Annotated in this window: 69 protein-coding genes, 1 tRNA gene, 1 rRNA gene and 1 pseudogene (1 of these 72 cut by a window edge); 49 read left to right on the top strand and 23 right to left on the bottom strand. The window is 56.0% G+C overall.

The window, feature by feature from the left end; translation table 11 throughout:
* The 4 genes from rrf to ABEB25_RS06730 all read left to right on the top strand — a co-directional run.
* A 5S ribosomal RNA gene (gene rrf / locus ABEB25_RS06745) occupies positions 1–84 on the top strand; the annotation flags it as partial.
* A gap of 92 nt (positions 85–176) precedes the next feature.
* Positions 177–833: a phosphoadenosine phosphosulfate reductase domain-containing protein gene (locus tag ABEB25_RS06740; RefSeq protein WP_345735620.1), complete on the top strand. Its 657-nt coding sequence runs from the start codon at positions 177–179 to the stop codon at positions 831–833.
* Positions 834–860: 27 nt separating this feature from the next.
* Positions 861–1,769, top strand: coding sequence for a sulfate adenylyltransferase subunit CysD (cysD, locus tag ABEB25_RS06735; RefSeq protein WP_345735619.1), 909 nt, complete (start codon positions 861–863; stop codon positions 1,767–1,769).
* A 45-nt stretch (positions 1,770–1,814) separates the two neighbouring features.
* Complete coding sequence (locus ABEB25_RS06730) at positions 1,815–3,155, top strand: sulfate adenylyltransferase subunit 1 (RefSeq protein ID WP_345735618.1); 1,341 nt, start codon at positions 1,815–1,817, stop codon at positions 3,153–3,155.
* A 149-nt stretch (positions 3,156–3,304) separates the two neighbouring features.
* On the opposite strand, the gene ABEB25_RS06725 is transcribed toward ABEB25_RS06730, so the two are convergent.
* A complete protein-coding gene (locus tag ABEB25_RS06725; protein ID WP_345735617.1) occupies positions 3,305–3,847 on the bottom strand; it encodes a tetratricopeptide repeat protein in 543 nt (180 codons plus the stop codon).
* Positions 3,848–4,065: 218 nt separating this feature from the next.
* Here ABEB25_RS06725 and ABEB25_RS06720 point away from each other — a divergent pair, with 218 nt between their 5' ends.
* Entirely contained in the window at positions 4,066–4,716 is a 651-nt protein-coding gene (locus tag ABEB25_RS06720) for an alpha/beta fold hydrolase (protein WP_345735616.1), read from the top strand.
* 43 nt (positions 4,717–4,759) lie between these two features.
* Positions 4,760–5,389, top strand: a complete 630-nt coding sequence (locus ABEB25_RS06715) for a lysophospholipid acyltransferase family protein (protein ID WP_345735615.1) — start codon at positions 4,760–4,762, stop codon at positions 5,387–5,389.
* Positions 5,390–5,423: 34 nt separating this feature from the next.
* Here the strand turns inward: ABEB25_RS06715 and ABEB25_RS06710 are convergent, their stop codons facing one another.
* Both ABEB25_RS06710 and ABEB25_RS06705 read right to left on the bottom strand, forming a co-directional pair.
* The gene (locus tag ABEB25_RS06710; protein WP_345735614.1) at positions 5,424–6,365 is read right to left on the bottom strand and encodes an ROK family protein; all 942 of its coding nucleotides are present in this window, start codon (positions 6,363–6,365) and stop codon (positions 5,424–5,426) included.
* Positions 6,358–7,101: a type III pantothenate kinase gene (locus ABEB25_RS06705; RefSeq protein ID WP_345735613.1), complete on the bottom strand. Its 744-nt coding sequence runs from the start codon at positions 7,099–7,101 to the stop codon at positions 6,358–6,360. Before ABEB25_RS06705 ends, ABEB25_RS06710 begins: the two co-directional genes overlap by 8 nt.
* Before the next feature lie 149 nt (positions 7,102–7,250).
* Between ABEB25_RS06705 and rplS the strand changes: the two genes are divergently transcribed.
* Positions 7,251–7,616, top strand: coding sequence for a 50S ribosomal protein L19 (gene rplS, locus ABEB25_RS06700; protein ID WP_345735629.1), 366 nt, complete (start codon positions 7,251–7,253; stop codon positions 7,614–7,616).
* A 97-nt stretch (positions 7,617–7,713) separates the two neighbouring features.
* Here rplS and ABEB25_RS06695 read toward each other — a convergent pair whose 3' ends face one another.
* From ABEB25_RS06695 to ABEB25_RS06665, 7 genes are all read right to left on the bottom strand, one after another.
* On the bottom strand, positions 7,714–7,929 hold the full coding sequence (locus tag ABEB25_RS06695; protein WP_345735612.1) for a hypothetical protein: 216 nt from the start codon (positions 7,927–7,929) through the stop codon (positions 7,714–7,716).
* Positions 7,930–8,431: 502 nt separating this feature from the next.
* Positions 8,432–8,908, bottom strand: coding sequence for a dihydrofolate reductase (locus tag ABEB25_RS06690; RefSeq protein ID WP_345735611.1), 477 nt, complete (start codon positions 8,906–8,908; stop codon positions 8,432–8,434).
* The gene (locus tag ABEB25_RS06685; protein WP_345735610.1) at positions 8,908–9,936 is read right to left on the bottom strand and encodes an exo-alpha-sialidase; all 1,029 of its coding nucleotides are present in this window, start codon (positions 9,934–9,936) and stop codon (positions 8,908–8,910) included. The genes ABEB25_RS06690 and ABEB25_RS06685 overlap by 1 nt, the downstream gene beginning before the upstream one ends.
* 97 nt (positions 9,937–10,033) lie before the next feature.
* Positions 10,034–10,825 (bottom strand): triose-phosphate isomerase, encoded by a 792-nt coding sequence (tpiA, locus tag ABEB25_RS06680; protein WP_345735609.1) that lies wholly within the window; start codon positions 10,823–10,825, stop codon positions 10,034–10,036.
* Between the two features lie 89 nt (positions 10,826–10,914).
* A complete protein-coding gene (locus tag ABEB25_RS06675) occupies positions 10,915–12,129 on the bottom strand; it encodes a phosphoglycerate kinase (protein ID WP_345735608.1) in 1,215 nt (404 codons plus the stop codon).
* A gap of 161 nt (positions 12,130–12,290) precedes the next feature.
* On the bottom strand, positions 12,291–13,142 hold the full coding sequence (locus tag ABEB25_RS06670) for a LamG domain-containing protein (protein ID WP_345735607.1): 852 nt from the start codon (positions 13,140–13,142) through the stop codon (positions 12,291–12,293).
* A gap of 73 nt (positions 13,143–13,215) precedes the next feature.
* Entirely contained in the window at positions 13,216–13,686 is a 471-nt protein-coding gene (locus tag ABEB25_RS06665; RefSeq protein WP_345735606.1) for a cytochrome c oxidase assembly factor Coa1 family protein, read from the bottom strand.
* Positions 13,687–14,052: 366 nt separating this feature from the next.
* Here ABEB25_RS06665 and ABEB25_RS06660 point away from each other — a divergent pair, with 366 nt between their 5' ends.
* Both ABEB25_RS06660 and ABEB25_RS06655 read left to right on the top strand, forming a co-directional pair.
* Complete coding sequence (locus ABEB25_RS06660) at positions 14,053–19,191, top strand: FG-GAP repeat domain-containing protein (RefSeq protein WP_345735605.1); 5,139 nt, start codon at positions 14,053–14,055, stop codon at positions 19,189–19,191.
* Positions 19,192–19,430: 239 nt separating this feature from the next.
* Entirely contained in the window at positions 19,431–20,462 is a 1,032-nt protein-coding gene (locus ABEB25_RS06655) for a fatty acid desaturase family protein (RefSeq protein WP_345735604.1), read from the top strand.
* 22 nt (positions 20,463–20,484) lie between these two features.
* On the opposite strand, the gene ABEB25_RS06650 is transcribed toward ABEB25_RS06655, so the two are convergent.
* Positions 20,485–21,471, bottom strand: coding sequence for a lysophospholipid acyltransferase family protein (locus ABEB25_RS06650; RefSeq protein ID WP_345735603.1), 987 nt, complete (start codon positions 21,469–21,471; stop codon positions 20,485–20,487).
* A gap of 249 nt (positions 21,472–21,720) precedes the next feature.
* On the opposite strand from ABEB25_RS06650, the gene ABEB25_RS06645 reads away from it, so the two are divergent.
* Both ABEB25_RS06645 and ABEB25_RS06640 read left to right on the top strand, forming a co-directional pair.
* Positions 21,721–22,659, top strand: coding sequence for a LysR family transcriptional regulator (locus ABEB25_RS06645; protein ID WP_345735602.1), 939 nt, complete (start codon positions 21,721–21,723; stop codon positions 22,657–22,659).
* Positions 22,656–22,949, top strand: coding sequence for a DUF2917 domain-containing protein (locus tag ABEB25_RS06640; protein ID WP_345735601.1), 294 nt, complete (start codon positions 22,656–22,658; stop codon positions 22,947–22,949). Before ABEB25_RS06645 ends, ABEB25_RS06640 begins: the two co-directional genes overlap by 4 nt.
* 192 nt (positions 22,950–23,141) lie before the next feature.
* On the opposite strand, the gene ABEB25_RS06635 is transcribed toward ABEB25_RS06640, so the two are convergent.
* The 4 genes from ABEB25_RS06635 to ABEB25_RS06620 all read right to left on the bottom strand — a co-directional run bounded on the left by ABEB25_RS06635 (position 23,142) and on the right by ABEB25_RS06620 (position 28,952).
* Complete coding sequence (locus tag ABEB25_RS06635; protein WP_345735600.1) at positions 23,142–23,714, bottom strand: hypothetical protein; 573 nt, start codon at positions 23,712–23,714, stop codon at positions 23,142–23,144.
* 9 nt (positions 23,715–23,723) lie between these two features.
* Positions 23,724–23,909 (bottom strand): hypothetical protein, encoded by a 186-nt coding sequence (locus tag ABEB25_RS06630; protein ID WP_345735599.1) that lies wholly within the window; start codon positions 23,907–23,909, stop codon positions 23,724–23,726.
* A gap of 134 nt (positions 23,910–24,043) precedes the next feature.
* A complete protein-coding gene (locus ABEB25_RS06625; RefSeq protein WP_345735598.1) occupies positions 24,044–28,228 on the bottom strand; it encodes a PVC-type heme-binding CxxCH protein in 4,185 nt (1,394 codons plus the stop codon).
* 253 nt (positions 28,229–28,481) lie between these two features.
* Positions 28,482–28,952 carry a Dps family protein gene (locus ABEB25_RS06620; protein WP_345735597.1) on the bottom strand — a complete coding sequence of 157 codons (471 nt, stop codon included), beginning with the start codon at positions 28,950–28,952 and terminating at the stop codon, positions 28,482–28,484.
* Between the two features lie 199 nt (positions 28,953–29,151).
* Between ABEB25_RS06620 and ABEB25_RS06615 the strand changes: the two genes are divergently transcribed.
* From ABEB25_RS06615 to ABEB25_RS06570, 10 genes and pseudogenes are all read left to right on the top strand, one after another.
* Complete coding sequence (locus tag ABEB25_RS06615; protein ID WP_345735596.1) at positions 29,152–30,651, top strand: tyrosine-type recombinase/integrase; 1,500 nt, start codon at positions 29,152–29,154, stop codon at positions 30,649–30,651.
* Positions 30,652–31,070: 419 nt separating this feature from the next.
* Positions 31,071–31,514 carry a DUF6932 family protein gene (locus ABEB25_RS06610; RefSeq protein WP_345735595.1) on the top strand — a complete coding sequence of 148 codons (444 nt, stop codon included), beginning with the start codon at positions 31,071–31,073 and terminating at the stop codon, positions 31,512–31,514.
* Positions 31,511–32,932: a helix-turn-helix domain-containing protein gene (locus ABEB25_RS06605; protein ID WP_345735594.1), complete on the top strand. Its 1,422-nt coding sequence runs from the start codon at positions 31,511–31,513 to the stop codon at positions 32,930–32,932. The genes ABEB25_RS06610 and ABEB25_RS06605 overlap by 4 nt, the downstream gene beginning before the upstream one ends.
* A gap of 15 nt (positions 32,933–32,947) precedes the next feature.
* Positions 32,948–33,538 (top strand): DUF4186 family protein, encoded by a 591-nt coding sequence (locus ABEB25_RS06600; protein ID WP_345735593.1) that lies wholly within the window; start codon positions 32,948–32,950, stop codon positions 33,536–33,538.
* Positions 33,535–34,542, top strand: a complete 1,008-nt coding sequence (locus ABEB25_RS06595; RefSeq protein WP_345735592.1) for a hypothetical protein — start codon at positions 33,535–33,537, stop codon at positions 34,540–34,542. The genes ABEB25_RS06600 and ABEB25_RS06595 overlap by 4 nt, the downstream gene beginning before the upstream one ends.
* Complete coding sequence (locus ABEB25_RS06590) at positions 34,526–35,788, top strand: hypothetical protein (RefSeq protein WP_345735591.1); 1,263 nt, start codon at positions 34,526–34,528, stop codon at positions 35,786–35,788. The genes ABEB25_RS06595 and ABEB25_RS06590 overlap by 17 nt, the downstream gene beginning before the upstream one ends.
* The gene (locus ABEB25_RS06585; RefSeq protein WP_345735590.1) at positions 35,781–36,263 is read left to right on the top strand and encodes a hypothetical protein; all 483 of its coding nucleotides are present in this window, start codon (positions 35,781–35,783) and stop codon (positions 36,261–36,263) included. The genes ABEB25_RS06590 and ABEB25_RS06585 overlap by 8 nt, the downstream gene beginning before the upstream one ends.
* Positions 36,264–36,275: 12 nt before the next feature.
* Complete coding sequence (locus ABEB25_RS06580) at positions 36,276–36,827, top strand: hypothetical protein (protein ID WP_345735589.1); 552 nt, start codon at positions 36,276–36,278, stop codon at positions 36,825–36,827.
* A gap of 375 nt (positions 36,828–37,202) precedes the next feature.
* The gene (locus ABEB25_RS24470) at positions 37,203–37,409 is read left to right on the top strand and encodes a hypothetical protein (RefSeq protein WP_425571981.1); all 207 of its coding nucleotides are present in this window, start codon (positions 37,203–37,205) and stop codon (positions 37,407–37,409) included.
* Positions 37,409–39,363: pseudogene (locus ABEB25_RS06570) on the top strand (efflux RND transporter permease subunit). Before ABEB25_RS24470 ends, ABEB25_RS06570 begins: the two are co-directional and overlap by 1 nt.
* 35 nt (positions 39,364–39,398) lie before the next feature.
* On the opposite strand, the gene ABEB25_RS06565 reads toward ABEB25_RS06570, so the two are convergent.
* Positions 39,399–39,587, bottom strand: coding sequence for a hypothetical protein (locus ABEB25_RS06565; protein WP_345735587.1), 189 nt, complete (start codon positions 39,585–39,587; stop codon positions 39,399–39,401).
* An 845-nt stretch (positions 39,588–40,432) separates the two neighbouring features.
* Here ABEB25_RS06565 and ABEB25_RS06560 point away from each other — a divergent pair.
* From ABEB25_RS06560 to ABEB25_RS06520, 9 genes are all read left to right on the top strand, one after another.
* A complete protein-coding gene (locus ABEB25_RS06560) occupies positions 40,433–41,488 on the top strand; it encodes a TolC family protein (RefSeq protein ID WP_486360835.1) in 1,056 nt (351 codons plus the stop codon).
* 29 nt (positions 41,489–41,517) lie between these two features.
* Complete coding sequence (locus tag ABEB25_RS06555; protein ID WP_345735585.1) at positions 41,518–42,699, top strand: efflux RND transporter periplasmic adaptor subunit; 1,182 nt, start codon at positions 41,518–41,520, stop codon at positions 42,697–42,699.
* Between the two features lie 2 nt (positions 42,700–42,701).
* Positions 42,702–45,872, top strand: coding sequence for an efflux RND transporter permease subunit (locus ABEB25_RS06550; protein ID WP_345735584.1), 3,171 nt, complete (start codon positions 42,702–42,704; stop codon positions 45,870–45,872).
* Positions 45,873–45,950: 78 nt separating this feature from the next.
* Positions 45,951–46,421, top strand: coding sequence for a hypothetical protein (locus ABEB25_RS06545; protein WP_345735583.1), 471 nt, complete (start codon positions 45,951–45,953; stop codon positions 46,419–46,421).
* Between the two features lie 75 nt (positions 46,422–46,496).
* The gene (locus ABEB25_RS06540) at positions 46,497–46,826 is read left to right on the top strand and encodes a hypothetical protein (RefSeq protein WP_345735582.1); all 330 of its coding nucleotides are present in this window, start codon (positions 46,497–46,499) and stop codon (positions 46,824–46,826) included.
* Positions 46,827–46,838: 12 nt separating this feature from the next.
* Positions 46,839–47,189, top strand: coding sequence for a hypothetical protein (locus ABEB25_RS06535; RefSeq protein ID WP_345735581.1), 351 nt, complete (start codon positions 46,839–46,841; stop codon positions 47,187–47,189).
* A complete protein-coding gene (locus tag ABEB25_RS06530) occupies positions 47,186–47,710 on the top strand; it encodes a hypothetical protein (protein ID WP_345735580.1) in 525 nt (174 codons plus the stop codon). The genes ABEB25_RS06535 and ABEB25_RS06530 overlap by 4 nt, the downstream gene beginning before the upstream one ends.
* Before the next feature lie 524 nt (positions 47,711–48,234).
* On the top strand, positions 48,235–49,155 hold the full coding sequence (locus ABEB25_RS06525) for a transporter (protein ID WP_345735579.1): 921 nt from the start codon (positions 48,235–48,237) through the stop codon (positions 49,153–49,155).
* Positions 49,156–49,158: 3 nt separating this feature from the next.
* Complete coding sequence (locus ABEB25_RS06520; RefSeq protein ID WP_345735578.1) at positions 49,159–49,422, top strand: hypothetical protein; 264 nt, start codon at positions 49,159–49,161, stop codon at positions 49,420–49,422.
* Positions 49,423–49,519: 97 nt separating this feature from the next.
* Here the strand turns inward: ABEB25_RS06520 and ABEB25_RS06515 are convergent, their stop codons facing one another.
* A complete protein-coding gene (locus ABEB25_RS06515) occupies positions 49,520–49,777 on the bottom strand; it encodes a hypothetical protein (RefSeq protein WP_345735577.1) in 258 nt (85 codons plus the stop codon).
* A 40-nt stretch (positions 49,778–49,817) separates the two neighbouring features.
* Between ABEB25_RS06515 and ABEB25_RS06510 the strand changes: the two genes are divergently transcribed.
* The 3 genes from ABEB25_RS06510 to ABEB25_RS06500 are packed head-to-tail and all read left to right on the top strand — an operon-like array spanning position 49,818 to position 52,373.
* A complete protein-coding gene (locus ABEB25_RS06510; RefSeq protein WP_345735576.1) occupies positions 49,818–50,000 on the top strand; it encodes a hypothetical protein in 183 nt (60 codons plus the stop codon).
* A gap of 11 nt (positions 50,001–50,011) precedes the next feature.
* On the top strand, positions 50,012–51,982 hold the full coding sequence (locus ABEB25_RS06505; RefSeq protein ID WP_345735575.1) for a heavy metal translocating P-type ATPase: 1,971 nt from the start codon (positions 50,012–50,014) through the stop codon (positions 51,980–51,982).
* Between the two features lie 4 nt (positions 51,983–51,986).
* Positions 51,987–52,373, top strand: coding sequence for a hypothetical protein (locus ABEB25_RS06500; RefSeq protein ID WP_345735574.1), 387 nt, complete (start codon positions 51,987–51,989; stop codon positions 52,371–52,373).
* 583 nt (positions 52,374–52,956) lie between these two features.
* Here ABEB25_RS06500 and ABEB25_RS06495 read toward each other — a convergent pair.
* Positions 52,957–54,183, bottom strand: a complete 1,227-nt coding sequence (locus tag ABEB25_RS06495) for a hypothetical protein (RefSeq protein ID WP_345735573.1) — start codon at positions 54,181–54,183, stop codon at positions 52,957–52,959.
* Positions 54,184–57,258: 3,075 nt separating this feature from the next.
* On the opposite strand from ABEB25_RS06495, the gene ABEB25_RS06490 reads away from it, so the two are divergent.
* Entirely contained in the window at positions 57,259–58,368 is a 1,110-nt protein-coding gene (locus tag ABEB25_RS06490; protein ID WP_345735572.1) for a leucine-rich repeat domain-containing protein, read from the top strand.
* Positions 58,369–58,432: 64 nt separating this feature from the next.
* Here the strand turns inward: ABEB25_RS06490 and ABEB25_RS06485 are convergent, their stop codons facing one another.
* A complete protein-coding gene (locus ABEB25_RS06485) occupies positions 58,433–59,761 on the bottom strand; it encodes a DUF4339 domain-containing protein (RefSeq protein WP_345735571.1) in 1,329 nt (442 codons plus the stop codon).
* A gap of 79 nt (positions 59,762–59,840) precedes the next feature.
* On the opposite strand from ABEB25_RS06485, the gene ABEB25_RS06480 reads away from it, so the two are divergent.
* On the top strand, positions 59,841–60,062 hold the full coding sequence (locus ABEB25_RS06480; RefSeq protein ID WP_345735570.1) for a helix-turn-helix transcriptional regulator: 222 nt from the start codon (positions 59,841–59,843) through the stop codon (positions 60,060–60,062).
* 315 nt (positions 60,063–60,377) lie between these two features.
* Here ABEB25_RS06480 and ABEB25_RS06475 read toward each other — a convergent pair.
* A tRNA-Thr gene (locus tag ABEB25_RS06475) sits at positions 60,378–60,449 on the bottom strand.
* A 123-nt stretch (positions 60,450–60,572) separates the two neighbouring features.
* Here ABEB25_RS06475 and ABEB25_RS06470 point away from each other — a divergent pair.
* The 3 genes from ABEB25_RS06470 to ABEB25_RS06460 are packed head-to-tail and all read left to right on the top strand — an operon-like array spanning position 60,573 to position 63,743.
* Positions 60,573–61,781 carry a glycosyltransferase gene (locus ABEB25_RS06470; protein WP_345735569.1) on the top strand — a complete coding sequence of 403 codons (1,209 nt, stop codon included), beginning with the start codon at positions 60,573–60,575 and terminating at the stop codon, positions 61,779–61,781.
* Positions 61,782–61,787: 6 nt separating this feature from the next.
* Positions 61,788–62,612 carry a class I SAM-dependent methyltransferase gene (locus ABEB25_RS06465; RefSeq protein WP_345735568.1) on the top strand — a complete coding sequence of 275 codons (825 nt, stop codon included), beginning with the start codon at positions 61,788–61,790 and terminating at the stop codon, positions 62,610–62,612.
* Positions 62,613–62,615: 3 nt separating this feature from the next.
* Positions 62,616–63,743: a glycosyltransferase gene (locus tag ABEB25_RS06460; RefSeq protein WP_345735567.1), complete on the top strand. Its 1,128-nt coding sequence runs from the start codon at positions 62,616–62,618 to the stop codon at positions 63,741–63,743.
* Between the two features lie 112 nt (positions 63,744–63,855).
* On the opposite strand, the gene ABEB25_RS06455 is transcribed toward ABEB25_RS06460, so the two are convergent.
* The gene (locus ABEB25_RS06455) at positions 63,856–65,229 is read right to left on the bottom strand and encodes an FAD-binding oxidoreductase (protein WP_345735566.1); all 1,374 of its coding nucleotides are present in this window, start codon (positions 65,227–65,229) and stop codon (positions 63,856–63,858) included.
* Positions 65,230–65,322: 93 nt separating this feature from the next.
* On the opposite strand from ABEB25_RS06455, the gene mtnA reads away from it, so the two are divergent.
* The 8 genes from mtnA to ABEB25_RS06415 all read left to right on the top strand — a co-directional run bounded on the left by mtnA (position 65,323) and on the right by ABEB25_RS06415 (position 76,263).
* Positions 65,323–66,429, top strand: a complete 1,107-nt coding sequence (gene mtnA / locus ABEB25_RS06450; RefSeq protein ID WP_345735565.1) for an S-methyl-5-thioribose-1-phosphate isomerase — start codon at positions 65,323–65,325, stop codon at positions 66,427–66,429.
* Positions 66,426–68,030 (top strand): PrsW family glutamic-type intramembrane protease, encoded by a 1,605-nt coding sequence (locus tag ABEB25_RS06445; RefSeq protein ID WP_345735564.1) that lies wholly within the window; start codon positions 66,426–66,428, stop codon positions 68,028–68,030. The genes mtnA and ABEB25_RS06445 overlap by 4 nt, the downstream gene beginning before the upstream one ends.
* Positions 68,031–68,450: 420 nt before the next feature.
* On the top strand, positions 68,451–69,590 hold the full coding sequence (tgt, locus tag ABEB25_RS06440; protein WP_345735563.1) for a tRNA guanosine(34) transglycosylase Tgt: 1,140 nt from the start codon (positions 68,451–68,453) through the stop codon (positions 69,588–69,590).
* Complete coding sequence (yajC, locus tag ABEB25_RS06435; RefSeq protein WP_345735562.1) at positions 69,587–69,922, top strand: preprotein translocase subunit YajC; 336 nt, start codon at positions 69,587–69,589, stop codon at positions 69,920–69,922. Before tgt ends, yajC begins: the two co-directional genes overlap by 4 nt.
* A gap of 72 nt (positions 69,923–69,994) precedes the next feature.
* On the top strand, positions 69,995–72,370 hold the full coding sequence (gene secD / locus ABEB25_RS06430; RefSeq protein WP_345735561.1) for a protein translocase subunit SecD: 2,376 nt from the start codon (positions 69,995–69,997) through the stop codon (positions 72,368–72,370).
* A gap of 314 nt (positions 72,371–72,684) precedes the next feature.
* Positions 72,685–74,568, top strand: coding sequence for a potassium transporter Kup (locus ABEB25_RS06425; protein ID WP_345735560.1), 1,884 nt, complete (start codon positions 72,685–72,687; stop codon positions 74,566–74,568).
* Positions 74,569–74,595: 27 nt separating this feature from the next.
* Positions 74,596–75,027 carry a hypothetical protein gene (locus ABEB25_RS06420; RefSeq protein ID WP_345735559.1) on the top strand — a complete coding sequence of 144 codons (432 nt, stop codon included), beginning with the start codon at positions 74,596–74,598 and terminating at the stop codon, positions 75,025–75,027.
* 102 nt (positions 75,028–75,129) lie between these two features.
* Positions 75,130–76,263, top strand: coding sequence for an ROK family protein (locus ABEB25_RS06415; protein ID WP_345735558.1), 1,134 nt, complete (start codon positions 75,130–75,132; stop codon positions 76,261–76,263).
* Between the two features lie 7 nt (positions 76,264–76,270).
* Here the strand turns inward: ABEB25_RS06415 and ABEB25_RS06410 are convergent, their stop codons facing one another.
* Entirely contained in the window at positions 76,271–77,800 is a 1,530-nt protein-coding gene (locus ABEB25_RS06410; protein ID WP_345735557.1) for a translocation/assembly module TamB domain-containing protein, read from the bottom strand.
* A gap of 105 nt (positions 77,801–77,905) precedes the next feature.
* Here ABEB25_RS06410 and ABEB25_RS06405 point away from each other — a divergent pair, with 105 nt between their 5' ends.
* The 3 genes from ABEB25_RS06405 to ABEB25_RS06395 are packed head-to-tail and all read left to right on the top strand — an operon-like array spanning position 77,906 to position 80,199.
* Complete coding sequence (locus tag ABEB25_RS06405) at positions 77,906–79,651, top strand: ATP-binding cassette domain-containing protein (RefSeq protein WP_345735556.1); 1,746 nt, start codon at positions 77,906–77,908, stop codon at positions 79,649–79,651.
* Positions 79,652–79,681: 30 nt separating this feature from the next.
* Positions 79,682–79,966: a hypothetical protein gene (locus ABEB25_RS06400; RefSeq protein ID WP_345735555.1), complete on the top strand. Its 285-nt coding sequence runs from the start codon at positions 79,682–79,684 to the stop codon at positions 79,964–79,966.
* Complete coding sequence (locus ABEB25_RS06395; protein WP_345735554.1) at positions 79,963–80,199, top strand: HNH endonuclease; 237 nt, start codon at positions 79,963–79,965, stop codon at positions 80,197–80,199. The genes ABEB25_RS06400 and ABEB25_RS06395 overlap by 4 nt, the downstream gene beginning before the upstream one ends.
* A 215-nt stretch (positions 80,200–80,414) precedes the next feature.
* Here ABEB25_RS06395 and ABEB25_RS06390 read toward each other — a convergent pair whose 3' ends face one another.
* A protein-coding gene (locus tag ABEB25_RS06390) for a plastocyanin/azurin family copper-binding protein (protein WP_345735553.1) crosses the window boundary here: on the bottom strand, positions 80,415–81,192 show its final stretch. It continues 3,197 nt past the right edge of the window; the window shows 778 of its 3,975 coding nt (coding positions 3,198–3,975); its start codon lies beyond the right edge, outside the window; the stop codon is at positions 80,415–80,417.

Raw genomic sequence — 81,192 nt, 5'->3', positions numbered from 1 at the left:
TCCCATTCCGAACACGGAAGTGAAACGCTGTTGCGCCGATGATAGTTGGGCGATAGGCCCTGCGAAAGTAGGTCGCCGCCAGTTTATACCCCCCTCCTTCAGCAATGAAAGAGGGGGGTTTTTTTTGACACTCTTTAATTGCAGACTCAACAGATATACTTTATCGGGATTTAACCATGTCTCCTGAAGAACTTCAATCCATCAACCAACGCCTCCAGAGCGCCAGCCCTCTGGAAATCATCCGTTGGGCCATCGATCAGGCTCCGGAATCCGCGATCGTGACGACGAATTTTCGTCCTTACGAGGCGGTTATTCTTCATTTGGCCACTCAGGTGCAGCCAGAAATCCCGGCTTTGTGGATCGACCATGGGACCAACCTTCCCGAGACCTACATCTTCGCTGAAAAAACTCGCGAAAAACTCAGCCTCAATCTGAAGCCTTACCTGCCGAAAATGACCGCTGCCCATTGGCTGGCGCTCAATGGTGGTCAGGTGCCGATGCCGGATGAAGTGGAGCGCGTGGAATCCTTCAGCCGAATCATGAAATTGGAGCCTTTCGAACGCGGCATGCACGAGCTGGCCCCGAAAGTCTGGATCACAGCCCTGCGCAAAGAACAAAACCCCCAGCGCGCAGCCACCCTGCAGCCCGTCATGTGGGATGCCAAATTCCAATGCCTGAAGATCAATCCGATCCTCGAATGGACCCCCGTGGAAATGGATGCCTATCTCGCTGAGCACGATCTGCCAAACGAGCGCACCTATTACGATCCGGCCAAAGGCGACGAAAAACACGAGTGCGGCCTGCACGCCAAACTGGTCACCGACAAACAGTAACTTTCACCCCGACTCACTCCCGAGCGAATGTCCTCCATCACGCATCTTCAGTTCCTCGAAAGCGAAGCGATCTTCATCCTTCGCGAAACCGCCGCCCAGTTCCAAAAACCTGCCCTGCTATTTTCGGGCGGCAAAGACTCCATTGTCATGGCCTGGCTGGCCCGCAAAGCCTTCTACCCGGCCAAGCTGCCCTTCTCGCTTCTGCATGTGGATACGGGCCACAACTTCCCAGAAGCCATGACATACCGTGACTGGTTCGTGGAAGAAATCGGCGCCAAGCTTGTCGTCGGCAGCGTCCAAAAAAGCATTGATGAAGGCCGCTCCCAGGAAGAAAAAGGCATCAACGCCAGCCGTAACAAACTACAGACGGTGACCCTTCTCGACACCATTGAAGAGAACCAGTTCGATGCCTGCCTCGGCGGTGGCCGCCGCGATGAAGAGAAGGCCCGCGCCAAGGAGCGTTTCTTCAGCCATCGCGATGAGTTCGGCCAGTGGGATCCCAAGAATCAGCGCCCTGAGCTCTGGAACATCTTCAACGGTCGCAAACATTTCGGAGAGCACTTCCGCGTGTTCCCGCTCAGCAACTGGACGGAGATGGACATCTGGCAGTACATCCGCCAGGAAAACATCCCGCTGCCAAGCCTCTACTTCAGCCACAAGCGCAAAATCATCGAGCGCCATGGTCAGCTTCTCGATACCGAAACAGGCTTCATCCCGCTTCTCGATGAAGAAAAACCACGAGTGAAGGAGATGGTCATCCGCTTCCGCACCGTGGGTGATGCCACCTGCACTGGCGCAGTAGAAAGCACCGCCAGCACCATTGATGACATCGTCGCCGAAGTCGCCGCCGCACGCCAGACCGAGCGCGGCACCCGTGCCGATGACAAGCGTTCCGAAACCGCCATGGAAGACCGCAAAAAGGAAGGTTACTTTTGATCTCCTGCGAGAACCGCGCCCCTAAACTTATACTTTTCTGACTCCATGGACGTCCTCGTCAACCCCACTGAATCCTCTCTTCTCCGCTTCACCACCGCCGGTTCGGTGGATGATGGCAAAAGCACCCTGATTGGTCGCTTGCTTTACGATTCCAAATCCATCTTCGAGGACCAGCTCCTTGCGGTGGAAGAATCTTCCAAGCGTCGTGGCGATGCCCACGTGAACCTGGCGCTTTTGACCGATGGTCTGCGCGCCGAACGCGAGCAGGGGATCACCATTGATGTGGCCTACCGTTACTTTGCCACACCCAAGCGCAAGTTCATCATCGCCGATACTCCTGGCCACATTCAATACACGCGCAACATGGTCACTGGCGCTTCGACGGCCGACCTCGCGATCATCCTCATTGATGCCCGTCTGGGTGTGATCGAGCAGACCATGCGCCACACCTATCTGGCCAGCCTGCTGCGCATCGGCCACATCGTTCTGGCTGTGAACAAAATGGACCTCGTGGATTTCGACCAGAAGGTCTATGACAAAATCGTGGCCGACTACATGGCCTTCGCCGGCGGTTTGGAAAACCTGCCACAGATCTGCCCCATCCCGATGAGCGCCCTGAATGGTGACAACGTGGTGGACCGCTCCGCCAGCACTCCATGGTACACGGGGCCAAGCCTGCTCGAGCATCTCGAGACCGTCAAAGTCTTCGCCGAAACCGCGGAAGATGCCGCCCGTTTTCCGGTGCAGTGGGTCATCCGTCCGATCTCGGACAAGGAAGATCCCAAGCTGGGGAACCTGCATGACTACCGTGGCTTTGCTGGCCGTGTAGCTAGCGGCACATTCAAGCTGGGTGACGAAGTGCTCGTCTATCCGTCTGAGATGAAGTCCCGCATCACCGGCATTCACACCTTTGAAGGCCCGCAGACGGAGGCCATCCCTCAGCTCAGCTACAGCATCACCGTCTCCGACGAGATTGATACCAGCCGTGGTGGCATGATCGTGAAGGCCGATGAACCTGCCGAGACTAACCAGGAGTTCGACGCCATGATCTGCTGGTTTGCCGACAAAAAGACGCTGAAAGCCCGCAGTCGTTTTCACCTTCGTCATACGACCAATGAAGTGCGCGCCGTCGTCACGGACGTGCTTTACAAGGTGAACATCAGCACCCTGGAAAAATCCCAGGAGAGCAAAGAATTCAGCCTCAATGACATCGGCAGCATTCGCTTGCGTGTCTCGGCTCCGATATTCTTTGATTCCTATTCGAAGAACCGCACCACCGGCAGTTTTGTGCTCGTGGACGAGCAGACGAATAACACTGTGGCTGCCGGCATGATCTTGCGCCCTGTGGCCGATGCCCAGGACGAAGACGCCGAGGTGGCGATCTAAGCGGTCCTAATAGATTGAAGACAGGCGCGGGAACATCCCGCGCCTGTTTTATTTTCATCGCGGCTGACTCTTGCCAGTTTGCCTAACCATAGATTTGGTTTGGAGGACTGTGTTAGGACGAGCGGAACACGGACGAGACTTACCCAGGCTTAATTGCCCACCGTGGCCACGGTCGTAAACATCACGGCATGCTTGTCGTATACGGTCTTGGCACCGACAATGTCGGCCAGATATTGGATGGCATCCGTCAGCGGAAGGTTGCGCAGATTGAGCGACAGAGTTTTGGAGGCTAGCGCTGGATCCTTGATGATGATGTTGGGAATCACCTTTCCGTCGGAGGCTGTTTTGGAAAGCACGCGCAGACCCTCCACCGCCTCCTCCAGAGTGACTTCCGTAAATTCGATTTTGGTCAGCAGCACCCCTTCATAGGTCTTCTTCACTGAAACGGTTCCCGGCTTCTTTTGGGCACGGATCTGAGCGAGCAATGCCTTGGTTTCGAAGTGTTTCGGATTTCGCTGTTCTACCTGCACCAGCAGTTGGTAGGCGGTCTCGACGTCTCCCTTGTAGTAGGCCGCCCGGCCCATCTGGAAGATCTGGTTCACGTCATCAGCCGCAAAGGCGGCCCCAGAACATGCAGCCATCATAGTGACGACCGCCAAACGAACTCCGACACGATGCAGTAGTGCTTTCATAGGAGGGGGGGGGGAAGGTTAATTCCGAAAATGATTTCACCAGAAACGCCAGAGAATGACAAGTCGGATTTCATTTTGGCCTAATCAATGGTTCTCCAAAGCGCATGGGGTGCGTACTTCATGGAAGTTGTCCCATGACGCGTTCTCATTTTGCTCGGTTATTGTGTTGTCTGCCTTTCAGTTCTTGCCGTCTCTTGCCGCCTAGGGCTTCACGGCCTGTGAAGAAACTTGTGTTTGAACCGGTGACTGGAGCGGCCAAAGAGTGGGTGGTGATGCTGCCCGGACGATACAGTTCGCCGATGGAATTTGATCGCGAGGGGTTGGTCGCACAGATTCAAAAAAAGCGGCCGGAAGCACGGATCGTGGTGCCAGATTTGCATCTGGGATATTATATGAATCGCGCGGTGGAGATATGCCTGTGGGAGGAGATTTTATCCCCTGCTTACAAGGAAGGAATGCAGGTAACGATGGTGGGAGTGTCAATGGGGGGACTGGGCGCTTTGATCGCTGTACTTAAGTATCCCCATGCAGTTCAAGAGGTGCTTCTCTTGGCTCCGTATCTGGGGGACCCAGCCCTGATGGAGGAGATTTCGAAGGCCGGGGGGCTAGCATTCTGGAGAGCTGGGAATGTTGAAGCCGTGGATAAAGACTCGTCTATGAGATTGCTCTGGGCTCGACTGAAGGAGACTTGGCTAACCGCCTCTGGGCCTGAGATCCCCGTAGCTTTGGCCTGTGGGTTACGGGATCGTCATCGAGTGTCGAATGAACTCTTTGCCCGGAGCTTTCTGACGCGTGAAAACTACCATGAGGTGGCAGGAGGTCACGACTGGGCAGCTTGGCGCTTGGGCCTGGAAGCGATGTTGAAGTGACCTGCTTGCACGCTGGCGTGGCCCCCTCTATGGATGGCCTTTCATGGCAAAAATCAGGATCAAGAACATCGGCAAAGTGGTCGCGCTGCTCATGCGCGGCATTGGGGCGACCCTGCGCTTTGAGGTGGAGGACCGGGCCGGCGCCTTCAATACCTCACGCACAGGATGGATCTGGGCCTTTTGGCATAACCGAATGTTTGTCATCCCTTATGTGCACGAACTCTGGTTTGCCCACATTCCTGGTGCTATCTTGAGCAGCCCCAGCGGCGATGGCCAGATCATTGCCGATGCCTGCGCCGCCTTCGGTTTTGAGGCCGCCCGTGGCTCCAGTTCCAAACCACAAAAGGGCTTGGCTGCGCTGATCATGATGGCCGAAAAGGTGAAGGAAGGGCGCGACATCGGCATCACTCCAGATGGCCCGCGCGGGCCTGTCTATCAATTGCAGCCCGGCATCATCAAGCTGGGCCAGCTCACCGGCGGCACCATTGTGCCCGTGCGTGTGGAGTACAGCCATGCCATCCGGTTCAAAACCTGGGACCAGTTTCTTCTGCCGCTGCCTTTTTCCAAAGTCCGCGTCATTTTCGAGCCTACAATGACCGTGCCGCGCAAGATGGCGGAGGAAGAGTTCGAGGCTGAACGCCTCAAGCTGGAACTGGCCATGGGCAGGGGCTGACGGTCACTACAGCCGAGGTCAGCCTAACCAATGATCAGGCGATGGAATCTGCTGCCAGGGCCGCATTCCCGATGATGCCGGATTCATTGCTGAAGCGGGCTGGCAGGATCTGCAGCCGCTCCCAGACGACGGTGCTGAGCATGGACTGCACCTTGCGCTTCAGCGGATCAAAGATCAGATCGCCCGCCTGCGCTACACCACCACCGATCACGAAGGCATCTGGGTTCAGCAGCCAAGCGATGCTGGAGAGGGAAGTGCCCAGCCAGTCCGCGATTTCATCCCAGATCTGGCGGGCGATGTCATCACCCGCCTTGGCGGCATCGGCGATGTTTTTTGGCGTGCACTCTTCCACGGTCTTCTTCACGTGGGCTTCGGCATAGCGCTGCACGGCGTGCTCGGCGATCTCCTTATTGCCCGTGTATTTTTCCAAAGCGCCCAGGTTGCCGTAATGGCCTGAGCGGCCATCGCATTCGATGCTCATCTGGCCGATCTCCCCGGCCGCGCAGCCGCTGCCACGGTAAAGCTGGCCATTCAAAATGAGGCCACCGCCGATGCCGGTGCCCATGGTCAGGGCCACCACATTCTTCAGCCCTCGGGCTGCGCCATAGCGGAACTCCGCGTAGGCCATCGCATTCGCATCATTTTCCACCACCACCGGCAGGCCCGTCTTTTCACCCAGGATAGCTTTCAGCGGTACATGCTTCCAGCCAGGAACATTGGTCAGGATATGGACAAACCCGTGGTCAAAGTCCACCAGCCCAGGCACACCCACGCCAATAGCGGCGATGTCGGGGTAGGTCTCGCGCAGCTTGGCCACACGGCTGGCCATCTCACCGATGAGTGCGGCAGGGCCGGCAAAATTGGCGGTGGGGATGGGGGCATCCGTGGCCAGCAATTCGCCGCCCCGGCAGACGCCGAGTTTGACCGAGGTGCCGCCGAAATCAATGCCAACCGAGGTGATAGAACTTTCAGACATGGGTGAGGGCGCGGAGATTGCCCACCAAACGCAGCCCATGCAAGGTCAAATCCGGGTCCACGGCGATGTCGCATTCCATTCCGGCGGTGATCCATTCCGCATCGCCCCCGGTGGCGACGATGTGCAGGGGGCCCACAGGCAGCTCCTTTCGCACGGCTTCCAGGATGCCCTTGATCATGCCCCGGTAGCCGATGGCGGCCCCGGCCTGGATGGCGCCGACGGTGGATTGGCCAATGGCGGTCTCCGGCTCTTGCAGTTCCACCTGGGGCAGCAGGGCGGTGCGCTCGTGCAGGTAGTCCGTCATCAGGCGCAGCCCCGGTGCGATAACGCCACCCAAGTAGTGGCGGTCTTCTGAAAGGATGTCGAAGGTCACCGCCGTGCCAAAATCAATCACTACCCCTGGAGCCCCATGCAGGTGGGCCAGGGCCACCGTATTGGCCAGGCGGTCTGGGCCGATGCTTTCCGGCTTGGGGTAGCGGATGCCGATGCCCATGGGGGTGTCATGCCGCAGCACCAGCAGGCCGGGGAAGGCCGCCTGAAAGGCCGGGATAGCCGCTGGGACCACACTGCACAGGATCACCTGCATAAAGTCCCACCCTGCGGCAGCCTGGCGTGCCAGATCTGGCGTCACCTCCCTTGTGGGGAGGTCTCGCCGGTCCAAAATGGCATCCCGGGTAGCCAGGCCCAGCTTGGTGCGGCCATTGCCCACATCAATCAGGAGATAATCGGCGGTCATCGGGCTGGTTATGGCCCTGGAGAGGCGCGCGGGCAAGCAAGATGGAAAAACTGGTTGCGAAAAAACCAAAAGCATCCAATATGCCCGCCCCTCGCCCCGTTCGCCTGTCATGGGAACTGGTTGGAGAGATCAAATTCGCCCCGCACATTATGAGCAACATCATCGACAAAATTGACTCTGAACAACTCAAGAAGGAAGTCGCTTCCTTCAAGGTGGGTGACAGTGTGAAAATCCACACCCGAGTCATCGAAGGTGACAAGGAGCGTATTCAGATCTTCGCGGGCATCATCATCTCCCACAAGGGCTCCGGTCTGAACGAAGCGTTCACCGTGCGCAAGATCTCCTACGGCGAAGGTGTGGAGCGTGTGTTCCCCGTCCACAGCCCCAAGGTCGCCAAGATCGAAGTGGTCAAGTCCGGCAAAGTCCGTCGCGCCCGCCTTCACTACCTCCGCGGTCGTAAGGGCAAGCAGGCCATGACTGTCAAGGAGCAGGCTTACAACAGCAACGAAGCTTAATCCGCTTCCTGGCCCGCTAAGAGGCCATTCAATTCTCTCAAACACCTCAGCAAAATCTGCTGGGGTGTTTTTGTTTGTTAGGGAAAGAGGCAGCGCATCATTGGCTGGCTAGGGCGGCGAACAGATGCTGCATCTCTTCCGCCAATGAAGCGCCTGTCGTCAGTGTCTGGCCCACTTCCGCCTCCACGCGCTCGGGGTACCGTTTGTGCAGGCGGTGCGCCTGCACGCGGATGGCCGTCTCACTGAGGCCAAGCTGGCCTGCGGTTAGGAGCTGGTCGTCATGATCCGCATTCTCGGCGAGCCAAGGCTTCAATCCTTCAAAGACCCGCCCCCGCTCGCTGGCGGGGCGGTGTCCAGTGCTCCGGCCATAAGGCAGCGCGGGCACAGGCCTTGGGAGGCATTGTCAGGCAGTTCAAGAGCGCAGGCAGGGCAGGAAGGTGAGGCTGTGTTCATGGCGTCTTCCTGTCCTGAGAGATTGCCAGCGAATGTTACATGACTGAGCACGAAAATCCTTCCGAGGACGAGTCGCCAGCCAGCCGATCCGACAAAAACCGCGTAGCCGTTGGTGCAGAGGAGCTGAGAGTGGGCTTGGAGAATGGATGGGATGAATTATGAATTCGTCTGTGAAGCGAAAGCTAATCAAAGGGACCTCATTCCACCACTGCGGACGATGGTTTGTCGAGATCCAATCCGGGTTCGTGTTAGCCAGCGACGTGAATTTTTGCCTGCAAAGTACTCCAGAGCTTTAGCTCACCTGATCCGCTGCTGGGACACCTTCCGAGCTAAAGCTCTGGAGTACTTTTTGGGAAGCGGTCCTACCGCTTCGCCTCATAGTACCGAAACTCGAGCGCGTCGGTTTCTTCGAGGACTTCTTTGAGGTCAAACAAGTGCTCAAAGGCAGGGAGGAAGGTGTCGCCTTCGTGGGCTTCTTTGACGAGGGTCAGGTAGAGGCCGTCGCACTGGGGCAGGAGTTCGGCATAGACTTGGGCTCCGCCGATGACAAAGAGGGTTTCAGCCTCGGGGCAGACGCTGAGCAGCTCGGCCACATCGCGGATCACGGTGAGGCCTTCGCGGGGCTGCATCGTGCGGCTGAGCACGATGTTTTGACGGCCAGGCAGCGGGCGGCCGATGGATTCATAGGTGGTGCGGCCCATGAGGATGGGATGGCCCAGGGTGGTCCGTTTGAAGAATTTCAGATCTTCCGGGAAATGCCAGGGCAGGGTGCCGGCGCGACCGATGACGCGGTTGCTGGCCATGGCGACGATGGCGATGAGGCGGGGGGCGGCGGACATCACGGGGCTTTCACTCCTGGCAGTTTCACCTTGGCCACGTAGATGCTCGTTTTGCCTTCGTGGCTGGAGTAGTAGCTCACGTAGAGGTGGCCCTCATGCCAGCACAGGCCGGGGTAGCTGCAGTCGCCGCCGCTGGGTAGCTCCAGCAATGGGGCGAGGCTGGTGGGCGTCATGGTGTAGAGCACCATGTGCGGGCCGGGAGTTTTGCCAAAACCGCGTGAGCCGGCGACGAGGCTGCCATCGGGCAGCTCAATGAAATTCGGGCCGCCCAGCGGCACGGGAAGCTGGGTCCAGGTCCATTCACGATACGGGGCTTTGGCCACGCCGATGGCACCTTTGCGGTCGCCGGATTCACGGCGCACCAGGGTCACAGCGCTGCCGTCTTTGAGAAAGCGCATCGTCGCTTCATTCGGCTGGCCTGGCACCTGCATGATGGAGGAAAGCTGCCACACGCTGCCGTCAGTGCTGGTGTAGGATTTCAGCGACCACTCAGGCTCAAACTTGGGGCCGCCGGTGGTCGGGTAGCAGTTGTAGGCCACGCCGTAGAATTTCTTGTCGGTGGGATTCACGGTGCTGCGCCACAGCCAGTCGCCCTCGGCCAGCAGCTTTTGCGGAGGCGTCCACACCTTGCCATCAATGGAGGTGGAGTAGCGCGGGCGGCGGCCTTTGAGCTCACTGCCCTCATAGATGGAGCCGCCACAGAGCAGGTACAGTCGCTTGCCATCCGGGGTGATCTCCAGCTTCGGATCGCGCAGGTCCACGCCTTTTTCGGCAATGGTGGCGTAGTCCACCCAATTTTCCCCGGTGGCGGAGATGATGATGCGGATGACGCCATCGCCCCCGACATGGCCATCCCCCTCGCGGAAGCAGCAGAAGAACAGGTTCTTAAAGCGGATGAGGTCCGTGAAGGCCTGATGCGGGGCCTTGTCCCAGACCTTTTGTACGGAAACAATCTCCGCCAGGGGAGCCTGCGCGGCAGCACCAAGAGCGAGGACAAGGGAAAGCAAGGGAGCGAGGACGAACTTCATGATCGTCTCTACGTGTAACCGCCTGCCAGTCCTTCGGGCAAATGAAAAAGGCGGCATCGTGAAGCACGATGCCGCCTTAGAAGGATAAGTTGGTGACTTACTGAGCGTTGGCCCAGTCAATCGCTGCCCGGCAGATTTCCCAGAAGCTACCGCTTTCCAGGCTAGCGCCGCCGACGAGGGCACCGTCCACGTCTTTCTGGCTGATCAGCTCGGCCATGTTGTTGGGCTTCACGCTGCCACCGTATTGGATGCGCAGTTTCTGGGCGGTGTCTTCGCCGAACATGTCGGTGAGGACGCTGCGGGTGAAGGCATGAGCATCCTGGGCCTGCTGAGGGCTGGCGGTGCGTCCGGTGCCGATGGCCCAGACGGGCTCATAAGCGATGACGCAGTCCAGCACGCGGCGGGCACCGACTTCGGCCAGGGATTCGCGGAGCTGGCTTTCGAGCACTTTCTCGATGAGGCCGCCGTCGCGTTCTTCCAGGGTTTCACCGATGCAAAGGATGGGGTGCAGGCGGGCTTCCAGGGCGGCGAGGACCTTGGCATTGATGGTGGCGTTGGTCTCACCAAAGATGCTGCGGCGCTCGCTGTGGCCGAGGATGACGTGTCGGCAGCCACATTCCTTGACCATGCGGGCATTGATCTCACCGGTGTAGGCACCGCCGGCGTGCTGGCTCATGTTCTGGGCAGCCAGTTCCACGACCTCTTCGCGGGCGTTCATGAGCACTTCCTGGGCCTTGGTCAAGCTGACGAAGGGAGGGGCGACGACGATCTGCACGGGGCACTTTTCAGGCACCAGACGGGAGAAGGAACGGAGGAAATCGTCCGTTTCCTGGGGCGTCATGTGCATCTTCCAGTTGGCAGCGATGATGGGCTTGCGGAAGTAAATCATAGGGATGTTGAGAGGGGGAGTTTGCGGGGGTTGAGCGATGGCTGAGCCATGGTTTCATGAAGAAACAACCGCTCAGCCACGGGCAAGGCTTACTTTTCCTGGAGGCAGGCCACGCCGGGGAGGATTTTGCCTTCGAGGAGCTCCAGGGAGGCACCGCCGCCGGTGGAGATGAAGGTCATCTTGTCAGCCAGCTTGGCCTTCTTCACGGCCTTCACGCTGTCGCCACCGCCGATGATGGTCTTGGCGCTGGTGTTTTCCGCGATGGCGGCTGCCACGTCGAAGCTGCCCTTGGAGGACTCCTTGATTTCGAACACGCCCATGGGGCCGTTCCAGATGACGGTCTTCGCCTTGGCGATTTCTTCAGAGAAAAGCTTCACGGACTCAGGGCCGATGTCCACGCCTTCCCAGCCGTCCGGGATGTTTTCGTTCACGCCGGTGTACTTCGTGGTGCCCAGTTTCTTGGCGTCGAAGTCGAAAGCGTCGGTAATCATGGCGTCCACCGGGATCAGCAGCTTCACGCCACGCTCCTTGGCCTTGTCAATGGCGGCCTGGGCGATTGGCTCCCACTCGGCTTTGTAAAGGCTTTTGCCGATGGTGATGCCCTGGACGAGCTTGCGGAAGGTGTAGGCCATGCCGCCGCCGATGATGATGGTATCGGCCTTTTCCAGCAGGCGATTGATCACGCCGATTTTGTCGCTGACTTTGGCCCCACCGAGGATGACCACGAAGGGACGCTCCGGGTTTTCCAGTTCGTCATGCAGGTAGGTCAGCTCTTTTTCCATGAGCAGACCGGAAACGGCGGGGAGGTAATCGGCCACGCCAGCGGTGGAGCTATGGGCGCGGTGGGCAGAACCGAAGGCGTCGTTGACGAAGATTTCGGCCAGATCCGCCAGGCCCTTGGCCAGCTCGGCATCGTTCTTTTCTTCACCAGCGTGGAAGCGGGTATTTTCTAGCAGCAGCACGCCGCCGGCTGGCAGCGCCAGGGCTTTGGCCTTGGCGGTCTCGCCGATGGTTTCGTCGGAAAACTCAACTTTCGTGCCCAGCAGTTCGCTCAGGGCTGGGGCCACTGGGGCGAGGGACTGCTTCGGATCACGCTGGCCTTTCGGGCGGCCCAGGTGGCTGCAAAGGATCACCTTCGCACCTTTTTCGATGAGGTACTTCAGCGTCGGCAGCGTTTCCTGGATGCGGGTCGCATCGGTGATGACCATCGCGCCGTCTTTTTCGTCGAGAGGCACGTTGAAGTCCACACGGACGAGGACGCGTTTGTTGCTCAGTTCGATGTCACGGATGGTCTTTTTGGGCATGATTCAGGAGGGTAAATGAAGTCCGCCAGGGACGGCGGGGGAGATGTCTAGCACAGAGCGAGCACTGCGCCTGTGAAAAATTCAGCAGGACCCGAGCCAGAGTCATTCTTCTTGAGAGGCTGCGGTTGATCCGGGCAAAATGCCCAATAGGACCCGGCAGGCTATTTCCGCCGCCGTCTCATCACCAGGCCAAACAGACCCAAGCCCAGCAGCAGCGCGCGGCTGGGCTCAGGCACCAGAGTGATGGGTGTCTGGCTGCCATTGGCCAAGCCTGCGATTTCCCCGGACGTGAGGGCCCCGTCAAACAGGGCCATCTCGTCCAAAAAGCCGATGAAATTGCGGTCTGGAGTGGCGCTGCCTTGGCCGCCAAAAAAGAAAGTGTTATTCGTCCCCAGGGTGAAGGTGCTGTCCGTGCCGATGAGCACGCCATCCGCATACAGGCTCAGCGTCCCCATGCCATCATTCAGGCCGGAGGCGCTGAAGGTCACTGCCAGATGATGCCAGGCATTCAGGTTCATCTTGCCGGCAGCCGTTAGGTCCACATCGGGGAGCGGATAGTGCTGAAATGACAGGTTGGTGTTGTTCGCCGTGGCCCATGCGTAAAGCTCATTTTCGCCACCGAAACCATCGCCCGCACCGATATGGAAAAGAGTGTCGTTGGTCGCGACCGACTGGCGGTTGTAAAACATCGCGGCCGACCAGCTCTGGTTATTGAAATTGTAGCTGAAGCCCCCTGCTGGCGTCACCGAGTAACGTCCGCTCTGGTTGCTGCCGTTCGCCGTCAGGGATGCATAGGCTCCACTGCTGCCGTTGGCCGGAGTCGTCGTCAGGATCACCGGCGTGGTGGCAGATCCGTTGGCATCATAGATCGCATTGCGTCCATTGCCGCTCAGGTCCACCAGATCATTGCCCGAAGCCGTGCCATCGTAGTACACGAGCAGGCTGGCTGCCGGGGCCTGAAGGGCACCGAAAGACAGGATAGCGAGAAGCGGGGGGAGGATCTTGCCAAGCATCACCTTTTCCCATACGATTGTGTCTCCGCTGAGTCAACCTGAGGGACACCGCATCCTAGGCTAAAGCTTTTGCTCAGGGGGCAGGCGCAGCTTGTTCGGGCAGGGTTTTCAGCAAGTCTACCACCTCGCCCGTAGGCAAGGGAGCGCTCATTTCCTTGTAGTTCCAGACTCCTGCCTCCCGCTGCGCACGGGTGTGGATACGTATGCTGCCTTTGGGCCCGGAAATAGGGATGGAGACATCGGCACTGCCGGAGTCATTCATGGTGCTCACACCGCCGGTGAGAATCCAGCCCATCTTCATCGGCTCCCCCAGCGCCTGCTGCAGGGCAGGGGACTTCTGGGCGCGCCGCATCGTCTCCACGCAGGGTTCAGATCCGCGTAGAAACAGCATCACCAAGCCCAAAACCGCCACAATGAAAAACACCAGGGCTGCCACCACCATCAGGCAACCTCCGCAGCCCACCGCCACGCCCTTGCTGATGGCCGCATTGTTCTCACGGCGAATGTTGGTAGGATCGCCAAAGGGCGGCGGCTCAGGATTCATGCGGTTCCAGGGAAAGACAAAAAGTAGGATTTGAAAAGCAAAAAGCTGGGTCTGCACTCGGCTCTCGGAGGGTAGCTCACCTCCTCCTGTAATGACCCACGATGGCGGCGATCCAGGGTGCAGAAGGCATAACGCTCTTAAAGTCGGGCCCTGGTATGCCTTCAGGGTAGTTCGCAGCCCTTTGTTTACTGCGCATGCTCATTCCTGCCCCTCCATTCAGGAAATAAATTGTCAGCTTTGCGGATGCGCAAATCAGGTGAATTGACTTATCAAATATGAGAAATGACTTTATTTGAATGATGAAATAACTTTGGGTAAATGAGCAGTTAGGCTATAAATTTGCTCAAGGTAGTACCCTCACTCTCAATGAAGAAGCTGACTCTTTTGGCATGGGCTGCGCTTGGCGCACTGATCACTCCGGTGGCTTGGGCTGCTGACAGCACTCCTCCGTCGTTGAACATCTCCCATGCGTGGGTGGAAAAAGAGGGGGCGACGGTGCACTTCAAGATGCTGCTGGATCCTTTGGACGACGTAGGATTCACGCCGCTGGCGGGCATCCAGTTTCGCAGCAAGCTGAACAGCACCGCTCCCTTGCCAGACAGCACACCGTGGAACACGTATCCTTGGCAGCGAGGGCAGGCATTCGATGTGGCTTTCAAATGCACATCCGTGATTTTTGAGATCCGGGCGATTGACGCAGCGGGCAATGTCTCGCCGCTGCAAAGGAGGACTTTTGCCTCCCCCTTTCCCTTCAGCACGGCCCCGAATTTGGAACCGAAGCTGGGCGGCATCATTCCTTTCACAGGGGCCGGGATGGACTGCGCGGGGCTGTTTGGCGACCGGTTTGATGACGAAGGGTTCGGAGATGATATCCTTCAGATTGACCGCATCACGGGCTTGGTGTCGGTGAGGCGGCAGGGAGTGGGTGGCATCTTTACGGTGGACAGCTTTTCACTGGGCACGAGCAACATCCGTGACTCTGCCGTGGCAGATCTGAACGCCGATGGCCAGCCGGACTTGGTCGTGGTGGCAGGAGATGCGCTGAAAGTCTATTTAAACGGAGGTGTGGTGGGCGGGCATCTGACCTTCCAGGAAACCACCCCCGCAGGCATGGCGACCACGGGCATCAGCACGGTCCTGCAATGCGCGGTGGGTGATCTCACGAATGAAGGCAAACCGGAGATCGTGGTGGCAGGCACAGGGGATAACGGAGTGGGAGGGACGGAACTGAGGCTGGGCGTGATTTTGAACAACTCCATGTTTAACCTGGGTGCATCCAATCATGCCAAACTGTCCGCCACGACGGTCGCGGGACCGATGGGGATCGGAGATGCAACGGGCGACGGCTGGGCGGATGTGATCATGGCGGATGGGACCAACCGGGAACTGGTGCTGATTCAGAACAGCGGCATAGGATCGCTGGTGGGGGATGCAGATGGGGAAGAAAGCCAACGGCCGAAGAGGACCGACACAGGGTTTGCCTTGGGTACCCTGCCAGTGGAGTCGCTGGCGGTGGGCGATGTGACGGGAGACGGTCGTGCGGATGCGGTGGTCACCATGCACTTCTTTGGCAGCACGAACGGACAGGACCCGAACGACACGCGGGACCACCAGCTCTGGCAGCTTTTTCAAGGGCGGGGCGCGGTGCCGCTCTGGGCGCACAACATGCAACGCGTGGGAAGAGGGCCGGTGGGGGCATCCGCCACAACCTTTACGTCGCATGTAATTCTGCAGGACCTGACCGGGGACCGTTTTCCGGAGATCCTCATGACCAGCAAATTTGAAGACACGGTGACCCAGATGCCTGCGGGGGTGCGCGCGATCCGATTGATCCCGAAGCTGGATGCGCAAAATTTCATGGGAGTGCTGGAGTTCAACCAGACAGGACTGGCCACGGGCTCCACCAACCCGCATCGGCTGGGAACGGGCCGTTTCAGCGGCAACAGCAAGCGTGACATTCTGCTGGCCAACGGAGGCACGCCTCCTTTGCAGTGGGTCTTTAACACCTACACGGAGCTGTCCAAGCCCATGGATCTGGCAGGCGGGGTCTCCACCGACGCAGACGAAGGCGGCACGGCAGGGGCGAACGGAACGCTGAGCTACTTTGAATACCCGGGCGGCCAGATCAGATACTCCCTGACCTACGTGAACAACACTGAGGCGGCACTGAGCGGGGTCACGGTGGAGAGTGCCCTGCCGGCGGATTTCACGCTGGAAGGCAGCGATGCGGGGAGCACGGTATCCGGAGCTGGCGCAGCGCGAGTCATCCGATGGACGACGGACATCCCTGCGGGATCTTCGGGCATTAAAAATTTCACGGTCAGGCTGGCAACGACCGCGAAGGTGGGGGCCAATCTGGCTCCCAAAATTGCGCTGAAACAAGGCACAAAGGCGCTGGTCACCGGCACCATGCCGTCAGTGAAGGTGTGGGCGGTGAATTTCTTTGTAATGCCGACCAGCCCTGGCCAGCCGTGGACTTTCACGTACAAGCCGGACAGTGTGCCGTCAGGGGCGGTGGTGACGCTTCAGTCGAGTACCAACGGCAGCGACTGGCTGGCGCTGGGGACACAGAACGGGCTCATGACGGCTGTGTCGGACACCAATCCGCCCCAGTTTACCAGGACCGCCGTGGTGCTTGCAGGGCCCCGTGTTTTCCGCGCGATGAGCTGGTCTCCCGACACGGGCTACAAATTCTCTACTACCTTCAACAACCTGCTGCCACCTACGACGCTGACGAAGATCTCCACCAAGTCACCGCCGAAGTCCGGCCAGACATGGACCTTCATCGCCAACCAGGCAGGCACAGCTGAAAACCTGAGCGTGCGTTTCCAGTCCACCCTGACCCCGTACGTTGAAGGCTCCTGGACGGACCTGCCCATCTACAGCCCGGCAGTCCGCAAAGGCGCGGTCTGGACGGTGGAAACCGTCAACGTGCCCGACGGAAACCGTTATTTCCGGGCCATCTCGGCCGCCCCAGGCTGGGTGGACAGCATGTCGGCACCTTTCGGCTCCATCCCGGTCACCGCGTCCGCCCTCTCCATCGCGCCCTTCACCCGCTGGCACATGGACTTTGTGGACCCGGCCAAGGAAGGCAAACCGACCACGCTGTATGCCACCGTCCCAGCCGTGAAGGGCATCCAGGTCCGCTTTCAGACGAAATATCAAAACGAAGATGAGAGCAAGTGGACCGACCTGCCCACAGGTGCCCTGAGCCAGGCTGGCAACAACTGGACCCTGAAAAACACCACCCTGCCCGCAGGTGTGCGTGACTTCCGCGCCATCGCCCGGGCGCCCGGATACTATGAGCAGACCACTGAGGTGTATTCCTTTGAAGTGCTGCCTCCGCCACTGCCGCAGATGGCCACCTACTTTGGCGGTTTTGTTTCCCCCACCAACGGCTCCCTGGTGAAGGTGGGCACCAGCGCTGTGGCGCTGACGCTCTTTGACTTCAACGGCGTGCAGCGGGTGTATCTGGAGACAGGAGCCAGCGCCTCCGGCCCCTTCAAAGCGATCAAAAACAGCGACCTCACCCAGGTGGGCGACACGGTGACCTACACGACCAACCTTGCGTTCAGCGGGACGGGCGTGCTCTACATCCGCGCTGCTGTGGTGGACGGGTACGACCCTTCTGCCACCGCCTATTCACCCGCCGTGATGGTGAACATCGGCCAGGGCGGAGGCACCCAGGCGCCAGCATTCACCGCCTTCTCCCCGACCTTCACCCAGTCCACGCTCAAGACCCGTGGCTCCGTGAAAATCAAGCTGAAGATCGGCGATGACAAGCAGGTGCACCGTGCCACGCTGCATCGCTCGGATGCGGGCGGCAACCTCCTTAGCAAAGTGGGCGAGATGGTCCGCGCCGGCGCTGGAAATCCGGCGGACTTCAGCCTGACGGATGCCAGCCTGGACGATGGCAACTATTACTACCGCGTGGTTGCCTCGGACTACGACGGGCAGGAGGTCATCAGCAGCATCTTTGGCCCTTACACGATTGTCACGCCCCAGCCACCGCCACCACCTGCGAACATCAACGTCGCGGTTTCCAGCCGGTTTGCCGGGCCTTCGGTTCCGAAGGGCAAATACAACTATGATTACCTAGCCTACCCGACAGCCACCAAGCTACAGTTTGATTTCAGCAGTCTGCCAGCCGGGCAAAAGACTTTCCATATCTATCGCGTCAAGGACGCGGACGGAACCTCCAGCTTCCTGACCCGGAACCAGTCTGTGTGGACCTCCGTGACCACGAAGGTCTCGGGCACCCAGGAGTTTCCCCGGCCGTTTTGGACCATTGACGCCAAGAACCCTTATGCCGGTGAGGGCACCTACCGCATCGTGGTTTCCCAAAACGGCAGCGAACTGACGGAAGGTGCCGGCGTGCGGGAGTTCACCATCGGCCATGCCTGGAACCTGCCCAACACCTTTACCGATCTGGACTACGGTCTCTATTGGTTCAAAACCGTGGATGACGGGCTGCGCTGCCGCGACAATCAGGACGACGAGTACTTTGACCGCTCCAAGCCCACCGTGATCTATGTACACGGCTGGCAGCCGGGCGAGGCCAAGCTGCGCCGCCGTGAAAGCTGGTACCGCCAGGATGCCCAGAAAGACAGTGTCATGCATGACTGCTGCAAGATATGGAAGGACAAGGGGTACAACGTGGGCATCTTTCACTGGAACCAGTTTGGCGATCTGGACGGCACGCCGCACGGAACCATTTTCTCCCAGGCCAACATCTACTACATCGCCACGGAGGAAGGGTTGCCTGACAGCCATTCGATGATCCACGCCCTCAGTGCGAAGAAGGGGGAAAGCAGCCGCGTTTATGAACCGGATGACACAGGGAGCCTGATCGAAGGCAAGACCGTGGTGGACCTGTTCCTGGATGACCTCAGACGCTGCATGGCCGGCTACTCCACCGTGAACCGTGAGTTCCGCATGATCGGCCACTCCCTGGGCACGCAGGTGACAGGTAGAACCTGCAAACTTCTGCTCGACTATCCCCAGTGGAACGTCCCGGTGCCCACCCGCGTCGCTCTGCTGGAACTGGCGCAGGTGGGCGTGAACAACATGAATGTGCCCGGCCTGCAGACTCAATGGATCCGGGATCTGGTGGACTCTAACAAAGTCGCGCTGGAATGCTACCAGAGCACAAATCTGCAAACCTTGTTAGGTGCGACTGCCGCCTTTGTCGGAGACATTCATGACATGGGCGCGTATGCGCGTTTCATCCCGGACTACCTGGGGGATCTGAACGTGCTGAAGAGCGCCACCAAGAGCCACAACGAAATCGTGCGCTGGTACATGGAGTCCGTGAAGGGACCTGAATTTCCGTGCTGGTCTTACTTGGGTCCCTATCGTTCCCAGTATCATGGAACTGCGCTCTCTGCCGCCACGCCAAGATGGCGTGTCAAGGAGCTGATGGGGGGAGACACCTGGTATCACCAGAGCGAAGGCATGGACACGCCCTACGTCTTGGATGATGTGTTCAAGCCCCAGAGCCGATGATGGGAGCAATAGCCAATGGATCTCTGTGCAGGGACTACGTGCATCTAACAGCGCTGCGATCAAGCGCTGTTAGATGCCCATGAGGAGCTGGCATACTCAAAGAAAGAGGAGGGTCTCACTTCGCTGAGATGATTTGCATGCTTCCCAGTTTTCGGATGCATAAAAATCCACGCGCGAGGCATTTTGTTTCGAGGAATCAGGGTTGCCAAGCGACTGATAATGAGGATGATTGGCAGCCCATGAGTATTGGTCAAGCTGCGGCTGATTCCTTCATTCGTGGCTCGGTGAGCAGGTCTGGTCCTGAACTTATTCTGGCCACGAAACCCTATGCCGTGGACAGCACTGCCAGGAGCTGGTGGTATATTCTTTCCACGACGGTGCTGCTGGCCGCTGCTGTAGCCGGCACCCTGCTCGCGCCGCATCCGCTGTTGAAGCTGGGTGCCAGTGTTTTGTCTGGGCTGCTGCTGCTGCGCATGTTCGTCATCTATCATGATCAGCAGCACCATGCCATCCTGCCGAAGTCGAAGGCGGCGGAGGGGTTCATGTGGGTTTTTGGCATCCTGTCGCTGAGCCCGAGCAGCATCTGGCGTGCCTCGCACAATCATCACCACAATCACAATTCGAAGATCAAAGGCTCCCACATCGGCTCCTTTCCCATCATGACGCGGGAGCACTTTGAGAAGGCCCGCAAGCCTGCGCGCTGGCTCTATCTTTTCATGCGGCATCCGCTGACGATCCTGTTTGGCTACCTCACGGTTTTCCTGCACGGCATGTGCCTCCGCCCTTTTGCCATGAAGCCGCGGGAGCACTGGGATTGTTTTATCTCCCTTTTGGTCCATGCGTGCATCGCTGGCTTCCTGATCCGTTTTGCGGGCTGGCAGGCTTGGTTGCTCACGCAGATCCTCCCGCACTTCATCGCCAGCGCCATCGGCTCATACTTCTTTTATGCACAGCATAATTTCCCGGACGTGGCCTTCTACGACAAGTCTGGCTGGACTTATGACCGCGCGGCGCTGGAGTCCAGCAGCTACCTGAAGATGGGGCCGGTGATGGCGTGGTTCTCGGCAAACATCGGCTATCACCACATTCATCATCTGAATGCGCGCATTCCCTTTTACCGTCTCCCTGAGGTGCTCCAGGCCATCCCCGAACTGCGGAATCCAAAAGTCACGACGCTGAACCCCCTCGAGATCTACCGCTGTCTGCGTCTGAAGGTCTGGGATGTGAAACAGCAGAAGATGGTGGCTCTGAATGACCCGGAGCTGGGGTAACCGAATGTCCGGAGGATGTTCTTCACACCGCCGTTGATTCCTCCACCGCGCGTGGTGGTTGGCGGTTTTTGGTTTTCCAGCGGTCATGCACCCAGAACCAGTTGGCAGGATCGCGGCGCACGCCCGCTTCCAACGCGGCGTTGATGTCGCGCATCAGATCTTCGACGCCTCGCCGCTTGCCGTTTTCCTCCATGCGAAGGGGCTCGCCAACTTCCAAAACCCACTGGCCCAGGCCGACGCGGTAACAGATCGGCACAAAGATGACGCACTTGTAGCGCATCGCGAGGATGACGGGCGCGCGTGTGGTCCACGCGTAGTAACCGAGGAACGGCAGCTCAATACCGCCGCTGCGATCCGCCTGATCACTGGCCAAAATGAGTAGCTTGCCCCCCTCCGCCATCGCGCGCTTCAGATCATCTGCACCGGTGCGGCGATCCACCAGAATGTTACCCGAGACGGTGCGCATCCGGTAAACAAGCTGATCCAGCTTCGGCGGGCGGATACCGCGATACGTGGCCACTGCCTGATACCCGGGAATCAACGCGGACATTCGGTTGGCCAGCTCGAAATTGCCGAAGTGGCCGCCAGTGAATACGCGGTTCACCAGCCGCCCCTCCGCGTCCACAGCTCGTACCGCTTCGGCACCTTTGACGGAAAAGACTTTGAGCAATTCGGCATCGTTCATGACCATGCTTTTCATCGCGCAGCCATAGACTTCGCCGAGCCTGCGGAAATTTTCTTTGGCGATGGCGCGAATTTCCGTCGGGGACTTTTCGTGGCCAAAGCACATCGTCAGATTCTTCAACGCCACCCGGCGATGGCGTGCATCCAGCCAGAAAGCCAGCGCGCCCCCACAGCGGCCCATGCGCGCCACCCAGCGGATCGGCAAGGCCTGAATGAAGGCCAGGAAGGTGCGAGCGAGGAGGTAGAGAAAATGTTCCATTATGAGGCGACCGAGGCCACAGTGGCTGTAACCGTGCGGCTCGCACAGGTCAATCGTCCCATTCATTCGTGGGCGAGCTGCCGTGAGAGCGGACTTTCCCGGCTGTCCTGGGGGAACTGCGGTAACCCTCCATGGTGAAAATCTTTTCGGCGGGTCATGCGCCGCCCGGAAAAGGCGGGAATCGGATTTTCTGATGAACGCCATTCGCCATGACGATTGGCCGGATGCGTGGAATCGTGGATGAGTGGTGGCGGGTCCCAACCGGCCTGCCTGCTGTCCCTGCCAGACACCCTTTCATCCCACTCTTCTACCGCCATGGAACTTTATCAACTCCGCACCTTTCTTGCCGTCGCCGATGAAGGAAACCTCACCCGTGCGGCGGAAAAGATGTTCACCAGCCAGCCGGCCGTCACCGCCCAGGTGCGGGCGCTGGAGGGCGAGCTGGGCATCCGACTTTTTGACCGCAGTCCCAAGGGCATGCGGCTCACCCAGGGAGGTGAGGCTCTGCGCGACCAGGCCCGGCTCATCGTGGATGCCGCCCGGGATTTCAAGCATAGTGCGGAACACCTGCGCGGCACGGTGACGGGGGAAATGGTGCTGGGCATCAACAACCGGCCCGAGTTTCTGCGCCTGATGGATGTGCTGAAAGACCTCACGGAGGCCCACCCAGACCTGCGGTATGAGCTGGTGGATGGCAGCAGCGGCGTCATCCTCCAGGGGCTGGAGGAGGGCACGGTGGCCATCGGCTTTTTCGAAGGCCAGCATGAGACTCCCAAGCTTACCGTTCATCCTCTGGATGTCATTGAGCTGTGCCTCGCCTGCCCGCAGGCCTGGGCGGAGGAGTTGGCCTCGCCGGACTGGAACCTCCTGCAAAAGAAACCGTGGATCTTTGCCTCGCCGATGTGCAGTTACTTCCGCGCTATCCAGAACATCTGCGAGCAGCAGGGGCTGGACATCACTCCCCGTTTCCGAGTGAACGAGTGCGTGACCGTGCTGAATCTGGTGGCGGAAGGCCTGGGCATGACCCTCACGGCCAAGCATCTGATCAACGTGCCACCTTTCAAAGGCCGGATACTCGCCCTGCCGCATTTCCGCGCCGTGGTGACTCTGAACATCGCCTACCTCACCGAGCGGGAAAACGACCCCACCATCATCGCCGTGCGGGATGCCGTGCTGCGCGCCTGGAACAAGGAGCTGCCCGTCACCGGCACGCGCAGCGGCATCTCCCTGCCATCCCGGAGGATCACCGGATGAATGCCAAAACTTTCCCAGCTCCCCTGGGCTACACCGTCATGAGATCTGTCCCCGACCGCCTCGCCAGCCGACGTCTGCGGCTGGCCGAGGGGCAGCTCTTCGCCCGCGACCTCGCCCCCGGTGAGGTCATTGAGGTGACCCTGAGCCGTGGTGCCCTCTGGCTGACTCTGGAAGGCGACCCGACGGACCACGTTCTTCAGGCAGGGCATCGCGCGTCTTTCGTCGGCGGAGGAAAACTCGTCCTGGAATCTCTGGCGGGGACTGCAGAATTCAGTTGGGAGGCCGCCTAGTAGGAGCCTGGAAGATGGGCGCTAGCCGCAGGGGCGATGGGCGTTATTCTTTGCGTGTCGTGAATTTGCAACGTGAGCTGCACGCTGAATATGCCCGCTACTGCCCTCGGCTTCATGTTCCAGGCCGACATCTTTGAGACAGTGCTCCGCAAGGTATTGGGCCGCTTACACGCCCTCTCCCCGAGGAGCGTCTTATTGACGCGGAAGAAAGTAGCCGGTGATGCTGGCCTTATCACGCACACAAATTTGGATGTGATCCAGCCTGCGGATACCTGCTGTCGGATAAAGTGCCTCTCCTTCGGTAAAGAAAGCGCGCACGGTGTTAAAACGAGGCTGACTCTCATTGTCACTGAACTGGTGCAGAGATTCGAAAACTGCACAGTCCAGCTTCCTCAGGCTCATCTCTCTGCCTGCATTGATCGGAGGATCTTTTTCGATTTCAGCAAACAATTGAAGCATTCGATCATGGGCATCTTTAACCAAATCAAGGTATTCAACTTGGATGAGATCTAGGCAATGGCCCAGGTCAATCACAGCACCTAGGACACCGGGATTTTTGATTCGATTTTGTGGACGCTTTGATTTGGATTGTTCCGTGGCCCAACGAAGGGCTCTTTCGTAACCATCTTCCCAAAAATATAAACCGTGGCCTAGCCAATCATAATCGTTTTGGCTCGGCCTAAGCTCGTCTTTACCAGCGGCAATTTTGCCCGCGGTTTCGGCATCGCAACCGTGATACCCAAGGATGTAGCGGCTCCACGGCATTGCCCAATATCAGCGATAGGATTTGGCTAGCTTGCCTTTCTTCGTCAAAATGCCTGCGCTGACCAAAAAAGCTTTAGCTGTTTTTTTGGATTTCGACGCATCATTGAAAGCCGCCTGAAGCGCTTTGCGCTCATCCTGCACCACGATTGAGATATTCGTGCTGCTATCTGCAATGGGGCTGATTGCTTTCGCCATGACCAAATAATAAGCCTAAATGGCCCAACGGGCGAATGGAAAAATTAGCCGCACTCTCTTGCTTCCACTCACTAAAAACCCCTGGAAGGACGCAGTGCCTTCCAGGGGTTTTAATCAGGTCTAAGATGTTAGACCTACTTCATCGGATGCTGCTTCAGCAGCTCTTCGGTCGTGTAGAACTGCACGCGGCCCACATTGGCATCGCGGATGGCTTTGACCTGGGCGGGCTGGATAGGGTCGGCTTTATTGCCGAAGCTGTTGCGCACAAAGGTGAGCACGGCAGCCATTTCATCGTCCTTCAGCATCCCGGCAAAGGGAGTCATCGGCACCTGGCCATCGTACTTTTTACCATTGATTTCAAGCGGGCCCATGAGGCCATACATGGCCAGTTTGATGAGGCGATCCGAGTCGCCTGTCACCCAGGGGCTTTTCTCCAGGGAGGGGAATGCGGGGTCTAGTCCTTTACCGCTGGGCTGGTGGCAGGTCACGCAGTGGCCTTCGCGGAAGTACACTTTCTGGCCCGCCAGATACTGGGCTTTACCTTCGGCACTGAGGTGCGCAGGGGCAGCCAGTTCAGGATGATCGGCCACTTCTTTTTCCGCCACGCCAGCGAGGCGGTCGGTCGCGGTTTTGGCGGCGTTTTGGCTCCACACATCCAGGGGCTTGGCCGCACCGATGGCGACGATCTTTTTCGCCGCTGCGATGTCTGGCAGCCACGAGGCGGCCACGATGGCCTCCAGGCGCACACGACCATGCTCATCTGCGGCTGCTTTTTCCAGCAGCGCGGCGTGATCGGCAATGCGGTGGTGATTGTACCGGAGCACACGCACCGCAGCAGCGCGGGCGTGGAAGTCTTTGGCATTCAAAAGCTGGCGAAGCAGACTTTCATCCGCTTCGTTCATTCCCCAGGTGGTCCACAGAGCCTCCAGCACATGGTGCTCATACTGGGCATCGTTTTTATCCAAAGCAGCCACCCAGGTTTTCACAGCCGGCAGCACTTCACTGGTCGGATGGTTACGCAGCTCACGACGGGTGCGGTAGCGGGTGCGCAGCTCAGGCTCTTTCAGGTTATTGAGCAGGGCGGTCACGCTGGCACCTTCCACCGGCACGGGCTTCACCAGCGGACGGCTAGGATAAGTGATGCGGTAGATGCGGCCATGCACGTGGTCGCGCAGGGGATCACGGGCATTGTGCTGCATGTGGCCGACGAGGACATTGTGCCAGTCGATGACATACAAAGAACCATCTGGAGCGAACTCGAGATCCACGGGGCGGAAATTGCCATCCGTGCTCTTCAGCAGGTCATGGCGGAAGGTGGTCTTCCAACCTGTGCTGTCATCCACGATTTGATGCTGCTTGATGCCCAGGAAGCCGATGGCGTTGCAAAGGATGAGGTCTCCCTGCACTTCATCGGGGAAATGGCGGGAAGAGACGACTTCCAGACCGGAGGTGGGGCGCACTTTTTGCCCTTCAGGCACCAGGTCCGGAGTGGAGGGCGTCTTGCTGCCAAAGGTGGGTTTCACCGAGACGGGCAGCATCCAGTTCATGCTGGTGCCGGAGGTGTGCAGGAAGAAATCCTGGCCCCAGGCATCAAACACCGCGCCCCAGGGATTCGGGATGCTGAGCTGCGCGGTACGCTCCAGGTGACCACGCTGCGGGCTGTAGCGGAAGAAGCCGCCATCCACACAGCGGACGGGGCCATAAGGAGTCTCCACATTGGAGTGCAGGAAGACGCCCTCGCACAGGATGAAAGCACCGCTGGGATCCGCCGTGTACGCGCTGATGGCGTGGTGCGTATCATGCGTGTCAAAGCCGCCCAGGATGATCTCCGTGCTGTCGGCCTTGTCATCGCCATTCGTGTCGCGAATCAATACCAGGTTAGGCTCCTGCGAGACATAGACACCTTCCGGCGCAAATTCAAAACCGATGGGCAGGTGCAGCTTATCGGCGAACACGGTTTCCTTGTCGGCTTTGCCATCGCCATTGGTGTCTTCATAGATGAGGATCTTGTCATCTGGCAGCGCATCGCCGGGGCGATAGTGCGGGTAGGTGGGCATCGTGGCCACCCAGAGACGACCTTTGTCATCAAAGGAAAGCTGCATCGGGTTCGCCAGATTTGGGAACTCCTTCTCGCTGGCAAAAAGCTCCACCTTGTAACCTTCCGGCACGGTCAGGGACTTCACCGCCTCTTCGCCATACAGATACTTCGTGCTGCCGTTTTTCACGCTCGGCTGGTAGTTCGTCGGCACCTCGGGCAGCTTGTGGGTCTTGCTGTCATCTACGGCCAGATCGGCTTTTTTCGCCGCTGCCACTTCATGGATCAGAGTATCCCGCAGGGCAGCCATCTCACGGGTCTTTTTCACTTCGTCCGGGTAGTTCTGCGGACCGAAGGGATTGTAACGCTGGCCATGCGTATGCACGCCGTTGACCAGGTTGTAGTCATTGTTCCAAAACCAATCTTTCTGCTTCACGGCCTCATGCACCAGCGCCGGATCGGCTTTGGAAACGCGGGACTGCTGCCCGTAAAGACCCGTGGCTAGAATCTCGGCGATCTGCTGGTAACCTGCATCCGTGGGTACAAAACCACCCGTGTTGAAGGGCACCTTCGCCTTCGCATACAGGGCTTTGGTTGGAGAGAAAAGATCAATGAAGGTGAGGCCATTCTTCTTCGCCACGGTTTCCACCGCTGCCGAATAGAGGATCAGATTGGCGTTCTCCTTTTCGCCATTCGGCAAATCACGAGTGGCGGACTGGTTTTCAAAAGCGATGGGGGAGACCAGCACCACGCGCGGGGCGGCCTTGCCATTGTAGGCCTTGCTCAGGGTGTGCTTCACCCAGGCATCGAGTTCAGCTTCGAAGTTGCCCACCTTGCTCGGGCCGTCGAAGGATTCATTGTAGCCAAAGAAGGCCACGATGGTATCCGCCTGCAAATGAGTCAGCCACTGGTCCGGTGTGGAGAAGAAACCTTTGCCATGATGCACCTGCTTGTCTGGGTGGAACTTTTCAGCCCCAGGGAAAGCCCACTGTGAAACGCGGGAAGGATGTGGGCGGAAGCCTGGGGTATCCCCCACATGGCCCATGTTGCGGAAAAACAGCTCCTCGCTGGGGTAGCGCAGGTGCAGCTCAGTCTCGATCCGGCTGTAATAGACATCGCGCTCGGCTAGACCATTGCCGATGAGCACGATGCGCTCACCCTGGGCTGGTGGGGCCACCTTTTGCGCTCGGGCAGCGGTGGCTGCTACTGGCTCTGCCGAAGGCGCATGGGGAGGAATTTCGGCTGCAGCCGCAGGTTTTTTCTCTTCCTTCTTCTTCGGCTGTGCTTTGGCCAGGCCCGTGGCGGGACTCTTGCCCAGCGCATAGTCGGCAGGCTTGCGGTTCAGCTTCTTGTAATGGTCACCGCTGTTGTTGCCATAAAAAGTCGGCTCAAAGGCATCCACGTAGGCCACATCCGCCTTTTCAGGCACCTTGGCACCCACCAGATGATAGGCCGCATTCACCACCAGACGGCGCAGATCTTCATCGGCGAAATCCACGGAGGCCCCCAGCGTGGTGCAGAAGGCCTGCCCCTTGGCCGTGCCATTCGGTGCCGTGTACTCGCGAAGCCAGGCCAGCGGCATCATGGGGCTGTTTTTTGGCCCAGAGATCGCCTTCGAGGTCGGCTCCATCGTCTCCGTCACCGCGCCACGCAGCAGGATCTTCGCGGCCTTTTCATCCAGATTGGCAATGCCATACACATCCGTCGTCGCAAAGATTTCACCCACGCCGCGCAGCACTTCATTCGAGCTGTTCGCGGCCTCCACGATGCCACGGGTGCCTTCGACCTTGTGTTTGCCGTGATGATTGACCCACTTTTCCCCGAGGATCTTCAGGCCAAATTCGCCCCATTTAAAGTCACCCGTCTTCGCACTGCCGGTGAAAGCATGCGTCGCTGTCCGGAAGCCGATCACCGGCTTGCCCGAATTCAGGAAAGCCTCAAAAGGCGCGAGTTGGTCATCTGGCAACTGACGAAAGCGAGTGCCGATGATCAGCAAATCCGCCGAAGCCAGGGCCTCTGTGCCAGGCAGGTTTTTCTGGAAGTTCGGGTCAATGTAGCCCCCGTCCGGATTGATCGAAAACAGCACCGTGCAGTCAAAGCCGTGCTTCTGACTGAGGATCTTCGCCAGCATGGGGCAAGTCTCCTCCGTGCGATACTCTTCATCCCCGGCAACCAGGACAATCTTTTTGCCATTCGCGGTTCCCGGCTTGGCCGGCAGATGCAGCCAATCCGCGCCGAGCGCGGTGGAGGCGATGAATACAAAGGTAAGAAGGGTGGACTTCATGATCGGAAATCAGGCAGGGACGGATATACCGCACCAGCCCGGAAAACCGGACAAAGTTTTTTACAAGTCGGTGATTTTGTTGGGCCACTAAGCCCCGATGTTGCGAAGCGTCCCGGAGTGCGGCGGCAGAGAAGCCGGAGCCGTGAGGCTTCGGCGACGCCGCTTTCGAGCGCACCCCAATGTCCCGCAAGCTCTGCTGGTGTATTGCCTTTAGGCGAATCTGGAAAGACTCGACCCACCTCTCTCAGCGCCCTCAAGCAAGGCAGGAGCGAAGCATCCAGGCCATCTTTTCGTGTTCCTCCAGCAGACCGACCAGAAAGTCATTGCTGCCGTCATCGCCCAGTTCTTCGCATCGCGGGGCGTCTTCACGGATCTGGCGGATGACCTGTTCGTGATCCTGTAGCAGCAGCTTGAGGAATTCGGCCGAGCTTTTCAGCTCTCCTTTCCCCTCTTTCAGACGGGTGGCCGCCAGAAGCTCCTTCATGGAGCCCAGCGCCGGATTGGCCAAGGAACGGATGCGTTCGGCGATGTCATCAATGAAACCCTCCAGCTTGCCGTACTGCTCCTCAAAGAAGACATGCATGGCATGGAAGTCAGGGCCCACGACATTCCAATGGGCGTTGCGGGTCTTGGTGTAGAGTACAAACTCATCTGCCAGGAGCTTGGCCAGAAGGGTGGAAACCTCTTTGCGGTTCTTGTCTGAAATGCCGATGTTGGTTTTCATAAGACTAATGACTGAAGCAGCGAATTCCTAAAGCAGAAAACGCCCACTAAGAGTACGATTTCGCCTTGGATAGTGGATGCCTGGTGGGAGACCCCTAGTTTTCCAACTCATGAGCTCAAGGTTTGGAACCGATGACCTGAACTGGAGCCGAGAGTCGGATTTGAACCGACGACCTGATGATTACAAATTGTTTTATTGAATGTTTGCTCCTGATCCCTTATGTTATCTGGTGAGCACGAAGAAACAAGCATCCACAAGGGATAAACGACCAAAGAAGGACATCAGTTCGGATCAAAACAGCACAGGTAAGATCTCAAAAACTGCACAGAAAATGCACAGCTATCCCAAGGGGGATGTGCGGCATTGGCAGGAGCGAGTGAGGAAGGTGGATTCTCCTGATTACAGCGTTCAGATAGCCCATCAGGGACAGCGGCATCGATTCCCGCTTGGTTCCCCCATCAAGGAAGCCGCCGCCAAAAAGGCACTGAACATTTATCAAATGCTTCGTAGCAACGGCTGGGAGGAAGCACTGTTAAAATTCAAGCCAGCGTCGGCGTCACCAGTTAAGGGGGCGACAGTGGGCGATCTGTTGTCAGCGGTGACGGAGTTGTCAAATGTGAGAGTAACGACGTTGCGGAGCTATGTCGCCACATTCAGACGCATCGTAGCCGACGTGGAAGGGATTGAAGCCACAGCTGGCCGCTTTGCTCGCTGCGGCGACAGTCGTAGCACGTGGCTCACCAACGTGGATGCCGTGGCGCTGGCAAAGCTCACTCCTGATCGGATTGAGGCTTGGAAGCTCCGCTACGTCAGCAGCCGGGCAGGCAGAGATGAAACCAAAGCGCGCTCTGCTCGCAACAGTGCAAATTCGCTCATCCGCATGGGGAAGGGCCTTTTTGCAAAACGTCTTTTGCGTCTGGTCACCAATCGTGTTGTGCTGCCTTCCCCACTCCCCTTTGACGGAGTGGACCTCTTCCCACGCCAGTCAATGCGCTACGTCTCAACCATGAATGTCGAATCTCTCCTCTCTGTTGCACGCAACGAGCTGGCAATTGAAGACCCCGAAGCATTCAAGGCATTTTTGCTAGGCCTATTTGCTGGGCTGCGGCGGAACGAAGCAGACAAGCTTCGTTGGGAATCAGTGGACCTCGACGCAGGTTTGATCCGAGTAGAATCTCAAAGCGATTTTGCGCCGAAGGCCGAAACTAGTTTGGGTGAAGTGCCGATAGATGCTGAAGTGACGGAGGTCTTAAAGAAGCTTAGAGCGAGCGACCCAAGCGCCATTTATGTCATGGCTGCCGATCCCCCCAAACGGAAATTCAAAGTGCCGCGACCTGTACAGACGACCGAGGCAGCGGAACCTACGTGGAGTAAATACAGGGCGAATCAAAGCTTCACACGCCTCGTCACATGGTTGCGCAAACACGGCGTCAAGGCCCGCACACCTCTGCACACGTTGAGGAAAGAAGCTGGCTCACAGATCGCCGCAAAAGACGGGCTGTTGGATGCTTCCCGGTTCTTGCGCCATGCCGACGTTGCCATCACGGCGCAACACTATGTGGCCCAAAAGAAACGCGTTACGGTCGGCCTCGGATCATTACTCGCCACCAATACTGACAATCACCAACACTTGACTAAGCCACGCCTGAAATCACAAAAGCCGAAGTCGAGTAGAAAGTCAGGTAAGCGAGGGATTTGATGCTTTGATTGAAAAATTGAAATCAATGATGACAAAATTCCTACCCAGAGAAAAACAATTTATAAAACACAAAATAATTTTCACTGCCAGTGGCCCTTCTCTCACTGGAAGCAGATTTATGTACAAAATTTCCACGACTCTCTCATTGAAATTTTATACCTGACCGTAGCGATGGCTTTAGCGGAGACGCGTGGGACAAGCCCCTCAATTTTGTAGCAATTGGCGTACTTTGATCGCTTCCCCTCGGCCCGCTTCAACACGTGCTTTACCCTGTAGAACTTGGCGACAGCCTTCACGCGAATCTGTCGTGCTCGGGTGAGTTCTTCATGGGCGAATAAGCACTACAGCCCGAGTGCTAGGTAAAGCACTCAAAAAAGCTTGACACAACATTTTTGTTGTGTTGCTTATAAGCACGCCCAATGATTCCGCCTCACGATCAATTCGGACTGTTGCCCCCAGGGCTGCACTGGACAGCTGACCCTAACGAGTTGGCCAAACGATTCGCAGTCGGAGCAAGACGACGTCGACTTTTCGACGGCTTCATTGAAGGTGCGTATTTGCTCCGATTGGCAGGCTGCCGATTTGTGTATCTGGATGGTAGTTTCGTAACAACTAAAGAATTACCGGAAGATTTTGACGCCTGCTGGGACCCATTAGGGGTACAACTTGAAAAGCTTGATCCAGTGTTTTTTGACTTCAATAATTTCAGGCAAGCTCAAAAAGCAAGATTTGGGGGAGAGTTTTTTCCGAGTGGAGCTCAAGCCGAAGGACCAGCACGAACTTTCTTCGAATTTTTTCAAATTAATAAAGATACCGGTGCTCCAAAAGGACTAGTGGCATTCAAACTTTCTTCACTCCAATGATCAAGAACGAAAGACAGTACCGCATATCAAAGAGCCAGTTGGATCGGTTCGTTGAAAGAATAAGTGAAATTGGCACTAGCGAAAATGCCTTCGCAGAGATTCACCGAGCTGCACATCAATCTGAAATTGATATACTTAGCCTCCAGATTTCAGAGTATGAAGCCTTAGTGAGGGGGGATATATCAGTATTTTCTGTTTCGTCACTAGATGATCTTCCTTCATCGCTAATTAAAGCCCGCATCGCCAGAGGCAAGACTCAAAAAGAACTGGCCGCAATATTGGGTTTGAAAGAGCAACAAGTGCAAAGATGGGAGGCAGATAACTATGAAGCGGCGAGCTTGGCAACTCTGAAATCTGTCGCTACAGCACTTAATGTTGGGGTAGCCAGCGATCTGATTGTAATGAAATCAGCAAGCGATATGCCGAGATTGTTCCATCGTTTGGCGGCTTGTGGATTTGATAAGGCAATGCTAGCCAGAATACTTCCAGCTAATTCTTACACTGCGCTAATATCTGGCTTGGGTTCGGGCGAGGCCATTTGGAATGCCTTGGTAGAACTTAGCTCAGTATTTGGTATACCAATTCGACGGCTACTCGATGCTGACTCATCGCTTCCATTTGTATTTGGCTCAAGGGTTCGATATAAATTGCGCACCAACGCAGACAGCGAGAAAGTCGATGCATTTACAGTTTACGCTCATTATGTCGCTGCGCTTGCGTGTAAAGCTTGTGAACACGTACCGATGATCGCTATTCCGCAAGAGTGGTCGAGTTTCAGAGATGCCATACTAGCAGATTTTGGCAAAATAAGCCTTCAGTCAGTTTTGGATTACACTTGGAATTGCGGGATTATTGTCATTCCTATTTGCTATAGCGGTGCATTTCATGGAGCTGTTTGGAAAATAGGTGGAAGACATGTAATAGTAGTCAAACAAACCACTAGCCAAACTGCTCGATGGTTATTTGATTTGCTTCATGAAATAGGACACGTAGTTAACAACCACGTCTCTGAAACATCAGCGGTGATCGAAATTGAACCCATTGGTCAAAAAGAGTCGGATACTGATGATGATGAAACTGTAGCAAATGAATGGGCAGAAGATGTTCTTTTTGATGGTGATAGCGGCAGAATCGAGAAAGCCGTGGTCAAAGCGGCCAGCGGTAATGTTAAGATGATGAAAGCCGCTATAGAGAAGGTTGCAGATACTTTCGAAATGGACGTAGGCGTACTTGCCAATCACATGGCCTGGAGGCTTGCGGATCAACAGATTAATTGGTGGGGAGCGGCCGAGAATCTTCAAAAAAGTCTGGTAGCCCCAGATGAGATCGTCAGAAAGGGTTTGCTCACTCATGTAAATCTTGCCGTACTAAATGAGTTTGATCGTGATATGTTTATTCGTGCAATAGAAAAACAATAAGGGGAGGCAACGTCTATGCCTAAAAAAAGAGAAAAGCTGGATATTAAATGTACGGACTTCAAGTGTGCTGAAGACGAACATTGCTTCAGTCCCAAGAAACCACCGAAAGAAAGGCGCCACTCACCCAGCATTTGCACGAATTGTGGAGCATCTCCAATTGAGTGGGACTTACTCCATAAACGAGATATTAACAACATCAGTATACTGGTTAGTAGCCTGAAAAAAGAGCACATACGCGCATACTTTTGGAGGAATGACATATCGTGGGTATCAAAACGTCGCCCCCTCATGATAGGTCGCCAGCGACTGGAAAAAAAAGTTCGTTTGCGGCTTAAAAAATCCATAGGCTTAGGACATCACTTTCGTGAAGGACAGCAAACTCCCTTGCTGCGAGACGATGATCCTATTCATTACGCACAACATGCAACAGCAACCTGTTGTAGGAAATGTGTCTTTTATTGGCATGGTATCCCCGAGGAACGGGATCTCCTGCAAGCTGAACTGGATTACCTTGAAAAGGTGATTTGGGCATATCTAAATGTTAAATTACCAGATCTGCTCAATGAAGAAAACCGGGTTCAATCTGAACTGGATTTGTCATTATGAATTTTAACAGTATAGACACATTACAGTACTCGTCTAAGTTAAGGACCAAGGCAATACGGCTGGATACTAAAGAGTTGCTTGTGGCAAAGTTAAGCGGCACAAGTCAAGAAACAGATATTACCGATCCAACCAATTGTGGAGGAGTCGGACGAATCAGGCATTTTCGTCGTTGGACTGCTTTCGGTTGGCCTGAAAATTCTTTGCCTATTGATCCCGCCAATCATAAGCTTGGAATAGATTCAGGAGATGTTGCCTTAGCTCAAGTCTTTCAGAACGCTGCATGTAACTGGCGATGCTGGTATTGCTATGTGCCATTCGATCTGCTCAAAGCGGATGAGCAAAAAGGCCTTTGGTTGACTGCCGATGAATTAGTAGATAGATATCGGGCGCACGAGCATCCACCGGCTATTATAGACCTTTCGGGAGGACAACCCGACCTTACGCCTGAATGGATTCCTTGGACCATGGATGCTTTGGAAAAAGGTGGATTGTCAGAAAAAACATTCCTTTGGTCCGACGACAATTTGAGTACGGACTTTTTCTGGACAAAGCTTAGCACGTCTGAAATTGACCGAGTGGTATCTTACCGTAATTACGCTAAAGTTGGCTGTTTTAAAGGCTTCGATTCGTCGTCATTTTCTTTTAATACACGTGCTGCCCCCGCTTTATTCGATCAACAATTCTCTATCTTTAAAAGAATTGTTTCCCTCGGTATAGATGTCTATGGATATGCAACCTTCACAGCCCCTGACAATAAAGCAATTGATGCTAAAATGACTGAGTTCGTAGATCGATTACAGGCAATTTCTCCGCTGCTGCCATTAAGAGTCGTGCCCCTTTGTGTGTCAGCTTTTCGACCTGCTCAAGACGAAATGAGAATTAACGCGGTCCATCAAAAATCGATGGAAATTCAACAGGAAGCCATTAAATGTTGGAATTTGGAGATCGAATCGCGATTTTCACTTCATCAACGAAATCTCCCAATTTATGAAGTGGCGATTTGATAGTCAGGTCCTGTGTGAATCAGATCCAATATTCGTCCGTCGTCTAGATGAATGTGTTCGAAGTTTTTGGACTGGGGATCATGAAAATTGGGAATCTTTTCTCAGGAGACTTCCAGGATACTACCCACTAGATGTCTGGCAGTCTCTCTCTCGCTTGAATCTTGAGAGTGGCGTCCTGGGAATAGCCGGAGCAAGTGTTGCTAGGCAGATATTCCCGGAACCCTTCCCAAACTCTCTAGAGCACCCCCTTGACTATGAATGGAGGTTTACCCAAGAGAGTATTCGCGATATCCTTGATTTTCTAACTCAGGAGATTGCTGGTTTCAAACAGCCGTCCGTTGCGTGCCTTGGTTGCCCCAGCATTGTGGTGGCAGGTGACGAAATAAGGCCATCGTGGAGCTGGTCATTGCTAGATCGTCGAGCCGATCTATTAAAATCTCAGATTAATTCCGCCCACCTCATGGCGTGTGATCTTACTAAACCCATCTCTACGCATCCGCTGGTGGATATTGCCGTGGTAGATCCCCCTTGGTATAACCATCTAACAAAACACTTCATGGTTAAGGCTCAATCAATAGTGAAACCTGGCGGGCTGATATTATTGAGTTTTCCGTTAGAAGGCACTCGATCCAGTGCTAGTAAAGAGTTGGCAGAACTGTTAAATTGGTGCAAGGAAGGCGGTTTAGAATTGAATCCATCGAATAAAATTCAACTACATTATAAAACTCCATTTTTTGAAAGCACTAGCCTCAAAGCCGCAGGGTTTAGTGCACGTATTCCCGCCTGGCGGAGCGCCGAAGTACTTATATTCCGAAATCGAGTATCCGATGACTGTCGGCTTACCTATAATGATGATACGCCTCGACTATTCACTACTGAGTGGAATGAATTCATTATCCAAGGTATAAAGTTTTCAGTTAAGAACTCTGGACGTAAAAAAGACGGTAAGCAAGGATGTTCAGGGGGCGCGTTTCTTTCTCCTGTTTGGCGAGAGGCTATTCTGCCGTCTGTTAGTACAAACTTTGTAGGGCGGGCCAGGGCTAATTTAGTGACTTCAGGAAATCGTTTTTTCGAATGCAGCGACCCATATTTGTTAGCAGAAATGTTGTTGGCGGGCCAGAATCGTGATGGCGGAATAAACATATCAACCAACGCTGGCGGTGAAAGAAACGCTCGTGAATTGAATTCAGTTCTACAAAGCGAAATCAATGATCGGACAACCTATTTGAAGGAAATGTATGATTGAAGGCCGGAATTCAGCTCTTAACAAACTAAAGGCTGCGCTTGCAGATGATAAGCAGTGGGCGGATATTCTGGACTCGGTTGATGAACTCATTAAAATCCACCTGGCAGTTTTTGTTGAACCCTATTTTACATTTATTTCAGAGGGGAAAAAGTCTATTGAGACCAGGTTTTCAAAGAATCGCATTGCTCCTTTTGAATGCATAGAAAAGGGGGATATCATTCTTTTGAAAAGATCTGGCGCAGGAATAGCCGGTGTGTGTGTTGTCGATCGAGTTTGGTTTTATCATTTATTGCCGGGTTCATTAGATCAAATCAGGGAGCAGTTTGGCAGGGGAATCTGTCCTTCGAACTCTGATTTTTGGGATGAGCGGCTGAGTGCGTCGTATTGTTCGCTTATATGGATCACATCATTCCGATCTTTCGAAGATATTCCATTCAAGAAATCAGATCGAAGGGGATGGGTAATATTGAAATGATGGAACAAAGCCATGAAGTCAAAAAATAATTTGGTCGTTTTTGCTGGTCACACTGGGTCAGGTAAAACTAGTATTTCCAAGCCGTTCGCCTTGTCGCAGGGCCTTAAGTGGACGAGCTTCGGGAACGTTGTTCGTTTTGAAGCTGCAAGACTTGGTATGTCTACCGAGGATAAACGAGTTCTTCAGACTATAGGTCAAAAAATGGTAGAAAATGAACCAGAACACTTTTGCGATTTGGTCTTTGAGTCGTTGGGCGCAGATTCCAATAGTATCGGTGTTCTTGACGGTCTACGCCACAAGCTGATTCTTGATCTTTTGCTTGATCGCGTGGGGGACAAATATCTAAAGTTGGCCTATGTCGATGTTGATAATATCATTAGACACCAGCGACTCTTTGACAGCCGTGGGTGGCTTAAAGAACAGTGTGAAGAATACGACGCTGATGTCACCGAAATTGAATTAATTTCGTTTATTCGTCCTAATGCTGACGTGATTATCTATAATTCTGGTTCTTTAAGTGAATCCCTAGCGCAGGTTGATATATGGGCGCTAAATTTTAAATAAATTAGGTCCTCTTTTCTGGGGTGGTCTGCCAACATGTTGGATCTGCTGCCCTTGTTTGTCCGAAGTTAGTTGGCCAACTATCGAGGCGACCATTGAAGACAATCATCAGAGCTAGACCAGCCACGACTGAAGAACCAATGCGACAAAGTTTCTAGCCAGCGACTCTAATCTTAAAAGACGAATAATTTTCATTGCTGGCGTGCTTTTCACTTATGGCCAACGGATCTGCACCAAGAATTTCCACGACTTTTCTGACTGAAAGATTGAAGGCACATAAAATACCGATCCATTTTTTGCCCCGCTCATGCTTTATCGCCTTGAACTTATGAATGGCACAAATGGTTTGGATGCCTTCAGCATGGACGGATGTTCTCCATGCATCCTGAAAAGGAGTGTGCGATTCATACAATTATCGGAAAGACGAGGCAAACCTTTCGCATCCTGCTTGATCTTCCCTTTTTGGCGATGATGCGTTTGATGCATGTTCAAATGAAACGCCTCTGGCAAATTCTCGCACTCATCCTTCTGGCCCTCATGGTGCCTGCGTCGATGTGTTGTCTGGTGCCATCAGCGGGAATTTGATGAGCCTCGGGGCCATCGACTTTGGCCTGATCATTGATGGCGCTGTGGTGATGGTCGAAAACATCGTCCACCATCTAGGCGAGCGGCAGCACGCGCTTGGTCGCAGGCTCACCGTCAGCGAGCGCACTGAAGAAGTGCTCAAGTCCGCCAAGAAGGTTGCCAATCCAATGTTCTTCGGTGTGCTGATCATCACGATCGTTTATGTGCCCATCCTCGCACTGCAAGGCATTGAAGGGAAATGTTCAAGCCCATGGCGCTCGTTGTCATGTTAGCTCTCGGTGGTTCGCTTGTGCTCGCGGTGACCTTGATGCCGGTGCTGTGTTCGTATTTGCTCGGCGGAAAGATTCAGGAAAAAGACAACTGGCTCGTCACTTTCACCAAGCGGCTTTACACACCGTTGCTAAACTTTGGCCTTCGCTTCCGCCTGCTTGTCGTGCTGCCTATGCTCGTCCTGTTCGGTTCCTCGCTCTGGGTGTTCTCACGGCTTGGTTCCGAGTTCATTCCGCAACTTGATGAGGGAGACTTCGCCTTTCAGCTTATCCGCAGCAGCAGTGCCGGGCTTTCCTCTTCGCTTGATTTGTAGAAACAGAGCGAGGCCGTCATTCGCCGTGAATTCCCAGAAGTTAAAGAAATCTTCTCCCGTATCGGCACGGCTGAGATCGCGACGGACCCGATGAACCCGAACGTCGCCGATACCTACCTCATGCTCAATCCGCGTGACCAGTGGCGGAAAGAGAATGGCACAATCATCAGCAAAGAACGCCTCGGTGAACTCATGCGAAAGGCATTGCTCGATCAGGTGCCCGGCCAAAACATCCTAGTTACCCAGCCTATCCAGATGCGCTTCAATGAGATCATGGCAGGAGCCCGCGCCGACCCTGTATGCAAAGTCTTTGGAGACTGTTACGATGAACTCGAACGTCTCGCCGGCGAAGTCCGCACTGCCATTGCCAGCATTTGTGGCGGAGGCGAGACGGAGTTCGACAGCATTGGCAAAAACCCCATGATTGAGATCCAGCCGGATCGCAAAGCCATGTGCAAGTTCAACGTCCATGCGGACGAATTGAACCGCCTTGTGGAAACCGCACTCGCCGGAAAAGAGGTCGGTACGTTCATTGAAGGAAATCGCCGTAGCTCCATCGTCGTCCGTCTGGCTGAAGACCGCCGAACAGATCTCGAAGGCATGAAACGCCTCGCTTTGCGTACCGAGGATGGCGGCATGCTGGCGCTCGGCCCGGTTGCCAAGATCGTGCTGGTGCCCCAACCTGTTCAGATCGCCCGTGAAGATACACAGCGCCGTGTCAGCATCCTGATCAGCGTGAGAGGGCGCGATACCGAGGGTTTTGTGGAGGAGGCCACAAACTTCATTCGCGAGACGGTCACATTCCCCGATGGCTATTACTTCGAGTTTGGCGGCCAGTTTAAGAACCTGCAAAAGGCCAAAGCACGGCTGCTGATTGTCGTGCCTCTCGCGCTCGCCTTGATCTATGTTCTCATTTTCCTGAGCTTTGGTTCATTGAGGCAGGCCACGCTTATCTTCATGTGTGTGCCTCTCGCCGTCACTGGTGGTATCTTCGCCCTGCACCTCCGAGCAATGCCTTTCACCATCAGCGCAGCGGTGGGATTCATTGCACTCAGCGGCATCGCCGTTCTGAATGGCATCATGCTCATCAGCTTCATTAACCAATTGCGTGGTGAAGGTCGCGAGCTGCGCGAGGCCGTGGTCGAAGGAACCCTCACCCGTCTGCGGCCCAAACTCATAACCGCCCTTGTCGCCAGCCTCGGTTTCCTGCCCATGGCGCTCGCCACCGGAGCCGGAGCCGAAGTGCAACGGCCCATCGCCACCGTCGTCATTGGTGGCATCCTCACCTCGACTTTCCTCACCCTGCTCGTCGTCCCTGTGCTCTACGACTGGATCGAACGAAAAACCAAACCCAGAATCAACGCCCTATAAAAACACTGCTAAATATCCTCCTCATCGCCGCCCTTTCAACCACTGCGGTTTTTGCTGATGCAAAAGTCAAAGCAGATCCCCGCAAGGGCCTTCTCCTTGAACTCGGCGATAAGCACGCCGAATTCTTGGTTGAGAAGAACCGTACCATCAGCATTGCTGTCTATGACGCCGCGCTGAAATCCCAGCCTGGCTGCCCCACTGAACTTACGGGTTGCGACCACCATCTAAAATGTTCAAATTTAATTTCTGGATGAGGCATTTTTATTCGTGCCCATTCGTGAAAAAACGATGGAATAAATTTGCCGTCAACATATCTTAGTGAAGTGAAGTCCTTTCTGAAACGCCTTTTCCCAGCCCTCGCCATCTTGGCCATGGCTTGCGCTCAGGTATTCGGATTGGAACGTGGTTTTGTTTGTGAATGTACTGGTGAACAGTATGTCACAACTTGGGATCACTGTGACGGCCCGCACAGCATCGGTTGTCGCGATCAAGTGTCCAACGCGGCTTCTCACAGCAAGACAGATCATTCGAGTGAGGGTACTCGGGAACATGTTCCATATAAGGAAGATGTGAAGGCCAATGCAGGCTCAAATCTGCATGTGGCCGTGCCTCAGCCTGTGATGACCGTCATGGAGCTGTTTGAGCAGTTTAACCTTGACGCATATGTTTTGGACCCAAGGTTAGCCTCCCTTCCACCGTTTTGGGAAACAACAGATCCCATACATGGTTGGCCGCACGTGCTATCGCGTGTGATCGTGCTGCGAGTTTGATTGTTTGAGAGCCTATTTAATGCCTGTCATCCACGATTGATGACCCGGGCTTATATCGCTTAACCGCCATTCGGCATGGGATGTCCATGCCCTGGCCCTCAAACTTTCCAGCAATGAAATATTCTTTAGCTCTTCTAATACTGTGCTCATACGCCAGCAATGCATCGGCGTTAACTGTCTCTTTTAACGATGTTGCCCCGCGTGTTCGGGGCCATCACCCATCACTCAAAGCCGCCCGAATGGCCGTGGAGGAGGCTCGTGGACGGCGGCTAGGCGCTGGCCGACTCTCAAATCCTTCCATGGGCGTTGAGTTTCAAAATGAAAGTCGTGTCAGCCCAAGATCCACAACTTTTTCCATTGATCAATCCTTCCCCATCACCCGCAGGCTGAGCTTGGAGAAAAGGCTCACGACCCAGCTAGTCGGAGCCGCCGAACTGGAGGTGCGCGATGTCGAACGCAAGCTCATCGCTGAGGCACAGACCCTAGTCGTACAATTGATCTCTTTGAACCAGCAGCGAGAGCTGCGAAAGAAGCAAACGGAGCTTGCCACAAAGCTGTCTGAGTTCGTCAAAAGCCGAGCTAATGCAGGTGAGCTTTCGCTCTTGGATGCTGCTCAGGCTCAGGTAGATGCCCAACGGTTGCTGGTCGAGGCACGGCGGTTACAAAACGAAAGTGTGAGTCTGCTAGGCACCCTCAAACCCATGTTAGGGCTGTCCCCCTCAGATTCCCTCACGATATCTGGAGACGTTCTTGCCATCACGATTCCTGGCTACGTCACGGGCTGGACGCAGCGGGCAGACTACCAGCTTGCCCAAACGAGGATCGCTGCTGCACAGACTGACACAGCTCTTGCAAAAGCGCGCAAGTATCAGGACATCAGTGCAGGCTTTTTCGCAGCGCGTGAACAGCAGGACGTCAGTTCCAGACAGACTGAGAGAACCGGATTTGTTGGTTTTCGCATCTCTCTACCATTGCCATTCTGGAATCGCAATCAGGGAGAGATCGCAGAAAAGACAGCCAGTGCAGAGCGTGCCCGTTTAGAAAGTGAAGCGCTGGGTCAAATGATCGTTAGCGAGGCGGATACCGCACGGAAGGAAATGGTGGCAAATGCAGATCTGGCCAAGGAGACCCGCGACAGGTTGCTTCCAATGGTCATAGAGCAAACCGCTAAACTCGAAAAGGCCTATGAAAGCGGACAGGCGGACTTGCTCACCATCCTTCGCGCCCGTGAGCAACGTCTTCAACTTGAAGCTGCCGCTTTGGACTCAGTCCGAGACTTCCACCTCGCACGCATCCGGTATGAAGCTGCGGTAGGCAAGCATGCTCCCGCAGCTTCAGCAACATCCGGCAAATAGTCGGTCAGTCACTTCACATTTTCTTATTTATGAAACCATCTTTGTCAGTATTCCTATTTTCCTTTTTGGCGGTCTCTGGCCTCGCCTATTCCGCAGCAGATCCCAAGCGCACCGCAAACACCGTCGTGCTGGATGAAACTGGGGTGAAAAATCTTCGGATTGAAACCGTCGAAGTAGAAGAAACCGACTTCGAGCAGACCATTTTTTCACTAGGTCGCATTGAAGCCATTCCCGCTAAAATTGCTGCTGTCAGCAGTCGCATCTCAGGGCGTGTGGTGGAGTTGAAAGTTGCACCTGGGGACATAGTCAAGAAAGACGATGAAGTCGCCAAGATCGAAAGCCGTCAGCCCGGTGATCCACCCCCGGTTGTCGCTTTGAAGGCACCCCTAGCCGGTTTGGTCACACGTGTGGAAAAACGATTGGGAGATCCTTTGGAGCCTGAGTCTTCACTTCTTGAGATCACTGATCTAAGCGAGGTATTTGCTGTAGCACGTGTGCCAGAGCACCAGGCTGGGCGCATGAAAGAAGGTACGGTTGCGCATATAAAGGTCGCCTCCTTGCCAAATGAGAAATTCGATGGCGAACTGCTGCGCTTTGGCACGAGCGCAGATAAGGCCAGCGGCACGATTGATGCCATCTTCCGCCTGACCAATCCGGGCGGACTGTTGCGTGCTGACATGCGTGCGGAGTTTTCCATCGTCCTGAGTAAGCGCAGTGAGGTAGTCAGCGTCCCACGTGCCGCCTTACAAGGTGAGGCCAGCAATCGCTTTGTCTATGTGAAGGACTTTGATCTTGCAAATGCCTTCGTCAAAACTCAGGTGCAAGTCGGTGAGATGAATGACCGCTTTGTAGAGATCACCCAGGGTCTCCTTCCTGCGGATGAGGTCGTGACACGCGGCGCATATTCTCTATCCTTTGCCGGAGCCAGCAGTGTGTCTCTCAAGGAGGCTCTAGATGCAGCTCACGGGCATGAGCACGCTGCGGATGGGGGGGAACTGACGCCCGAGAAAAAGGCTGAATTGGCAGCCAAGAATGCTGGCGCTGGTGACAATCACGGACATGACGAGGGCGGAGCCAGTCCCCTGTGGATGTATGCATCCATCGTGCTGCTGGTTCTGCTTCTGATTTCCATCTTCGCCAAAAAGAGTGGCCCCGGTTCTGCCGAAGAGGAAGAAACCGCGGTGAAGTCTAACAAGAAGGAGGTTCACTAGCCATGTTGAACAAAATGATTCATTGGTCGCTCTCCAATCGGGCGGTCATCATCGGTCTGTCTGTCGTCCTTATGGTCATGGGGTGGCGCACGGGTTCAAAACTGCCGGTTGAAGTTTTACCGGATTTGACCAAGCCCACTGTCATCATCCTCACCGAAGCACCAGGCCTTGCGCCAGAAGAAGTGGAGATGCGTGTCACACAACCTTTGGAAAGCGCTCTAATGGGAGTTGCTGGACTGACACGCTTGCGTTCTAATTCGGATGTTGCCCTCTCTCTGGTTTATGCCGAGTTTGGTTGGGATACGGACATCTATAAGGCACGTATGCTTGTTCAGGAACGCCTCCAAGGCGTGCGTGAACAGTTGCCTGAAAACGTTCAGCCTTTCATGACGCCCGTGGCTTCATTGATGGGTGAAATCCTACTCGTCGGCGTACGCTCGACTATCAAAGAAGGCGAGCCGGGATACGTCCCGCCTAGCGAGGTGCGTTCTCTGGCTGACTGGACGATTAAACGGCGACTTCAAAGTATCTCAGGGATTGCCGAAATCCTCAACATGGGAGGCGGTGTCAAGCAGATCGAGATCCAGCCCGACCCATTCAAGATGCAGGCTAACAATGTCAGTTTTGATGAGCTGGAACAATCCGCGACTGAAGCTGCGAACACTACTACCGGAGGCTTTTTGAATTCCGGGCCTACGGAGATCATGGTGCGGAATCTTGCGATGACGGTCCAGCTGAATGACATTTCGCGCACGATCATCAAGAAGATCAATGACCGACCGATTTCCATCGGGGACGTAGCCAATGTAGCGTGGGGGATAGAGCCGATGCGTGGCGATGCAACTGTAAGTCAGTCTCCAGAAAAATCGCCGACCTATGGGGTCATTATGTCAATCACCAAATCTCCAGGGTTTGACACCCGCAAGCTGACTGAAGAGATCAAAATGGCCCTAGATGAGCTTCAATCGACCTATCCGAAAGGAATGGAGACGACCTTGCTCTTTCAGCAGAAGGACTTCATCGATCATGCCATTGGCAACCTTAGTGAGGCGATTCGCGATGGAGCGATCATGGTGACGGTTGTGTTGTTCCTATTCCTGCTAAATTTCCGCACCACCTTCATCACCCTAATGGCCATGCCGCTATCGTTTGGAATCACGCTTCTGGTGTTCCAATGGTTCGGCATCAGCGTCAATTCAATGACCCTAGGCGGACTAGCCGTGGCTATCGGCATGGTTGTGGATGACGCGATTGTGGATGTGGAAAACGTGTTCCGCCGGTTGCGCGAGAACGCCGCTCTGCCAACACCTCACCCGCGTCTGAAAGTGATCGCCAAAGCCTCCGGCGAAGTTCGAAATTCGATCCTTTACGCGACGGTGCTCATCATCCTCGTCTTCCTGCCTTTGCTTGGCTTGAACGGCGTGGAGGGCAAGCTATTCGCTCCTATTGCCATCGCCACGATCATTTCAATGATCGCTTCTTTCATCGTTTCACTAACCGCCATTCCGGTGCTGTGCTCGTTTCTGCTGAATCCCAAAGAAGGTCACGAGCACAAGGACGGTTTCATCACCCGAAATCTGAAGTGGCTGTTGGAGCGAACCCTGTTGCGTTTCGCTCTGAGCCAACCGGTGATTGTCCTCGCCATTGCCATGGTTTTGCTTGTGGGTGCGTTCTCTTTGTATCCGAAGATGAATAAGGACTTCCTGCCTAAATTCCAGGAAGAGACCGCTCTTGTTGCGGCCACGACAGCTCCTGGCACGTCGCTGGATGAGATGAACAAAATCTCGGACGTGATCGAGCAGCAAATCCTATCCGTGCCAGAAGTGCGGAAGGTCGGTCGTCGTCTGGGTCGTGCTGAACGTGGGGACCATGTGGTGCCGGTCTCTACAGCCGAGTTCGATGTCGATTTCCGTGAAGCAGAGGGCGCGGCCAAGGGCGAAGGTCGCGGCCGAAAAGCGATCCTGGATGACATCACAAAAAAGATCAAAACCGTCCCTGGCGTCTTTGCTGTGGTCAGTGGCCCGCTTGCGGACCGCATCGGTCACATGCTAAGCGGTGTCTCCGCACCTGTGGCTGTGAAAGTTTTTGGCCCTGACCTCGAAAAACTCCGTCAAATCGGCATTGAGATTCAAACCGTCTCAAAGAGCATTCCCGGTTTTGAGGATACTAAGCTTGATCAGACATCCTACATTCCTCAGCTGAGAATCGAAGCCGATCGTGACAGAGCTCAGGCTTATGGCATCGCACCAGGAAAGCTTAACGAACAACTGTCTGCTCTCATTGGCGGCAAGGAGGTTGCTGAGCTGCGTGACGGTCAACGCGCCGTGAATCTCGTCATGCGCCTTCCCATCGAGTGGCGTGATTCGCCGGAAAAGATTGCCGAACTTCCAGTCGAAACGGGTGAAGGGCAGCGGATTCCCCTGTCGCTTGTGGCTGATGTGCGAGAAGCCAAAGGGCCTAACGTTATCTTCCGGGAAAATAGCCAGCGTCGTTTTGCTTTAGGCATCAAGCCGAGTGTGCGCGATGTCTCGAACCTCGTAGTGCGATTGAAGAAGGAGGTGGCTGAAAAGGTCAAGCTGCCAGAAGGCTACTTCATCACCTTTGAAGGTGAGTTCCAGGCGCAGGAGGAGGCCACACAACGTATCGTTGTTTTCTCCTCGGTTGTCTTTGTGGCCGTCTTTTTGATGCTATTCGGTTACTTCCGTAGTGCGTCCCTGGCCCTTCAGGTTCTGGTGAACATACCGCTCGCGCTCATGGGCGGATTGGCCTTCACCTATCTGAAGTTGAACAACATCAGCATTGCCACGCTCGTCGGCTTTATTGCAGTCGGTGGGGTCGCCGCCCGCAATGGCATCATGATGATCTCTCATTACCTGCATCTCATGCAGCATGAGGGGGAAGGCTTTACCAAAAAGATGGTTATCCGAGGGACCTTGGAACGACTCGTTCCTGTGCTCATGACTGCGCTCAGTGCGGGTATTGGACTGATCCCACTGGTATTGGCGGCCGATCAACCGGGCAAAGAAATTTTGCACCCGGTGGCTGTCGTCATTGTCGGCGGCCTCATCTCATCAACCTTCCTCGATATGGCAATCACGCCTGCGATGTTTTGGCTGCTCGGCCGCAAAGCCGCGGCCAAAGCCATCGAGCTAGACGCCGCTGCCTCTCACTAAACCATTTCCAACGCAGAGGGAGCTTCAGGGCTTCACGCTGCCGAGGCAAAACGAACCAAACGAAAGACAATCGAACCCATGAAAACCAAATTATTCACAGCCTTGCTTACCCTGGCTCTCGCCTTCTCAGTCAATGCCGCTGATAAACATGACCACGAACATGAAGGCAAAGCTGGCCCAACCGGTGGCAAGCTCATCACGGAAGTCGAACCACATGTTGAGTTCTTTGTGAACAAAGACAAGAAGGTCGAAATTCGTTTCATTGATGATGACATGAAAGTCGTCGCCCCAGGCGAACAGGTCATCAGTGTCACCCTCGGTGATCGCAACTCTCCTACCAAACTTACCTTTGCTAAGGATGGAGACAAGTTGATCTCTGACAAGGCCATCCCCGAGGGCAGCGACCTTCCAACAGTGGTGCAGATCAAAGCCAAGGCTGGTGAGAAGGCCGTGACTGAGAAGTTCAATCTGAACCTCAACGACTGCCCCACCTGCAAGAACAAGGAATACGCCTGCACCTGTGCGCACGGTGAAGAGGAGAAAAAGTAACCTCACACGCCTGCGTCATGCCACAGCGCCGTCCCACCGTGAGGGCGGCGCTGCTGGCTGGGGGCACACACAGTCATGCAACACTCGATTCTCTTTCTCTTTGTCGCTCTCCTTGTGAGCTTCTGGCTTCCTTCGACCGCCGAAGCCAGACACCCGCGAGGCAGCACGATGACTGGCGTTGTCCAGAGCGTCGATCATGCCTCCCGCTGGATCACTTTTGCCCGCGCTGATGGCGCATCCAGACGATTCGTTTATGGGAAACTCGCCAGGTTTTGGCATGGCACGTCGGACTCATTACCTTCTTCTCTGAATCCCGGCATGAACGTCCAACTCAATCTACACAACCCTCTTTTCGGCCCGGACTACGCCACGCAGATCGTGCTGCTAGCGGCACTGCAAAAGTGACTCTCCTTTGTCATGAACGACGAACCACCATCCAAGCTCACGCCGCTATCCAAAGCAGCGATCTATCTTGCCGGAGCAGCACTGGTCGTGTTCCTCGCCGGACTGATAACGGGCGGCATCGGCTCGCACCGTCCCGGCGAGGAGACAGGAGACTTTATCGCCCTCGTGCTCTGCCGCATCCTCAGCCCGCTGCTTGTCTTAAGCGCATGGCTGGCGGGATTCGCCGCCGTGCTCCGCCGCCCCTCAGGGCCAGTGTGGAGCGCCGTCTTGGTCATGGTGTGCATCCTGATCTTTATCGTGCTGATCTGCCTCAGCGCATGGCGCGGCACCGCTGCTTTTCACCTCAACCCATTCTTGTCATGAACCATTTTCGCTTCATCAAAAACATCTCGCTTGCTCTGGTTGCAGCATTGTTCGGCATCACCACCACTCTTCAGGCTCAAAACACAAGTTCCGTTCGAGTTTCCGCCACCTTGAAAACGGAGCATGACGATCCCAAGGGAAGCATTACCGAGGTGGTGAAGAAAAACCTCGAAATCGAAGTGTACGGCAGCGCCGCAGTTCAGGGTGAGGTTAAAATCACCTGCACTTTTTTCTCGGATGATCTGGCCACCAAAAAGATCACCGCCATGAAGCTAGATAACCTCAGGGCCACCTTAGTTGCAGGCAAGAGCACTCCCCTGAAGTCACCTGTCGTGACCTTTAGTTTCACGCCTGAACATTCCGAGCAGTCCGGCACGGGTAACCGCGCCAGATACAAGCGCGTCGATGCCGTCGGCAAGCGCTACCACGGATGGGCCGTGCAGGTTTACAGTGCTGACCGCCTCGTGGGCGAGGTCTACAGCCTGCCCGCGCTCAAGACCCTCATGAACCGTGATCGCTGATGCTACGACTCACCCGCCATCTCCGCTTTCTTACCGTGCTGCTTGCCTGCTTATCAGTCGGGCTGCACTGGAGCGCTGTACAGGTGGTGGGCTGGGTGGGCATGGCGGTGGAGTTTTCCCGCACACGCCCTGTCGCAGACGCGCTGGAAATGACTTTCGACGGAAAGCATCCGTGCGACCTGTGCAAACTGGTTCAGAACCACGGACCGCTTTCAGAGGACGATCCTCAAAGCCGCCCGGAGTCCAAATCGGAACTCAAACTTCTCGTTGCTTCCATTTGGGAGCAACCGCTCTTCTCTGTGAAGCCACCAGCAGAGATCGCCGCATTTCCTGATGAGCCTAGACGGGCCTCACTGGCAAGGGAACGTCCACCTGTGCCGCCGCCTCGATACGATCATCGCCTCTCTTGACCTTTGAATGTGCCCCCCACGGTCGGGGGCTGGCTCCGCGCTTGTCCGCTGCGGGCCGTTTTTATTTCCATCCGCTCACCGGGCCGTCGGTGCGGCGACCTTTCTTATTCATTCATGAAACACAGTCTTTTTTCTCTCTCAATCATTGCCACCATCTTCACCGCTACCACCGCCCGCGCCGACCACGGCCCCGGCACCTCCGGCAGCGGCTTCACCACGCTCACGGCTGAAACCTTGAAGCCCGGCCAGTTCTCCAGCTCCTTCCAGTTCGACTGGACGGAGTTCGATGGACTCGGCGGGGACATCGAGGGCGTCGATCTACTCGACCGCTCGTTTCTCACCACGTTAAACATCGCTTATGGCGTGGCGGAGAACTTTCAGCTCGGCCTCACCTACGGCTACTATGCCGCCGAGGGGAACCGCGAGCTGGAAGGTGGTGACATCGTGACCTTTGATCCCGATGGCTTCACCGACCTCTGGCTCACGGGCAAGTATCGCTTCTACCAAGGCCCAGCGGGGCAGCTCGCACTCATCGGAGGAGTGAAAGCACCCACGGGTGATTCAAGCCTCACCAACACCGAAGGCGAGCGCGTGGAGCCCTCCGCCACTGCTGGCACCGGTGCCTGGGATGGCCTCGCAGGACTGGCTTACACCGTGCCGCTCAGCGCGGCACTCACGCTGGATGCCAGTGCGCTCTACACCTTCCGTGGTGAGCGCTACGACTACCGGCTTGGTGATCGTCTCGACCTCGGCACCTCGCTTGCCTGGCGCGTGTGTGGTGATGCCAAGACCTTCCCCCAGGTCAGTCTCGTGGCTGAGGCCACATTGCGCCATATCGCCAAGAGCGAGGAAGAAGGTGAGAAGGATGCCAACACGGGCGGCACCGTATTGTTCCTTTCACCCGGCGTAAAAGTATCCTTCACAGAGAAGATCGCCGGGAGCATCGGTATTCAGCTCCCGGTGCTGCAAGACCTCAATGGCCGTCAGGTCGAGACACAGTTCCGTCTCATCACTGGCGTCTCCATCGCCTTCTGAAGCATGAGCCGAGCATCCTTCATGATCCTCGCTGCGGCGCACATCCTGATCTTAGGGTGTGCGCCCTTGCCGCCCATCCCGCCCGCAGACGCGCCCGTGCAGCAGTGCCTCGTCTGCCGTCATAAGCGCGACTTCTCCTGCCTAAGCGTGCCCGCTGTCCCCAGCACACCGCACACTCAACACGCGGGCCGCACCTACTGGTTCTGTGGCGAAAGCTGCCGCTGCGAGTTCGAGAAGCGGCCTGCTTCTTTTGTGCCCAAGTCTTGATTCCACCAAATGTGAAAACAACACGCATCCAGCAACCAACAAAAAGCCCATCGGAGATCCCGCTCCGATGGGCTGTGCTGATGAGTTCACCAAGTCCTCAACACTCCTTGCTAGTGGCGACCACCATGACCGCCAAAGTCAAAATGAAATCCTGGAACGCTGATGTGTCCCCGGTTGCTGCTGCCGTGATGGCTGGAGCCACCATGACCAGAGCTGTGTCCACCGCCATGACTGGAACTCGGCCTGTGAGGCTGGTAGCTACCGTGCCGGGAGTTGTGGCTACTGCCATGCCCGGAGCCGTGATGACTGGAGCTGCCACCGTGGCCGGAACTGTGCCCGCCGCGGCTGGAGCCATGACTGGAACCGTGTCCGCTCCCATGGCCGGAACGGCTGGAATGATGATCTCCCGCCTGCACAGCGGCAGAGGTGAAGACAGCAAAGCTGGCAGTGACTGCCAAAAGGGTAATGAGCTTTTTCATGGTGCGTTGTTTTTTGATTTGAGTCGTTGCCGCCAAAAACGCGGCACATCAGTCGGACGCAGCGCCAGTGAGGCTATTCAGCGGCATACCATTTTTTAACCATTTAATTTATGAGCAAAGAAGACACACACTCCCCTGAATCCAAATCTCACGGCTCCTGCGAACATGGGCATGATGACACTCATCTGCCCCGCAATGCACTCGTCATCGCATCGGGGGCGCTGCTCGGGAGTGGGATGCTGTTGCAATGGCTGAAGCTAGGCCCCATGCTGCTGCATACGAGCTGCTTTGCATTCGCCACACTGGCTGGGGGTCTGCTTGTCTTTCCTGCCGCCTTCAAAGCGCTGAAAAAAATACGGCTCGATATGAACGTGCTCATGACTGTGGCCGTGACGGGCGCATGGCTCGTGGGAGAAGGGGCTGAAGGAGCGGCTGTGGTCTTTCTCTTTGCTCTGTCTGAATTGCTCGAGTCCTGGAGTGTGGGTCGTGCGCGACGTGCCATCGCCTCCCTGCTGAAACTCACGCCGCAGACCACGCTCGTGCGCGATGCCGATGGTGTTACCCAAGAAATGCCCGTGGCAGAAGTCGTCGTGGGAGCGGAGATCAGCGTGCGTAGCGGCAGCAGTGTTCCTTTAGATGGCGAGGTCATCACCGGTGAGTCTGCCGTGAATCAAGCGCCCATCACTGGCGAGTCCGTGCCAGTGGAAAAAAAGCCCGGTGATCCTGTGTTTGCGGGCACCATCAACGGCGAAGGCTCCCTCACCGTGCGTGTCACCAAAGCGGCAAGCGACAGCACTCTCGCCCGCATCATCAAGCTCGTGGAGGAAGCCGAAGAACAAAAGGCACCCACACAGCGCTTTGTGGACAAGTTTGCTGCCATCTATACACCCGCGACTTTTATAGTGGCCTTGTTAGTGGCCCTGCTGCCGCCATTGTTCATGGGTGGCGCTTGGTCCGAGTGGACTTACCGTGCACTCGTGCTGCTCGTCATTGCATGTCCCTGCGCTCTCGTCATCGCCACACCGGTGTCGATTGTATCCGGTCTCACCGCGCTCGCACGACGTGGCGTTCTCATCAAAGGCGGTGCTTATTTGGAAGCCGTGGGCAAGTTGCGTGCTCTCGCCGTGGACAAGACCGGCACCATCACGCAAGGCCGCCCCCAGATCACCCGCGTCATTCCCATTGGCGATATAGCAGAGGAAGATGTACTGCGTCGTGCCGCTGCCATTGATGTTCATTCCGAGCACCCGCTGGCGAAAGCCGTCGTCGTTGCTGCACAGGCCAAGGGTATCACCTGGATCGAGTCTTCTCAGTATAAATCCGTTACGGGTCGAGGAGCCACCGCCATTATTGACGGTCACCCACACTTCATAGGCAATCACAAAATGGCGCATGAGCTGGGGCTATGCAGTCCAGAGATCGAGGCCCGCCTAACTGAGATCGAAAACAAAGGCCAGTCGCTAGCCATCCTCGGCCACGCTCCGCATGAAGGCTGTAATGGCAAAGTGCTGGGTATTCTCAGCATAGGTGACACCATCCGGCCAGAAGCCGCCAATGCCCTCGCCCTGCTACATGGAGCGGGCATCGAAAAAGTTGTCATGCTCAGCGGCGACAATCAGCGCACCGTCGATGCCATCGCACGTCTTGCAGGCATTGACGAAGCCTATGGCGACCTCATGCCTGAGCAAAAGATCGAGCACATACGCCGCCTCATGACCGAGCATCACTACGTCGGCATGATTGGCGACGGAGTGAATGACGCTCCCGCGCTGGCCCTTGCAAGCGTCGGCATCGCCATGGGAGCCATCGGCAGCGACACAGCAATCGAAACCGCCGACATGGCCCTCATGAAAGACGACCTTACCCGCGTGGCCGAAGCCATCGCACTAGGCCGCCGGACCCTGAGCATCATTCAGTTCAACGTCACCTTCGCCCTTGTCGTAAAGGCCATCTTTCTCATCCTCGCCTTCACCGGTCACACCAGCCTGTGGCTTGCTATCCTGGCAGATACTGGCGCGACATTGCTCGTCATCATGAATGCCCTCCGGCTTCTTGGCGCTGCAAGAACTACCAAGTCGTAAGTACATGAGCAAACGCCCCAACAACAAGAAAGACCTCGCACCCTCCGCCAAGTTCACACTAAGTGAAAAGGCCTTTTTTATTGGCTTTATACTCCTGCTTTTTGGTGTCCCTGCGTTCTTCATACATCGCCGCGCCATTCACGATCAAACTGCGTCCATTTCAAAGACAGTGCTGAAATGGAAGAACACCTATCACATCAACGACGAGCAGGTGGAGCGTATCAAACAGATCGAACTCCAGTTCCATGGCAACGGCAGTCCATTAAGCAGCAAACCCACCCGCACGAGAAAAGAAAAGTACCTCCATCATCAGGAAATCAGTTCCCTGATGGCACCTGAAGATGGCGCTCAATTCATGAAGGCGATGGAAAAGAACGGTGACAGGCATTGAGCGGCTCTATCAATGGCCAGGCCGCCAGTTGTCTTGTTGTCCGTCACACCAGCAACAGCTGTAGTCGCGTCATTGACAACCTTAGTGAATGCTCATTATCAAACTTGTGACAAGCGTTAAGCAGCGGATTTGCTGATTAAATCAGCAACGTCCTCTGAGCGATAGCGGATAAGTCTTGGGCCGAGATAAATTGGGGTCAACAAACCTCGCCCCTGTAGTCGCTTTACCGTCATATTTGATACACACATAATACGGGAAACGTCTTTTCTAGATAATAAGAGCGACTCTATGACATTTTGATTTTTATTGTTAAGTTTATTTGAACTCATGCTAACTAATTAAGTTAACTCAACAGCCATTGCCGTTCAAGATGTATTTGCTAGTTAATGAAGAAATTGCATTCTCATTGAACTAGAATAATTACAAATGATCTTCCCTGTTCGACACGAGATAATGGAATACATAATGAAAAAATTTGTGAGGGTCTGACTTTATATGACGACCAAGTTTATATCAGTGCCTTAACGGCCCGGACATCCAGATTCATATTGATGATTAAGGAGAACCTAAATAAGCGAATAAGTTATGCTGAAAGCGCAGGAGACAAGTCATATTCTGGTGATTCAGATATTAGTTCTTCAAGGTCAATAATTTGGAGCAACCATTGTTCACTCTTTTGTAATGCGCGTAATTTATCGTTAATTTTGTCCCTTTTAGCTGCATACTTTGGATCGACCAGTCCATTGCGTAATCTCACTTGGTTCTTGCGATTTTGCACTAAATCGTCTTTAAGTTGACTCAACGATGTTGTGTCAGGCACAGACTGCCGTTGGTCCTTGAGGAGTTGTTGCAATCTCTCCATTGAGGTGGCACGGACAGATTGAGTTGCAGCTCGTTCTATTGATTGTTGTTCAATGGTTTCCTTTTCAGCCCCCCCCTTTGCTGTAACATGAAATTGTTCCGATTCTGTTACATGCTCTGGTAATTCCAATTGTTCGGATGATTCCACATCACCGGTGTAGTTTTTGTCAAAGGTGGCTGTATAAACCCCGCATTCCAATACCGTTTTATTCATCACCTGCTCGACTTCTGACTTGTGTAGAGGATCACATAACAGGGCATCATAGATATACAAAACGTAAATCCCCTTTGCATTCAACTTTTTAATACATTGTGTCATGATTTCGACTTCTTTGGCGAACAGCCTCTGACAAGTGATCTTATAGCCCTTAGCCGACTTTTCTTTCAGGATTCGATTCAGCATTTCTGGTGCATGGGTAGCATAGAACTCATAAATTTTGTTCAATTTCTTGGAATATTTCATGTCATTCGGGTGTTTATTGAAAAAGGTTAAGTGCAGAGTTTTGAATTTTTTCAACTCCACCTCATTCGTTATGTCAATGTCACAGTATTCTGCGAGCCGCTTATGAGTTATGTATTTAATGTCTCCGTCATAGACACCGATGGCGATGTTCGGATGGGCACAAGTGAAATCACATTCCACTGCTATTCGTCCATTGATGGTAACTTGGCTTCTGATCCACGAGTTTAATAAATTAAAGGTGTCGGTGACGCGATACCCTCCCCTTATCCCTTGCGTCGACGGGATCATGTAACCATTCTGGGTAAGATGTCGAAATCTCTTTATGCCATCTTCGATAAATGAAAATTCGTTTAATTGTTCTTTTGAATATCGGCTTTTATTGCGATGACATATTTTATATATTTTTCCCTTTTTGCTCGTTTTTCCTTCATCTGCAAGCTTTCTGCCAAGAGTTTTTAAATCTGCCACATCAGGTAGTCCAACCATGGGATAAACATTTAACAGATTATTAATGATAATATTTCCCTGGCTCCTCTTCATCCTTCTGTGCCTGTGTTCAATACATATCGAAAGCACATGTTTGGTCTCAAGTTTAGAGCTGACAAGATATTGGCCACACCGCTTGGCACTATAAGTATCTGCATACCAATAGCATTTGGGTTTTTCACCCACTACAAAATCGTCATCGCATTCAATGATCGGACCTTTTTTGGGTGTACCGATTCGTAGGGCTTCAATGATGCGAGGATACTTGCATTTAAATATTTCATCAAGTTGTCACTGTGTAACCCAACTTTGGTTATATCGTCGCTAAAATAGGTGGGGTTGAGTAATGAGGCGAAATAAAGACACAATTCTTTAGCTATAGTAATGTCTTTATTAATCGCCTTTAAGAATTCAATTGGTATGTGCTCCACTGCATCTGGTAGCTTCGACGGAACTGAAATGCGCATTGACTCCGGAGATTTGATTAGACGCATATGTGCGAGTTGTGATGTTTTACTTTTATCCATAAATTTTATATTTAACATGGTGCTCTTTGAAGTAATAATACAAACGAGCTTACGCTGTGTGTCGATGTGACGCAGGTGGGGGGCCGGGTAGTTTGGTTATATATTTTATTATCTATTGAGTTGCCAGGCTGTATTAAACTATTCTCCCTTTTTCCCCCCCTTCCTCCCCTCCCTCCCTCCCTCCCTCCTCATTGGTCTATATCCTAATGAAGGTAAACATCCTACCACCCGCGTAAAATAAGTGCCGCAATAGCTGCGCAAATTAGTGCGTATAATTCTGGCAGCCATCTAGCACTGGCAGAAGTGTTGTCAGAGATGACAGAAGCGTGGAAGGAATAGGGGGTGGCCCGCCATGCGTTCGAATAACTCGGCGGGGCAAGCATTGATCTCCTGATCGAGATGAATACCATCATGCCACTTTTCATTTGACCACCGCCGCCCTATAAAGGCTGGCAATCAAGTCCTCTCGTTGTGAGTGACTTCAGGGCAAACAATCGCTAACCGTACTTTTCAATATACAAGATACACTTGACAAGCGCAAGAAATTTTATCCTTGTTGGTAACAAACAAATCATTCCGAATAAATCATTCCGAATAAATCATTCCGAATAAATCATTCCGAATAAATCATTCCGAATAAATCATTCCGAATAAATCATTCCGAATAAATCATTCCGAATAAATCATTCCGAATAAACTGCGATGAAGGTGCCGTCCCCTACTTGGCCATCCTGAAGCCCCGCTCTACTGACCTTGTGCATGCATTCCCAGGAGGGGGTACCTCATGCTTTTAACACTATCGGTCAAGCAGGGGACAAGTACATGATCACCTGCATTGACACCGCAGGCCACTCCTTTACTCAGACTCGACGCGCCTAGACACCCAAAAGCAAGTTCGTCAAGATGCTCCTATTGCCGAGGAGATCCTGGAACGTCACCTATGTCGAAAGAGCGGCGGCGCGGACATCAGCACTTTGACACGCAGCCAGAGCGACCAATACGCCAATGACAAGCCACGCGCCGTCGTGAGTGACCTGGAAGGAGAGCCAAGAATGGAAGCTCTGGAACCATATACTTTGGTCAAGTCGCCCAAAATGGACAGCCGTGCTCCACCCAGCGCTACGTCTGCCGCCAGAGCGGTAAGGACGTAGTCCTGGCGGGAGAACTGCGCCGGTTTGCCACCATGTATTCGCGTGCGGGCTAGCGCATGGCGCACAAGCAATGGCGGCAGGGAGGCAAGCCAATCTCAATCGCTTGCTGAGGCTCTGGAGGCAGGAAGGCCTGCGGTGCAGCGCAAGAAGCACAAAAAACGCCGTCTGGGCAGCACATAGGCAGGCAGCCAGCGCCAGCGTGCCACGCAGATCAACGAGGTGTGGTGCTACGACTTGGTCTTTACCACCCCGGGGGGGGCTCAAATGGCTGCCCATTTGCGACGAGTTCACCTGTGAAAGCATAGCATTGGCAGGGAAGCGCAGGATGGAGGCCGCTGATAAGAAGCTGCGCGCCGAAAAAAGAGAATGCTGGGTAATTGCCGAAAGTACGATCAGCCAATAGATGGCAGAAGGCAGCGCAGGAGACTTTTAACCATCGGTTTAGCGGGGAAGGCAATGCTAGGTTCTGACATGCCCCACCTTGGTCTCAAGCCAAATGGAGATAACTACTCCGCATGGCACACGCGTTGATGCTACGGCAATTATTTAATCAAATTAATGTCGCCACATGCAAGCTCGCAGCCTCGAGGTCAACATTTGAACTCCTCTTTCAAAGGACATTTTGTCCAAGTCCTTTACCTGTCCATCGGAGGTAATGAACAATCCTGATGTGGGATGGTAAAGCGCCCCCTTGCGTCCTGTCAGGACTCCATCGGGCCCCTTCAGCAAAGGGTGGTCTGAACTCAGCTTTGCTATGGCCGTTTTAAGTTTAGCGAGATTACTATCTAGTCGATCTTGGTTGTTTGGAGTTTTGGTTTTTCGATTCACAGACACAATCTATACTAACGCAGTATGACATGCAAGCAAATTTATCAAAAAAGTTAAATGCCGCATGGAATGACAAACTATTTCAAACAAGAATCTTTATGCCGATAAACTTATTCAGCAATTCATTGAAGCGCCGGCGTTCAGCGGTGGACGAAATTTTCATTCTGAATAAACTATTGTCGTCTATTCGCTAACTAATTGCTATTGACAATGGCAAATTGAGGTGGTAAGTTAAAGGCCTCCGGGGCGAAAAAAAGCAAAAATAAAATGGATCCTATATATTCAATTTGAGAATTATAGGATATATCCAAATTGTACATGTCATCTATACATTGCAAATATTATTCAATATTACGGAAATAAAGAGAATATTATAAATGGATTGATCAGTGCCTCTCCTCCCATATTATTTGGCCCAGAAGTACCCAATTTCGTTACAAAATATACCCCTAAAATCCTCAATTTAGAGGGGTTCCTTCAACTTTTTCGATTTTGATTTAGTTACTAAGGTTGGTGTGTCTTAAAATTTCTATGCTGTAGGGAATTTCCAGTCTCTTTTTACATATTTGATGTCTCAGACATTTCCACGGTCCATCACTGTCAATGTACAGCTGTTTCTCAAAGATTCTGATCGCTGTCCATTTTCTGACTTCCAATTTTCTGCTGCCTTATTCTGGACGATGGTTGGTCATGGAAGTCGAGACATTGGCTTCTTATTAGACATTGCTGACGATGCTCAGTTAATCGGCGATACCCTGATTCTGAATAAGCCTGAAGATGTCCCCTCTCAGGTGCAGGCATTTGGCATTCGCTGCCCATTGCCATCGGAAGTCAGGGAACGGGATTCCGTATGGACATTTGAATTTCTAAAATATGGCGGCTGGGATACTTTAGCGGTCAATTCTATTCCCGTCGCGGTCCTCGGTTCCGATGTTTGTCCGCCCGGCCCTCTACCACCCGGTGACGGGCCTATAGCAGTGTCCTGGTGCGCCTACAGAGGCCTTGAGGGGTTCGTGCCCACATCTCGTATTAAACGGCTTCAGATCCAGGCTCTGAAGCCATTGACAGCCATGGTGTTGGAAGCTGTTTCACATTTGTCAGACCTTCAATATTTAGAATTTGTGGCAACCTCTGCGGAGGAACTTTCCGTGACTATGTTTCCACTGTCATTGACACATCTCGCGGTCAGTCTGCCAGTTGGTGTTGAGGGTCTGAATTCCTTTCGTCACCTGAGCAATCTTAAGGTCCTCCATATAATGCAGTGCAAGTCACTGCGAAATGTCAAAGTCTTGGGCAAACTTCTAAAAATTGAGGATCTTAAACTTCAGGGGGCAACAACTCTCACTGACATTACTGAGATCGGTGATATGAAATCACTCCGCGTACTTGATCTTTCAGGAGCCATGGTTCTAAGAGATCTCTGTCCGCTCGCTCGCCTTCAACGCTTGCACAGCGTGAACCTGATGCATTGTGACATGGTCACAGATATCTCGCCTCTAGCGGCCCATGAAGGGCTAAAGCGGCTCGATTTAAGCGGCTGTGGCAAGCTCAGGAATCTCGGTCCCTTAAATGTGCTGATCGACACGGACGTTACTCTTCAGACTGGTGGGGGTTTGGAATCATCCGTGACAACTTCATATGTAATGTGTCAGTCCCTATCTGACATTTCCTCGGAGTGAAGGGATAATCGATCCAGATAATCTGTGTGATTGACATGCAGACTGTCGCAATCTTTAGAAGCCCCTACTTTATTGATTCAATGACAAACATTTTCGTTTCGTCAATACTGACTGAATAACCGTGGGAATACCCAAAGTATTTTGTCTCAAAATTTGTCTGGCGAGTAAACCCGTCCCTGATCTCGACAAGCTCACCTTCCAAATCAGGCAGATCATACTTGGAATGCATAAAACTGGCAAATTCCTTATTGGACATAGATCCTGCTCCAAAGAAAACCTGTGCCGCCATAGGACTGATCAAGACTTTGTTAATGATCCCATCCTTGTCAGCATAGATGATGGGAGCCTTTAAAGTTTTTAGTTCGATAGTACCTCCAATGAATCCGTCATCGCCAGCTAGTGCTCCAAACAAAAGGGCCGCTGATTTGTCTTTTGAATTCTGTACTGCATTCTGAAAACCATGAAGCACACCCATTTTCTGAAGCGCCTTCAAACCTTGTGCCGTGGTGCATATGATGGCAGAATTGTCGGGAGCTCTCCTCATCTCCATTTCTTCGCCCTGTAATTCAGATCTATATTTATTATTGAAGGCATCGCGGATTTCGAAGATGTGATCACCAAGTTGAATATCCATAATCTTCGGCCCCTTGATATTTGGGTTCACAGGTTCTTGTGCTTTTACCTTTATAGATGCCTGCTCGGGAGTGTCTATATTTTCCATTCTTGCTTCCCCAAGATCATGCCTGACAAGCATCCCTGTTCCAAATTCTTCAATTACTGCCGAGAAGTACACCACTTTATTTTCATGAAACGAACTGACATCTTCTGACTGAAATGTGACGTTTGCATGGTTCCAGGTGTCTAACATGACGGTGATTGTTCGGCTTGATTTCACATCCGTCACATTCCCTTTGAAAAGGTACCTCTTGCCTAGATGCTCACGCTCATACTGTTCCTTTTGAAGGGTGGTCCCTTCAGATGCATTAGCAATAATGGCATTCCCGTCATTCGCCTGCCTCTTGGCTTCATTTGCTTTTTGTTCTTCTGTCAAAGGAGCTTTAGTATTTGAAGAGTCAGAATCTCCAAACATAGCCCCCAGGATCACTAGTCCGAAAATTACTACTAATACTAGTCCGAAAATATGCGTACAACCGAACTTTTCCTCTGTCTTGGATTCAATCGCAGGCATTACTGATGGTGGAATAGGAGGAATATTATTCCTGACGACCTGCAAAGATGGAAAGACAGCACTAAGCTTCTGCCAATCAGCAAACCCTTCTGTCCATACTAAATCGTTTGGATCGAAGCGACCTGAGTGTACGCCTGCGGTGACTTCATTTTCAGCAAATGGTCCTACCTGCTGACCGTCCTTGAAGATGTGGTATTGCATCATAATTTTTAATTCTGCCTCAGATGGATTTTGCCCATTTTAATGGGCGTGCTTGTATCGTCAACGCGGGATTTGTGAGGAGATGGAAAACCCATCTCAAATTGATCCCCGTGAACGCGCTATTGTCCTGGCATTGAAGGCCGAAAGAGAACGACAGGGAATTTCAGCGGCCCAACTCGCAAAGGAAATCAATATCAGCCGAAACACCATTCCCAATCTGGAGAGAAATGAAGCCCGACCCACGCTCTGGGTGGTTTTGAAAATCTGCGATGGTTTGAAAATCAATCTGAAGGAGTTAATTTGAAGAAAAAAATTACCCCCTTGTACACAGTGGTCGCGCCCCTGGCTGCTCACTACGTACCCTCGCGGACTGGGTCAATATCATGATCTGGAAGATTCATGCGGATCTTGGTAGTTCGTAGTTCGGTCAGCGCGATAACCCTTACCCTCAAATGTCGGAAGGCCAAATTCTCGACATGTTTTGAAAGTTCCCGCTTTGGGAGACACGCGCAGGCTACGTTCAGGGAGGGGGCACATGCCCCGTCAAAGTGCACAGATTCTGCACAGTGTGAGAAAATTTTGATGCTGAAAAACAACGTAATTCGTTGATTTTCAAGGGAGCCGAGAGTCGGATTTGAACCGACGACCTGATGATTACAAATCAACTGCTCTACCACTGAGCTATCCCGGCGTTCGCCTGTTTGGCGGGAAATGAGATTAATCGCAGTCAGGCTCTCGGCAACCAGATTTCCGTCCTGAAATGCATTTGCTTCCTGCGTGACAGACGCACCAGCCTGTTTTATCGGCGGAGCGCATGCGCATTCTTTGGGTTAAAACGGGGCCGCTTCATCCGCTCGATACGGGGGGCAAACGCCGCACGCATGCGATGCTGACGGAGATCAGCCGCCAGCATGAGGTGACCTATCTAGCCCTGCTACCAGAGGGGACGCAGGTCTCCGCTGAAGAAGAGGCCGATCCTTACGCGCAGCGAAAGATCTGGATCACCTCCAAGCAGGTGCCGAAGAGTTCGCCCCGCTTCTGGGTGGATCTTGCGCGCAGCACGGTGCTGACCAGCCGCCCCTACGCGGTGCAGCGTTATGAGGAGCCGAAGTTGCGGGCACGGCTGCAAGAGATGGCGACGAGGAAGGAATTCGATCTGGTGATCTGTGATTTCCTGGCGCCTGCGCTGAACTTCCTCGGCGTGGACTTTGCCTGCCCGACGGTGCTGTTTCAGCACAATATCGAATCCCAAATCTGGAAGCGACTCGCGGAGGCGGAGGCCTCGCCCATCAAACGCCGCTACTTGCACCTGCAATACCGGCGCATGCATCGCTGGGAGGACAAGCTCTCGCGGCTCTTTGACGGCGTCATCACCGTCTCTCCCGATGACAGCCGCCTAGCCCGCGAGCTCTACGGTCTGACGAATGTGCTGGGCGATGTGCCCACGGGCGTGGATGTGACGTTTTTCAAACCAGGCCCGGCTCCATCACCACCCTTTATGTTAGGCTTCCTAGGCTCTATGGACTGGATGCCGAACATCGATGCCTGCCAGTTTTTCCTGGATGACATCCTGCCTCTGGTGCATGCCCAGCGGCCCGATTGCCATCTCAAGATCATCGGGCGAAACCCGCCTGCCAGCCTGCGCGACCGCGCCAGCGACCGCATCCACATCACAGGCACCGTGGACGATGTGCGTCCGCATGTGCAGAGCTGCCACGCCATCATCGTGCCGCTGCGCGCCGGCGGTGGTACCCGCATCAAGATCTACGAAGCCATGGCCATGGGTGTGCCAGTGATCTCCACCCGCATTGGGGCCGAGGGCCTGCCGGTGGTGCATGACAGCGACATCCTGCTGGCTGATGAAGCGGGCGAGTTTGCCCGTGAGATCCTCCGTCTTGCTGCCGATCCTTCCCTGGCGGATAAAGTGGCAAAACAGGCTCGCATGAATGTGGAGAACCACTATTCATGGACCGCAGCCACGGGCATCTTCCTGGACCTGTGCGCCGCCTGCACGCAACGATAACACCTTATGGCCTCTGAATCATCCCGCACCCTGGACCGCCTGCGTCATCACTACGAGGTGGAGCGCGAACTGGCCGCCCGCCTGAGGAAGTCCACCAAGGAAGAGCGCACCACCCTTTTCGCCACTCTCTACGGCGAGCTTTTCGACCGTGTGCCGGACCACCCACGCCTCACCCGCCGGGATACGCCGGAGGATAGCAAACGCAAGGTGGCCTCCCAGATGCGTCTGCTCGCCCCGTTTTTGAAACCGGACAGCGTGCTGCTGGAGTTCGCCCCTGGCGATTGCCGCCTGGCCGCCGCTGCCGCCGCGAAGGTGAAAAAAGTCATCGGCGTGGACATCTCAGACCAACGCTCCGCTACGGAAGAGTCACCGCCTAACCTTGAGTTGGTCGTCTATGATGGCTACTCGCTCGATGTCGCCCCGCAGTCTGTGGACATCTGCTTCAGCTACCAGTTCTTGGAGCACCTGCATCCCGACGACATCTCCCCGCATTTCCAGATCGCCCGCCGGGTGCTGAAGCCGGGTGGCGTTTATGTCTATGACACGCCGCACCGCTACACGGGGCCGCATGACATCTCCGCTTACTTCACGGACAAGCTCGAGTGCTTTCACTTCCAGGAATGGACGCACCGGGAGATGCGCAAGCTGCTGAAAAAACACGGCTTCTCCACCACCTGGGTCTTCCGTTTTGGCAAACCCCAGCGCAGCGCTTTCGTCAATGCCCTAGTGGACACCGCGGAGCTGCTGATGAGTCCGCTGCCCCACAAGCTGCGGCGCAAGCTCTGCCAGCGTCTCTTTCCATCCGTGGGTTTGGTGGCCGTGGCTGACTGAAGCATGAGCACCACCCCCACCGTCCGCGTCCTTCACGTCCTGGATTCTCTGGCCCCAGGCGGGCTGGAGAATGGCGTGGTCAATGTGGCCCAGCGGCTGAATGGCCAGGGATTCGACATCCATTCCGCCTGCCTGCGCTTCCGTGGTGACTTCGCCGAGCGCATGCCTGAGCCTGACAAAGTAGTGGTCATGGGCAAGACCGGCGGCTTCTCCCTGAAGGCCGTCCTGGCCCTGCGCAAACACATCCGCAAGACCCGGGCGGAGGTCATCCATTCGCACAATTTGGGCACGCTCATCTATGCCGCCCTCGCCACCCTGGGCGGCCTCACGCACCCCATCGTGCATGGGGAACACGGCCAGGTGCAAAAGCAGGATCTCACACCCAAACGCCTCGCCCAGCGCCGCTGGTTTTTCAGGCTCTGCCAAAGCGTCCACGTCGTCAGCAGCAGCGTGTGGGACAACCTACAGGAACTGGGTTTGGATCCGCAAAAGAAGATCGTCGTCACTCCCAACGGTGTGGACAGCGAACGCTTTTCCCCCGCTCCAGATCGCGCCGTGGCCAAACAGGAACTGGGCCTTCCGGCCGATGCCATCGTGGTCGGCATCGTGGGCCGACTCGTCGCGCTGAAGCGGCACGAGATGCTCTTCGCCGCCTTTGAAAAACTGGCCCCTCAATGGCCCCGCCTGCGCCTGCTGGTGGTGGGTGATGGTGGGGCGGATCGTGACCACATTATCGGCCTGATGAAGGCGCATCCCTACGCGGACCGCATCCTCTGGGCCGGGCATCAAAATGACCTGCCCAAATACTACCGCGCCATGGATCTCCTGGCCGCGCCTTCCGAGATCGAGGGCCTGTCCAATGCCGTGCTGGAGGCCATGGCCTGCGCTGTCCCCGTGCTGGCGCATTCCGCCTGCGGCAATGCCGAAGTCATTGAAGATGGCCTAACGGGTTTTTTGTCAGACATCCATGATGCCAATACCCTCGCAGCCTGCATCGAGTCTCCATTGAAGGATTCCGCCCTCCTCGCCCGCTGCGGTGCAGGGGCACGCGAAACCGTGCTGAAACGCTACTCCATGGAAGCCATGGCCGACTGCTACCGCCGCCTCTATCGGGATGCCGCAGGCCAGTGAAGCGGGCACTCCTGCCTGCTTTCTGAAATCCGTCGATAGCTCTCGCAGCGCGTGTTTCTCTTTTGGTTAGGCCAATGCAGGCAGGCATGAGTGCCCGCCCCACTTCCTCCCCTCACGCCACAAACTTCCCAGGATTCAGAATCCCGTTCGGATCCAGCGCCTTCTTCAGTCGCGAGTGGACGTCCCGTGCTTCGGCCGACAGCGCCTCCGGGAACCAGCGTCCTTTGGCGATGCCCACACCGTGCTCGCCGGTGATGGCCCCGTTCCAGGCGATGACCTTCCGGAAAAGCTGGTCCAGCGCGGCTTCGGCGCGCTCCCGCTGTTCGGGATCCTTCATGCTCTGCACCATGATGTTCACGTGGATGTTGCCATCCCCTGCATGGCCAAAGCTGGCGATGGGGAACCCGCATTCCGCCTGCAACGCTTCGGCAAATTCCACCAGGTCCACCAGCCGACTGCGCGGCACCACGATGTCCTCATTCAGCTTGATCAGGCCCGTATTGCGCAGGCTGTAGCTGAACTCCCGGCGCAGCTTCCAGAATCGTTCGCAGGCTGTTTCGCCCAGGGCTTCTTCCAGGGAGATGCAGCCCAGCTCACGCACCAGTTTGGCCAGCAGCACCAGCTCCCCTTTGACGGACTCTTCCTGGCCGTCGATTTCCACCAGCAGATGCGCATCGCCCTGCGGCGTCACCGATTCGCCCAGATACTCGCGCGCGGCACGCAGGGTGAACTTGTCTGCGATCTCCAGAGCACTCGGCAGAAAGCCCGCATTCAAGATGCGCTGCACCGCATTCGCCGCTTCGGCAAAGGTGCCAAAGCCGGCCGAAAGCATCGCCCGCATCGGCGGGTGCGGGATCAGGCGCAGCGTCGCCTGCGTCACCACGCCCAGCAGACCTTCGCTGCCTACCATCAGGCCCACCAGGTCAAAGCCCGTCTTGTTCTTGTGGCAGCGGCCCCCGGCCTTCACCACGGATCCATCGGCCAGCACCGCTTCCAGGCCTAACACATAGTGTCGCGTCACACCATACTTCAGGCAGCGCGGCCCGCCGGCATTCGTGGCCACATTACCGCCCAGGCTGCACTCCTTCAGGCTGGCCGGGTCAGGCGGGTAAAACCAGCCCAGCTCCCGCACCGCTGCCTGCAGCTCGCCCGTGATGACTCCGGGCTCCACCACGGCCACGCCATCGGCGATGTTGATTTCTAGGATCTTGTTCATCCGCGCCAGCGATAGCGCGATGCCCCCGCGCAGCGGCACCGCCCCGCCCACATAGCCCACGCGCGAGCCCTGTGGTGTCACCGGCACGCCGTGCTCATTCGCATATTTCAGCACCTTCGAGACATCCTCCGTGGACTCCGCATGCACCACCACTTCGGGCGGGTTGGAGGCAAACCACTTGTCCGTGCTGTGGGCCGCAAGGTCCTCCACGGTTGAGGATACGCGCGCTGCGCCGATGAGGGAAATGAGATCGTCTGCCAGGGAGGCCATCAGCCACCGTGCATGGGGTGCGCCGCGCACGCAAGATTTCTGCGCGGCCCACATCGCTCTTGCGCACTGGCTGCCGCTCCCCTCAGTCAGCGCATGCTCGTTTCCGGCACCCCGTATCGCACCGTCTGGCTTCAGGAGGAAAGCGTCCGCATCATTGATCAACGCCGCCTCCCCTGGTCCTTTGACCTGCTCGATCTCCACACTGTGGCGGACGTGGCCGTGGCCATTCGCGACATGGCCGTGCGCGGCGCTGGCCTCATCGGTGCCACCGCAGCTTACGGCATGTGGTTGGCCGCCCGCGAAGCCGCTACACCGGATCAACTCCGCTCCCTGGCAGACAGCCTCATCATCACCCGCCCCACCGCCGTGAATTTGAGCTGGGCAGTGAATCGCCAGCTCACCGCCATCCAGGCCGCCGGGTTTGAAAACCGGGTCGCCACCGCCCGCCTCACCGCCGAAACCATCGCCGATGAAGACGCCGCCGCCTGTGCCGCCATCGGTGGTCACGGTTTGGAAATCATCCGCGCCATCGCTTCCCGAAAGCCCGGCCAGGTCGTCCATGTCCTCACCCATTGCAATGCCGGCTGGCTGGCCTTTGTGGATCACGGCTCCGCCACCGCCCCCATCTATGCCGCCCACGCCGCAGGCATCCCCGTCCACGTCTGGGTGGATGAAACCCGCCCGCGCAATCAGGGCGCGCGCCTCACTGCCTGGGAACTCGCCCAGCAGGGCGTGCCACACACCGTCATTGCCGACAACACCGGCGGCCACCTCATGCAGCATGGCCAGGTGGATCTCGTCATCACCGGGGCAGACCGTGTCACCCGCAGCGGCGATGTGGCCAACAAAATTGGCACCTATCTCAAAGCCCTGGCCGCCCAGGACAATGGCGTTCCTTTTTATGTCGCCCTGCCCAGTTCCACCTTTGACTGGACGCTCCGCGATGGCGTGCAGGGCATCCCCATTGAGCAGCGCGGGGCCGAGGAAGTGACCCACCTGGAAGGCATCGCCGAAAGCGGGTCGGTCGAGACCTTGCGCATCGTCTCCCCTGGCTCACCGGCCGCCAATTACGCCTTCGATGTCACCCCTGCCCGTCTTGTCACTGGCCTCATCACAGAGCGTGGCCTCTGCCCTACCACTGAGACCGCCATCTGCGCCTTGCACCCGCAGGCATCCGGCTCCATTCCCTCCCTCTCATGACCGGCTGGCGCGCATCCATCCATTCCCTGAGCCGCAACAGTGGCTTCCTCAAGCGTCTGGCCCTGGCCATCGCCGGCGGCAGTTTCATTGTGGCCTTGCTCATCATCGCCGTCAGTCCGGACACAGGGCGCCACATCACGGTGGATCCGGTGGAGCAAAAGATTCGCCAGCAGTGGCAGGAACTCCAGCGGGCGGAAAAGCCCACCCCGCATGAACTGGTCAGTTGGCTGCATCAGGTGACGGCCCAGATCCATCACATTGCCGAAGTGCTCGAGGTCAAAACCACCACTCTGGAGGACTTCGGGCGCGAGGGTCAGCTCGCCGGTTATGACATCCAGCCCTTGCTGGTCCGGCACTCTGCCGATCCCGCCGTCCAGCAGCTCTGGCGGGATTTCATCCAGGCCGCCCTCAGTCACGAGGTCGCCCTTACCCAGGCCCTGAGTGAAAAGGCCGCGCAGCCCTCGCCCCTCATCACAGCCAATCTCATCCAGGCCTATCAGATGCAGGAGCGCGACCCTTCCGCCTCCCTGGCCGCCCTCATGCGGGAGGCCAGTTTCTTTCCCCAGCCCGGGCTAGTGCGCGATTCCGCCTTTCATCTCGCCATCGTTCTCAAAGACGTGCCCGTCCTCCGCCAGATCGCCGCGCAGCCGGACTGGTGGTATTCCATCGAGCCAGAGGCACGTCAGCACGCCGCCGCCATCATGGGCGACTATCGTCTGCAATGGGAAGCCCTGCTGAAGTACCGTTTCCTGTTCAGCGCCCCCTGGGGCACGCTGGCCGTCGCTCTCCTGGCAGCCTCCATCTGGTATATCATCCTGGTGCTCCATGGCGTGCAGGGGCGCTGGCGCTGGGTGTCGCCCTTGTTGCCCTTGCTGGCGGGTATCCTCAGTGTCTGGCCGGTGATGCTCATCTCCTCCTGGCAGGAGGTCGCCCTGGGCATCCGGAAGGACGCCCCTTTCCCTTACGACCTCTGGTACCAGATTGGCGGCGTCGGCATGCGGGAGGAACTCAGCAAACTGCTGCTCGCCTCCCTTTTCATGCCGTGGTTGCTGCATCGTCGGCCTCCGGGCGGTGCCCTCATGGTGGGTGCTTTCGTGGGCCTCGGCTTCGCCTTGGAGGAAAATATCAACTACTACCTCCAGTATGAAGGCGGTGTCGCCCTGGCACGCCTGTTTACGGCCAATTTCCTCCATGCCGCCCTCACCGGCACCTCCACGCACGCTCTCTACGTGCTTCTGCGTTCCCGCTTCAATACGGCGGACCGCTTTCTCGTCACCTTCATGGCCGTTGTTCTCGTCCATGGCTGTTACAACTATGCCAGCACCGTCACCTTCGCGCAGGGCATTTACATCCTTTCCACGGTCCTCCTCGCCTACATGGCTTGGCATTTCCTGGACCTGGTGGATCAGGAGTGCCCGCGCAGCCGCCAATGGATCTCCCCCGCCGCCATCTTCATCATCGGCACCGCCCTGCTCCTGGCCGCCATCTTCCTCACCATCTCCATCCGCACCCCGGACCGTCAGCTCCTGGCCGCAGCGGCTACCGAGTGCGTCGCCATGTTCCCCATCGCCTTCATTTATTGGCGAAGACTGGGGGTTTGAACGGCCCCATTCCTCGCTTGCCAGATGTCCCTCCTGGGCGGATGTTAAATAATGTTTGAAAATGTTCGGTTCTGCTTGCGCTCCCTTTTCCCGCCTTCGCCTGCGCGTGCTGCGTCCGGCGGTCTCACCTCTCATCCCCAGGCTTTCTCCCCAAATTTCCCCGGATGGGGATGCCATGGGGATTGTATCCCCATCGGTAAGGGATTGATAATCAGTGTGTTATCGCCAAAAATCCCCAGGTGGGGAGATTTCGAATCCTTTTCCCCATCCCCGCTCCTCTTTTAAAAAGAGCAGCAACCACACAAACCAGGGTGCCTCCTTCAGGGCTGCCTACCTCTCCCTTAAATCCCGCTCCCCCGCGCTCCCCCTTTGACACCCGGCGCTTTGTCCGCCACACTCCGCGCCCTTTTACCTACTTGCATGTTTGAACTTCTGGCCACCGATCCCAACTCTTCCGCCCGGCGCGGACGGTTGACGACGCCTCATGGCGTGATCGAGACGCCCATTTTCATGCCTGTCGGCACCCAGGCCACGGTGAAGGCCGTGCATCCAGAAGAGCTGCGCTCCCTGAATGCCCAAATCATCCTGGGCAATACCTACCACCTGTGGGTACGGCCTGGGACGGAGATCATCGGCGCAGCGGGTGGTCTGCACAAATTCATGAACTGGGACCGCCCCATCCTCACGGACAGCGGCGGTTTCCAGGTCTTCTCCCTCGCCAAGCTGCGCAAGCTCAAGGAAGAAGGCTGCTACTTTAATAATCACGTGGATGGTAGCCCTATGTTTCTAGGGCCGGAAGTCGCCATGGAAATCCAGGCCACCCTGGGCAGCGACATCGCTATGCTTTTTGATGAATGCACGCCCTGGCCCTGCAAGCCTGAGGATGCCCGCAGCAGCATGGAGCTGACCCTGCGCTGGGCACGCCGCTGCCGCGATTGGATTGACCAGCACCAGCCGCAGACCGGCGGTGGCGCGCAGTTGCATTTTGGCATCGTTCAGGGCAGCACCTTCCAGGATCTGCGCGAGCGTTGTGCCCGGGAAATGGTGGCCATGGGCTTTAGCGGATACGCCATCGGCGGCCTCAGCGTGGGTGAGCCGGAAGAGGACATGATGCGCATCGCCGAGTGGACTTGCCCGCTGCTGCCGCAAAACCAAGCCCGTTACGCCATGGGCCTTGGCACCCCGCCGCAGATGGTGGAGCTGATCGCCCGTGGCATTGACATGTTCGACTGCGTGCTGCCCACCCGGCTCGCCCGAAATGGCACCGCTTTCACTCATGAAGGCACGCTGAACCTGCGGAACAACAAATTTGCCAAAGACTTCCGTCCTCTCGCTGAGGACACCCACCCCCTCTGCCAGGGCTTTTCCAGGGCCTACATCCGCCATCTCATCAATACCCAGGAGGTCTTGGGTTTGCGGTTGATTTCCCTGCACAATCTGCATTTCTACCTGTCCCTTGCCGCCAGGGCACGCTCAGCCATCGAACAAGGTTGCTTTGCTGACTTCCGCGAGGAAGTCGTCGCCCGTTACCAAACCCGTCCCGAAACCACCGATCCATGACCCCCATTTTCCTCCCTCTCCTCGCTCAGGCGGCACCGCCGGCCCAGAACAGCTCCACGACCTTCATCATGATGGCGTTGATGTTCGTGATGATGTACTTCGTGCTCATCCGCCCTCAGCGCATGAAGCAGAAGGAGCACGAAAAGCTCATCAGCAATGTCAAGGTCGGCGACCATGTCGTCCTCAATGGCGGCGAACACGGCATCATTACCAGCGTCAAGGATCGCACCGTGATGATCAAGGTGGCCGACAATGTGAAGATCGAATACGACCGTGGCGCGATTGCCTCCGTCAGCAAAAAATCCGACGTGGTCGAAGCCACCACCGCCTGATCCGTTCCGCCCAGCTTCCCGCCGTGCCCCTCTGGGCACTGAGCCCCTTTCCCTCTCTCCAATCAATCCACCATGGCCGCCATCTCAACCTTCCTCGTCGGAGCCTCCATCCTCCTGCTGCTCCTTTTTTACGTCGGCACGACGATGCACGACCGCAAGCGCAGGTATGGCTCCGTGCTGATCCTGCTCGCCACGGCCTTTGCCTTGTGGACGGTCAACAGCATGGGCATCAAGCTAGGCATTGACCTTCAGGGCGGCAGTGAATTCGTCGTGCGCCTGGAGCCCGGCAAGTCGGACGACGGCAGCCCCAAGCCCGTCACCCAGAGTTCCGTCCAGCAGGCCATCGCCATCCTGGAAAAACGCCTCAACTCCGAAGGCAACAAAGACCTCACCATGCAGCCACAGGGGGATGACCGCATCCTCATCCAGATGCCCGGGGTGAAGGCCGAAGAATTTGCCGACGTGCGTCAGAAGATCCAGCAGGTCGCCTTTCTGGAGTTCCGCATCGTCAAGCCCCAAAACGCCCCCGGCCAGCCACGCACTCCCGGCACCGAGGACCTGAAGTACAAAGTCCAGAAGGACGAGCAGGGCAAAGAGCTCCCAGAACGTGGCACCGAGACCGTGGGCAACCGCGCCGACATGGAAGGCAAGTATGTGAAGGAAGCTTTCGCAACGTATGACGCTGAAGGCTGGAAGGTCATCCTGAACTTCGACAGCACCGGTGCCAAGCTCTTCGACGAAGTCGCTGCCGTGAACCGTGGCCGCCAGTTGGCCATCATCGTGGATAAAGAAATCATCTCAGCCCCGACCCTTCAGACCGACCGCTTTGGCGGCACCGCTGTCATTAGCGGCCGTTTCAAGGAGCAGGAAGCCCGCACGCTGGCCAGCCTGCTGGAAAACCCCCTGGAAAACCCGATGACGATCCTGTCTGAAAGCGCCGTCTCCGCTTCTTACGGCCAGTCCTCCATCAATCAGGGCAAGTGGGTCGGCATCGCCGGCCTGGGCATCACCACGCTGTTCATGCTCTTCGTTTATCGCATGGCCGGCCTGATCGCCATCGTCGGTCTGGTGATCAACTTGGCCATCCTCTTCGGTGGCATGTCCCTCTTCGGGTTCACACTCACCATGCCCGGCATCGCTGGTATCGTCCTCACCATCGGCATGGCCGTGGATGCCAACGTGCTGATCTACGAACGTCTCCGTGAGGAACGCGAGGCAGGCAAGACCATCTCGGGTGCTCTGGAGTCCGCTTATGAGAAAGCCTTCTCCGCCATTGCTGACTCCAACATCACCACGCTGATCTCTGCGATCATCCTGTTCGTCATCGCCGGCGGTCTGGTGAAGGGCTTCGCGGTCACCCTGATGATCGGTCTCCTTTCCTCTATGGTCGGTGCCCTCATCGTCACCCGCGTGATCTTCATGTGGGTCATCGATAAAGGCCTGCTCAAGAGCATCTCCACCGTGAAGCTTTTCCCAGATGGCGTCTTCGACATCCTGGCCAAGGCCAAGGGTTTCATCATCGCTTCCCTGGTGGTCACGGCCATCTCCTTCGCTACCCTGGCTGTGAAGGGCAAGGCCAGCCTGGGCATTGATTTCCGTGGCGGTGGTCTCACCCACGTCGAACTGAAGGCCGGCAAAGCCATCACCGACAGCGAGCTGAGCACCGTCCTCAAAGACCTGAAGCTGCCCGATGGCAAAGACATCGGCAGCTACTACATCCAGCGCAAGGGCAACGCCACGGGTGGTGATGTCATCGCCATCCGCAGTGAATTCGAGGCCGGTCCCGTCATTGAACAGGCCGTGAAGGCCAAGTTTGCCGACCAGGTGGAAGGCACCCAGGGCAGCCGCGTGGGTGCCGTCATCGGGGATGAAGCCGCCAAGACTTCCATCATCGCGCTGATCGTCGCGCTTATCGCCATCTTCGTTTACCTGATGTTCCGCTTTGAGTTCGCCTTCGCCCTGGGTGCCATCGTGGCCCTGGCGCATGACGTGCTCATGGTACCCGGCCTTTGTGTCCTCTTCGGCCAGGAACTCAGCCTCATCCACGTGGGTGCCATGCTGACCATCGCCGGTTACTCCATCAACGACACCATCGTGGTCTTCGACCGTATCCGTGAAAACATCCAGAAGGGTGTCGGCGGCAGCACCCGCGAGCTGATGAACGACGCCATCTGCAAGACCCTCAGCCGTACCCTCCTCACGGGTCCGACCGCCTTGGCTCCGATGGTCGTCCTCCTGTTCCTGGGCAATCCAGCCATGCTCGAGTTCGCCGTGCCGATCACCATCGGTGTGCTTCTCGGTACCTACTCCTCCATCTTCATCGCTAGCCCGCTTGTGCTGTGGTATGCGAAAAAGACTGGCACCAGCCTCAAGCGCCAGGTTCTGGACGCGCAGATCGAAGCTGAAAAAGCCCAGGCCGCCATCGCCGCAGCCAAGGCCCAGGCTTAATCTGCCGGAGAATCCTTCCACGGGTGAGGTCGCAAGACCTCACCCGTTTTTTATGCCCCACCGTCCCGGACAGGACCTCTTCTCATGAAGAGTTGCGGACTTGAGTTGATGAACCCGATTCTCTGTGTCTAGTATTGAAGATGCATGAGACTGACATTGGGATCACCGGATTGTCTGCCTGTGATCTCCCTGTTCCTCGTCATCAATCTTGCCTGACTGAATGAAGCTCTTTGGAACATTTCCCCCTTCTGTTCCCGGCTAGTTGGCCACTTGGGGCTTTCATCATCAGGTCTCCGGCCGCTCCGGAGAATCCAATGTCCGAACATAAAACGTCAAACAATTGGTCTCTGGCCCTCGTGGCCCTGGGAGTCGTGTACGGGGATATTGGCACCAGCCCGCTCTATGCGTTGAGGGAGTGTCTGGACCATGCAGGTTACGACCCTACGGTGCATGGTGTAGAGATGGTCTATGGACCGATCTCGCTCATGTTCTGGTCCCTCACCATCATGGTGGCGGTGAAGTATCTGAGCATGCTGAGTTATGCAACGGCCCAGGGAGAAGGAGGGGTGTTCGCCCTGCTATCGCTGCTCCGGTCAAAGAAAGAGGCACTGTCACCCAAAAGCGCGGTGGTCGTGCTCATGGTCGTGCTTTTCGGGGCTTCGCTGCTTTACGGTGACGGCATGATCACTCCGGCCATCTCAGTGCTCTCTGCTGTGGAAGGTTTGAAGCAGATCAATCCCGGGTTTGTGCATTGGGTTGTTCCTATCGCCGTCACCATTTTGATGGGCCTTTTTGTCGTTCAGAAGCACGGCACCGACAAGATCGGCGTGGCTTTCGGACCTATCATGATTGTCTGGTTCATCGCATTAGGAGGCCTGGGCCTCTATCGGTTTCTTGAACATCCAGATGTGATCCAGGCACTGTCTCCTCACTGGGGTGTGATGTACCTCGTCCACCATGGCTACCACGGTATTGTCATTATGGGTATGGTGCTGCTGGCAGTGACGGGCTGTGAAGCTCTGTATGCCGATATCGGTCACTTTGGTCACAAGCCACTTCAGCAATCCTGGTTTATTTTGGTGTGGCCAGCGCTGACTTTGAATTATCTGGGACAAGGGGCCTTAGTCGTCAGTAATCCCGCTGCAATGGAACATCCCTTTTTCAATCTGGTGCCCGAGAGCCTGCTGGTGCCGATGATTATCCTGGCCACTGCCGCCACCATCATTGCCTCCCAGGCTATGATCACCGGGGTGTTTTCCCTCACCCAGCAGGCTGTGCAGCTCGGTTACCTGCCGCGCCTGAAGATCGTCCACACCAACCCGGATGTGCGCGGCCAGATTTACATGCCGCAGGTGAATTTCCTCCTCATGGTGGCCTGCATCGCCCTGGTCATCGGATTCAAGACCTCCAGTGCGCTGGCCTCGGCTTACGGCCTTTCTGTTTCCCTGGGAATGCTGCTGACGAGCATCCTGTTCTACTTTGTGGCAAGGCGCATCTGGGACTGGCCCTTCTTGAAGGCCTTCATTCCGGTGCTCATTTTCATGATCATTGAGTTTGGTTATGTTGCCGGAAGCCTCGTGAAGTTCATGCAGGGAGCTTGGTTCCCGCTCGTCGTTGCGGCGGGCATCTGGATCATCATGAAGACTTGGATGGATGGCCGAGCCGTGCTTTTCCAGGCCATGCAGCGCGGGCGGCTGCCCGTCCAGCACCTGGTGGATGAGATTCAAAAGGACCGCATCATCCGCGTTCCCGGTACCGCTGTCTTCATGTCCGCCAGTGCAGATGGCCTGCCGCTTGCCCTGCTGCACCATCTCAAGCATAACAAGGCACTGCATAAACAGGTGGTGCTCCTGACCGTTAAATTTGAAGATGTGCCACACATTCGCGACCAGACCCGGCACCAGATTGAGCAGCATTGCGACGAGTTTTACCGCGTGGTGCTGCGCTATGGCTTTGCCGAGTCACCGCAGGTGTTTGATGACCTCTGCCAGGCCCTCAGCGAGAAGACCAAACTGAAGCGCGCAGGCATCACCTTTTACCAGAGCCGCGAGATCCTGCTGACCAACGGGCCGGGCAAAATGGCCCGCTGGCGGAAGCGCCTCTTTGTCACCCTCAGCCGCTTGTCACGCCCAGCGACGGGTTACTTTGACCTTCCGCCACGCCAGGTCTGCGAACTGGGTATCCAGCTCGAAGTGTAACAGCAGCTCTCTTTCCCCCCGTCTGATATGTCCGAAAAAGAGCTGCTCGAAAAGCTTCAGAAGATCGAGCGCCTGCACTCGGGTGCCGCCACGGCTGGTGAAAAGGAGGCTGCTGCGGATGCCATGGAGCGCATCCGCAGACGCTTGCGCGAGGCCAGCCGCAAGGAGGCGGCCATCGAGTACAAATTCACCCTCACGGACGACTGGTCGAAGAAGCTCTTCATCGCCCTGCTGCGCCGTTACTCCCTGAAGCCGTACCGCTACGCGCGCCAAAGGCGCACCACCGTGATGGTGAGGGTGCCGCCCACCTTTGTGGATGAAACGCTATGGCCGGAATTCCTGGAGCTCAGCTCCGTCTTGAAAAACTATCTGGACGACATTACGGCCAGAGTCATCCACCGCTCCATCCATGAGGATGATGCGGATGCGGACATACTGGAGTCGGAGTGGTTGGCTTGATCTGAATCCTTGCCTTGCTCAGTAAATGAACGTGAATGCGGTTTTGTATTTCCAAACGGCGAATCTAAAGCTTTTCTGGATACATCCCCCCACCTGTCAGTCATGCGTCAAAAAACATCGGACCTTCGTCAGCTCTTTGCATCCACTGTCCTGAGTGTTCGTCGCGGGAGTGCCACCTCGCGCACCACATTGGCCCGCACGCTGGGGCTCTCCGCCTCCACCGTCGGGCTGTATGTGGATCAGCTTATTTCTACCGGTCATCTCAGTGAGTCCGGGCTGGAGCATGGTTCCATGGGTCGGCCAAAGCGGCGGCTGATGGTCCGGCGAGACACTGGTTGGTTTGCCGGGGTGGAGTTCAACGCAAACCGCGTGCAGGTCACCGGCCTGGATTTTTCCGGCCAGATCCTTTTAGGGGAAAGGGTCCACTTGCAGGCCAACCCTTCTGCCGCCGAAGTGGAGGCGATCATCCTCCTGGCTTTGGGCGAGTTGCAGCGGCAGCAGTCCACGCCTTTGCTGGGCATTGGCGTCGGGGCTCCAGGCTTGGTGAATTCAGCCGAGGGCATCTCCCTCCGCTATGCCTTTGTGCGTGGCTGGGAAAATGTGCCGCTGAAGCGTCTGCTGGAGGACCGGTTCAAGGTGCCCGTCCATGTGGAAAACAACCTGCGCTCCATTGCCCTGGCCGAACGGTGGTTTGGCGAACATCGGGACGAGACAGACTATGTCATTGTGGGGCCGCGCAGCGGCTTTGCCATCGCCAGCGTGCAGGCCGGGGAGCTAGTGCAAGGGGCTCACCATGCCTCCGGGGAGATCGGCTTATGGCCCTGGCCCCTCGGAGGGGAAGGTCCCCGCCGGGAGCTGCACCACTGGCTGAGTGCGCCGATGAGCTACCGGCGGCTGGCGGGACTGGGAGAAACGGCCCCGGTGCCTGAAGACTTGCACACGGCCATGGCCAGCCTGGCCCACGACCCAAGCACCCAATGGGATGTGGTGGTGGCAGACTACGCCCGGGTGCTGGGCTGTGTGCAACTGCTGCTGGATCCCAAGATCTGCCTGCTGCATGGCCCGATGACGGCCCTGGGTGACCGCTTTTGCGAAGCGGTGATGGAGGCGTCGCTCCATGTGGCCCCGGCTTTGCGAGATGTGCCGCTGAAGCTGGTGTGCTCACGCCTGGGGGATGATGCCGGTGCGCTCGGGGCGGCCAGCCAGGCGATGGAGACATGGCTGCCAGCCCTCTGAGGTCGGCTTACTTGCCCAGCAGTCCGCCGCCGATTCCCTCCAGCAGCTTGACCCCGGTTTCCACGGCCTTGCCGGTCGCGTCGGTGGCCCCGCGGATCACTTCGTTGGGCAGTGCCCCGGCATCCTTGCCCAGCACGGGTGTCAGTAGCAGTTGGCTGCCTTGGTTGACGACCTGGCCGGGGGCATCCAGCAGCACCTTGCCCGCGCCTGCTGCCAGGCGTGCGCTCAGGTCCTCACGTGGGGCCTGCATCGTGCCAGTGATGCGCAGGGTCGTCCACAGCATGCCCGCCGGGCCGGTGGGGTGGGTGGCGGTGAAAACATGCTGCTGGGCACCGGGGATCCACTTGAGGGTTTCCGGGGTCACGCCTAACAAGAAGTTACCCTCGATTTGCCCGCCCTGCACGGTCAGGCGGCCGTCCAGGTGCAGCAGTCCATTGGACTGGACGATGATCTTTTCAAAGATGCGGCGTTCGCCTTCGACGGTGATGTCGGAACTGGCGACATCCAGCACCAGGCGTTTGAAGCGCTCCACCCCCGTGTAGCTGGCGAGCTGGTCGAGCACGGGCAGGGCGGTCAGCACCCCGTCGCGCAGATGCAGACGGCCCTTGACCAATGGCGCAGCGGTGCGGCTGCCGGTGGCGGTAAGATCCCCCTCCAGACGGCCGCTGAGGCGGACGCGCCAGTCCTCATTTAGGCATTCGTTCAATGGGATGCCCTGGAGATGGGTGGACAGCTCCCAGGTGCCCTGCCGGGGCTGCAGATGACCACGGGCGGTGATTTCGCCCGCATCTAGCCACTTCAGGGTGGCTTCTTTCAGGTGCAGGTCCTCGCGGCTGAGACGGACGGAGGCACGCGTCAGGTTCAGCGTCATCGGCACCAGTTGGGCAGGCAGCAGGATGGGGGTTTCGACGAAGCCTCCCTCCACCACCGCCTGGAGGGAGGTTTCTCCCTGTTGCCAAGTGGCGATGCGCACGCGGCTGTCCTTCAGATTCCACGGCCCGGGGTGCAGGCAGGAAAAACGCGCGACTTGCAGACCGTCCACCTCCGTTTTGTCCGGCAGGTAGCGGCGCAGCCAAGTGGGAATGGCAGGACCTGCGGAGAGGGGCGTTGGCGGCGTCGCTTCTTGAGAGTCGGCCAGGGGTGGGATGGGCTGGGCCGTGCGTTCCAGGGTGATGCTGTCCACTCCTGCGCCGACGGTGCGCCATCGGCCCTGGCGGAAGGCATTCCAGTCAAGCGTCAGGTGCAGGCCGTCCAGCCGTGCCTGCCAGCCATTGGCGGTGCTGGCGGCTGCTTCGGCACTGGTCACCTCATCACCAGTCCAGCGCAGCGGGGCGAGGGTGGCCTGCCCCTGCATCTGAGTGCCGAAAAGTTGCTCCATCTGGCCGCGAAAGGCCTCCTCCTGCAGGTAACCGCGCACCCAGTTCATCACTAGCATGGGCATCAGCAGCACCAGGACGATGACGGCGATGGCCACGGCGGCCAGGGCCAGCAGCCAGCGCGGACTTTTGCCGGAACGACGACGGGAACGGGTGCTCATAGGTCCAGCATAACTGGCAAGGCGAACAAAGAACGCAAAAAAATGCGTAGGGCACTGCGCTTTATCTTGCCATGCCGATCCGCTTTAACGGTATAACAACCGTTTATGCTCGAAGCTTTCAATGTCGGTCTTGAAGTGGACGCGCCTCCCGGCTCGGAGCAGGAGAGTGTGCACCTGCTGCGGGAAGTGAGCCTGCGCGTCCCCCAGGGCCATCTGATGGCCATCGTGGGCCCTTCGGGCTGCGGCAAGACCACGCTGCTGAAAGTCATCGCGGGCATCCAGGAACAGACGGAAGGGGACCTCAAGTGGGAGGATCGCGATCTGAAGGAAGAGGAGGATCTGCACCCCGGCGAGCTGGGCTACGTGCCCCAGTTCAGCGTGGCGCATGATTTGCTGACTGTGGAGGAATGCATCGCCAGCAGCATGGCCCTGCGCACGCAACTGCCTGGCACCGACGACTTCGAACCCAAGCTGGACCACATCCTCAACGTCACCGGTCTGGCTGATCTGGCCGAGCGCCGAGTGAAGGTGCTGTCGGGCGGGCAAAAGCGCCGACTCGGATTGGCACTGGAATTAGTGACCAATCCCTGCCTGCTGCTGTGTGATGAAGTGACCAGTGGCCTGGACCCGAAGTCCGAGACGGAGATCACCGAACTGCTGCGGGTGCTGGCCCGGGAAAACAAGCGCCGGGTGGTCATCAATGTCACCCACAGTCTCGCCAGTCTGGAGGCCTTCGACAGCGTGCTCGTCATGTATCAGGGACGGTTGGTATATCACGGAGCTCCCAAGCTGCTGACACACTACTTCACTGTCGAGCATGCCGAAGAGGTCTATCTTCGCCTCACGCAGCGGGATGCTCAGGAATGGCACGAGTCCTGGACCAAGAAGCGCAGCTACTACGAGGCGATGCTGTTTGAGTCAAAACCGGCGGCTGAAGAGGCTGCGCAGGCAGAGACCGACCCCGATGCCCCGCACCCTCTGGCACCGGAAGAGCTGCCCAGCATGATGAGCCAGGTCTTCACCCTGCTGCATCGGCGCTGGACCATCTTTCGCCGCGACCGGGGTCAAGTGGGCCTGCATCTGGCCATGCTCATCGGCTTTCCGCTGCTGGTGGTCATCTTTGCGCTGGATGGTATCAAGCCGCTGAAGCAGCTCAACCAGCGCCAGGAGACAGACATCGTCTATGAGATGCAGCGGCAGGCGCAGCATCAGTTCGATCAATTGCAGGCCGGCGGCATCGTTAGCGGGCTCATCATGCTGCAGGTCGTACTGGTCACGCTCATGGCTAGCAACAATGCCGCGCGAGAAATTGCGGGTGAACGGCTCATTTTGGAACGCGAGAAGTTAGGCGGCCTCAGCACCCTGGCCTACCTCATCAGCAAGGTGCTTTTCCTCGGCGTCTTTGTCCTCGCGCAGAGTGTGTGGATGGGGGTGTTTGTGGACATGGTGGTAGGCGGGCTGCCCGGAGATCTGATGGTGAAGCTCATGCTCCTGGTGCTGGCATCTGCGGCGATGACGAGCATCTGCCTGGGCATCAGTGCCCTGAGCCGGACTCCAGAAAAGGCCACCATCCTCAGCATCTATCTCGTCGGTTTCCAACTGCCCCTTTCCGGGGCGGTGTTGACGCTGCCCGATTGGCTGGAGGGGGCTGTAAACCCCTTCATCGCTGCTTTCTGGGCTTGGTCCGGCAGCCTGCGCAGCATGAGCGACACCGCCTTTTACGACGCGGTGAAAAAGGTCACCGATACCTCCCTCGTCTCCCCTGAACTCGCCGCTTTCGTGCTCCTCGCCCACGTCGTCATCGGCCTCAGCATGACCTACGTGGGCAGCAAGGGCAGCCAGTGGGAGTGAGGGGGACCCAAGTGTCAGGTCAAATCCTGCATGGATATCTGGTGGAAAAACGCTGCGAGCCACTTAAATTCAACAATGAAGCCGTTTGAGGAAATCGTGAAATTCATCGCTGAGGCTGTAGGTGCGGATAAGCTGAATGCCTTCCGCCCCTCTGCCGCATCTGAAAAGCGCGTCGCTATCCTGCTGGCTAAACAAAAGGAGGGCACTCTTCGCCCGAAAGAGCGCGACGAACTTCAAACGTTTGTGCAACTTGATCATGTCATGAGCCTGGCCAAAGCACGTGCGAAAGTTCGTGGTCGTCTCTCCGTTTCATGAGCCATGACATCTCGGCCCGGCTGCGTCGTCTTGTCGTAGAGCGTGCTTCTGGACTTTGCGAATACTGTCTGATCCATCAAGACGACGCTCATTTTTCCTTTCAGTTAGACCATATCATCAGTGGAAAACACCGAGGTCCCTCCACTGCGTCGAATCTCTCACTCGCCTGTCTTCGCTGTAATGTTGCCAAGGGTACAGATGTTGGAGCGTTTGCGGTCGTCCACGTCAGCTAGTGCGTCTGTATCATCCACGGCAGGACCATTGGTCCGAGCATTTTCGTTTGAATGGGGCACAAATCATCCCGCTCACCGAAATTGGCGAGGCAACGCTTCAATTGCTTGATCTCAATGGTAGCGACCGGTTGCTATTGCGCCGTGCACTGGTCAAAGCGGCCCGCTATCCATGCGTAGAAGCCTTGGCTTATCTGCGAGAATAAAATGGAGGCGTCTCACTCCACCTTCAGCACGCCGTTCATGACCATCCAGTGGCCGGGGAAGGTGCAGAGGTAGGGGTAATCGCCTTTTTCTTTGGGGGCTTCGAAATGGATGGTGAACTGCTCTTTCGGGTTCGTCATGTCGGTATAGACGAGGACGTCCTGAGAGTCGGGCACGTAGTGTTTGGCGAGGCCCTTGGGGTCGGTGATCATGAGGTTCACCTGATCGCCCAGCTTTTGCAAAGAGCCAGGTTTGGCGAGCAACCAGTTGTGCGGAACCACATCGGGATTTTTGAAGGTGAGGGTGAGCTTTTCACCGGCTTTGGCGGTGAGCTGCTTTTGCACGTATTGCAGACCTAGAGCGGCATCCACGATGATTTCGCGGCCCGGTTCGCCTTTGGCCCAGGGGTTGAGTTTGGCTTTGGTTTTCGCAGTGCCTTTCACCGGAGTTGTCCAGGTCTTGGCGATCTTTTGATAGCCCGAAAAATTAGTGAAGGCGGGGGCCAGGGCATGGGCAGTGAGGAAGACATCGTGAGCACGTTCGCCACTAACGCCGACGCGCAGATGTACCATGCTGGCGGGGACGAGCTGGGGGATCTCAAGGAACAAGGTCTTGCCGCCTTCCAGCACCTGGGCGCTGCGCACTTCCAGGGGATCATGCCCCACCGTGTCGGCATAACGAACGGACATCTCGGGCGAGCCATAAGCGGCGCTGTAATTGTAGTTCCAGCATTGAGCAAAGTGATTGCTGGCCTTCGCTGCGGCGGTGGCATCCACCGCCCGGTCAAAGCGA

The sequence above is a fragment of the Prosthecobacter algae genome (assembly GCF_039542385.1).
GTDB classification, from domain to species: domain Bacteria; phylum Verrucomicrobiota; class Verrucomicrobiia; order Verrucomicrobiales; family Verrucomicrobiaceae; genus Prosthecobacter; species Prosthecobacter algae.
The sequence above is the reverse complement of the archived record's forward strand: the minus strand, read 5'-3'. Positions and strand labels throughout refer to the sequence as shown.

Coding starts and splice junctions, on each gene's coding strand:
- ABEB25_RS06515 (WP_345735577.1), bottom strand. CDS start 49,777: ATGGCTCCAGCCGCGGCGGGCACAGTTCCGGCCACGGTGGCAGCTCCA.
- ABEB25_RS06710 (WP_345735614.1), bottom strand. CDS start 6,365: ATGTCTGAAAGTTCTATCACCTCGGTTGGCATTGATTTCGGCGGCACC.
- ABEB25_RS06410 (WP_345735557.1), bottom strand. CDS start 77,800: ATGAGCACCCGTTCCCGTCGTCGTTCCGGCAAAAGTCCGCGCTGGCTG.
- ABEB25_RS06620 (WP_345735597.1), bottom strand. CDS start 28,952: ATGAAAACCAACATCGGCATTTCAGACAAGAACCGCAAAGAGGTTTCC.
- ABEB25_RS06490 (WP_345735572.1), top strand. CDS start 57,259: ATGTCTCAGACATTTCCACGGTCCATCACTGTCAATGTACAGCTGTTT.
- ABEB25_RS06480 (WP_345735570.1), top strand. CDS start 59,841: ATGGAAAACCCATCTCAAATTGATCCCCGTGAACGCGCTATTGTCCTG.
- ABEB25_RS06665 (WP_345735606.1), bottom strand. CDS start 13,686: ATGAATCCTGAGCCGCCGCCCTTTGGCGATCCTACCAACATTCGCCGT.
- ABEB25_RS06530 (WP_345735580.1), top strand. CDS start 47,186: ATGAACCATTTTCGCTTCATCAAAAACATCTCGCTTGCTCTGGTTGCA.
- ABEB25_RS06550 (WP_345735584.1), top strand. CDS start 42,702: ATGTTGAACAAAATGATTCATTGGTCGCTCTCCAATCGGGCGGTCATC.
- ABEB25_RS06645 (WP_345735602.1), top strand. CDS start 21,721: ATGGAACTTTATCAACTCCGCACCTTTCTTGCCGTCGCCGATGAAGGA.
- ABEB25_RS06455 (WP_345735566.1), bottom strand. CDS start 65,229: ATGGCCTCCCTGGCAGACGATCTCATTTCCCTCATCGGCGCAGCGCGC.
- ABEB25_RS06500 (WP_345735574.1), top strand. CDS start 51,987: ATGAGCAAACGCCCCAACAACAAGAAAGACCTCGCACCCTCCGCCAAG.
- ABEB25_RS06505 (WP_345735575.1), top strand. CDS start 50,012: ATGAGCAAAGAAGACACACACTCCCCTGAATCCAAATCTCACGGCTCC.
- ABEB25_RS06535 (WP_345735581.1), top strand. CDS start 46,839: ATGAACGACGAACCACCATCCAAGCTCACGCCGCTATCCAAAGCAGCG.
- ABEB25_RS06595 (WP_345735592.1), top strand. CDS start 33,535: ATGAATTTTAACAGTATAGACACATTACAGTACTCGTCTAAGTTAAGG.
- ABEB25_RS06495 (WP_345735573.1), bottom strand. CDS start 54,183: ATGGTTGGACTACCTGATGTGGCAGATTTAAAAACTCTTGGCAGAAAG.
- ABEB25_RS06635 (WP_345735600.1), bottom strand. CDS start 23,714: ATGCCGTGGAGCCGCTACATCCTTGGGTATCACGGTTGCGATGCCGAA.
- ABEB25_RS06660 (WP_345735605.1), top strand. CDS start 14,053: ATGAAGAAGCTGACTCTTTTGGCATGGGCTGCGCTTGGCGCACTGATC.
- ABEB25_RS06415 (WP_345735558.1), top strand. CDS start 75,130: ATGCGTCAAAAAACATCGGACCTTCGTCAGCTCTTTGCATCCACTGTC.
- ABEB25_RS06650 (WP_345735603.1), bottom strand. CDS start 21,471: ATGAATGGGACGATTGACCTGTGCGAGCCGCACGGTTACAGCCACTGT.
- ABEB25_RS06675 (WP_345735608.1), bottom strand. CDS start 12,129: ATGCCCAAAAAGACCATCCGTGACATCGAACTGAGCAACAAACGCGTC.
- ABEB25_RS06590 (WP_345735591.1), top strand. CDS start 34,526: ATGAAGTGGCGATTTGATAGTCAGGTCCTGTGTGAATCAGATCCAATA.
- ABEB25_RS06685 (WP_345735610.1), bottom strand. CDS start 9,936: ATGAAGTTCGTCCTCGCTCCCTTGCTTTCCCTTGTCCTCGCTCTTGGT.
- ABEB25_RS06725 (WP_345735617.1), bottom strand. CDS start 3,847: ATGAAAGCACTACTGCATCGTGTCGGAGTTCGTTTGGCGGTCGTCACT.
- ABEB25_RS06605 (WP_345735594.1), top strand. CDS start 31,511: ATGATCAAGAACGAAAGACAGTACCGCATATCAAAGAGCCAGTTGGAT.
- ABEB25_RS06445 (WP_345735564.1), top strand. CDS start 66,426: ATGACCGGCTGGCGCGCATCCATCCATTCCCTGAGCCGCAACAGTGGC.
- yajC (WP_345735562.1), top strand. CDS start 69,587: ATGACCCCCATTTTCCTCCCTCTCCTCGCTCAGGCGGCACCGCCGGCC.
- ABEB25_RS06395 (WP_345735554.1), top strand. CDS start 79,963: ATGAGCCATGACATCTCGGCCCGGCTGCGTCGTCTTGTCGTAGAGCGT.
- ABEB25_RS06600 (WP_345735593.1), top strand. CDS start 32,948: ATGCCTAAAAAAAGAGAAAAGCTGGATATTAAATGTACGGACTTCAAG.
- ABEB25_RS06460 (WP_345735567.1), top strand. CDS start 62,616: ATGAGCACCACCCCCACCGTCCGCGTCCTTCACGTCCTGGATTCTCTG.
- ABEB25_RS06730 (WP_345735618.1), top strand. CDS start 1,815: ATGGACGTCCTCGTCAACCCCACTGAATCCTCTCTTCTCCGCTTCACC.
- ABEB25_RS06465 (WP_345735568.1), top strand. CDS start 61,788: ATGGCCTCTGAATCATCCCGCACCCTGGACCGCCTGCGTCATCACTAC.
- ABEB25_RS06540 (WP_345735582.1), top strand. CDS start 46,497: ATGCAACACTCGATTCTCTTTCTCTTTGTCGCTCTCCTTGTGAGCTTC.
- ABEB25_RS06715 (WP_345735615.1), top strand. CDS start 4,760: ATGGCAAAAATCAGGATCAAGAACATCGGCAAAGTGGTCGCGCTGCTC.
- ABEB25_RS06580 (WP_345735589.1), top strand. CDS start 36,276: ATGAAGTCAAAAAATAATTTGGTCGTTTTTGCTGGTCACACTGGGTCA.
- cysD (WP_345735619.1), top strand. CDS start 861: ATGTCCTCCATCACGCATCTTCAGTTCCTCGAAAGCGAAGCGATCTTC.
- ABEB25_RS06510 (WP_345735576.1), top strand. CDS start 49,818: ATGATGATCTCCCGCCTGCACAGCGGCAGAGGTGAAGACAGCAAAGCT.
- ABEB25_RS06640 (WP_345735601.1), top strand. CDS start 22,656: ATGAATGCCAAAACTTTCCCAGCTCCCCTGGGCTACACCGTCATGAGA.
- ABEB25_RS24470 (WP_425571981.1), top strand. CDS start 37,203: ATGCATCCTGAAAAGGAGTGTGCGATTCATACAATTATCGGAAAGACG.
- ABEB25_RS06615 (WP_345735596.1), top strand. CDS start 29,152: ATGTTTGCTCCTGATCCCTTATGTTATCTGGTGAGCACGAAGAAACAA.
- ABEB25_RS06585 (WP_345735590.1), top strand. CDS start 35,781: ATGATTGAAGGCCGGAATTCAGCTCTTAACAAACTAAAGGCTGCGCTT.
- ABEB25_RS06670 (WP_345735607.1), bottom strand. CDS start 13,142: ATGCTTGGCAAGATCCTCCCCCCGCTTCTCGCTATCCTGTCTTTCGGT.
- ABEB25_RS06740 (WP_345735620.1), top strand. CDS start 177: ATGTCTCCTGAAGAACTTCAATCCATCAACCAACGCCTCCAGAGCGCC.
- ABEB25_RS06525 (WP_345735579.1), top strand. CDS start 48,235: ATGAAACACAGTCTTTTTTCTCTCTCAATCATTGCCACCATCTTCACC.
- rplS (WP_345735629.1), top strand. CDS start 7,251: ATGAGCAACATCATCGACAAAATTGACTCTGAACAACTCAAGAAGGAA.
- ABEB25_RS06400 (WP_345735555.1), top strand. CDS start 79,682: ATGGATATCTGGTGGAAAAACGCTGCGAGCCACTTAAATTCAACAATG.
- ABEB25_RS06425 (WP_345735560.1), top strand. CDS start 72,685: ATGTCCGAACATAAAACGTCAAACAATTGGTCTCTGGCCCTCGTGGCC.
- ABEB25_RS06655 (WP_345735604.1), top strand. CDS start 19,431: ATGAGTATTGGTCAAGCTGCGGCTGATTCCTTCATTCGTGGCTCGGTG.
- ABEB25_RS06485 (WP_345735571.1), bottom strand. CDS start 59,761: ATGATGCAATACCACATCTTCAAGGACGGTCAGCAGGTAGGACCATTT.
- ABEB25_RS06545 (WP_345735583.1), top strand. CDS start 45,951: ATGAAAACCAAATTATTCACAGCCTTGCTTACCCTGGCTCTCGCCTTC.
- ABEB25_RS06420 (WP_345735559.1), top strand. CDS start 74,596: ATGTCCGAAAAAGAGCTGCTCGAAAAGCTTCAGAAGATCGAGCGCCTG.
- ABEB25_RS06690 (WP_345735611.1), bottom strand. CDS start 8,908: ATGTCCGCCGCCCCCCGCCTCATCGCCATCGTCGCCATGGCCAGCAAC.
- ABEB25_RS06560 (WP_486360835.1), top strand. CDS start 40,433: ATGGGCGTTGAGTTTCAAAATGAAAGTCGTGTCAGCCCAAGATCCACA.
- ABEB25_RS06630 (WP_345735599.1), bottom strand. CDS start 23,909: ATGGCGAAAGCAATCAGCCCCATTGCAGATAGCAGCACGAATATCTCA.
- ABEB25_RS06520 (WP_345735578.1), top strand. CDS start 49,159: ATGAGCCGAGCATCCTTCATGATCCTCGCTGCGGCGCACATCCTGATC.
- mtnA (WP_345735565.1), top strand. CDS start 65,323: ATGCTCGTTTCCGGCACCCCGTATCGCACCGTCTGGCTTCAGGAGGAA.
- ABEB25_RS06470 (WP_345735569.1), top strand. CDS start 60,573: ATGCGCATTCTTTGGGTTAAAACGGGGCCGCTTCATCCGCTCGATACG.
- tgt (WP_345735563.1), top strand. CDS start 68,451: ATGTTTGAACTTCTGGCCACCGATCCCAACTCTTCCGCCCGGCGCGGA.
- ABEB25_RS06625 (WP_345735598.1), bottom strand. CDS start 28,228: ATGAAGTCCACCCTTCTTACCTTTGTATTCATCGCCTCCACCGCGCTC.
- tpiA (WP_345735609.1), bottom strand. CDS start 10,825: ATGATTTACTTCCGCAAGCCCATCATCGCTGCCAACTGGAAGATGCAC.
- ABEB25_RS06705 (WP_345735613.1), bottom strand. CDS start 7,101: ATGACCGCCGATTATCTCCTGATTGATGTGGGCAATGGCCGCACCAAG.
- ABEB25_RS06555 (WP_345735585.1), top strand. CDS start 41,518: ATGAAACCATCTTTGTCAGTATTCCTATTTTCCTTTTTGGCGGTCTCT.
- secD (WP_345735561.1), top strand. CDS start 69,995: ATGGCCGCCATCTCAACCTTCCTCGTCGGAGCCTCCATCCTCCTGCTG.
- ABEB25_RS06405 (WP_345735556.1), top strand. CDS start 77,906: ATGCTCGAAGCTTTCAATGTCGGTCTTGAAGTGGACGCGCCTCCCGGC.
- ABEB25_RS06610 (WP_345735595.1), top strand. CDS start 31,071: ATGATTCCGCCTCACGATCAATTCGGACTGTTGCCCCCAGGGCTGCAC.
- ABEB25_RS06565 (WP_345735587.1), bottom strand. CDS start 39,587: ATGGTGGTCGCAACCCGTAAGTTCAGTGGGGCAGCCAGGCTGGGATTT.